Source organism: Anabaena sp. FACHB-1391 (assembly GCF_014696755.1).
GTDB lineage: Bacteria > Cyanobacteriota > Cyanobacteriia > Cyanobacteriales > Nostocaceae > Dolichospermum > Dolichospermum planctonicum.
Genome location: NZ_JACJQS010000005.1, coordinates 1 through 115343, shown reverse-complemented (window position 1 = coordinate 115343; position 115343 = coordinate 1). Strand labels below are relative to the sequence as shown.

96 protein-coding genes and 1 pseudogene (1 of these 97 running past the window's edge) are annotated in these 115343 nt (G+C 37.1%); 50 read left to right on the top strand and 47 right to left on the bottom strand.

All coding sequences use genetic code 11. The features are described from left to right. The 3 genes from H6F62_RS03965 to H6F62_RS03955 all read right to left on the bottom strand — a co-directional run. Nucleotides 1-526, bottom strand: the 5' portion of a protein-coding gene (locus H6F62_RS03965; protein WP_190371410.1) for a YHS domain-containing (seleno)protein. The gene continues 50 nt to the left of window position 1, outside the view; 526 of the gene's 576 nt are visible here — the first part of the coding sequence; the start codon lies at nucleotides 524-526; its stop codon lies beyond the left edge, outside the window. 183 nt (nucleotides 527-709) lie between these two features. Further along, nucleotides 710-1159 carry a hypothetical protein gene (locus tag H6F62_RS03960; RefSeq protein ID WP_190371398.1) on the bottom strand — a complete coding sequence of 150 codons (450 nt, stop codon included), beginning with the start codon at nucleotides 1157-1159 and terminating at the stop codon, nucleotides 710-712. A 166-nt stretch (nucleotides 1160-1325) separates the two neighbouring features. After that, complete coding sequence (locus tag H6F62_RS03955) at nucleotides 1326-3371, bottom strand: FHA domain-containing protein (protein ID WP_190371397.1); 2046 nt, start codon at nucleotides 3369-3371, stop codon at nucleotides 1326-1328. A gap of 212 nt (nucleotides 3372-3583) precedes the next feature. Between H6F62_RS03955 and H6F62_RS03950 the strand changes: the two genes are divergently transcribed. Then, nucleotides 3584-4369 (top strand): HAD hydrolase-like protein, encoded by a 786-nt coding sequence (locus H6F62_RS03950; RefSeq protein ID WP_137908017.1) that lies wholly within the window; start codon nucleotides 3584-3586, stop codon nucleotides 4367-4369. Nucleotides 4370-4390: 21 nt separating this feature from the next. Here H6F62_RS03950 and H6F62_RS03945 read toward each other — a convergent pair whose 3' ends face one another. Beyond that, on the bottom strand, nucleotides 4391-4996 hold the full coding sequence (locus H6F62_RS03945; RefSeq protein WP_242025902.1) for a tetratricopeptide repeat protein: 606 nt from the start codon (nucleotides 4994-4996) through the stop codon (nucleotides 4391-4393). 98 nt (nucleotides 4997-5094) lie between these two features. On the opposite strand from H6F62_RS03945, the gene H6F62_RS03940 reads away from it, so the two are divergent. Continuing rightward, nucleotides 5095-6270 carry a DNA double-strand break repair nuclease NurA gene (locus H6F62_RS03940; protein WP_137908019.1) on the top strand — a complete coding sequence of 392 codons (1176 nt, stop codon included), beginning with the start codon at nucleotides 5095-5097 and terminating at the stop codon, nucleotides 6268-6270. Between the two features lie 7 nt (nucleotides 6271-6277). Here the strand turns inward: H6F62_RS03940 and dacB are convergent, their stop codons facing one another. The 4 genes from dacB to gloB all read right to left on the bottom strand — a co-directional run bounded on the left by dacB (nucleotide 6278) and on the right by gloB (nucleotide 12152). Continuing rightward, nucleotides 6278-7747 (bottom strand): D-alanyl-D-alanine carboxypeptidase/D-alanyl-D-alanine-endopeptidase, encoded by a 1470-nt coding sequence (gene dacB / locus H6F62_RS03935; RefSeq protein ID WP_137908020.1) that lies wholly within the window; start codon nucleotides 7745-7747, stop codon nucleotides 6278-6280. A 1-nt stretch (nucleotide 7748) separates the two neighbouring features. Beyond that, entirely contained in the window at nucleotides 7749-10169 is a 2421-nt protein-coding gene (gene dnaB / locus H6F62_RS03930) for a replicative DNA helicase (RefSeq protein WP_190371395.1), read from the bottom strand. A gap of 275 nt (nucleotides 10170-10444) precedes the next feature. Beyond that, a complete protein-coding gene (gene rplI / locus H6F62_RS03925) occupies nucleotides 10445-10903 on the bottom strand; it encodes a 50S ribosomal protein L9 (protein ID WP_137908022.1) in 459 nt (152 codons plus the stop codon). Nucleotides 10904-11378: 475 nt separating this feature from the next. After that, nucleotides 11379-12152 carry a hydroxyacylglutathione hydrolase gene (gene gloB / locus H6F62_RS03920; protein ID WP_137908023.1) on the bottom strand — a complete coding sequence of 258 codons (774 nt, stop codon included), beginning with the start codon at nucleotides 12150-12152 and terminating at the stop codon, nucleotides 11379-11381. Nucleotides 12153-12434: 282 nt separating this feature from the next. Here gloB and H6F62_RS03915 point away from each other — a divergent pair, with 282 nt between their 5' ends. From H6F62_RS03915 to H6F62_RS03820, 21 genes are all read left to right on the top strand, one after another. Beyond that, a complete protein-coding gene (locus H6F62_RS03915) occupies nucleotides 12435-13622 on the top strand; it encodes a glycosyltransferase family 4 protein (RefSeq protein WP_137908024.1) in 1188 nt (395 codons plus the stop codon). Nucleotides 13623-13893: 271 nt separating this feature from the next. After that, entirely contained in the window at nucleotides 13894-14940 is a 1047-nt protein-coding gene (locus tag H6F62_RS03910; RefSeq protein WP_137908025.1) for a Type 1 glutamine amidotransferase-like domain-containing protein, read from the top strand. A 496-nt stretch (nucleotides 14941-15436) separates the two neighbouring features. Continuing rightward, nucleotides 15437-16183, top strand: a complete 747-nt coding sequence (locus H6F62_RS03905) for a hypothetical protein (RefSeq protein ID WP_190371394.1) — start codon at nucleotides 15437-15439, stop codon at nucleotides 16181-16183. Between the two features lie 341 nt (nucleotides 16184-16524). Next, nucleotides 16525-17349, top strand: coding sequence for a hypothetical protein (locus H6F62_RS03900; protein WP_137908027.1), 825 nt, complete (start codon nucleotides 16525-16527; stop codon nucleotides 17347-17349). After that, nucleotides 17342-18220 (top strand): GTPase domain-containing protein, encoded by an 879-nt coding sequence (locus tag H6F62_RS03895; protein WP_190371393.1) that lies wholly within the window; start codon nucleotides 17342-17344, stop codon nucleotides 18218-18220. The genes H6F62_RS03900 and H6F62_RS03895 overlap by 8 nt, the downstream gene beginning before the upstream one ends. Before the next feature lie 4 nt (nucleotides 18221-18224). Beyond that, nucleotides 18225-20585 carry a hypothetical protein gene (locus tag H6F62_RS03890; RefSeq protein WP_190371392.1) on the top strand — a complete coding sequence of 787 codons (2361 nt, stop codon included), beginning with the start codon at nucleotides 18225-18227 and terminating at the stop codon, nucleotides 20583-20585. 211 nt (nucleotides 20586-20796) lie between these two features. Beyond that, the gene (locus H6F62_RS03885; RefSeq protein ID WP_190371391.1) at nucleotides 20797-22407 is read left to right on the top strand and encodes a hypothetical protein; all 1611 of its coding nucleotides are present in this window, start codon (nucleotides 20797-20799) and stop codon (nucleotides 22405-22407) included. A gap of 97 nt (nucleotides 22408-22504) precedes the next feature. After that, on the top strand, nucleotides 22505-22960 hold the full coding sequence (locus H6F62_RS03880; RefSeq protein WP_190371390.1) for a hypothetical protein: 456 nt from the start codon (nucleotides 22505-22507) through the stop codon (nucleotides 22958-22960). 697 nt (nucleotides 22961-23657) lie between these two features. Continuing rightward, nucleotides 23658-23879, top strand: a complete 222-nt coding sequence (locus H6F62_RS03875) for a hypothetical protein (protein ID WP_190371389.1) — start codon at nucleotides 23658-23660, stop codon at nucleotides 23877-23879. Nucleotides 23880-23971: 92 nt separating this feature from the next. Beyond that, on the top strand, nucleotides 23972-24103 hold the full coding sequence (locus H6F62_RS21160) for a hypothetical protein (RefSeq protein WP_255501485.1): 132 nt from the start codon (nucleotides 23972-23974) through the stop codon (nucleotides 24101-24103). A 61-nt stretch (nucleotides 24104-24164) separates the two neighbouring features. Beyond that, on the top strand, nucleotides 24165-25304 hold the full coding sequence (locus H6F62_RS03870) for a hypothetical protein (RefSeq protein ID WP_190371388.1): 1140 nt from the start codon (nucleotides 24165-24167) through the stop codon (nucleotides 25302-25304). Further along, nucleotides 25246-26526 carry a vWA domain-containing protein gene (locus H6F62_RS03865; protein WP_242025901.1) on the top strand — a complete coding sequence of 427 codons (1281 nt, stop codon included), beginning with the start codon at nucleotides 25246-25248 and terminating at the stop codon, nucleotides 26524-26526. The genes H6F62_RS03870 and H6F62_RS03865 overlap by 59 nt, the downstream gene beginning before the upstream one ends. Before the next feature lie 4 nt (nucleotides 26527-26530). Next, nucleotides 26531-27337, top strand: a complete 807-nt coding sequence (locus H6F62_RS03860; RefSeq protein WP_190371386.1) for a hypothetical protein — start codon at nucleotides 26531-26533, stop codon at nucleotides 27335-27337. Between the two features lie 68 nt (nucleotides 27338-27405). Continuing rightward, nucleotides 27406-28344, top strand: a complete 939-nt coding sequence (locus H6F62_RS03855; RefSeq protein WP_242025900.1) for an ARC6/PARC6 family protein — start codon at nucleotides 27406-27408, stop codon at nucleotides 28342-28344. Next, entirely contained in the window at nucleotides 28341-29882 is a 1542-nt protein-coding gene (locus tag H6F62_RS03850; protein ID WP_242025899.1) for a serine hydrolase, read from the top strand. Before H6F62_RS03855 ends, H6F62_RS03850 begins: the two co-directional genes overlap by 4 nt. A 17-nt stretch (nucleotides 29883-29899) precedes the next feature. Next, entirely contained in the window at nucleotides 29900-31393 is a 1494-nt protein-coding gene (locus H6F62_RS03845) for a vWA domain-containing protein (protein ID WP_190371385.1), read from the top strand. Then, nucleotides 31386-31769, top strand: coding sequence for a hypothetical protein (locus tag H6F62_RS03840; protein ID WP_137908037.1), 384 nt, complete (start codon nucleotides 31386-31388; stop codon nucleotides 31767-31769). Before H6F62_RS03845 ends, H6F62_RS03840 begins: the two co-directional genes overlap by 8 nt. 21 nt (nucleotides 31770-31790) lie before the next feature. Then, a complete protein-coding gene (locus tag H6F62_RS03835) occupies nucleotides 31791-33182 on the top strand; it encodes a VWA domain-containing protein (protein WP_190371384.1) in 1392 nt (463 codons plus the stop codon). A gap of 609 nt (nucleotides 33183-33791) precedes the next feature. Then, nucleotides 33792-34322: an FHA domain-containing protein gene (locus tag H6F62_RS03830; protein WP_190371383.1), complete on the top strand. Its 531-nt coding sequence runs from the start codon at nucleotides 33792-33794 to the stop codon at nucleotides 34320-34322. A 76-nt stretch (nucleotides 34323-34398) separates the two neighbouring features. Beyond that, the gene (locus H6F62_RS03825; protein ID WP_190371382.1) at nucleotides 34399-36138 is read left to right on the top strand and encodes a protein phosphatase 2C domain-containing protein; all 1740 of its coding nucleotides are present in this window, start codon (nucleotides 34399-34401) and stop codon (nucleotides 36136-36138) included. A gap of 27 nt (nucleotides 36139-36165) precedes the next feature. Then, nucleotides 36166-38298 carry a protein kinase gene (locus H6F62_RS03820; protein WP_190371381.1) on the top strand — a complete coding sequence of 711 codons (2133 nt, stop codon included), beginning with the start codon at nucleotides 36166-36168 and terminating at the stop codon, nucleotides 38296-38298. 123 nt (nucleotides 38299-38421) lie between these two features. On the opposite strand, the gene H6F62_RS03815 is transcribed toward H6F62_RS03820, so the two are convergent. Further along, complete coding sequence (locus H6F62_RS03815; protein ID WP_190371380.1) at nucleotides 38422-40422, bottom strand: DUF262 domain-containing protein; 2001 nt, start codon at nucleotides 40420-40422, stop codon at nucleotides 38422-38424. Nucleotides 40423-40611: 189 nt separating this feature from the next. Further along, nucleotides 40612-41418, bottom strand: a complete 807-nt coding sequence (locus H6F62_RS03810) for a DUF4351 domain-containing protein (RefSeq protein WP_190371379.1) — start codon at nucleotides 41416-41418, stop codon at nucleotides 40612-40614. A 71-nt stretch (nucleotides 41419-41489) separates the two neighbouring features. Between H6F62_RS03810 and H6F62_RS03805 the strand changes: the two genes are divergently transcribed. Together H6F62_RS03805 and H6F62_RS03800 are read left to right on the top strand one after the other, a co-directional pair. Beyond that, complete coding sequence (locus tag H6F62_RS03805) at nucleotides 41490-41732, top strand: ribbon-helix-helix protein, CopG family (RefSeq protein WP_028090194.1); 243 nt, start codon at nucleotides 41490-41492, stop codon at nucleotides 41730-41732. Next, the gene (locus tag H6F62_RS03800; RefSeq protein ID WP_190371378.1) at nucleotides 41722-42000 is read left to right on the top strand and encodes a type II toxin-antitoxin system RelE/ParE family toxin; all 279 of its coding nucleotides are present in this window, start codon (nucleotides 41722-41724) and stop codon (nucleotides 41998-42000) included. Before H6F62_RS03805 ends, H6F62_RS03800 begins: the two co-directional genes overlap by 11 nt. 46 nt (nucleotides 42001-42046) lie before the next feature. Here H6F62_RS03800 and H6F62_RS03795 read toward each other — a convergent pair whose 3' ends face one another. The 4 genes from H6F62_RS03795 to H6F62_RS03780 form a co-directional block, all read right to left on the bottom strand. Beyond that, nucleotides 42047-42724 carry a Uma2 family endonuclease gene (locus H6F62_RS03795; protein ID WP_137907742.1) on the bottom strand — a complete coding sequence of 226 codons (678 nt, stop codon included), beginning with the start codon at nucleotides 42722-42724 and terminating at the stop codon, nucleotides 42047-42049. A gap of 102 nt (nucleotides 42725-42826) precedes the next feature. Next, entirely contained in the window at nucleotides 42827-43102 is a 276-nt protein-coding gene (locus H6F62_RS03790; protein WP_137907743.1) for a lipopolysaccharide assembly protein LapA domain-containing protein, read from the bottom strand. 65 nt (nucleotides 43103-43167) lie between these two features. After that, nucleotides 43168-44595, bottom strand: coding sequence for a phosphoglucomutase/phosphomannomutase family protein (locus tag H6F62_RS03785; protein WP_137907744.1), 1428 nt, complete (start codon nucleotides 44593-44595; stop codon nucleotides 43168-43170). A gap of 368 nt (nucleotides 44596-44963) precedes the next feature. Continuing rightward, the gene (locus H6F62_RS03780) at nucleotides 44964-46649 is read right to left on the bottom strand and encodes a transglutaminase domain-containing protein (RefSeq protein ID WP_190371407.1); all 1686 of its coding nucleotides are present in this window, start codon (nucleotides 46647-46649) and stop codon (nucleotides 44964-44966) included. A 570-nt stretch (nucleotides 46650-47219) separates the two neighbouring features. Between H6F62_RS03780 and H6F62_RS03775 the strand changes: the two genes are divergently transcribed. From H6F62_RS03775 to recF, 3 genes are all read left to right on the top strand, one after another. Next, on the top strand, nucleotides 47220-50090 hold the full coding sequence (locus H6F62_RS03775) for a cation-translocating P-type ATPase (RefSeq protein ID WP_137907745.1): 2871 nt from the start codon (nucleotides 47220-47222) through the stop codon (nucleotides 50088-50090). A gap of 367 nt (nucleotides 50091-50457) precedes the next feature. Continuing rightward, entirely contained in the window at nucleotides 50458-50892 is a 435-nt protein-coding gene (locus H6F62_RS03770; RefSeq protein WP_137907746.1) for a hypothetical protein, read from the top strand. Nucleotides 50893-51065: 173 nt separating this feature from the next. Continuing rightward, nucleotides 51066-52202 (top strand): DNA replication/repair protein RecF, encoded by a 1137-nt coding sequence (gene recF / locus H6F62_RS03765; RefSeq protein ID WP_137907747.1) that lies wholly within the window; start codon nucleotides 51066-51068, stop codon nucleotides 52200-52202. A 42-nt stretch (nucleotides 52203-52244) separates the two neighbouring features. Here the strand turns inward: recF and H6F62_RS03760 are convergent, their stop codons facing one another. Beyond that, nucleotides 52245-52703: an MgtC/SapB family protein gene (locus H6F62_RS03760; RefSeq protein ID WP_137907748.1), complete on the bottom strand. Its 459-nt coding sequence runs from the start codon at nucleotides 52701-52703 to the stop codon at nucleotides 52245-52247. Nucleotides 52704-52934: 231 nt separating this feature from the next. Here H6F62_RS03760 and H6F62_RS03755 point away from each other — a divergent pair, with 231 nt between their 5' ends. Beyond that, entirely contained in the window at nucleotides 52935-55259 is a 2325-nt protein-coding gene (locus tag H6F62_RS03755) for a putative PEP-binding protein (RefSeq protein WP_190371377.1), read from the top strand. A gap of 87 nt (nucleotides 55260-55346) precedes the next feature. After that, nucleotides 55347-59270, top strand: coding sequence for an Eco57I restriction-modification methylase domain-containing protein (locus tag H6F62_RS03750; RefSeq protein WP_190371376.1), 3924 nt, complete (start codon nucleotides 55347-55349; stop codon nucleotides 59268-59270). A gap of 121 nt (nucleotides 59271-59391) precedes the next feature. Here H6F62_RS03750 and H6F62_RS03745 read toward each other — a convergent pair whose 3' ends face one another. The 5 genes from H6F62_RS03745 to H6F62_RS03725 form a co-directional block, all read right to left on the bottom strand. Further along, entirely contained in the window at nucleotides 59392-60558 is a 1167-nt protein-coding gene (locus tag H6F62_RS03745) for a hypothetical protein (RefSeq protein WP_137907751.1), read from the bottom strand. A gap of 171 nt (nucleotides 60559-60729) precedes the next feature. Beyond that, nucleotides 60730-61266: a shikimate kinase gene (locus tag H6F62_RS03740; protein ID WP_190371375.1), complete on the bottom strand. Its 537-nt coding sequence runs from the start codon at nucleotides 61264-61266 to the stop codon at nucleotides 60730-60732. A 164-nt stretch (nucleotides 61267-61430) separates the two neighbouring features. Beyond that, on the bottom strand, nucleotides 61431-61955 hold the full coding sequence (locus tag H6F62_RS03735; protein ID WP_347238695.1) for a LapA family protein: 525 nt from the start codon (nucleotides 61953-61955) through the stop codon (nucleotides 61431-61433). A gap of 339 nt (nucleotides 61956-62294) precedes the next feature. Next, nucleotides 62295-62915: a flavin prenyltransferase UbiX gene (locus H6F62_RS03730; RefSeq protein ID WP_190371373.1), complete on the bottom strand. Its 621-nt coding sequence runs from the start codon at nucleotides 62913-62915 to the stop codon at nucleotides 62295-62297. A gap of 24 nt (nucleotides 62916-62939) precedes the next feature. Continuing rightward, nucleotides 62940-65288 (bottom strand): ribonuclease R family protein, encoded by a 2349-nt coding sequence (locus H6F62_RS03725; protein ID WP_190371372.1) that lies wholly within the window; start codon nucleotides 65286-65288, stop codon nucleotides 62940-62942. 802 nt (nucleotides 65289-66090) lie between these two features. On the opposite strand from H6F62_RS03725, the gene H6F62_RS03720 reads away from it, so the two are divergent. Beyond that, complete coding sequence (locus tag H6F62_RS03720) at nucleotides 66091-66810, top strand: hypothetical protein (RefSeq protein ID WP_137907796.1); 720 nt, start codon at nucleotides 66091-66093, stop codon at nucleotides 66808-66810. Between the two features lie 63 nt (nucleotides 66811-66873). Here the strand turns inward: H6F62_RS03720 and clpP are convergent, their stop codons facing one another. The 8 genes from clpP to H6F62_RS03680 all read right to left on the bottom strand — a co-directional run bounded on the left by clpP (nucleotide 66874) and on the right by H6F62_RS03680 (nucleotide 74159). Then, nucleotides 66874-67479 (bottom strand): ATP-dependent Clp endopeptidase proteolytic subunit ClpP, encoded by a 606-nt coding sequence (clpP, locus tag H6F62_RS03715; protein WP_137907756.1) that lies wholly within the window; start codon nucleotides 67477-67479, stop codon nucleotides 66874-66876. 839 nt (nucleotides 67480-68318) lie between these two features. Then, nucleotides 68319-69278 carry an FTR1 family protein gene (locus H6F62_RS03710; RefSeq protein ID WP_190371371.1) on the bottom strand — a complete coding sequence of 320 codons (960 nt, stop codon included), beginning with the start codon at nucleotides 69276-69278 and terminating at the stop codon, nucleotides 68319-68321. Between the two features lie 101 nt (nucleotides 69279-69379). Continuing rightward, nucleotides 69380-69814, bottom strand: a complete 435-nt coding sequence (locus tag H6F62_RS03705; protein WP_028090216.1) for a ferritin-like domain-containing protein — start codon at nucleotides 69812-69814, stop codon at nucleotides 69380-69382. Between the two features lie 191 nt (nucleotides 69815-70005). Further along, a complete protein-coding gene (locus H6F62_RS03700; protein ID WP_190371370.1) occupies nucleotides 70006-71034 on the bottom strand; it encodes a helix-hairpin-helix domain-containing protein in 1029 nt (342 codons plus the stop codon). A gap of 317 nt (nucleotides 71035-71351) precedes the next feature. Further along, nucleotides 71352-71564 (bottom strand): hypothetical protein, encoded by a 213-nt coding sequence (locus H6F62_RS03695; RefSeq protein WP_137907759.1) that lies wholly within the window; start codon nucleotides 71562-71564, stop codon nucleotides 71352-71354. Between the two features lie 28 nt (nucleotides 71565-71592). Then, nucleotides 71593-72069 carry a hypothetical protein gene (locus tag H6F62_RS03690; RefSeq protein WP_137907760.1) on the bottom strand — a complete coding sequence of 159 codons (477 nt, stop codon included), beginning with the start codon at nucleotides 72067-72069 and terminating at the stop codon, nucleotides 71593-71595. Between the two features lie 34 nt (nucleotides 72070-72103). After that, the gene (locus H6F62_RS03685; RefSeq protein ID WP_137907761.1) at nucleotides 72104-72724 is read right to left on the bottom strand and encodes a hypothetical protein; all 621 of its coding nucleotides are present in this window, start codon (nucleotides 72722-72724) and stop codon (nucleotides 72104-72106) included. A gap of 430 nt (nucleotides 72725-73154) precedes the next feature. Beyond that, on the bottom strand, nucleotides 73155-74159 hold the full coding sequence (locus H6F62_RS03680; protein WP_190371369.1) for a multicopper oxidase domain-containing protein: 1005 nt from the start codon (nucleotides 74157-74159) through the stop codon (nucleotides 73155-73157). Nucleotides 74160-74412: 253 nt separating this feature from the next. On the opposite strand from H6F62_RS03680, the gene H6F62_RS03675 reads away from it, so the two are divergent. The 9 genes from H6F62_RS03675 to H6F62_RS03635 all read left to right on the top strand — a co-directional run bounded on the left by H6F62_RS03675 (nucleotide 74413) and on the right by H6F62_RS03635 (nucleotide 83878). Then, nucleotides 74413-74625 (top strand): DNA-binding domain-containing protein, encoded by a 213-nt coding sequence (locus tag H6F62_RS03675; RefSeq protein ID WP_190371368.1) that lies wholly within the window; start codon nucleotides 74413-74415, stop codon nucleotides 74623-74625. A 28-nt stretch (nucleotides 74626-74653) separates the two neighbouring features. After that, the gene (locus H6F62_RS03670; protein ID WP_168360126.1) at nucleotides 74654-74995 is read left to right on the top strand and encodes a CU044_2847 family protein; all 342 of its coding nucleotides are present in this window, start codon (nucleotides 74654-74656) and stop codon (nucleotides 74993-74995) included. Between the two features lie 7 nt (nucleotides 74996-75002). After that, nucleotides 75003-75938 (top strand): serine protease, encoded by a 936-nt coding sequence (locus H6F62_RS03665; protein ID WP_190371367.1) that lies wholly within the window; start codon nucleotides 75003-75005, stop codon nucleotides 75936-75938. Nucleotides 75939-75980: 42 nt separating this feature from the next. Next, on the top strand, nucleotides 75981-77369 hold the full coding sequence (locus tag H6F62_RS03660; RefSeq protein ID WP_190371366.1) for a hypothetical protein: 1389 nt from the start codon (nucleotides 75981-75983) through the stop codon (nucleotides 77367-77369). A gap of 11 nt (nucleotides 77370-77380) precedes the next feature. Next, on the top strand, nucleotides 77381-78442 hold the full coding sequence (locus H6F62_RS03655) for a MoxR family ATPase (protein ID WP_190371365.1): 1062 nt from the start codon (nucleotides 77381-77383) through the stop codon (nucleotides 78440-78442). Continuing rightward, nucleotides 78435-80999 carry an SAV_2336 N-terminal domain-related protein gene (locus tag H6F62_RS21300; protein WP_190371364.1) on the top strand — a complete coding sequence of 855 codons (2565 nt, stop codon included), beginning with the start codon at nucleotides 78435-78437 and terminating at the stop codon, nucleotides 80997-80999. Before H6F62_RS03655 ends, H6F62_RS21300 begins: the two co-directional genes overlap by 8 nt. Before the next feature lie 251 nt (nucleotides 81000-81250). Beyond that, on the top strand, nucleotides 81251-82066 hold the full coding sequence (locus H6F62_RS03645; RefSeq protein WP_190371363.1) for a formylglycine-generating enzyme family protein: 816 nt from the start codon (nucleotides 81251-81253) through the stop codon (nucleotides 82064-82066). Nucleotides 82067-82329: 263 nt separating this feature from the next. Continuing rightward, nucleotides 82330-82683 (top strand): diversity-generating retroelement protein Avd, encoded by a 354-nt coding sequence (avd, locus tag H6F62_RS03640; RefSeq protein WP_190371405.1) that lies wholly within the window; start codon nucleotides 82330-82332, stop codon nucleotides 82681-82683. Between the two features lie 136 nt (nucleotides 82684-82819). Beyond that, entirely contained in the window at nucleotides 82820-83878 is a 1059-nt protein-coding gene (locus H6F62_RS03635) for an RNA-directed DNA polymerase (protein ID WP_190371362.1), read from the top strand. Here H6F62_RS03635 and H6F62_RS20820 read toward each other — a convergent pair. The 3 genes and pseudogenes from H6F62_RS20820 to H6F62_RS03620 form a co-directional block, all read right to left on the bottom strand. Further along, entirely contained in the window at nucleotides 83850-84752 is a 903-nt protein-coding gene (locus H6F62_RS20820; protein WP_242025898.1) for a formylglycine-generating enzyme family protein, read from the bottom strand. The genes H6F62_RS03635 and H6F62_RS20820 overlap by 29 nt on opposite strands. A 654-nt stretch (nucleotides 84753-85406) precedes the next feature. Continuing rightward, on the bottom strand, nucleotides 85407-85739 hold the full coding sequence (locus H6F62_RS03625; protein ID WP_137907763.1) for a XisI protein: 333 nt from the start codon (nucleotides 85737-85739) through the stop codon (nucleotides 85407-85409). Then, nucleotides 85727-86041 (bottom strand): annotated as a pseudogene (locus H6F62_RS03620) (element excision factor XisH family protein); the annotation flags it as partial. The gene H6F62_RS03625 and the pseudogene H6F62_RS03620, both read right to left, overlap by 13 nt. 283 nt (nucleotides 86042-86324) lie before the next feature. Here H6F62_RS03620 and H6F62_RS03615 point away from each other — a divergent pair. From H6F62_RS03615 to H6F62_RS03600, 4 genes are all read left to right on the top strand, one after another. Then, nucleotides 86325-87248 (top strand): energy-coupling factor ABC transporter permease, encoded by a 924-nt coding sequence (locus H6F62_RS03615; protein ID WP_190371361.1) that lies wholly within the window; start codon nucleotides 86325-86327, stop codon nucleotides 87246-87248. 6 nt (nucleotides 87249-87254) lie between these two features. After that, a complete protein-coding gene (locus tag H6F62_RS03610; protein WP_190371360.1) occupies nucleotides 87255-87914 on the top strand; it encodes an energy-coupling factor transporter transmembrane protein EcfT in 660 nt (219 codons plus the stop codon). A 10-nt stretch (nucleotides 87915-87924) separates the two neighbouring features. Then, nucleotides 87925-88689 (top strand): ABC transporter ATP-binding protein, encoded by a 765-nt coding sequence (locus H6F62_RS03605; RefSeq protein ID WP_137907767.1) that lies wholly within the window; start codon nucleotides 87925-87927, stop codon nucleotides 88687-88689. Nucleotides 88690-88926: 237 nt separating this feature from the next. After that, the gene (locus H6F62_RS03600; RefSeq protein ID WP_137907768.1) at nucleotides 88927-89415 is read left to right on the top strand and encodes a hypothetical protein; all 489 of its coding nucleotides are present in this window, start codon (nucleotides 88927-88929) and stop codon (nucleotides 89413-89415) included. Nucleotides 89416-89438: 23 nt separating this feature from the next. Here the strand turns inward: H6F62_RS03600 and H6F62_RS03595 are convergent, their stop codons facing one another. The 3 genes from H6F62_RS03595 to H6F62_RS03585 form a co-directional block, all read right to left on the bottom strand. Beyond that, a complete protein-coding gene (locus H6F62_RS03595) occupies nucleotides 89439-90878 on the bottom strand; it encodes an ATP-dependent DNA helicase RecQ (protein ID WP_190371359.1) in 1440 nt (479 codons plus the stop codon). 52 nt (nucleotides 90879-90930) lie between these two features. Continuing rightward, the gene (locus tag H6F62_RS03590) at nucleotides 90931-91884 is read right to left on the bottom strand and encodes an isoaspartyl peptidase/L-asparaginase (protein WP_190371358.1); all 954 of its coding nucleotides are present in this window, start codon (nucleotides 91882-91884) and stop codon (nucleotides 90931-90933) included. Nucleotides 91885-92270: 386 nt separating this feature from the next. Then, entirely contained in the window at nucleotides 92271-92432 is a 162-nt protein-coding gene (locus H6F62_RS03585) for a DUF2256 domain-containing protein (protein WP_137907771.1), read from the bottom strand. 297 nt (nucleotides 92433-92729) lie between these two features. On the opposite strand from H6F62_RS03585, the gene H6F62_RS03580 reads away from it, so the two are divergent. Both H6F62_RS03580 and H6F62_RS03575 read left to right on the top strand, forming a co-directional pair. Further along, a complete protein-coding gene (locus H6F62_RS03580; protein ID WP_190371357.1) occupies nucleotides 92730-96212 on the top strand; it encodes a bluetail domain-containing putative surface protein in 3483 nt (1160 codons plus the stop codon). A 119-nt stretch (nucleotides 96213-96331) separates the two neighbouring features. Further along, nucleotides 96332-97471 (top strand): quinone-dependent dihydroorotate dehydrogenase, encoded by a 1140-nt coding sequence (locus H6F62_RS03575; protein ID WP_190371356.1) that lies wholly within the window; start codon nucleotides 96332-96334, stop codon nucleotides 97469-97471. A gap of 89 nt (nucleotides 97472-97560) precedes the next feature. Here H6F62_RS03575 and H6F62_RS03570 read toward each other — a convergent pair whose 3' ends face one another. Next, the gene (locus tag H6F62_RS03570) at nucleotides 97561-98283 is read right to left on the bottom strand and encodes a hypothetical protein (protein WP_137907774.1); all 723 of its coding nucleotides are present in this window, start codon (nucleotides 98281-98283) and stop codon (nucleotides 97561-97563) included. Nucleotides 98284-99215: 932 nt separating this feature from the next. On the opposite strand from H6F62_RS03570, the gene H6F62_RS03565 reads away from it, so the two are divergent. Both H6F62_RS03565 and H6F62_RS03560 read left to right on the top strand, forming a co-directional pair. After that, on the top strand, nucleotides 99216-99737 hold the full coding sequence (locus H6F62_RS03565) for an NYN domain-containing protein (protein WP_027402274.1): 522 nt from the start codon (nucleotides 99216-99218) through the stop codon (nucleotides 99735-99737). 206 nt (nucleotides 99738-99943) lie between these two features. Continuing rightward, nucleotides 99944-101536, top strand: a complete 1593-nt coding sequence (locus H6F62_RS03560; RefSeq protein ID WP_190371355.1) for a 2-isopropylmalate synthase — start codon at nucleotides 99944-99946, stop codon at nucleotides 101534-101536. Nucleotides 101537-101587: 51 nt separating this feature from the next. Here the strand turns inward: H6F62_RS03560 and H6F62_RS03555 are convergent, their stop codons facing one another. Both H6F62_RS03555 and H6F62_RS03550 read right to left on the bottom strand, forming a co-directional pair. After that, complete coding sequence (locus tag H6F62_RS03555; RefSeq protein ID WP_137907776.1) at nucleotides 101588-102010, bottom strand: DUF29 family protein; 423 nt, start codon at nucleotides 102008-102010, stop codon at nucleotides 101588-101590. Nucleotides 102011-102128: 118 nt separating this feature from the next. Next, nucleotides 102129-103622, bottom strand: a complete 1494-nt coding sequence (locus tag H6F62_RS03550) for an N-6 DNA methylase (RefSeq protein WP_190371354.1) — start codon at nucleotides 103620-103622, stop codon at nucleotides 102129-102131. A gap of 203 nt (nucleotides 103623-103825) precedes the next feature. On the opposite strand from H6F62_RS03550, the gene H6F62_RS03545 reads away from it, so the two are divergent. Then, the gene (locus H6F62_RS03545; RefSeq protein WP_137907778.1) at nucleotides 103826-104290 is read left to right on the top strand and encodes a hypothetical protein; all 465 of its coding nucleotides are present in this window, start codon (nucleotides 103826-103828) and stop codon (nucleotides 104288-104290) included. A 152-nt stretch (nucleotides 104291-104442) separates the two neighbouring features. Here the strand turns inward: H6F62_RS03545 and H6F62_RS03540 are convergent, their stop codons facing one another. The 9 genes from H6F62_RS03540 to H6F62_RS03500 all read right to left on the bottom strand — a co-directional run bounded on the left by H6F62_RS03540 (nucleotide 104443) and on the right by H6F62_RS03500 (nucleotide 113564). Continuing rightward, nucleotides 104443-105159, bottom strand: a complete 717-nt coding sequence (locus tag H6F62_RS03540) for a response regulator transcription factor (protein ID WP_028084525.1) — start codon at nucleotides 105157-105159, stop codon at nucleotides 104443-104445. Nucleotides 105160-105669: 510 nt separating this feature from the next. Beyond that, on the bottom strand, nucleotides 105670-106842 hold the full coding sequence (gene moeB, locus H6F62_RS03535; protein ID WP_137907779.1) for a molybdopterin-synthase adenylyltransferase MoeB: 1173 nt from the start codon (nucleotides 106840-106842) through the stop codon (nucleotides 105670-105672). A 315-nt stretch (nucleotides 106843-107157) separates the two neighbouring features. Continuing rightward, complete coding sequence (locus tag H6F62_RS03530) at nucleotides 107158-107565, bottom strand: HEPN domain-containing protein (protein ID WP_137907780.1); 408 nt, start codon at nucleotides 107563-107565, stop codon at nucleotides 107158-107160. Beyond that, a complete protein-coding gene (locus H6F62_RS03525; RefSeq protein WP_137907781.1) occupies nucleotides 107562-107882 on the bottom strand; it encodes a nucleotidyltransferase domain-containing protein in 321 nt (106 codons plus the stop codon). Before H6F62_RS03525 ends, H6F62_RS03530 begins: the two co-directional genes overlap by 4 nt. Nucleotides 107883-108291: 409 nt before the next feature. Beyond that, a complete protein-coding gene (locus tag H6F62_RS03520; protein ID WP_190371353.1) occupies nucleotides 108292-108855 on the bottom strand; it encodes a 5-formyltetrahydrofolate cyclo-ligase in 564 nt (187 codons plus the stop codon). Nucleotides 108856-109113: 258 nt separating this feature from the next. Beyond that, on the bottom strand, nucleotides 109114-110058 hold the full coding sequence (locus H6F62_RS03515) for a GDP-L-fucose synthase (protein ID WP_137907783.1): 945 nt from the start codon (nucleotides 110056-110058) through the stop codon (nucleotides 109114-109116). A gap of 20 nt (nucleotides 110059-110078) precedes the next feature. Continuing rightward, complete coding sequence (gmd, locus tag H6F62_RS03510) at nucleotides 110079-111158, bottom strand: GDP-mannose 4,6-dehydratase (protein ID WP_190371352.1); 1080 nt, start codon at nucleotides 111156-111158, stop codon at nucleotides 110079-110081. Nucleotides 111159-111549: 391 nt separating this feature from the next. Then, nucleotides 111550-112308, bottom strand: a complete 759-nt coding sequence (locus tag H6F62_RS03505; protein WP_137907797.1) for a sugar transferase — start codon at nucleotides 112306-112308, stop codon at nucleotides 111550-111552. A gap of 113 nt (nucleotides 112309-112421) precedes the next feature. Beyond that, nucleotides 112422-113564 (bottom strand): glycosyltransferase, encoded by a 1143-nt coding sequence (locus tag H6F62_RS03500; protein WP_190371351.1) that lies wholly within the window; start codon nucleotides 113562-113564, stop codon nucleotides 112422-112424. Between the two features lie 268 nt (nucleotides 113565-113832). Here H6F62_RS03500 and H6F62_RS03495 point away from each other — a divergent pair, with 268 nt between their 5' ends. Next, on the top strand, nucleotides 113833-114765 hold the full coding sequence (locus H6F62_RS03495) for an NAD-dependent epimerase/dehydratase family protein (RefSeq protein ID WP_137907786.1): 933 nt from the start codon (nucleotides 113833-113835) through the stop codon (nucleotides 114763-114765). Between the two features lie 96 nt (nucleotides 114766-114861). Here the strand turns inward: H6F62_RS03495 and H6F62_RS03490 are convergent, their stop codons facing one another. Next, on the bottom strand, nucleotides 114862-115104 hold the full coding sequence (locus H6F62_RS03490; RefSeq protein WP_137907787.1) for a hypothetical protein: 243 nt from the start codon (nucleotides 115102-115104) through the stop codon (nucleotides 114862-114864). Between the last annotated feature and the right edge of the window lie 239 nt (nucleotides 115105-115343).

The window sequence follows — 115343 nt, the reverse complement described above, 5'->3', positions numbered from 1 at the left end:
GAATATTTCCAGGAATGTCCTTTTCCCAGCGTTTTTGAGTGTCCAAATTAACATTTAAGTACAGCTTACCGGACACAATTTTCCAGGCATTAGGGTCAATAGGTGCAGTATATCCTCTACTGACAGCCCAAGCACAAAATCCTCCATATTGCGGAGCGTATTTTTCAGGATTTTTCATAAATAGGTTGCGGTTTTCGGCTGTGGAAAATCGCCAATTTACATCCTGCCATTTATAGGTGAAATTAGCATTACCTGGGGTTGCTTTTCCTTGTTGAAAATAGGCAACGGCATCAAAACCTTTTAAAACAAAGGAGTCTTGGATATTAAACACCTTACCAGCCAGCTTTAAAGGGGTATTAACCGGGGTATTTTGCCTTTGAATAGCATTTGGAGCAAAATTACCATGGTTGGTGGGTTGAAGGCTGGGAATAACGGTTGTAGTGGTTGCATGAGAACGATAACCGGAAGCTAACCCCACCATGAATATTGAGGATGTGATGAAAGCGATAAAATTCTGGTGATTCATAAACTGGTGATTCATAAAAATGTTTATTTGTTTTAGGACAATATCAGGTTCTTACCCCACCCTAACCCTCCCCTTATCAAGGGGAGGGGACTAGATTCCAGTTTCCTCAAGAGGGAATTTTTTGAACAGATGTTAAATAGAATGATGGAAAAGTGGTAAGAATTGTCTTGTTAGAAATTGTCATTAAGAAATTCTCGGCCATTTACCAATCCATTCTCCACCGCGAAAACGCCACCGGGGAAATAATAACCGCATGACTACCCAAGCAGATAAATAAACGGCTAACCAAACTAACCCATAATGTTGAATAAATCTGGTTAAGTCAAATTCGGTTTTAGGAATATGAGGTAAACCGATATTGGCAATTATTAAAGCCAGAAATACCCCTTCTATAACTCCTGCATAAAGTTGAAATATTCCAGGCCAGTCATGGTCCCAGAGATATTTTTGCAGAAAATCATACAAAACATCCCAAGCAATGCCAAATAAACCTACATAAAACACAACCCAAAAGTAAACTAAGTTGGAAGCAATGCCTAAATATCCCCCATAAAAAAGCAGAGAAACTAACATTCCCACTGTTGCTAACAAAAAAATTCGTGTTTGCCAGCGTCCGAATAAAGTTGGAGTCATAATGATATGAGAAGTAGTGTAAATTAAGGTTTTTAGAAAAAATTCAGAAGAATTTAGGACTTACGCATGAGTCACGGAATAACGAACCACTGAGGCACAGAGAACACAGAGAAATGAGGGTTTGAGGAATATTTTCCGTAAGTCCTGGAATTCTGGAATTGAAAAATTAAGGCTTTTGATTCAATGCCCATTTTAGCCATTGCCAAAGGGAATAAATTCCCTGAATATAGCGGACTCCTGGAGCTTTTACAGCAGCCAAAGCCTCGATAGAACGATGGGCAGCATATTGTAGTCCTAAAAATGTGTCTACGGGGGCGTAGGGACCGCCTAAGGTGATAATTCCTGCCCCATATATGCGAGAACGATTATTTCGCAGTTTTTTGATTTCAAAGTTGTTTTCTACATGAAAACGTCCTTCTGGGTTAAAATCTAGGTCGTAATGCAGTATTAGGTCTTTTAAAAATGGACTTTCTAAAGGATCGGAAATCAATCCTGTACAGTCAATCACAAAATCAGCAATTAGGGTTTTTTGACCTTTGCTAGTGACTACATGAGTAACAACTTGACCTTGGGAATTACGTTCTAGTTTGGTGACTAAACCATAATGAATTTCATACCATTTCTGAGCTATTCCTTGACGAACAATGTCGCGCCATTTTTTGCGACTAGCTGTGGTTGTTCCCCCCCAAGCCTGTAATAATTCCCGTCGTCTTAACGGGTCAGCGGCTTCTAGCATTGTTCGCATATCACCGCCCCAAGTTCCTTTTGGCCAGTTAAAAGGTTGAAATTCCCAATCATTTTCTACGTAGCGTTTAGCTGGCTGAAATTCTTGACCTTTGCGGGGGTCTCGGTTTAAATGAATTACCTGAATATGTTTCATTTTTCGGGCTTCATACAGCCTTTCTAATATTTGTGAGGCTACAATTCCCGACCCACGAAGGACAATAGTACCGCCTTTTTTTTCTAATTGTTGGTAAATATGATCATGGGGTTCATAACCTTGAACTACTGTTTTATAATTTCCTGTTTCTTCGGGATATTCTTGACGATATTTTTCCAGGTCTGGTAGTAGTTTGATTGCGGGATAACCTGTGCAGAGATGGACATATTTAGCTAATAAAAATTGGTGATTTCCGTCTTCTTGGTTGGAAGTGGAATAGGCAATACAATAACGCCCGTCTTCCGTTTGTCGTAGACTACGAATACTGCCATATTCTAACATTTTACCCCAACTAATGCGATCGCTCTCCCGGTCCATGGACTCAAATACATCTCGTCCACGGGGGGTGTAGGTATCTGCATAAACAGGTTCAGCAAAAACTTGCCACAAAAATCCTAAAGCTGCACCAACTTGTCCAGAAAAGAAGGATCTCCAAGCATCTCTTAAAGCATATCCTGGCCAGCCCCAAATATTATCAGGACAGGAATCTGAACCGGAACGAATTCGTTTATGTCGGGGAATTTGACAATTTTTCAGTAGGCTTTCATAGCGTTTATAAGGTTTGTCTTGAACACTCAAAACTTTAATATTTTCCGGTTTAACTCCCGCAATTCTCAACATATCCACCCAAACAAAACTGCCCATTCCTCCCCCGCAGGCCACATATTCTGTTTCTCTGACTAAAATACCACTGCGACGAATAGCTTCTAGGGGAACCTTTTCTGCATTCCAAAAGTTGAAATTATAGGGAAAACCCGCTATTTGAATGGGTACAGCGTCGGGAGTTTGTTGTTCTAAAGCATCCGTATAAGGATTAAAAATGATGGATGATTGAGAATCTGGTAATTTCCGCACCCTAGATACGGGAATAATCTCCGATTGGGGGTTAAAAATTGTGGACTTACCTTCAAGTACAATGGTAATATTCTCATCCCCAGATCGAATGAGGATAACGGTAATGGTGTAGTTACCTATTCCCAGTCTATCCCCACTGATTAAAGTCCGACGTTGTTTAAGTAGTTTTTCACCGTTAACAAGAGTGCCATTGGCGCTCTTGTCTTCTATATAAAGCTGATTGTTTTCTAAGGTAATTTGAGCATGAAAGCGAGAAATTTGCTTATGAGAGTCTAATAAAACTATAGGAGACACCGTTTCACCATTGATAACCGCAGGAAGTTGACTCATATCCCTGCCGATAGCTACTGGTAGGTTAAAAACCTGTTCTTCCTGCTCCTGTGTCAGTTTATTTTCGGAAATCAGTTTGATTTGCATGGTTTTGATGCCCCCATTTACATCTTGAGATATTATTGATAATATTAATACATTAATATTCTGCTCCATTTCCATATCAGTACTGAAAAACTTTAAAATAATTTTATGTTTTTATGTTTTTATTTCTTATTTGCTATTTTAAAGGTTAATCGCTACATATCTGGCTATCAAGGTGCGGTAAACTAACAAAAGCAGTTTTTCACCTCAGAACAATGACAGCAAATAGTCCCACGATTTTGGCTTTAGACTTTGATGGAGTGGTTTGCGATGGACTAATTGAGTATTTTGAGGTAGCATGGCGTACCTACTGTCAAATTTGGTCGCCGGTTGACGATACACTACCAGATGATTTAGCTTTGAGATTCTATCGCTTACGTCCTGTAATTGAAACCGGTTGGGAAATGCCTGTTTTAATTAAAGCTTTAATTGCAGGTTTTTCTGATGCTCAAATCCTGCAATCATGGACAACTATTACCGCCGAAATTTTAGTAGCAAATAACTTAGAAGCAAAAGCAGTTTCTACACAATTAGATAATTTGCGAGATGAATGGATTGAGAAAGATTTAGATGGTTGGTTAAGTCTACATAGATTTTATCCTGGTGTCATTGAAAGACTGAAAATAACTCTTGAGACTCAAGTTCAGTTATATATTGTCACTACTAAAGAAGGGCGATTTGTCAAGCAATTGTTACAACAAGAAGGAGTTAATTTACCATCAGAAAATATTTTTGGTAAAGAGGTAAAACGCCCAAAATATGCAACTTTACGAGAATTAATCAAGAAAGCAAATACCCAAACTGTTAATTTATGGTTTGTTGAAGATAGATTAAAAACTTTACAATTAGTGCAACAACAATCAGACTTAAATCATGTAAAACTTTTTCTCGCAGATTGGGGTTATAATACTTCATTAGAACGGGAAGCAGGAAAAAATGATTCCCGTATTCAACTAATATCACTTTCTCATTTTACTTACGATTTTGCAACCTGGTTGTAATTTAACCAATATCTAGAATATCTACATCCCCGACTTCTTAGACAAATCGGGGAGCTTATTAATAAGATTAATTACCTCTTGATAATTACTGATTCTTTTTTGTTTTTGAAATAAGTTAGCTGCTGTATTTAAATCGCTAATTGCTCCCTGTTTATCACCTAAAGCATTGCGAGTAATACCTCGATTTTGGTAAGCTTCAGGAAAGTTAGGATTCAGCTTTAATGCTTGGTTAAAATCTCTAATAGCTCCTGGGAAATCTCCCAAATCATGACGAGTAAATCCGCGATGATTATAAACACCCGCATAATTAGGATTTAGGCTGATTGCTTGATTATAATCTAAAATTGCTCCTTTTAAATCTCCCAGTTTATAGCGAGATATTCCTCGTTTATAGTAAACTTCAGCAAAATCAGGACGTAACTTCAAGGCTTGATTATATTCTGCAATTGCTTCTTTGATATCTCCTGATGTATGGCGGTTAATTCCTCTATGAAAATAGATGATAGCCTCTTTTTTATCAGCTTGTGCTAACAGTGATGATTTGATTCTAGTATCGGAAATACTTGCCAAATTTTTACCACTCACTTTTGGAGTATATAATATAATTCCGAATAGAAGGATTGTCATTGTTAATTTCCATTTTTTCATGACACCATTTTTCCAGTTATTAGCATACAGTTGTTAATTATATAGTATTTACATCTATTCGCACAACTACAAACACTATGCTTGATTTAACAAAAATATCGGGACAAATGCAAGGTTTCAGTCAACATTTGACTTCAGAAGTGGCCGCGAGTCATCAGCGGTTAGAATTAGCACAACAATTTTTTAAACAGGCTGTAGAGTGTCAACAGGAGTTAGTTGAACGTCAGGAAAAATGGCACAATCGGATTCTCTTTGCTAATGCTACACCAATTGAACCCCTAGAAACCTGTATTACTATTCCTGTTCCCCCGAAAATTCATACTGTCATTTCTACTGATGGTTCGCAAATTGCCCCTAATCATCACGAAATTGCGTATTGTTACTTACTCAATATCGGCAGGGTGGTTTTACACTATGGTCAAAATCTTCACCCCATTCTCGATAGTCTACCGGAGATATTTTATCGCCCCGAAGATTTATATATCTCCCGTCAATGGGGAATTAGAGCGGAAGAATGGATGGGTTATCGGCGTACTGCTTCGGAGGCTACGGTATTAGCTGAACTGGCCTGTAGTGTGAAAACAGCAGCACCAACTTTAGCCATGGTTGATGGTTCGTTAATATACTGGTTTTTAGATCAGTTACCGATGGATGCCCGCGATCGCATTTTACCACCTATTTTAGAGGCCTGGCAAAAACTCCAACAAGCTCAAATACCCCTCATGGGTTATCTTAGTGCCTCTCGCAGCACGGAAGCCACTAACTTTTTACGGTTTTTGGCTTGTCCCTATCCTGTCCCCGATTGTATCACCTATTGCCCCAACCAACTAGAATACGTACCTTGTAAAAAATTTGATACTTTGCGCGATACAAGCATCATGACTAGCCAACTCCAACCTGGACAACGAGGACCATTATGGCGGAGTAATGCGCGAATTTTAGAATTGTATGACGACCAAATTATTTATTTTTGTTACGTCCATGTCGGTACAGAAATCGCCCGGATTGAAGTCCCTGCTTGGGTTGTCGCCAATCAAACTATGTTTGATCAAGCACTAGGACTAATGTTGGCACAAGTACAAAAAGGATACGGTTATCCTGTGGCTATTGCGGAAGCCCATAATCAGGCTGTAGTCAGAGGTGGTGACAGGACCCGTTTTTTTGCCCTTTTAGAACGACAAATGATCAAAGCTGGGATTAAAAATGTCGGTATTTCCTCTAAAGAAGCCAGAAAACGCGGTAGCATTGCTTAAAGTTATTTTAACATCGTTTTAATTGGGTTAATAAAACCACAATTTCATCTATTGCTGTTCTCACAATTTTACTAGGTTGTTCAGATTGGTTCACCATAATACTAAAAACTAAAGGCTCATAATTAGCTGAATTTACATATCCAGAAAGAGCAGAAACTCCTGTCATGGAACCGGTTTTTCCTTGGACAATTCCCACAGCAGCAGTATTAATCAAGCGATTTTTTAAGCTACCTGTCATACCTGCAATGGGTAAGGAAGCCCGAAAAATTTCTCTTTGAGGTGATTTATCAATTGCTTGTAAAACTCGTACTAAAGCCGCTGGAGTCGTTAAATTCTTGCGAGATAACCCAGAACCATCTACAATTACATAACTTTCTGGTTCAACTCCTAATTGAGTTAAGGTTTCTTTCATAACTTGTAATCCGATATCAGCCGTATTTTGATCTTTTTCTCTTGGTTTTTTAATAGCTAAACTTCTGAGTAGAGCCTCAGCATACAAATTATTGCTATTTACATTTGTCTCTATTAATAATTCAGACAAAGGTGGAGATTCTACTGCGGCTATTTCTTTGCCATTTTTATTTTTATTCAAATTACTAATTACAGTTTCTTGAACGGTAATTCCTGCTATGATTAAATTATGACGAAATTGTTTTAAAAAATTGCTAATTGGATCAAATACAGCTATAGCAGTAATTTCCGGTTGGGAATTTACCGCTAATTGTCCTTTTATCCTCAAAATCTGTCCTTTTAAATCGCGGTTAATTTCTACAAAACCGGGTTTATCTGCTTGAGTAGTAATGGTATTATTCTCAATTTTCCACTGATATGCTTCTGTAAGTTCAACCCATTTTAGTTGTAATGGTTGTCCGATATTTTGGGGTAAAAAACTTAATCCAGAAGCGTTATCATTTAATATTAAACTATTAACAGGAGCGCCATAATCAGCCTGTATATCTTCCCATTCCCAACTGGAATGAACTACTTCACCTTGAAAATAACTATCATCAGCAATTAACTGATTAATTTCTCTAATTCCCTGTTGATAAAGTTGTTTTGCTAATAATACTAATTGAGGGTTTTTAAAACTCGGATCTCCCCTACCCACTACACGCAAAATACCATTACCATCATCATAAATAGAGGTACGAATCCGAAAATCTGAACCTAATTTCTGTAATGCTACAGCAGTGGTAAATAGCTTAATATTAGAAGCGGGAATAAAATATTTCTGGCTATCTTGACTATAAAGAATCTTGTCTGATGATAATGTTTTAACTAAAATTCCCCAACGTCCTCGACTAAATTGAGGCCGATTGATAATAGTATTAATTGTTGATGATAATTGAGCGGGACAAAGGGATTTGCTAGTAGTAACTTCTGGAACTACTGTTTGTGCTGCAGCTACTTTCTGAATGCTACCAATTTGGATACTGATAAATAGAAATATCAAGCTAAAAAAGTATTTTTTTAACATATTACCAACTGTTTTGTCTGGCTAGATTTTTGAACTTTGTAAATTGAGGATCAAATAATAGTTTGATTGTTCCTGTTGGTCCATTCCGATGTTTAGCGATGATCACTTCGGCAATTCCTCTATCTGGAGTATCTGGTGAATAATATTCATCACGGTATAACATCATTACTATATCCGCATCTTGTTCGATTGATCCCGATTCTCTTAAATCAGATAACATTGGCCGTTTATTAGTTCTTGCTTCCACCCCCCGACTTAACTGTGATAAAGCAAGAACCGGTACAGATAATTCCCTCGCTAAACCTTTTAAAGAACGGGTAATTCTTGATAATTCTTGCACACGATTATCACCTGCACCTTCCATTAATTGCAAGTAATCAATGACTATTAATCCTAAATTTCCATTTTGTTCTGCTTGCAGTCTTCGGGCTTGACTTCGTATTTGTGTAACTGTAATATTTGCCGTATCATCAATAAACATTGGTGTTTCTGAAAGCTTATCAATAGCACGGCTTAACGGTTCCCATTGCGTTTGACTAATGCGACCACTTCTTAAATAACTGCTTTCAATTCCTGCTTCACTAGCTAATAGTCTTTGTACTAGTTGTTCTTTGGACATTTCTAAACTAAAAACAGCCACCGGTAGTTTATAACCAGCAGCAATATTATGAGCAAGGTTAAGACAAAAGGCGGTATTGTGAACACAAATATCATTAGCGACAAAATTATGTGTTTTAGGAATTGTTAAATCATAAACTTGTTTGTTACCAACTGATTCAATGGAAATGATTTCATCCCAATATACATCACTATTTGCTAATTGTTCCCAAATTTCTACAGGTATTAAGTCACGATTGGTTTGATATCTTTTTTGAGATATTGCTGCTGTAACTTTTGCTAATGCTGCTTCTTTGCCAAAAATGCCAATTTCTGCAATGAAGTTTTTGATAGATAAAGCATCAGTAATATCTAATTGCCATGCTGGTCTACGGGTATTATTATATTTCACAGACCGCTTTTTCAAAGCAGCAATAATACCAAATCTTAACAACAGATGTTGAATTTGTCTTGCTAGTCTTTCGCTGACTGTACAATAACCTAATTGTGATTGACCACTATTAAGCACAGTAGCCCAACCATCAGTGGCAAAAAGACGATTTAGAAACAATGATAATTGTGATTTTTCTAATTTAAAGACAATGTTTGGGATAGTTTGAGTATCAGCATCTTTACCCCATAAACCTAATTTTTCTAATCCAACACATAATGAAGGTGTCTGTTGTCCTGGGGAATCTTCCCTTGTTATTGACAAACCACCAAATTCAGTTACTGCTTCAGAAAAATCTGTTTGCAATAATGGGTTGCTGTTTGTAAATCTAGGAGTGCTATTAGTTAAACCACCATCACCAATTAAATAACCTAATAATTTGACTTCACACTCGCGGATAGTTTCTGTTCCAAACACATCTATTTTGCGAGGGATGGCAATCTTATTTCCTACTTGTAAATTTTCTAATCTTTGCCAACCTTTAATAGTTAAAAATGGGTGAGTAATTGTGGTTTCAATTGCCCGTCCTAAGCGAGTTGTGATGCGAAAAACTGGTTTAATTCCATCATCTACAAATGCAGATGGTTGGGTAAAGGTAAATTTCCAATCATCATTTAATGTTAATAATGAACCTTGCCGTTGCTGATATAATTCTTCAATTGTGGCAATTTGTCCATCTGCTAAGACGATTTCTGAATCATAACTGAGACATTTCCCCATTGACGGCCTCCCAGCTACGATAATTAAATCAGAACGCTGAAAACCGCTAGTCATAGCATCTAAATCATAAAAACCACAGGGTATTCCTGGTAAAGCAATACCTTGATGACGAGTTTCAATATCTTGGAAAGTATTAATTAATGTATCACCAATATGAACTAATCCTGATTGGGGTTTTTCTTGGGTGACATTAAAAACTTTTTGTTCGGCTTGATCTAGAACAATTGGTAATTCTGTTTCTGTTTCATAACCCAGATGTACAATTTCATTACCTGCTTTAATTAATTGTCGTCGCAGGTATTTTTCCATGACTAACCCTGCTAAAGCATCAATATTCACCGCTGAAACCGTGCGGTCTACTAATGTGGCTAATTTATTTCTTCCACCAATTCTTGTTAGTTGATCATTGTCTGTTAACCAACTGGTGATGGAAAGCAAATCTGTGGGTTTTTGTTGCGTATGAAGACGCAAAGCGGCCTGATAGATTATTGTATGGGCGCTAATATAAAAGGCTTCGGGGACTAAGCGATCGCTCACTCGACCAATAGCCTCCGGATCTAGTAAAATACCCCCTAGAATCGCCTCCTCTGCTTCGATATTTTGTGGTGGTAGGCGATTACTACCATCACTTTGAAAACTCAGTTCTTCAGCCATTAGGTTTATTGGATTCTTATAGTTTGTATTTATACTTTAACTATACCAAAAGCTGTAATTCACCAAATTTTAGATTTTAAATTTTGGATTTTAAATTTTGGATTTTGGATTAAAGATTGAAAATTCATACCTAGTCTGAATCTGATTCCGCCGAATTTATGCGGGTATAAATCTAAAATCCAAAATTGACAAGCCCCCGGACTAATTACTGGAGTCCATCTAAAATCTAAAATCTAAAATCTAAAATCCAAAATCTAAAATTAAATTGAAATCCGTTAGTTAGAGACGACTTCAATATTAATTTCTGCTGTTACTTCAGAATAGAGCTTAATTTCCGCTTTATAAGTACCCAATTGGCTAATATCAGGAATGGTAATACCACGACGATCTATTTCTAGATTAGCCGCTTTTAAAATAGCATCTGCTACATCTTGGGTAGTAACAGTACCGAAAATAGCCTCATTTTCACCAACTTGCTTGGCAATTTTTAAGTTACCAACTGTTTCTAAAGCTGCTTTTTGTTCAGTTGCTTGTTGTTTGAGTTCTAATTGTCTTTGGCGTTCTTTTTCCCGTTTCCGTTCTACTTGTTTGAGAATACCCGGTGTCGCCCGATCTGCTAAACTCTGGGGAATCAGATAGTTACGAGCATAACCGGGAGCTACTTCTACTAAGTCGCCGATTTTTCCCAGTTTACTGACATCTTTTGTTAAAACCAATTGCACACGTTTCGCCATTGTTTTTCGCTTTTCTTTGTAATATCTTAGTTATTTGGATGTCATCAGTGTGGCTGACAAGATTGTAGCTTGATCCTCAGCGACTTTGAACATACCCACAGCCTTGATATTGTAGCGAAATTTGGGGAGCGATCGCAATACTAAATCCCATAAATAAAAATATTAAAAATTAAAAGGGAACTCTTAACTCTTAACTGGGAACAGTTTTAACTGTCTGGATATCCTCAATTTTCCAAATCCGACAAAGAAAAATGCAATTCATTTTCAGACACCATTAGCCAAAACCTGGCACTTTTTTATGGTAAAAATCCGCGAAACCCTTTGTTAATAAATGGTTTTAGGTTTATATGGCTAACGCCACGCTACGCTATCAGCAAACCCTATATACAATCTTAATATAGCTAAGTCTTGTGGTGCGGGCATCCTGCCCGCTATACCTGCCCGCTATCATTCTACAAATTAAATGCAGTACAGACTAAAAATTATCCTTCATGCCTCGAATCCGGGCAAAGGTTTGAACTTCTTCATGACTTTTCGCTGTTGCTTGTAAAGACGGTTTATCCCAACGCAAAAAAGGATTTGTGAGTTTTTCTATTCCCAAAAGTGATGGAACTGTGGCTTCATTGGCCTCCCGTTGAGTTTTAACATCCTGGTAGCGTTTTTGCAAATCCGCATTTTCCGGGTCTACAGTCACAGCAAACCGCAAATTGCTGAAAGTATATTCATGGGCGCACCAAACGCGAGTATCATCCGGTAAAGCCCGTAGTTTATTTAAAGATGCTACCATTTGCCCCGGTGTACCTTCAAATAAACGACCACAACCACCAGCAAACAATGTATCACCACAAAACAATTCCCCCGGCTCTCCTGGGCTTTCTGGCGGGAAATAGTAAGCAATATGAGCGCGGGTGTGGCCAGGAACAAACAACACCTCAGCAGTACGATTTCCAAATTGGACGCGATCACCGTTGTCTAAAAATACCTGCTGTCCCGGAATCCGGCCTCTATCTTCCGCACCTCCATAAACTGTCACTTGGGGAAATTTTTTCATCAATTGAGTATTTCCACTCACATGATCACCATGATGGTGAGTATTAAAAATTGCTACCAAATCAGCATTTAATTTTGTCAATTCGTCTAATACTGGTTGCGCTTCGGCCGGATCAACAACAGCCGCAATATTCTGTTGTGGATCATGCAGTAAAAATATATAATTGTCTGAAAGTACCGGCAGACGGATGATTTGCATTAGCTTTTCTTCCCCCGTTGGTGAATTTATTTATAATATGTCCTGTATTATTTTAACCCAACCTATTCGATAAATTCAATAAATTTGTATAACCGCTTCGGCTATCCATTACCCTGAGATGATTTATTTAGTACAATTGTTGAATGATGTCCTATTTTGTCCGGTTTTTCAGGAGCAGTTTTCGTTAATTTCTAATTTCTAATTTTCTTTTCCCTGTTCCCTGCTATAAATATAGTTTTTATATATTTGGATTTTTTTGTCAATCATCGGGGAGTCAAGTCAATGAAGATATTAGTGCTGAGTTGGGAATTTCCACCCAGGATAGTCGGGGGAATTGCTCGTCACGTTGCTGAGTTGTACCCGGAACTGATCAAGTTAGGCCATGACATTCACCTCATTACCCCTGAATTTGGTCAAGCAGCCCTTTATGAAGTCGTTGAGGGGATTCATATTCATCGTGTCCACGTGGCTGCTAGTAACGATTTTTTTCACTGGGTGGTGAATTTAAATGAGAGTATGGGCGCTTATGGTGGTAAGTTGTTGAGGGAAAAGGAGCCATTTGATTTGATTCATGCCCATGATTGGTTAGTTGGTGATGCTGCGATCGCTCTTAAGTATATCTTTAAAATTCCCTTAATTGCCACCATTCACGCCACGGAACATGGACGTTATAATGGTATTCACAATGATACCCAACGCTATATTCATAATAAAGAATATGCACTAGCTGAAAATGCTTGGCGGGTAATCGTTTGTAGTGAATATATGCGTCGAGAAATCGGGCGATCGCTTTCTGTTGCTAGTGATAAAATTGACGTAATATATAATGGTATTCGCCCAGAAAAGAAACGACATGACAAAGATTTTCATCCTCAAGATTTTCGGCGACAATTTGCCACGGATGATGAAAAAATTGTTTATTATCTTGGTCGCATGACCTACGAAAAAGGCGTACCTGTGTTACTTAATGCTGCTCCCAAGGTGCTTTGGGAAATGGGCGGTAATGTTAAATTTATCATAGTCGGCGGCGGTAATACTGAACATCTAAAACGTCAAGCTTGGGATTTAGGAATTTGGCACAAGTGTTACTTTACCGGGTTTCTCTCTGATGAATACTTAGATAGATTTCAAACTATCGCCGACTGTGCGGTTTTCCCCAGTCTTTATGAACCCTTTGGTATTGTGGCTTTAGAAAGTTTTGCCTCTCGCGTACCAGTGATAGTTTCCGATACTGGTGGTTTTCCTGAAGTAGTTCAACATACAAAAACGGGAATTACTACCTGGGTAAATGATCCTGACTCTGTAGCTTGGGGAATTTTAGAAGTTTTGAGAAACCCAGATTATTGTCAATGGTTGGTAAATAATGCCTATGCAGATTTAGAAAAACGATTTAGTTGGCCAAAATTAGGTCAGCAAACAGAAATGGTTTACAAAAGAACAGTCAAAGAACGAGGAGAAATTATCTGGTAGTGATAAAAAACGGTAATTGATGAAATCAGGGTTTCTCAACCCATGCAGGTGGGTTTTGTCTGTGTAGACGCGGTTGATAACTGCCCAAACTAACCAAACTAATATTAATTTAATATTAATTTAGACTACTGCATTCATCTTCTCTGAGGAGAATTAAAGACTACTCTGATTATTAGCCGTAAAAAAACAGTACAAACCCTGTACGCTGGGAATTTAGCTCCTCAAATGCGAGAGTTAGAAATGATTGCTGTTTGCTTGACAAGATTTGAATATGACAAAAGCATTCCCAAATATATCCAGGCATTTGCAGAATGCAAAAAACAGCTTGTTGAGGGTGGTAAACCAAATTATCGGCCGTCTGACAGCACAGTTAAAGCAGTTCCTCAAGGATATCATTGCTGATCACCAAACTCCTCCCCCTGAACCTATTTATCAATTACCTAAACTAGCCGGTCCTGTTCATAACTTAGGTGGTGGTGGTACTGATGTTGATGATGCCATTCAATGGATGATTAATCAAGTCAGGGGGGGTAGTAACAGCGATATTAAAGTTAATGTTTTAGTGATTCGGGCTGCTGGTAAGGATGATTACAATCAGTTAATTTATTCCATGAAAGGTGTCAAATATGTAGAAACTCTCATCATTCGTAACCGCCAAGAAGCGAACAGAACGGATATTTTTGATAAAGTCAGAAATGCTGGAGTAATTTTCTTTGCTGGAGGTGATCAATGTGAATATATTCGTCACTGGAAAAATACTAAATTAGAAGTTGCTATCAAGTCGGTTTATGATCAAGGTGGTGCTATTGGTGGTACAAGTGCCGGGGCAATGATTCAAAGTGAATATGTTTATGATTCTTGCGCTTGTGTGGATAGCATTGAAACTTACGAAGCCCTTGATGACCCTTACAGAAATATTACTTTTACCTATAACTTTTTTCAGTGGAAGCATTTGCGAGGGACTATTATTGATACCCATTTTAATGAACGCAAAAGAATGGGGAGAATTATGGTTTTTATTGCTCGGCAAATTCAAGATGGTGTATCTTCAACTGCTTTAGGGATAGCAATTAGTGAAGAAACTTCTTTGTTGATTGATCGATATGGTATTGCTAAAGTTATGGGTAAAGGTGCAGCCTATTTTGTGTTAGGAGATCATCCCCCAGAAGTTTGTGAAAAAGGAACTCCTCTCACTTATCACGACTATAAAATTTGGAGAGTTCCTCAAGGTGACAGTTTTGATTTGAATAAACTACCGTCACGAGGTTATTATCTCAGAAGTGTCAAGCGGGGAAGATTTGACTCAGATCCTTATTAGATATCAAGTAAATTTAGGTGTGTAAGTTAAAACGCACCTAATTTCTATATTGTATAATGCAAGAGGTTTTCAGCGATTTTACAGCCAGTAGCTTTGAGTGAGGTACACCTTGTGCGGGCAAGACTTGTACTGAGCAGTTCGACAAGCTCACTGTAACACTTGGTCGTTCGCGTAGCGTGGCGTTAGCCATAGTATGCCCGCACCACAAGAGTTTTATTATTAATATCTGTACTTTTTGTGCGGGCAAGATGCCCGCACCACAAGAGTTTTATTATTAATATCTGTACTTTGTGAATATCGGAAACTGCTGTATATTTTTTTAGATTTTTTTAGATTTTTTTAGATTTTTTACAGGGCTTGGTTTTTTCATGTCAACCTACGGAAGCTATGATTAATTTTTCAAAACTTAAAACTTGATCTAAAAATGATTATTTGTATCAAAACAATTATTGTATAATGGCACTTAAATATACCCAATGTACTAAAGATAATCAAGGTGGGAGTAGTATACATAGGCGATCGCGCAACAGGTAAGACTCACTTGGCTCTAGAGTTGGTCAACCCCAAAGGTGAATATGTCAAAGTTGCCAATCTCGATTATGACAATCTGAGGGTGCAATTGTTGGATGAGAACTCACAGCCCTACGCAACACCTCGGCAAATGCCACACCCCAGGTATTTAGAGATGGAGGTGCGGCTACCGTCTGGTAATAAGCAAATGGTGGTAGATTGGATTGATACAGCGGGGGAGGTGTGGGACAGGAATTTGCAAAAGGATAGTCCTGAACGATGGAATCAATTTTTACAAACTCTTCATAACAGCGAGGGACTGTTGCTGATTTTGCCACCCCATCGGGGCATGGATTTACAACCGGGTACGGATGTGGAGCAGTTTGCCACGCAAAAACAATGGTGTAATCGTTTTGACAGGTGGGTAGAATTTTTTCATCACCAATGTCCTAATGTCAGACATTTAGCGATTTGTATCAATAAAGCTGATTTATTTTGTGATTTGACCAAGGAAGGTGGTAAACTAGCTTATAAGCCCTATGGTAGTTCCCTCAACTGGCAGCAGCGGCATATTTATGTTTTACAAAGATATTTTCGTCCGATTTATTCCCAATTAGAACAATTAAATAATGGTCTTTCCGGTGGCTCGGTGCGGTGTTTCATTACATCTATTCATCATCGAGGTTTATTAGAATTACCTTGGATTTATTTGGGTAGTTTTTTAGCGAAATAGGTGGGAATTGTGTTAAACAAATTTTTTCAGGTTTTTTCAGGGATTGAAACCAGCACCGGTCATGAGAAATCCCATCTACACAGGCAAAACCCGCCGGTACTGATTGGAAATTCATCATTTATTTAGTCCACTTTCTGCGGACTTTGTTTGTATAGCCGCAAATTACAGCAGTTATCCGTTTATGAAGTACAGATATTAATAATAAAACTCTTGTGGTGCGGGCATCTTGCCCGCACAAGGTGTACCTCACTCAAAGCTACTTGCTGTATATTGCTGGGACTATCTTCATCATTCTCCGTTGTTGAAATAATTAAATAATTAATTAGTTAAAAGGGTGTAACATGAGCAACATTCATATCATCGGACCACAGGCTTCTGGCAAAACTACTTATTTAGCGGCTTTGGCTTATCAACCACGAAAAGCAACATGGAAAAAGAAAAATTTTAAAGTGCAAGCATTGAATGAAGAAACCAAAGAATTAGCAGACAAAGCGGAAAACATTATTTTAGAGGGTGCATCCTTAGAACCTACTCAGAAATATGTGAAATCAATTGATGATTTGAAAGTCTATTCATTCATGATTGAAATTCAGAAAAAATGGCGAAAACTAGAGCAGCTAAACTTAGCTGTGCGAGACTATCCAGGAGAGGTTTTTAAAGAGTTAGAATCAGTCTCTACCGATCCATTACATGAAGAATTTATGAATGAGTGTTTAAGTAAAGATACTCAAGGGTGTTTAATTCTATTAACAGAGTGGAGACAAGGAACGGATAAATTTTATAAACGAGTCTTTAAAAGGTTTATAGATTTAATGGATAAACAGGGAAGATTGCATGATTTACGGTTAGCTGTAGCCATGAGTAAATGTGAACGGGGGGAACTGTGGCCTGGTCGTTTAGATCCTGAAAATGATTTATTTGCTATTCATTTCCCGGAAACACTGTCATTTTTAAAAGACAATATTTCTCATAAAAATTTACAGTTTTATGCTATATCTACTTTTGGGGTTTTAAGAAATAAAGATCCGCGCCCCAATCGTAAGGAAGAATTAGGACAAGGGGGTAGATATTCAGTGTTACGAGAAACTGATAACTGGTCGCCCTATGGCATGATTTCACCTCTCTATTGGTTAAGTACAGGTAAGAGGATGAAAGAAGATGTTTAATTTATTTAAGAATAAAAATCAGCCCACATTACAAAGTAGTGCAGTATTACGAATTATAGGCGATCGCACTTCTGGAAAAACCACATATATGGCCTCCTTAGCCCGATGGCCAAATGCTGATCCTGATAGTCCAGTGCAAGCTGTAACCGCAGTGGACGAAGGGGGAGAAGACCTGATCAATAAAGCTCAAAATATCTTAGAACAAGGTTTACAATTAGAACAAACTGATTTAAGTAAAAATGTGTCAGAGGTGAAAGATTGCACCTTACAAATTACGCTCAAGGAAAAAAAATTAGGTGCTAAATTACTGAATTTAAATGTCAGTTCTAAAGATTATGCTGGGGAATTTTTTACAGACTTGCTGCATAAAGTCAAAGATCCTCTATTAGATGAATATTTAGAAGACTGTTTACAGTGTAATGGTATTCTGTTTTTAGTTGATGGTAGTAGTCGGCGCAAAGATTTAGAATATGCCAATGGTTTAGATAAATTGCTGTTAGCACTAGACCGGAATGATCTGGGTGGAAGTAAGCGGCGCATTGCCTTAGTATTGAATAAATGTGAACAATCTGATTTGTGGGTAAATCGAGATAAACCAGCATTTTTAGCATCAGCCCGGTTTCCCCAAGTTTGCAGAAAATTACAATCATGGCAACAAATGGGAGGGGGTAACATAGAATTTTTTGCAGCTTCAGCTTTTGGGATGTTGGGTAGTAAATATCCTGAACCAAATGTTAACTTATTAAGTAGAAATAGGGGAGGGGTAACAGCGGTAATTAAAAATCCCAAACTTTGGCGGCCTTTTGGTTTAGTTGCTCCCATTTATTGGCTTTGTACAGGTTCACGTCATCCAGAATTAGATAAAGGTTAAAAACATGAGTTCACCAAATATTGAAATTCACGAATTTAGTACAGGTATTCACGTTCAAGAAAGGGCTAATGGTTGGGTGTCTCTGGGTTTTACCGGAAAATACATGAACGCTACTATTAACCCTATTCCTCCAGTGGTAGAAAGGTCTATTGCTAATCAGGAATTTGCTTTAACTGAAGGATCTTCTACGGAAAAGCCAGCAATTATCGGCCGGATAGTAGGAGGTGGTGGTGATGTTTGGTCTGTCATGGCTGTTGTCACACGAGGACAGGATGAAGTGGGACGCAGTGCGGCTTTTTATCGTTATTTTTTGTGTCAGGGAGATCATAATTTACGGTTTATATTGGCTTGGTGGGAACAAAACCAAAAACCAACATTTAACCCCTTAGATTTTCAAGGTAGTCCTTTTTTATTTATGAGAGAATCAGGTCAACCGCACCTGACAAAAGAGGATGAATCTTTACCGTTTGCACAAGATCAAGCAATAGTATTACCAGCAGAAAATCAACATGATTTATATACTCTTAACGCCTTAGCAATCACAAAATTTAACAAGTCTAAAAAAGTTTTACCTGTTGCGTGGGCTTTTAATGTAGAAGCATTGGAAAAACCAGAACGGTTTCAGGTAATTCAACCAGCATCACAAAAGGCTTATGAAGGATTAAAACGAGCTATTGCTAATGCTGGTCAGGTTGTTTCCGCAATAAATGTTGATGAAGCAGCCTTAAAATCTGCCATTCGCAGTTTAATCAATAGTTCCACTGTCAAGCCAGAAGTAGTAGAGGAAATTGTTAAAGGGTTAGAAAATAAAGAAGTTACCGCTGAATATTGGGAAAAATTATTTAATGCTCAAGGTGCGGAACAAGCCATTAGACAAAAGATTTATAGTCCCCAATTGGTGCGGTTAATAACCCTAAGAGCAATGGTAAATCCAAAAACATTACCGCAGTTTTTAGCATGGTTGAATATTCAAGGGGGCAGAAAACCTGACCAGCATCAAACTATATCCTTAGAATTGCAAAAAGCTATTCGGGGTTTATTACCTAAGGAACAACTTGCAAAAGGGATTAAATATCTACTATTAGATTTATTAAATCAGAAAATATCTGTAGATAGTCTTTGTTGGTTATTAACAACAAATGGTAGTGCTTGGGCTTATGCACAAAAACAATTTATTGCTGATATTCAGGCTGATTTACAATTAATTGATGATCATTTTTCTAGTCCTAAGACTGCATACAAAAGCAGTTCCTACCCTGATCCTAATTCAGTATTCACTAGGAGTTCTCCTGTGGGGTCTGAAAATGATTCACAACTCCATCATGTTCAACCACCAATTAAAAAAGATTCATGGCAAAATGATTTTAAATGCCAAAAGCAAATTTGGGCAACTTTAATAAGTAATTGGCAAGGTATTCGACAAGGATACTATAGAGGGGAAGAATATCAACCTTTTGCTGAATTATTTAAAAAGTTCAGACAATATGATTTAGCTGCATATTTTTATCAAGTGAGTGATGGAATAGTTGACAAAGATTTATATTATGAAGTAGCTAATCAACAACATCGTCGCTCACCTGTTGTTTTTGGTTTACGTCTTGAACCGAAAAAGAATTTAATTGATCATGTCCTTGATTTTATTACTCTGGAGGTTGATATGAAAATTCAATTTGTTGTTCCTATTTCACTATTAATCTTAGTCAGTGGTTGGTTTATCGGTGCAAAAAATTGGGAATCTTATACTAGTGCAACTGATATTGAAAAATCTTTGTGTAGCAAGACTTTCCCAGATGGTAAAAACTGTCAGGTTATAGTTTTAGATTCAAAGACAAGTTATAGTTTTAGTGAAATCAAGCAATTAGTTCCAGCGGTTGTGAATGATGTTGTTAAGGATAAAAAACGAGAAGAAGATAATAAATATCAACAGGCAAATGAAGCCTATAACAACAAAATCAATCTAGGAAAATCAGCAACACTACCAACAGTAGCAAAAAAAGAAAAAGATATAAAACAAGAAGTCATAGACAAGCTGGGAAATATTTTGTATCCAAAAAATACAGCATTTCAATATGCAGATTTAGACCCTGGTAAAGAAACGACAGATTTAAAGATTCAAAAGCAATGGATGACAGCAATTTATAATTATCAAATTAAAAACAAGGTAGAATATCAAAAAATTGCAGATAAGGGGAGTGAAGACAATAAATGTAACCTCCCATTCGGGATATGTTTATGGCCATTGGGACAGAAAAATGATACTAGTAATGGTACTGATGATGTAAGAAGTTCTGAGCTTTACAAAAAATTGAAAAATGATATTTTAGCAGCCATGAAACCACAACAGTCAACAGTCAACAGTCAATAATAAAACCAAGCCGTGAGGTAGTAGAGTTAAATTACTCCACCTAGTCCCCCGGATGTATTGGTGGGAGATTGTTCCCTTTGCAAAAAGGTGGGGTAAAAACGAGATTTTGTTGTAATTCACTGTGTCCACACCGTAGCGGGGAATTGATTCCCCGTCTGACTGATTGACTGACGGGCTAAAAAAATTTACTAAAAGCTAATTCACGAAATCAATGAACTTAGAAACATCACTAAGACCAGCCATAAGGAAATTAATCCACAGTTCCCAAGTCAAACCGGAAGCGGTGGGGGTAATTGTAGCAGGGTTAGAAAATGAGAATGTCACTGCTGAAGACTGGGAAACTCTATTTAATAAAGAAGGTGCTGAAATTGCCATCAAACAAAAAATTTATAGTCCCCAATTGGTGCGGTTAATAACTTTAAGAGCAATAGTAAATCCAAAAACATTACCGCAGTTTTTAGCATGGTTGAATATTCAAGGGGGTAAAAAACCTGACCAGCATCAAACTATATCTTTAGAATTGCAAAAAGCTATTCGGAGTTTATTACCTAAGGAACAACTTGCAAAAGGGATTAAATATCTACTATTAGATTTATTAAATCAGAAAATATCTGTAGATTGTGTATATTGGTTATTAACCACAGATGGTAGTGCTTGGGCTTATGCTCAAAAAGATTTTATTGCTGATATTCAGAATGATTTACAATTAATTGATGATCATTTTTCTAGTCTTAAGACTGCATACAAAAGCAGTTCTTACCCTGATCCTAATTCAATATTCCCTACCAGTTCTCCTGTGGGGTCTGAAAAAGATTCATGGCAAAATGATTTTAAATGCCAAAAGCAAATTTGGGCAACTTTAATCAATAGTTGGCAAGGTATTCGACAAGGATACTACAAAGGGGAAGAATATCAACCTTTTGCTGAATTATTTGACAAGTTCGGAGAATATGATTTAGCTGCATATTTTTATCAAGTGAGTGATGGAATAGTTGACAAAGATTTATATTATGAAGTAGCTAATCAACAACATCGTCATCGTCGCTCACCTGTTGTTTTTGGTTTACGTCTTGAACCGAAAAAGAATTTAATTGATCATGTTGTTGATTTTATCACCCAGGAGTATATTGTGCCAATTCAATTTGTTGTTCCCCTTTCACTATTAATCTTAGTCAGTGGTTGGTTTATCGGTGCAAAAAGTTGGGAATCTTCTACCAGTGCAACTGACATTGAAAAATCTTTGTGTAGCAAGACTTTCCCAGATGATAAAAACTGTCCGGTTATAGTTTTAGATCCAAAGACAAGTTATAGTTTTAGTGAAATCAAGCAATTAGTTCCAGCAGTTGTAAAGGATGTTACTAAGCAGAAAAAAACAGAAGAAGATAATAAATATCAACAGGCAAATGAAGCCTATAACAAGAAAATCAATCTAGGAAAACTAGCAACACTACCAACAGTAGCAAAAAAAGAAAAAGATATAAAACAAGAAGTCATAGACAAGCTGGGAAATATTTTGTATCCAAAAAATACAGCACTTCAATATGAGGCTTTAGACCCTGGTAACGAACCGACAGATTTAGAGATTCAAAAGCAATGGATGACAGCAATTTATAACTATCAAATTAAAAAGAATGTAACATATCAAAAAATTATTGCAAATCCAAATAATGGGAGTCAAGACAATAAATGTAACCTGCCAATACCAATATTCGGGATATGTTTATGGCCATTGGGACAGAAAAATGATACTAGTGATGGTGTTAATGAAAAAGATTCTGAGCTTTACAAAAAATTGAAAGATGATATAAAAGCTATGAAATAAAAACAGCCAAAAGTCAATAACAAAACCAATCCGTGAGGTAGTAGAGTTAAATTACGCCACCTAGTCCCCCGGATGTATTGGTGGGAAATTGTTCCCTTTGCAAGAGGGTGGGGTAAAAAAGAATTTAATTGATCATGTTCTTGATTTGATGACTTTGGAGGTGGATATGAAAATTCAATTTGTTGTTCCTGTTTCACTATTAATCTTAGTCAGTGGTTCGTTTATTGATGTCAAAAATTGGCAATCTTCTACTAGTGCTATTGATATTGAAAAATCTTTGTGTAGCAAGACTTTCCACGATGATGAAAACTGTCCGGTTAGAGTTTTAGAGCCAGAGACAAGTTATGCTTTTAGTGCAATCAAGCCATTAGTTCCAGTGGTTGTAGATGATGTTATTGATGAAAAAACAAAACCAAATCAAATACCTAACAACGTTAACAAAAACGGTCAAGAAATATCACGAACACAACTAAGACGAAAAAACAGAAGAACATATACGAGAAGAGGTCCTAGAAAAGTTAGAAAGAGTTTTAACAGGAAGTACAGGCCTTAAGTAGGTTGGCGTTAAAAATTGTCGTTATGACAGGGGAAGAGGGAACAGGGGACAGGGAACAGGGAACAGGGAACAGGGGAAGAGGTGACAGGTGACAGGTGACAGGTGACAGGGGAAGAGGTGACAGGTGACAGGGAAGAGGGAATAGGGAAGAGGGAAGAGGGAAGAGGGAATAGGGAAGAGGGAAGAGGGAATAGGGAATAGGGAAGAGGAAAGAGGGAAGAGGCTTCGCCGTGAGCGTCAGCCGAACGGTTTTGGGCAATTTTACTTTTCGTTACTTGTGTCGGTTTTTTCCGTTCACCTACTTAGTTCGTAAAAAAGTTCCGTAATTTTACCCCACGAAAGTCCCCCTCAAGGAGGGAAATAAGAAAATCTGGTTTTTTTCTATAAGGGGGGAAATCAGAAAATACTGAATTGTTGTACAATGTGGGGGGATGTTTTAAACGTGGTGTCCCGTAATTTTACTCCACGAAAGTCCCCCTCAAGGGGGGGAAATAAGAAAATCTGGTTTTTTTATAAGGAGGGGAAATAAAAAATACAAAAAATACTGAATTGTTGTAAAATATAAATACTGCATTGAAAATGATAAATTGCAAAAACGCCACAGTGAAACCATCATTTCCTGGGGAATGCTACCCTAAGGAAGTTTGTAAATTTATAGGTTTCCTTTCCTTACTGACAATAAGAGGATAAAAAAATGAATACTAAATTACTTGATTCCCTGATTCAAGTTATTAACTCTTTAAATGATGAAGAAAAAAAGATCATCTCTCAAAATATAACTACATCGTTTCCTGTGCAGCAAAATAATTCTATAAATTTAGAAAATGAACCATTTATTGGCATGTGGAAAGATAGAAAAGATATGGAAGATAGTAATCAATGGTTGCGTCAGTTAAGACAAAATCAGTGGAAATAGAAGATGAATAACATTATTGTTGTAGATACCGATATTTTAATTGACTCTGCTAGAAGTATTCAAGTTGCTATTGATAAACTTGAATCATTAAATTGAGTCATGGGCTATTAATTCCTGACGCTTTTATTGCAGCAATAGCAATTAGTATTAATGGTTATTTACTAAGCAAAAATCAAAGTGATTATCGCTTTATTAACGAACTCAATTTACACCCTTATCCCTAAAAATTAATCTAAAAATTAATATTTAAGATTAATATTTAAGCAACTAAAGGATACAGCAACCATGAGAATCTACTTTTACATACTAGCCGGCATGACATCGGCTTTACTAGGCTGGAATATAGGTCAATTTTTCCTCACAGATTTGGGGTTATTTACACAATTTCCCGAAATTACCCTTTTTCCCTGTATAGCGGTTTCCCTGGCTTTTGGTATGGTAATGAATGAAATATTTGTCAGTAACCCCACCAGACCAAAACGCAGTTTTCAAACGGCACAAAAGCCCCTATTAATAGCTTTGGGTTTAGGGATACTTTCTGGTTTAATTGCTGGTATTATTTCCCAAATCCTGTTTTTACCAATTATTAGTGTACCGACTCCCATTGTGAGAACATTAGGATGGTTATTAATTGGTAGTTCTGTGGGTATTGCAGAGGGTTTAAGTTGGCGTTGGTACAGCATGGAGGCGGGGAGTAAAAAACGCTTTCAACAAAGACTAAAAACCAGCTTCATTGCTGCTAGTGGGGCAAGTCTTGCCGCAGCAATTATATTTGAGATCATTCGCGTTATGTTGGGGACAATGCCGGCACAATTCAAGGGTGTAGAAGATCCTATTGGTTTTTCTATTTTAGGTTTATTACTGGGTGGGGTTTTTAGTCTCACCAATTCCCCTAGTTATCTCGCGGCTTTGCGGGCTGGTCGTGGTTTTGAATATAGGGAGATTAAACCAGATATTAAACCAAACATTCAACTAAACATTCAACCAGACACTAAAAATCATGATCAGGACTCGGAACTACCCACCCTTAACCAATCTTATCCCTACATTAATAAATCGGTGCTTTCTTTTGTCACACCACATGATAGCTTGAATGAGGATGAAATAGAAGAAGGTTTATCTATCTCATTACCGGGAAATCAGACTATTACCATTGGTTCTAGTATTGACAGCACTATTTCTATTCCTGGTCTACCTCCCCACCTGGCCGATATTCAATTAGAAAACCGGACGGCGCTGCTTATTCCTGATAAACAGTTCTTTTATGCCATAGAAATAAATAGTGTCCGTACAAAATCTCGAAAGATGATCCCCTTGAAGCATAATTATGTATTGACCTTTTACACCATTGAGGGAGATGAGATTAATGAGGAAAAATATTATCGCTTTGTCTACTACAACCGCTTTTTGGACCCCCAGGCTTAGTCTATCCTTGTTGTTGCTTCTGACTATGGTTTGTCCTAGTTTAGCCCAGGTAAAAAAGGCAGAAATCATTGGTAGTCCCACATTTAAGGATGACAGGGTAACAATTAGAATTAAGGTTAAAGGTGGAGATGATAGGCCTGTCATGGGTTTGGAAGATACTAATTTTAAATTGACGGTTGATAAAAAGGAGGTCGAGGTTAAACCTAAAGATTGGAAAAGCCCAGAAGAGACTGTACCTCCTCCCGCTTGGATTGTAGTTCTACTAGATTTTAGTGGCAGTATGAATCAAGTAGATAGTGGTGGCACTAAAAAAATAGCGGGTGCGATTAATGCAATTCGTGAATTTACTAAAATTTCTGCTGAACGGGGTGGAAATACTCAAATTTCTATTGTTCCTTTTGGTAAAGCTGGTAGTAATTGTCCCGAATCACCTGTAAATAAAGAAACTCTGGATAAATTTTTGGCGGCCAATGATTTTAAACTGCAAAATAATCTGGATTATCTCAAAAGTTTGACTCCCTGTGCGTCTACTGATTTATATGAACCTTTAACCAAAGCGGTGAAGTTTTTAGGTAATTCTGAGGACTCCCGTTTTTCTTTACCAGAAAATTCTTTCCAACCACAACCTAGATTATCAATAATTCTCCTGTCTGACGGATATCACAATGTACCTAATGAGGGGGCTGATTTTGCATCTTTAACTAAGTTGCTGAAAAGACATGAAAATATTACGGTACATACTTTAGGTTATGGGTTGACACCGGAACAATTAGGTGTAAAATATAAATTGGGCAGACCTGCTACTCGTGCTGATTTGAAAAAGGGTAAGGTACCAGAGGCAGAATTTGTAGACCAAAAAAGACTAGGGGAAATTGCTAAATTAACGGGGGGAATTGCGGAGTTTTCTGGTAATGCGGAAAGGATAGCCGAGAACTTGCAATTATTTCTGAATGCGTTGTTAGGAGAGTATGAAATTACCTTTACTCAACAGGACGCAGAACGGGGTTCTAAACATCAGGTGCAGGTGAAAGTGAGTTCTCAAAAAGGTAAAGCTAAGGAGTCGCAAATCATAGAATATATTATGCCTGTCTTTGGGCGATCGCTGCCTTTGGGAGTGCGTCTGATTATGGTCATATCGGTGTTATTAATAGTTATAATTGGTGGGGTAGTCCCTTTTCACTATTGGGGAAAATATCTCAAAGCAGAAGCACAAAGAGATTAATAATATGGGTGTATTTGCAAAATATGGGCGAATATTTTTATTTTCTTTGAGTCTTTATTTTCTCACTGCTTGTTCTCAAAATCAGCTAGGAAATCAAGTCATTACTTCCCAATGTCCTACTCAACCAACAGCAGTTTTAGAAACCAACAATGTTAAAGCTATTTCTCTAGGTTCTCAGGCTATTAAGGAAACAGGTATGGTGACTAATAATAAATCCCTTGGTTATACTTTTACGGCTAAATCAGGTGACAAACTGGTTTATCAAACTAATCAAGATGTTTGTATTTGGGTTTATACACCAAATAATCAATTAATTAATAGTCCTATTTTACCTCTGGATGGTAAGTATACTGTTCAAGTTGCTGCTATGAATGGTTCTACTACCTTTGATTTAGGATTGGAATTAGAAAACGATACAGATAAACCATTATCATCAGTAGAACCAACACCTTTAGAAACTAGTCAAACACCTTTAGAAACCAGTCAAACTAATATAGAAAGTTCACCCAGAAAAGATGCGGCTGATTTTATTAGAAATCATTATTTATCTTTAAACAACCGTGAATATAGTCAAACGAGGAATCAACTATCAAATCAGTTTAAAAATAAATATTCTGGTACTTATGCAGAATATCAACAATGGTGGGATAGTGTGAAAGAAATAAAAATTGGTGATGTTAAAATTGTCAATGATAATGGTGATAATGTTACTTTAGATGTAGAATTATGGTATTATATGAATAATGGGAAAACTGTTCAAGATTCTCGCAATCGTATTTATTTAATCTGGAGTCAAAATGATAGTACATGATTAATTAATGATAAATCCGCACCATGATGAAAATTAATTCTTGTTTAGCAAACCTGAGATGATTTAATATGTTGAAAAATTTGGTTGTGTACTCTACCTGTTTATCAGTTATCGGTTGTCAAACAATAAAAAATCCTCTAGCCAATGTTTCCTCTGTTTCCTCTAATGCTATCAGTTCCTCTGGTTGTGGGGAAAAACCTATGGTTTCCTTGAGTGGAAAAGATGTAGAGGAGGTTGTATTAAATGAAAGTACAGTTACTAAGTCTGGTCAGGTTAGCGCTAATAAAAATGTTGGTTATACCTTTACAGCAACAACAGGACAAAAGTTAAGTTATAATACAGATGCGGATGTTTGTCTTTGGGTATTTACTCCAGATAATGCAATTTTCAAAGGTGGAGAGTTACCGAAAAATGGTAAATATATTATTCAAGTTGCTGCACCTCAAGGGGTAAAAACCTTTGATTTAACAATGGGTTTAGGGGTTTTAGAGACTGCTGCTAGTATCCCTACTGTATCACCCACTGATACTCCTGAAGCAACTTCTGAAAGGACTTCTGATAATAATAATTATCAATCTAGTTTAGAAAATAATAATATCCAACCGGAAAATGATATTTCTCAAGAACAAGCATTAGAATTAGTCGAGAAATGGTATGCAGCTAAACCCAGAATCTTTGGTCCACCTTATGATACTGCTTTAGTTAATCAATTAGCAACAGGAAAACTGTATACGTTTACAACTAAAGCGGATGGACCTGTTGCTTGGTTAGAAAAAAATGATGCTTATTATAAATACAATATTTCTGAGGTGAAGCAAGTTATTAATTTTTCTAATTCTGGCAAACGACCTTATATAACAGTTAGGGTTTTTGAAGAAATGTATTTATATGGAAAGAATGGAATTGACAGAGAAAGTTCAGGTTCTTATACCAATAATTTTATTTACGTTTTTGAAAAAGAAAACGGAATTTGGAAAATTTTTGATTACAAAAAGGTGGGCAGATGAATAATAATAATAAAACTCGCAAAATAAGCCGTAAAATAAATATATCAGTTTTGATGAGGAGAATTATTTTCTTATTTTTACTACCGACATCACTATTTGTAATTGTTTTCAATAAATTTACTCAAAACAAAGCACCAACTAAAATGGTTGACATTAATCAACAAAAATGTCAGGTGATATCACCATTGATATTAACATCTGATATACAAAATTTACATAAAAAAAATACAGCCAACGATAAAACAGTTTGTTTTCGTTTTGAAGGTCAAACTGGAAAAGTTATCAACGTTAATTCTAATACTAAGATAATCTTAAAAACACCAGCAAATAAAGAAACTAGTCTTTATGGCAAATATAAATTAATATTACGTGAAAGTGGTAATTATTTGATAATTGTTCCTCCATATAATGATAATAGTGCAAACACTCAAATTTTTGTATATCTAAACAATGAAAATATAGATACTATAAAAGCATTAAAACCTGTACCAACTACTTCTGTATCCATAGAAACTTTGATGCCTACATCACAAAATGAAATGAGATTAATTCAGTCTTATGAATACAATTTACAAAATATAGAAAATAAATATGCAAAGGTAGTTTATAATGTTAAACCTCCACAGTTTAAAAGTAGTGAAAATCTAGATAAAATAGTTAATGATATTGTCAGTTATGTTGAAAATAAAGGTTTACCAAGTGATAAACTATCTGTTAGTTTATTAGAAATAAATCAGCCAGAATTTCCTACTTATGCTGGGCATTTATCGAAAAATCCCAGATTTACCGCAAGTGTAGTAAAATTATTTTGGATGGTTTACTTGTATGGAAATTACAACACTAATAAGTTACAACGAGGAATCATTTCTGAGAAAGATTTAAAAAAAATGATTCAGGATTCAGATAATGAATCTTCTAGTGTGATTGTAGATAAAATCACAGGAACAGAATCAGGTGAATCTTTATCAAGTGAGGAGTTAAAAGAGTGGCTTCAAAAGCGTTTAGCCATGAACTTATTTTTTCAAAATGCTGGTTATTTTCCAATTAATATCAGTCAAAAAGTTTTTCCTACTTCTTATCAAAAAAATGATGCCCCTGTAGGTCGAGATTTACAACTTCGTGATAATGAAATCAACCCTATTCGTAACTATACAAACTCTTATGATATAACGCGTTTATTATATGAAATATATATGGAAAAATCAATTTCTAAAAAATATAGTCGGGAAATGAAAAAATTAATGAAAAGAGATTTATCACCAGTAGCTTGGAAAAATAAAGAATTTAATGCTATTGAGGGTTTTTTAGGTGAAAAACTACCTCAAAATGTCAAATTTTATTCAAAAATGGGCTGGAACTCCAAAACTCGTAACGATGCGGCTATTATAGTTAGTCCTGATGAAAAATCTAAATATATATTAGTCGTGTTCGGAGATGATCCAAGTTTTTTTAAAGATAAAACGTTGTTTCCAGAAATATCACGTATGGTTTACGAGAGGATGACTAACAAGGTTAATAGAATATCTAAATCTAATTAAAAAATGCTCATTAAAAAATGAAAAACTTTAACCCATTTAAACGCTTAAAAAATAACAAACCCCTACTATTTGGAATATACGGTGCTAGTGGATGTCTCACAGCCGCAATTCTATTAGGAGAACCATTTTTGGACTTAACCGAAGGTAAATCAAACCCACCTGCTCCCGTCACTCCCCAAGCCATAGTTTTATTAATTGACACATCTGGAAGTATGAGTGATGGAAAATTAACAGAGGTGAAAACAGCAGCTAATAGATTTATAGAACGTCGTGACCTCCAAAAAGATCAACTAGCAGTAGTCAGTTTTGGAGGGGAAATTAAAACCGCTACCCCACTCACACAGGACGCTAACACTTTAAAAAATGCCGTTGATACTCTATCAGAAAGTGGAGGTACACCAATGGCTGAAGGTATTGACGCAGCTTTAGGAGAATTACAAACAACTGCATTAAATAAAAATATCATTTTATTTACCGATGGTGTACCAGATGACCCTAATTTGGCTTATAATTCAGCTTTAGTTACTACAAAAACAGGAGTAAAATTAATTGCAGTTGCTACTGGGGATGCGGATTTAAGTTATTTAACTCAAATTACAGGCGATTCCTACGGAGCGCTTCGCTATCGCTCTTTAGTATTTTATGCTAATTCTGGTCAATTTGAGCAAGCATTTCGCAACGCCGAAGCCGCAATTTATAAACAATTAGTGGGATCTAATTCCGGCAAAAACTACAGTATCATTGATTTAGTATTAAGCACTGGTGGTTGGACAGCATTTTTAGCCATGGGAATATCCCTGGCTTTAATTATGGGACAAAACCGCTATACGCGCTTGCCGTTATTAACAGTACGTAAAGGCATTATTAGCACCTTTGGTAGTCTAGCTGCGGGTATGATAGCAGGTGCAACCGGACAAATTGTATTTTTACCTTTCTCCAGTATAGCTGGGTTAGAAATAACTGGGTATATTGTCGCCTGGGTGATTCTGGGTGCATTAGTAGGAGGAGGGACTAGGTTTTTTGTTCCCAATTTAAAACTAAAAAATGCTTTATTAGGTGGAACAGTTGGGGGAGGAATTGGTGGTAGTGGTTTCTTAATTACACGCAGTATTTTTGGCGATGTTTTGGGGCGTTTATCCGGTACGTCTATGATCGGGTTTTTCATTGGTTTAATGATCGCCTGGATAGAACAAAAGCAGTTAGAATCACAACCTTATCTATTAGTAAATTGGACTGCAACGGAACAAACCACCTATTTATTAGGGACAAAGCCAATTTTAATTGGTAGTTCTTTAAATGTAGAAATTCCCTTAAATGCCTCCGATGGATTTACACCGATTACTGCTAAAATCTTTAAAGAAGGAGAAAACATTATTATGCAGTTTGATCAAGAGTATGCAGCTAGAAGAAATATGAAAAAAACCAGTCAAGCTCTAAAAGTTGGTGATACCCGCAAATTAGGACAAATCACTATAGAAGTTAAAGATAAGACTGTTACTGCGAATGGTTAAATATACATTTCATCTGCAACCTAAGGATTCACCAGAACGATACAGTTACACTTTAGATCTAAACCCAAGTCAAGAAGATATGCCAGAACAGATTTTTACCCCCGCTATCAAAGAAGATATCCGTGCAACTTTGCAAAAACTCAGCCTGTCAGCCATAAAAGATCATCAACTCAACAACATTATTCAAACTTGGATCAAGGATATTAGAGAAGGATATAGATTTAGTTCTCTGACTCTCAACTTGCGGTTATTAATAGAGGAAAATATTGACCAACTCCAGGAAATGGGAAATCAAGAAATCCCGAAAATAATTGACCCGGATTTATCGGATCTAGAACCTGAATTTGGGATGCTTCCCCCTTTAAATTTTATTTAATTATTCAATTAGGAAAGAAAAATGCAGAATAATATTAACATTAATATTACTCCCCACCGGGAATTTATGCCAGCCGATACAGCAGCACAAAAATTATTTGTGATGTTGAAATTACGTCCCACCAAAGATATAGCTACCAGTCGTCCCTCCACAACCTTTACCTTTGTCATTGATACTAGTGGATCAATGTATGAGCTAATATTAGGAGAGTCAAAACCAACGGGTATTATTTATGAACAGGATGGTAAAAAATATGAAAAGGTTATAGGTGGAAAATCGAAAATAGATCTAGTCATTGAATCCTTATTAGCATTAGTGCGTTCAGGAAAATTGACAACTAGCGATCGCATTGCTATAGTCCAATTTGATGATCATGCTTCCCAAATTATTGGTTTAACCAGTGCGACAGAAATCAACCACATAGAAACGGCCATTGAGAAACTTCGGGAATTTTCTGGTGGTACACGCATGGGACTAGGATTACGTACTGCTTATGATATTTTAAGTGAACAACAAATGACAGTCAGACGGACTTTGTTATTTACGGACGGACAAACATTTGATGAGGATCAATGTCGGTCAATTTCTAGTAATTTCGCCACTAATAATATCCCCATTACCGCATTGGGAGTGGGAGAATTTAATGAAGACTTACTTACCCATCTTAGCGATACTACGGGGGGAAAATTACTTTATATAGTTCCGGGAAAAGCCATAGGTACACAAATTTCTATCCTCGACTTACCCGATAAAATTATAGACGAATATAGCCAAGCCCAACAAGAGGTTATCACCAACTTAGCTCTAACAGTGAAAACAGTCAAAGGTGTGGAATTGACTCGCATAGTTCGGGCTTACCCGACCCAAGCCGAGTTTCCCATTAATCAAGATCCTCATCCTATAGGAAATGCGATCGCTAATGACGAAACCATATTTATCCTAGAATTTACCATTAATAATCGCCCCGCTGGTCGTGTGCGTATCGCCCAGGTGGGAATGACTTATGATATACCTGGACAAAAAATCCGTGGTGAACTACCACCAGAAAACCTAATTATCCAATTCATTCCTGGACAACAAAATGCAGCCCAAGTCAATCAAGAGGTCATGGATTATGTACAACAATGCAACATAGCCAACCTCGTCGACCAAGCCACAAAAATAGCCGAACAAGATCCACAAAAAGCCGAACAAATATTAGAAACAGCCCGCCGCATGACCGTAAAAATCGGCAATAAAGACATGACCGAATCCTTAAACAACGCCCAGGAAGAACTGCGAAAAACCCGAAAAATATCCGATGGAACTCGCAAAACCGTGAAAATGGGGGCAAAAGGTAAAACCGTAAAAATGGGGGATGATATTAACGAAATGCTTTCAGAAGCAGAAATGAGAAAACTCACAGGAACGTAAATATAGCAGAAGTTAGGAGTGAGACTGATTCAAATATCTAATAAGCTGTTGTGTATTTAATTTGTATAAGTCTGGCGGGCAAGATGCCCACCCCACAAGATTTAACCATTTTAGGATAAGTCTGGCGGGCAAGATGCCCACCCCACAAGATTTAACCATTTTAGGATAAGTCTGGCGGGCAAGATGCCCACCCCACAAGATTTAACTATTTTAGGATAAGTCTGGCGGGCAAGATGCCCACCCCACAAGATTTAACTATTTTAGGATAAGTCTGGCGGGCAAGATGCCCACCCCACAAGATTTAACTATTTTAGGATAAGTCTGGCGGGCAAGATGCCCACCCCACAAGATTTAACTATTTTAGGATAAGTCTGGCGGGCAAGATGCCCACCCCACAAGATTTAACTATTTTAGGATAAGTCTGGCGGGCAAGATGCCCACCCCACAAGATTTAACTATTTTAGGATAAGTCTGGCGGGCAAGATGCCCACCCCACAAGATTTAACTATTTTAGGATTATACAATTTAGGTGCGTAACAGCTTATCTAATAATTGTAATTGTCTGGGTGCGAAAAAAGATTAATAATTAAAAACGAGGAGAAAAAGACAATGATTACCTGTACAGTTTGCGGCTATGATCAAAATTTAGACAATTCAGGATTTTGTAATGCTTGCGGTTCAGAACTACAAACCACAGCACAAATCACAATCACACCACAACCAAAAATAGAACCAACTTTAGCGCCTACAGTCATTCAACCAACCACACCACAACCCAACTATCCCCCAATTACCAACACATTTACCAAAGCCAAACTAACATCCAAACAAACAAAGGCCCCCATACCAGAATTTATCATAGATAATAACGCTATTGTGGGCATATTTGATCCAGACACAGGACCAGTAGAAATTGATTTAGAACAATTTTTCGGTGGAGAAACAGTTTCTCGCAATCATGCGGAAATTTATCAAGAATTAGGAACATGGAAAATCAAAGACTTAGGTTCTACCAACGGAGTATTTATCAAAGCACCAGGACAAACTCGCTTTAGTGCTAGAATTACCATACCCACACCCTTAAATTCAGGTGATGAAATAGCCTTTGGTAAAGTTAGATTTCTCTTTGAAGCCGGCTAAAAAAATCAAAAAGATTCTCTGGTGGAGTGGGTATCTTGCCCGCCCTTCACTACTATAATTAAATTATTGTAAATCTATGAATGAACCCACAAATCAAAACCCAATAGTAATTAAAGAAAACATCTGTTTTCAACTGCAAAACCTGCAAATAGAAATCATTTCTTATTTAGGACAACTCACACCTAATATTGATTATTTTCAGGTTAATATCGCATCAGAAAAACCCGGTTTACTGAGAATAGGTGCAATTGACAGCGCACTCAACCGAGAACTGGAACTGAGAAAAAAACTAGGTGATTACAAACTAATTACCGAACTACTGGCACACAGCGAAGACAATATAACTATTGATATTAAATTTGATATTAAATTTGATATTAAACCACAAAATACACCAGAAATTGAAACTACCATTTATCCTATTGTAGAAATAGATACAGCTTCAGAATATTTAGCAGAGGAATATTTAGCAGAGGAATATTATCCAGAAACAGCAATTAGCACCAATATATCAAATCAAAAACTGCTAATTCTTACCTACCTTCCCAGGGAAAATCAAACCTTAGAAACTTGGTTAAAAACTGAACACACTTTAGAAGAATCATTATTAATTACCGGGCAAATTTGTCAATTATTCCGCTATATATCTCAAAGAGAATGGTGTGTTATTAATATCTTACCGCAATTTATTAAAATAGGAACACCCATAGAATTTTTCGACCTCACGAATGCCTATCCTGTGAATGAAATTCTCACTTCTGGACTGGTGGGAAATTATTGTGATCCTGAATTAGCATACTGTAAAAGTCCTATTCAAGAAACAATGAGTAGTTATACAGTTGCAGCATTATTATATCAGATAATTCACAAACAAACATTACCAACAGACCAAAGGGAAGAAATAGAAATTAGTCCTATTCCTATTATCCATCAAATTCTCAAAATTTGCTTATCTACCCTACCACAAGAAAGATTTACATTAGAACAACTCCTACAAATATTAGTTAACACCCGTCAAGAAATCAGCACACCAAAGATTAACTGGGAAATAGCCAGCAGTTCTACGGTTGGCTTATCAATAAATAGGTTAAAAAATGAAGACAACTATGGCATTAAATACCAAAAAATCAGTGATACAGAAACTATGATTTTAGGGGCTATAGCTGATGGTATGGGGGGAATGTCCCAAGGAGAAATAGCTAGTAAATTGGCAATAAAAACAGTTTTAGAGACAGCAATTTTTCCCGAATATCCAAATATAGAACAATACCAGGAATGGTTAACAAACTTATTTACTCAAGCTAACGAAACAGTATCTAATCAAGTTAAGGAAGGAGGAACAACCCTAAGCGTTATTTTTGCCAGATCCCAACAATTAATAATTAGTCATGTTGGTGATAGTCGCATTTATTTACTACGTCAAGGAGAAATAAAACAACTCAGCGAAGATCATTCGCTTGTGGCTATGTTAGTAGCTAGTGGACAAATTACACCAAGCCAAAGTTTAGAACATCCAGATAGAAATGTGCTGATAAAATCCATCGGTACAAAACGCAGATTAAGTGATGGTTACGTCCAAAATCTCAAACAAACTACTCCAGAATTATCTATGCAACTAGCACATCAAGATATTCTTTTATTATGTTCTGATGGTGTTTGGGATCTTGTTTCTAAAAACGAACTAGAGGAAATTTTCACCATTGATCATGATCAAAACTTACAAACATCAGTGAATTTGACTATCAATAAAGTTTTAGAACGTGGTGCATCTGATAATGCTACCCTGTTAGCATTACAATTTTTAGTTAATACCTAGATTACTGACTATTACCCATTACCGATTATGTCTATTCAATGTCCAACCTGTCTGACTGACAACGATGATCATCAAAGTAGCTGTATCGCTTGCGGTACACCTTTAACCTCTTCTGCGACTACATCAAATCTGCATTTATCACCGGGAACATTATTAGGAAATGGCAGATATAGAATAGATAACATATTAGGACAAGGTGGGTTTGGTATTACATACACAGCCACTTATATCTCCAATTCTACCAAAGTCGCTATTAAAGAACTATGGCCAGAAAATGCTGCTAGACAAGGTAATACGGTTTTGTGGCCTATGTCCATTACTCCCGTACAGCGTCAACAACAACTACAACAGTTCCAGGTAGAGGCTAATTATTTACAAAAATGTGTTCATCCTCATATCGTCAGAATTTATGAGTGGTTTACAGAAAATGATACCGCATACATGATAATGGAATTACTTGTTGGTAAATCATTAGATAAAATCTTACTAGAAACAGGGATACTGGCGGAAAATCAAATTAAAAATTATTTTGTGCAAATTGCTGGGGCTTTAAAAGTTATTCATAGTCATAATTTACTGCATCGAGACATCAAACCCGAAAATATTATTATTGTTCCCCCGGATAAAGCCGTATTAATTGATTTTGGTGCAGCTAGAGAATTTATTGCCGGTCAAACTGGGGATATGACGCGAATATTAACCCCTGGATATGCACCTTATGAACAATATATTCAAAAAAGTAAGCGTTTTCCTAGTACAGACCTTTATGCCTTATGTGCATCAATGTATGAATTATTGACTGGGAAATTACCAATAGAAGCTACGGATAGAGCTAGTGCTTTTTTACAAGGTAGTTCCGTGGATAAATTAATATCACCCCGACAACTACGCTCTGATTTAAGTTTTTTAATGGAAAAAGTTATTCTCACAGGAATGCAATTTAGGGTAGAGGATAGATTTCAAACGGCTGATGAATTAATTAATGCACTTCAAGGTAAATTTGTCACTCCTCAACATCAACGGGCTAAAGAATTAGTCAAACAAGGTCAATTAGTTGATGCTGTTCAAGCATATCAAAAATATTTGCAAGTTGCACCAGATCATGGAGAAGCAGCGGTAGAACTAGCATTATTACAAATATATGTTGATGATCAACAAGCAGAAATAGCGGCAAAAAAAGCTATTCAATTACAACCAAATGACGGTAGAGGTTATGGAGTTTTAGGGTTGATTAATTGTCGGCAAAAAAATTGGCAAGAAGCAGTTAAAAATCTAGAAAAAGGGGTTAAATTATCTCCTGAACAAGTGTGGATACAGACTAATTTGGCGTGGGCTTTAGGTAAAGCTGGTAATTTAAAAATGGCGGAAAATACAGTCAATCAAGCATTACAGTTACAGCCTGATTGTACGTTTGCGTTGGGTTTACAAGCTTGGATATATATACAGCAACAACAATGGAAATTAGCCATTCGTGCGGCTACACAAGGAATTTTTAAATCACAGCAAATCCAAAATAATAACTATAATAATAACTATGATCATTTACCTTGGCTATATCCTTATTTGATTCTAGCTTTGGAAAAAGCCGTTTTTACTAAACAGGTTAATGATGTAGATAGAAGAATTGAGGAATTTATTAATCAGGTGCCTGATAGTGCTTTAGCTTGGGGTTTAAAGGCTTGGAAACAATGTAGTCAGGATTTATGGAATGAGGGCTTAACTAGTTTTCAACAAGCCAGCAGTCACAAGTTAGTTCCTGGATGGGTGTTAATTAATTATGGCATTACTCAGGAAAATTTACAAGGTTATCAAAGTGCTATTCAAATCTATGAGAATTTTTTACAAAAGTTTACTGAACCCCAAGCCCTTCAGGCTTTTGTTTTATTTCGTCTCGGTACTTTATATGGCCAGGTAGGAGAGTTGCAGAAGGCAAGGTTATGTCTGGAAAAAGCGATTAAATATAATCCTGGTTATGCTGAAGCTTATCATAATTTAGGTTGGGTATTGCTGAATATTAAAAGTCAAGATGGACAGGTGGAAAACAGCCGAGAAATGTTATCTGCTTATGGTAAAGCGGCGGAATTATATGCAAAGGAACAAAAATTACCAATGAGTTTAAGTATTAAACAGGCTTTTCAATTCATAGGAGTGAATATTTAGTTAAAGGTTGTTGATGCGCGATAGCGAAGCGCTCCGTAGGAATCGCTTTTTTTTGTTTCCCGCAAAGACGCTAAGGAGCAAAAGAGGAAAATAAGGGTTTTGGGAAATGATACATAACATAAATTAACTTGTGGTTTCTACTTCCCATTCTTCTGTAGAAAGTTCTGCGGTTTCGATAGCTTTAATACAAAAAGCATTAATATCCCTCGCTGATAAATTTACATTAATGAACACCCCATTTTCTAATTTTCTCGTATCCCGAAATTCTTTTCCATCTCTACTAATAAAACGGGGAAATTGTTCCATAATATCTTTAAATTTATCTGGTTCTAAATCAGCGATCGCATTTAAAGTTGTTTCTAAAACATCCCGCCAACTTTTGACAGGATATTCCTTACCAAAAATTTTTAGTTTTTTGGGAGTTATACCAGTTAATTTACTTTTGGATGAAATGATCAGATTTTCATTACCAAAGTAAGGCCAAATTTGTAAAACTATCTCAGATAAATCTAAACTTCTTTTTTCTATATCCTCTCTTTTCCAAGTTTCTTGATTTTCAAAGTATTTATTGATTTCTAAATGACTATTAATCAATATTTCTTTTTTCTCAACAAATTCCAAATTATATAATTCACCATTGTAAGCTGTAATAGTTAGATTACCCAAAGAATGAAGTAGTAAATCATGAGTTATCCCCCAATCTTCGCCTAAGTGTTGTTGCCACCATTTATTTATAGTTTGTGGCATAATATGTTCAATCTCCAGTCCATCCAAAATGACCTGTTCTTTATGATTAAAAGATTCTTCAATAGATTTTAAAATTAATTTACCTTTTTTAGAACGTCCAGTACCGTATAATTTAACATCCAATAAACCTTTCTGAAATTCTGTATCTTTGGGATAATCACGATTTTGTAAATCTAGTTTTAATCTTTCCACAAAATCAGCATGAGCTAAATTACTTGCTTTGCTAACTTGAGAATACAGTACAGAAAAGATTCTATTTAATCCCCTGGTTTGAACATTACAAACAAATCGGCGAATAATGAAATTTTCTAAAATCTGCAAAACAGAAATAAAATCTGCTTCTGAAAGTTTATTTTCTTCATAATCATGATAACAATTAAGTAAAAAAGGATAAACAGTAGCTATTTCTAAACGGTTGATTCTTTCTAGAAACCGACGAATTTTTAAATTATCCTCTTTTTCAGGATCTAAAAGTTTTGCATAATATTCTGAAAATTTATATAAATTTTGTAAATAAGAAAGAGCTTCACTTTTACTCATTCTTTCTTTAATTTCAAAATAAACTTGATCTTTCTTAATTTCCAAACCATCTTTTGTTAAGTAATGCCTGATAAACTCTGTTAAATTATCATTATCATTTAGAGTTTCTTGCATTGGTAGCCAATATTTTTTATAAGCATTATCTTGATTATCTGTATTAATTCTCATGAAGAAATAGTTACGAATTAAATCAGCTTGTGTTAAAGGTTCACCTTTAGCATTGAGACTTTCAAAGACTAAATAAGGATTATCTTCTGTGCTTAAAACAACGCTCACAATAGATAAATAACTAGAAATTACTTGCTTTATTCTCCCAAATTCCAGATTACTTTGTCTAATTTTCCTATCAAAAAATAAATAGCATTTTTTAATAATTGGGGCATTTTTATCAATATTATGTACTGAATTATCTAATGAATTGATCAAACTATAAAATGATTCTCTGTCTACTTGAGTAGGTTGTAATTTATAAATTTCAGGATCTTGCTGATATTGATTAATAAGAAATTTATTATGTAATTCTTCTGCTAATTGCTTATTAGTATCTTTAACTTGATCTCGCAAAGCCGAAAACAGAATAAAAATAGTAGTTAATCTTTGTTGTCCATCAATTAATAAATATTTGCTGACTCCTTCTGGCAATCCAGAAACTGGTATAGTCACAATAGAACCCATAAAATGAGGACGAGGATTTTCCGTATTACATAATTCTAAAATATCATTCCATAATGCTTCCCACTGGGATTTTTTCCAACTGTACGGACGTTGAAATAAAGGTACAATATATTGTTTATCACCTTGAATAATCTCTCTGAGCTTAGTTTCTGATGCTTGCATTTTTAATGTAGCCTGATTTACTAAATAGTTATGCCTTTAGTATACAATAATCTTGTATAAATAGCACAAGATAGCGTAACAAAATTAAACATTTCTGATATCCAGGGAATAAATTAAGAGTCTAAAAGCAAAAGTCGGTTTTAACCGACTCATGAAAAATATCTTTTCCTCTTTGCGTGAGAAAATATTTTAACTTTGATTCGCTATCCAATTTACCAAATCATCAGGTTGTGAAAAATCCAAAATAGCTTCCGAAAGCTCATCTAACTTTTCACCAGATAACTCTTTAATTTGTGACTCCAATTTTGCGGAAATATCGCCAATACGACGTTTCAACAAACGGGAAATAATCTCTAACTTCCCACGGTTAATAATCTCCTGATAAATCACAGATTCTTCCATAGTTTCCTCCCGAAAATATTGTTTAATCAACTGTTTCTCAAACTTTAAACCAGCCAATAATTCCACACAAGCTGCTATAGTATTTTGTTGCGCTTGTTCTTCTATTTTATCTATTTCTAAAGCAACTTGCTGAAGTAACTTATTTGGTTCATCTGTCTTGGCTAAAACTGCCAAAGGTAATAAAGCAGGAGATTTTAAAAGTGTTTCGCTGTCTTCTTCCCATACTCTAATTACTTGATATTGATGTCGTGTATTCCCCACTATCAATCTATCAACAAAAACATCAGGTGAATTTGTTTCTTTGAGAAAAATTACCACCTGTTGTATAGGACACAAATATTTACGATAAATCCTCAACCAATAATCTAACATTCTCACAGGTAGGGGAGTATCAGATTTTGGTGTAGTTTGAATTTCCAAATGCAAAATGCGGTTTAATTTCGGTAGTCGAAACAACGCATCAGCACGAATGGGGTTAATAGGTAACTCGGTAGGTAGCACCTCAATTTCATTTATATCTTCTGCAATTAACCATTGCACAAAAGATAAAGGGTAAGTATCCGTGAGGTATCGGCAAATATTATCGTAAGCCAAAAGTTTTTACTAAATATCTAACATTGTTATATTATATAATATCATGCAATACGAATGATGATCACAAACCCATGAGTAAAGAAAATATTACATTTAGAATAGACAGCAGCAAAAAAGCGGCTATAGACGCATTAGCAAAAGGCATAAACAGAGATAGAAGTTATATTCTCAATGAAGCAGTCAACGCTTATTTAGAGATGTATCAATGGCAAATCGAAGAAATCCAAAAAGGTATTGCTGAAGCAGATGCTGGAGATTTTGCCAGTGATGAAGAAGTAAAAGGGACATTTGCAAGGCTAACAAATGCAGGTTAAATGGCTACGTCGGGCGCTGCGTAACTTAGAACAAGCGCGTAACTACGTTTTCCAGGATAATCCTACCGCAGCACAGGAATTAATAATCAAGATTCAAAATGCTGCTAATCAATTACAAAATTATCCCTTTATGGGTAAAAATGGCAGAGTTGAAGGTACAAGAGAATTGATAATTTCTAATTCACCCTATATTCTGATTTACCGAGTTAAGGAAGAATCTGTAGAAGTTCTGCGAATACTGCATACATCAAAACGCTATCCAGAATAACTAAAAGCAAAAGTCGGTTTTAACCGACTATTTTTGTTTTTTATTATCACTCTAGTTCATCAGGATTCACACCTAAAGCCTTTAATTTTTCAGCTAAAAGTTGCGTTTTTCTCCTTTCTGCGGCTAATGCTGTTTCTGCTTGTTCTAGAAGTTGGCAAATTTCCAGATATGAAGAAAATCTATTACCATCGGGACGATAAATTTGTAATTCTTCCCCTGATAAATCAAACTTAATTCCTAACCTGGGACTAACCCAATTTTCTATTTCTGAAATGACATCTAAACCATCTTCCGTTTTTAACCATCCTTTCAACTGATTGTTTTGAGGATTGTAAATATAATATTCTTCTACTCCATGTCTTTCATAAAATATCAATTTCCTCTCCATTTCGGTTTGGGAATTACTAGGAGAAAGAATCTCAAAAACCACCTGGGGGGCAATATGATTTTCTTGCCATTGTAAATAAGAACCGCGTTTACCTTTTGGTCGTCCAAATACAACCATAACATCTGGTGCATTGACTATATAATTTTTCCCTTCTATGGGATACCAAAATAAATCACCAGCCACAAAAACATCAGGGTTATCTGCAAATAACCAATCTAAATTTTGTTGAATAACTAATATCCAACGAAACTGTTCTGTATTATTAGCTATTGGTTGTCCATCACTGTCTGGGTAGATGACCTCTGATGTACTTAGCGTTAGAGGTTGAGTAACCATAACTTTAAATTAGTTAGTTGTTTACTTTACCAATATCTTAGCACTAAAGAATAGATACATTATTTCTTAATATCGGAAACTGCTGTATTTATTGAGAAACTTCTAAAAATCCTCATCATCAACAAAAAACTCGGCATCTTCATCTATTCCAGATTGGGACTCTCCCAACTCCCAAAGAGGCTGTAAAACGGCTGTAGCTAACAAACCGACGGCCACAGCAAAAGCTAACATTAACCCAAAGGGAATTTGTATTGATTGAAAAACCAAAAACTTTAAAGATACAGGAGTAGCATTTTGGACAGAAATGAGAGCGATCGCTACTACCCAAACAGCTATAATTAGTAATATTAAAAAATTGGCCAATATTTTGAATATCATAACTTAAATCTTTAAATAAATATCATCCCCCTCCTCGTTTGCGGGGAGGGGTTAGGGGTGGGGTTCTATGCTAACTTAGCGATTTCACCTTCCATGAATTTAGCAATCTGACTAAGTTTTTCTGGTGAGTTAGTTTCCATGTACACCCTCACCAAAGGTTCTGTACCAGAAGGACGCAGTAACACCCAGCTACCCTCTTCTAAATAGAGTTTAATACCATCTTTCCTTCCCACCTCTTTCACCTTAATTCCTGCCACTTCTGAGGGGGGATTTTGAGTATAACTATCAATCACAGCGATTTTATGAGCTTCTGTGAGGTGTAAATCCAAGCGATTGTTATACAAAGGACCATCCGCTTCGGCTATAGCTTCCTGTACCAACTGACTTAAAGGCTTACCTTCATAAGCGATCGCTTCAGCCACTAGCATATCTGCTAAAACCCCATCTTTTTCAGGAATATGGCCAATGATACTTAAACCACCGGATTCTTCCCCACCAATCAAAACGGCGGTTTCCCGCATTTTCTCACCAATGTATTTAAAACCCACCGCAGTTTCATAAATTTCCAGCCCATACTTAGCTGCAAAATTATCTAATAAGTGCGTAGTTGCCACAGTCCGAACGATCGCACCGCTTTTACCCTTGTTTTTAATCAAATGTCGTGCTAGGAGTAACAACACTGTATTGGGAGTGAGGACATTACCTTGTTCATCAACAATACCAAAGCGATCGCTATCACCATCGGTAGCCAAACCCAAATCCGCATGATCAGCCTTGACAGCGGCCACCAACTCAACTAACTGTTCCCCTTTGGGTTCAGGCATACCACCCCCAAAAAGCACATCTCGCCAGGTGTGAAAACTTTCTAATTGACAACCACACTGTTGCAGGACTTCATCTAAATAACCACGAGAGGTAGAATAAAGGGCATCATATTTGACCTTTAAATTTGCACTTTTAATTTTTTCCACATCCAACAAGGTGTAGATAAAATGCAAATAATCGGGTTTGGGATCAAAAGTAGAAATTGTACCAGATGGGTTACTTCCAGGTAATTCATCGGATGCCGTTTCTATATTGGCGACAATAGTATCAGTAATTTCTGGAGTTGCCGGACCTGCATAATCGGGTATATATTTAATCCCACAATAAGGTGCAGGATTATGACTAGCAGTAAACATCAAAGCCCCTGCAGAATTGAGGAGACGGGCATTGTAGGCAATTACTGGGGTGGGACAATCCCGGTCAGTAATTTGTACATTCCAACCCAAATCTGCTAAAACTGCGGCAGATGTTTGGGCGAACTCGTCGGCTAAAAACCTGGTATCGTAGGCGATTAAAACAGGTCTGTCCTTAGTATAGGCAGTTTCCAGATAACTAGCGATCGCCCTGGTTACTTTCCGCACATTTGGAAAAGTAAAATCATCAGCAATAATTCCGCGCCATCCATCAGTACCAAATTTTATCTTACCGGAATTACTAGGGTTGCTCATATTACCACTCTCTCCCGTGCATCATTATTACTATTTACTATCAGGAAATATGCCGCAAAGCTGTAGAACAGCCACTAAGCTGCAATTATCCCCAACGTAATTTCTCTCACTTAACAGTCCTAATGTCAACCGTTACGCAGCTAAATTGTACAATTCTAATATGGCCAAATCTTTATGGCCAAATCTTGTGGTGTGGGCATCCTGCCCGCTATAATTGTACAAATTAAATGCAGTACAGCTTACCTCCTATATTTTCCTGGATTTCCATTCCCACGCAGAGCATAAGCATAATGGCTTAGAACCTCCCGGTGGACTCCCAGTCTGGAGACTGGGAACGAGAAAAAGACCGGAAGAAAGGAAAAATAACCTTAAAAAGGCGGTAATTCTTTCAGGATTGTAAACCGAATATGGTTAATAGCTAAATCACCTAGTGAAATATCTTCTTTAGTCAAGCGAACTCCATTCTGGCTTAAAGTTTCAAAGGATATACCTTTGCCAATTTCGATATGATACCAGCATAAACCCATGAAAAAGCGTGTAGGATATGGTCCACCTTCTTCGAGATCATCAGGATTAGATTCCATGGGCAACCAACCCATACCGGGAATATAAAATTCTAACCAAACATGATTAAAATCGGGTTGGAGGGGAACTCCCTGATGTTCAGCATAAACTGGACATTTATATCTACCAACGGTGCGACAAGGAATACCATTCAAGCGACAAAGTGCCAGTAATACACCCACATATTCTCCACAGGAACCAACACCACGCTCTAAAACCACATCTGGCGAATCAATATGGGGTTTAATACCATAAGATAATTGATCATAGACGTAGTTGCGGATACTGTACATTTTCCGTAACAAGTTAGTTTCTGAACCGATAGCTGTCTTGGCCGCACGGATCACAATATCCGTATCCATTGCTAAATCATCATCATCTACCAGATAGCGAGTTTTTAATTCTGGTGGCAGTTCTGGTAACTTTTCCACGTCTCTGGGAGTAATGCGATATTTAATACTCCACACTTCCACAAGTGCTTTCCAGCCAAATATGTGGCGTTCTCCGGGGGTGAGGGTGTCAAATTTAAAAACCGCTACCCTTTGTCCGTCAATGATTTCTTCTGTGAAGGGTAAGCCAATCGCTTCAACTTGCTTAACTTTTTGCCGTTCCGTTTCTGAGGGTAGGGCAATACGCCATTCTATATCGCTTAAATAAACCTCATCAAGGGGGGAAATTTCCTCAAGATAAGACATTTCTATGAGATAACCATTAGAAAGGGCGTAGCGTTTATCCTCCTGGTAATGATATTGTAGAGCATGAATGAATGTGCGATCGCGGTATGTTAACTCATAACAGGGATCAGCATTAGGGTTATCGCGGATGTAAGGTTCTTCACTAGAGTATGCCACATACAGACGATCTTTACCTGCCTCATCCTGTCCATAAACAGCGATACCCGTTGGGGAATCAAAAGGAGTAAGAACACTGAAACGGACTTCCCCGGTTGCCCTATCCATAGAGTAAACAGTTTGTTCCGTGCGATCGCATATCCACAGAGTTTCTTTTGTCACTGCTAAATTTTCTATGCCGACACCAGGGGCGTAAAATCTAGTGATTTCCCTGCGGGTATCACGGTCAAAAATTAAAATATAGCCAAGTCTTTGACAACTGACATAAACGGTAGATTCCCAAACAGCAACCCCGTCAGCAGGGTATGGTAAAGTCACAAAATGTTCTAAACCTAAAGAGGCGAATTTGCAAGAGTAGACACTATTACCACGAGTTACCCAGAGATAACCTTGCGACATAGCTAACCCGGTAACTTCCTTAAATTCACGGACTTGGTGGGGATTGATAATTTTGCTGTTATCGCTGAGGGGGTCAATTTCTAATAAATGACCTTTAATTGTATCAATAGCAATGAGTCTATTTTCGGTAAAAGCGATACCGTACAGGGTAGCAGCAGTAATTGGCCTAATAATTCTTTGCTGTTCAAAATTTTGGTTCACTGTCAAACTGGGTAGTGGGAAACTCGTGTTATTGAGCATAGTAGTCATAAATTATTACTTTTTAACGTCAGTTGTTATTTAGGGAATAGGACTTACGCAAAATATCTCCCAAAGCCTCTCTTATTTGTGATCTTCGCTCCTCTTGGGGAGGCTTTGCTGCAGCTTTCGCTTGCTTCGATGGTTCATTATTCCCTGACCTGTGCGTAAGTCCTGGAGAACAGGGAATAGGGAACAAGGAAGAATCTTTCCTAATTACCCAATTACCCAATTACCCAATTACCCAATTACCCAATTCCACATTTTCTGACCGAAAAAAAATCGGATACAAGCCCCGTCCTTCTAGGACAGCTTTATAGTAAACTAGATATAGTCGCCACAGGGCATTGGGAGACTATAAACGGACACTCCAGACTAGATCAGACTACTCTTAGGTAGCACCAGTCAGTGAAGTGTCAAGGAATCCTCGCTCATGAAAGGAAGAGAAGGTATGTCAATAACCCCACTCTGTCAATAACCCCACTCACTAATAACTAATAACCACAAATTCCCCATTTTCGGACATTGCTAAATTATGATCGAATCTTGTAACCATTTCCTGTAACTTACACAATGTCTGCTCATTCTTTACCTGAAGCTACCAACATCTGGCATGGTTTGGCAGTTGATAAAGCCCTAGAAATGCTAGATAGTGACGCAAACAACGGCTTAACGTCCCAAGAAGTTGAACAGCGTCGTCAAAAATATGGAACGAATGAACTAGAAGAACATGGAGGTCGTAGCCCTTGGCAAATTCTCCTAGATCAGTTTACCAATATCATGTTATTGATGTTGATTGCAGTTGCCTTCATTTCTGGTTTTTTGGATTTGATGGCTTTGTCTAGGGGGGACTTAAAACCCGGTGAAGTGCCATTTAAGGATACAATTGCCATTATGGCCATCGTTATTCTTAACGGTATTTTGGGCTATGTCCAAGAAAGCCGGGCCGAAAAAGCTTTAGCAGCTTTGAAAAAACTATCTTCTCCTTCGGTGCGAATCCTGCGTGACGGTAAACTGGGGGATATAGCAGCCAAGGATCTAGTCCCAGGGGATGTGATGCTGCTGGAAGCTGGAGTGCAAATAGCCGCTGATGGTCGCTTAATAGAACAATCTAATTTACAAGTGCGTGAATCTGCTTTAACGGGTGAAGCTGAGGCTGTTAATAAGCAAGCTATAATCACATTACCAGAAGATGCACCTTTAGGCGATCGCCTCAATTCAGTTTTTCAAGGCACGGAAGTTGTCCAAGGTCGGGCTAAGGTGTTGGTAACTAACACGGGAATGGCCACGGAATTAGGTAAAATTGCTATCATGTTACAATCTGTGGACGGTGAACCTACACCCCTACAGCAACGCATGACCCAACTGGGTAATGTCCTGGTCAGCGGTTCTTTAATTCTTGTAGCCATAGTCGTTGGTGGTGGACTTATTCATGATCTAACTAAAGGAATAGGCTGGAAAAATTTACAAGAATTAGTAGAAGTTTCTTTAAGTATGGCTGTGGCGGTAGTTCCCGAAGGTTTACCGGCTGTAATTACCGTTACCCTGGCTTTGGGAACTCAGCGCATGGTCAAACATAATGCTTTAATTCGCAAACTCCCAGCAGTAGAAACACTCGGTTCTGTAACTACTATTTGTTCTGACAAAACCGGAACTCTGACTCAAAATAAAATGGTAGTCCAGTCAGTTTATACCAATAATTCCACCTTTCGTGTCTCTGGGGATGGTTATACTCCTATTGGAGATTTTCACTTACATGGTAAAAAAGCCAGTTTAGATGAATTTCCAGAAATTTCCGCCCTGCTTGTTCCCTGTGCTGTTTGTAATGATGCTGTTTTGCAACAACAACAAGGACAATGGGTAATTTTAGGCGACCCCACGGAAGGGGCTTTAGTTACTTTGGCGGGGAAAGCAGGAATTGAGCAGGACCAATGGTATAGTAAATTACCTCGTGTAGCAGAATTTCCCTTTTCCTCTGAACGGAAGCGCATGAGTGTGATTTGTCAAATAGAAGCTGTGGCTACTGGCGAATCTTCTTTAATAGCTATTGACCCTGCTATTACTGGTTTTGTCGAATCGGAAAAATATCTCATGTTCACCAAGGGTTCACCAGAATTAACTCTGGAAAGGTGTACAAAAATCCATTTAGGTGATAAGGCTGTTTTTATCAACGCCGAACAACGCAGCCAAATTCTAGTAGCTAATGACCAAATGGCCAGTCAAGGTTTGCGGGTCTTAGGTTTTGCTTATAAACCCTTGAGGGAAGTTCCTGCCGATGGTTCAGAGGACATTTCTGAGGTAGATTTAGTTTGGTTGGGACTGGTGGGAATGTTAGACGCGCCCCGGCCAGAAGTGCGGGCTGCGGTCCAAGAATGTCGCCACGCTGGTATTCGTCCGGTAATGATTACTGGCGACCATCAATTAACCGCCCAGGCGATCGCTATTGATTTAGGAATCGCCCAAAAAGGTGATAGAGTTCTTACTGGTAAGGAATTGCAACTACTAAGTGACCAGGAATTAGAAGCACAGGTAGACCTAGTGAGTATTTACGCCAGGGTCTCCCCAGAACACAAATTAAGAATTGTGCAAGCATTGCAGCGACGCGGGCGATTTGTGGCTATGACAGGCGATGGCGTGAATGATGCTCCCGCCCTCAAACAAGCTGATATAGGCATTGCCATGGGCATCACAGGTACAGATGTGAGCAAGGAAGCCAGCGACATGATCCTGCTAGATGACAATTTTGCCACCATAGTCGCTGCCACTAAGGAAGGTAGAGTTGTTTATACTAATATTCGCAGGTTTATCAAGTATATTCTTGGTAGTAATATTGGAGAAGTTCTCACCATTGCGGCCGCACCCTTGTTAAATTTGGGCGGTGTTCCTTTGAGTCCTTTGCAAATTCTCTGGATGAATTTGGTTACAGACGGTTTACCAGCTTTAGCACTGGCTGTAGAACCTCCTGAACCTGATGTGATGCAGCGTCCCCCCTTTAGTCCCCGTGAAAGTATTTTTGCGAGAGGTTTGGGTGCTTATATGATTCGCATTGGGATTGTTTTCGCCATTATTACCATTATTCTCATGCAGTGGGCTTATCAACATTCTCACGCACCTGGATATCAAGGACATGAAGATACTTGGAAAACAATGGTATTTACTTCATTATGTCTAGCACAAATGGGTCATGCGATCGCCATTCGTTCTAATAATAGACTTACCATTGAAATGAATCCTTTCTCTAATATCTTTGTATTGGGGTCAGTCATTGTGACGACAATTTTGCAATTGATGTTAATTTATGTTCCCCCCCTGCGAAGTTTCTTTGGTACTCATGCACTCAGTTTACAAGAACTAGGAATTTGTATTGCATTTAGTGCTTTAATGTTTGTCTGGATTGAAGGTGAGAAATTATTTTTCCGCTTTAGGGGACAAAAAAATGTTTAATGGGTAAATTCTCAGAATCAGGACTTGCAAATTAACAGGATTTCAGAGGGAACAGGGAACGGGCAACAGGGAACAGAAAAAACTCATGTTTAAGTTTAAAAACATGAGATTGAAATAATGACACTGTTTTTTTTCGTGCTACGCATCTTTTAAAAACATCTTTTTCTTGACTGAGCTTTAAACTCAGTAACTTTTGTTTCTTATCTGTTCCCTATTCCCTATTCCCTGTTACCTGTTACCTGTTACCTGTTATCTGTTATCTGTTACCTGTTACCTGTTACCTGTTACCTGTTACCTGTTACCTGTTACCTGTTACCTGCTTTCACAGACAACTTATTCAGCAAACCCTAATTAGGAAATAGATATCATGGGTGAATCGAAACGTAGAAAACAACAAGATCCCAATTACGGGAAAGTTAAAAATCCTGTCAAAAATCTGATGAAAGTTTTTTGCCCGTTTTTTGAAGATTACGATAATTTACCTGATCTCAATTCTGATAATATATCATTGATGATCGCCAAAGCAGGATACAACAAAACGGGCTTGAGAGGAATAATTTTAAAAGGATTTCTAGCAGAACATTTAGTCAAAGATTATCCAGAGGAATCTGAACTAATACAAGCGTTCAAACAACATGGAAATATTTATGTAACTTCAACATTAGCCTCAGCTTATTTAGAAAATGCTATCAACAAAGAGGATAATCTGAGCAAATTTGCAACCTATAACCCGGAAAATGAATTTATACGCATTGACAGCGATTCTCAAAAGTACCAATTAGATTTGGTGACAGTACCTTAAGCAGGTTGGCGTTAAAAATTGTCGTTATAACAAGGGAACAGGGAACAGGGAATAGGGAATAGGGAATAGGGAATAGGGAACAGGAAGGACAGAATTGATACCTACTGAGTCTTGTATGGCTACGCCACGCAAGCTATCAAAAATCAAATAGGAGTCCTATATATGTTATATATATGTATTTAAAAACTTTACACCTGAAACAATTTCGTAATTACCAAGATCAAAAAGTTGAATTTACCGCTGCTAAAACTATTTTGGTGGGTAATAATGCTCAAGGAAAATCAAATCTATTGGAAGCTGTAGAATTATTAGCAACATTGCGATCGCACCGCATGACACGAGATCATGATTTAATTAAAGAAGGTGAATCTACAGCCCAAATTAGTGCTAATTTACAAAGGATTCATAGCAATAGTGATTTAACCCTCACTCTCCGTCGTCAAGGTCGTCGCACCGTCGCTATTAATGGGGAAATAGTTCCTAAACAAATGAACTTTTTAGGTGTCCTCAATGCAGTAGAATTTTCTAGTTTAGATTTAGAATTGGTGCGGGGTAGTCCGGTCGGTCGTCGTCATTGGTTGGATACATTATTAATTCAATTAGAACCAGTTTATGCCCATATTTTACATCAATATAACCAAATTTTACGCCAACGCAATGCTTTCTTAAAACGCTATATCAATACACAAGAAAAGTCTCTACAATCAGAATTAGCTATCTGGAATGCACAATTAGTTACCGCTGGTACAAGGGTAATTTTGAGACGAGATAGAGCCATTCAAAGATTGTCTCCCCTAGCTTCTGCATGGCATAATAGTATTAGTGGAGCATCGGAAAATCTAGAGATTAAATATGCTGCTAATATTCCTTTAGAAAAAATAGAAAAAAATTCTGCCCATGAATTACAAGGTGATTTTTTTGCTAAACTACAACAAAGAGCGATTACTGAATTACATCGAGGCATAACTTTAGTTGGACCCCACCGCGATGAAATAGAATTAATTATTAATCAAACTCCGGCGCGAAAATATGGTTCTCAAGGTCAACAAAGAACATTGGTTTTAGCTTTGAAATTAGCCGAATTACAATTAATTGAAGAAGTGATTAATGAACCACCTTTGTTATTATTAGATGATGTTTTAGCTGAATTAGATCCATCCCGTCAAGGTCAATTACTTGATGCTATTCAAGACCGATTTCAAACTTTGATTACTACTACTCATTTAGGTGCTTTTGATTCTCAATGGTTAAAATCTTCCCAGATTCTATCTGTGAGTGCGGGAAAAATATCAGAAAATGGTAATGGGTAATGGGTAATGGGTAATGGGTAATGGGTAATGGGTAATTGACAACTAATTAAATTTTTCTAGTCTTTTAAAAATGTGTAAAATAATTACAGTTAAAATAGCGCCCATTAATCCTAATTGCCATAAACCACACCCAGCAGCAATTCCCAAAGCAGCGGATACCCAAATTGCAGCAGCAGAAGTTAATCCGTGAACTTCTGGAGATTTTGATGTTTGGGAAGATTGACGCAAAATCTCCCCAGCGCCTAAAAATCCCACTCCAGCAGCGATACCTTGCACTACACGACTAATAGCATCAGCACTAAGTTGTGTTCCACCTGTTTGGATAGTAATTAGAGTAAACACAGATGAACCCAAACTGACTAGCATATGAGTTCTTAAACCAGCCGGCTTGTTTTTAATTTGCCTTTCCAGGCCAATTATAGCCCCAATAAACAGTGCCAAACATAGACGCAGCCCGGTATTCAACCAATCACTGCTGGTAATATAATAAGGATTTGTCAAGTTCTGTAGGTGTTAAATAGTTCAACGGTGGAATATGTGGAGTTAAAAACAAATAAAAACAAAATATAGTTCATTTTTGATATTAATTGGTAGTATAGTAACAAAAAGTATTTAATCAATAATATTTAATAATTTAACTTGTCTGACTACTTACTGACTCCCCCATCAGTCATATTTAACAACTTTCAGGTAAAACAGAATTACCATATAAACGGACACCTAATGAATTGAGTGGATAAACTCTATTGGCTTGACAAAATCACACTACAAGACCGCGCTAAAGTCGGCGTTTTAGCGTTTTACTTAAGCAAAATTCAACAACGAGGCTACCCTGTTCTCCCTGGTTTTGTGGTAGCAGCGGATGTTTTACAGCAATTCCTAGAAAATCTCAACAGTTCAGAGTCTTTAATTGCTGATTTACCTCATTCTTCTCTACACTTAGATGTAAATAATTGGCGACAACTTCAGCAGGTAGCTGGCCGCTTGCGTCAGGAAATTATCTCGGCCAGTGTCCCACCTCATTGGCTAAGGACAATTTTTGCAGCTGCTAAACAATGGCCAGGAAGTAGTTTAATTTTGCGCCCTAGTCTGGCAATATCAAGTAATCAAGAAATGAAAAATGTGACCGGGTTATTAGATTCGGTATTTTGTCCTTGCGAAGAAGCGGAAATTGGGGCAGCTTTAAAGTTACTTTACAGTCAATTATTCCGTGCTAGAAGTTTACTATATTGGCGGAGTATGGGTATTACTTTACCACAAATTAATTTAGGAGTATTAGTACAACCAGTTGATTCTTGCATTGCCTCTGGTGTCCTGAATATTAACCCCTTGGCTTATGATATTGAAGCTACTTGGGGCGATTGTTTAGCAATTACTAATGGTGAAGTATTACCAGATGTTTACTACATAGAACCGGAAACCGGGGTGGTTTTAGAAAGACAATTGGGGAATAAAATTTTGGCTTATGGTCTTGATAATGGCACACATTTAGCCAGTGAAGAATTACAGCTAACATCAAATCATAATTGTTTACCGACTTATCTTTTACCAGAATCTCAACAACAAGAATACGCTTTACCAGAAGCATATTTACAAGAATTAATTGTTTTAGGAAATCGCCTAGTTGGTGAACTGGGTACAACTTTAACTGTAAAATGGAAACTTGTCCCCTCATATTTAGCCTCTACCTCTAAAATCTATATTACAGAGGTTACTGTTCCCCAACCGATAAAACCGAATATCCAATTTATTCAAGGTATTGGGGCAGCTAGGGGCAGAATTATTGCTAATGCTTATATTCTCAATTCAGCGCAAAAATTGCTACAAGTTCCCAAGGATGTAATTCTGATTACATCAGTCATTACTCCTGATTATTTACCATTATTACGGGGTGTTGCTGGCATTATTACGGAACAAGGCGGATTAACTAGTCATGGTGCAATTTTAGCCAGAGAATTAAGTATTCCTGCGGTGATTAGTGCCACGGGTGCGACGACTATTTTACAATCAGGTGAAAAATTATTACTAGATGGTGACAAAGGAGAAATATATCGTCTGACAGAAGAAGAGGAAAATTTTCCGATTGCGGAGATGGAAAAAACAATGAATGATGAGAAAATATCAGATCATCAATTTACAAATTTACCAATAATTGCCACTAGGTTAATGGTAAATTTAAGTCAACCTCAATTAATTAAACAAGTACAAAGTTTACCTGTAGACGGTGTGGGATTATTACGTTCGGAATTGATGATATTAAATATCCTCAAGGGAAAACATCCTCAACAATGGTTACTAGAAGGAAGAAAAAAGGAATTATTAGAGTTATTATCTGAGCAAATTATGGAGTTTGCTCGCGCTTTTTTACCTAGACCTATTTTTTATCGTTCTTTAGATTTACCAGCCTATAATTTAACATCATTGAGTGCAGATTCCCTCTTATCACAGTCATCAATTCTCGGTGAGAGGGGTGTTTTTAATTATATGCAGTATCCGGCGATTTTTGAATTGGAATTACAAGCTTTAGCGATAGTCCAAGCATCTGGTTATAGAAATATTAATTTGCTATTACCTTTTGTCCGCACTGTGGAAGAATTTGTATTTTGTCGTGATAAAGTTGCGGAATCTGGGTTAATAAAAAACCATCAGTTTCAATTATGGATCATGGCAGAAGTTCCTAGTATACTATTTCTTTTACCTGAATATATTAAAGCTGGTGTGATGGGTATTTCCATTGGCACAAATGATTTAACTCAATTATTATTAGGAGTAGATCGAGAACAGGGAAAATTTGCAACAATATTTGATGAAAGTCATCCAGTAGTGATGAAAGCAATATCTCAATTAATTCAAATGTCTCAAGCTGGAGGTATTCCCTGTTCTATCTGTGGTCAAGCTCCGGCACTTTATCCAGAAATAATTGATAAGTTAATAGAATGGGGCATTACTTCTATTTCTGTAGAACTGGAAGCTGTAGAAAAGACTTATAAAGCGATCGCTCGTGCTGAACAAAGATTAATTTTAGCAGCAGCACGCAAGCAACTAGGAAATTTGTAAATTTTTCTTAATTCTATCATCAATAACATAAAAAACAACTATTATAGATAATATAGCAATCCCCATAGTTCATTGATTTTTATATAAATGTCATTCCCAAAATTTCAACAACATCTGACTAATTTAATAACGACAGCAGAAACTATGCTGGCTTCATCTCGGACTGGTAAACCAGAAGAAAATACAAAAGATAGTCTGATTGTCCCTTTTCTCGATGCACTAGGTTATACAACAGAATATCGGACACTTGAAGGATCAATTCGCAGCTTAATTGGCACTACTACATGGGTAGATTATTTATTACGTAATCAAGAAGGAAAACATCCAAAATTGATGTTTGAAGCTAAAAGTTTATGGGACAAAAATATCTGGGAAACCAATACACAACAAGTTTTAGATTACCTGAGAAACTATAGTTTAGATATTGGTACACAAGAACCTGTACTTTGGATTATTTTATCTAATTTTCGGGAATGGCACATTTTAAGATTACAAGATAGAAAACCTTTTTGGTCATTTACACTTGAGGAGCTAAAAAATGATCCTGAACTGGTAAATAGAGTATATACTTGTCTGCATCGTGAAAATTTATCTAGTAACCGTTTAGAAGCATTTTATAGTGAAAAAACTAGAGAAGAATTAGGAACAAAATTTTTAACAGACCTGAAAATTTGGCGCGTCATTCTTGCTAATGGCATTAAAAAATCCCAACCTGATTTAAGTTTAGAGAAAATTCGTCAAGCAGCGCAAATCATTTTAAATCGTTTTCTATTAATTAGACTTTTAGAGACATTTAGCCGAGAAATGCCATTTAATTATCTGGGTAGAGTTTATTATAACTGGCAACAAACTTTTCCCAACTTGCCTTTTATCGAACAACTAAGACAGGCTTTTCGGAGTACATGGTTAGACTATAATACTGAGTTATTTCAACCTTCTTGGATTGATGAATTAACAATTGATGTTAAATATTTAGAATCAATTATTGTCATTAATGCAGTACCACAGGCAGGTATACTTGATACAATTACTGGAACATTAGCTAATTATCGTTCAATTTATAACTATGATTTCACCACTCTAACCCAGGATATATTAGGTACTGCTTATGAACAATTTTTAGCCCATCAATTAATTCTTGTTAACGATGTTGTGCAAATTTTAGAAAATCAAAAAACTCGTAAAAAAGAAGGTATTTTCTATACTCCTAACTATATAGTCCGTCGCATTGTTTATCAATCTTTGCAACCATTAGTAAAACCTAAAATTGATCAAGCTATTGGGTTATTAGAAAGGGGTGAATTACAGCAATCTCATGTAGTCGCAAAATCAGTTTTAGAAATTACAGTTCTTGATCCTGCTTGTGGTTCAGGTTTATTTTTATTAAGTGCATTTGATTATTTATTAACAGAAATTAAACGTTATAATCTCGCTTGTCAAAATGCGAAAATACCCAAAAATTTTGATTTATTTAGTCATGTAGCACCTCAACCAATTATTAATCCTGAAGAACAAATTTTAGTCAAAATGCTACATGGAGTAGATCGAGATCCCCAAGCAGTATTATTAGCAAAATTATCACTATGGACAAGATTATTACGTGCGCGTCCTGGAGAATATGGTAGACGCAATGGTTCTATATATTCTCATTTACCAGCGCTGACTTTAAATATTCGCGTTGGAGATAGTTTAATTCATAGTCCCACTAATTTAGAACTTTTTTCTCAACAATTAACAATAGTCGCAAATTTAGCTAATCTTGCTAGAGATACTAATCAAAGTGAAATAGAAAGAAATCAAGCAGTTAGTAATTTAGAAAATACAATTGCAAGTATTAATCAACAAGTTAATTCTGTTTTAACTGCTTTTTTTGCTAGTGATGAAAGTATCAATTCGGTAGTTTATAGAATTAAAAATAGAGAAGCTGAAGGATCAGAAATAGAAGCAATACGAGAATTGATTACAGAAAATATTAATTCTGAACAAACTTTAGAATCAACTTTAGAAAATTGGACATCTGCTGAATTAGCGAGAGTTAAATCTGAACTTATGAGTTTAGAAACTGCTCAAGAAGAGGTAATTATTAAACGTCCATTTAATTGGGAGATTGAATTTTCCCATATTTTTGATCCGAGATTACCAAAATCGGAACAAGGGTTTTCTGTAATCATTGGTAATCCTCCTTATTTTAATGTTGATTCAACCTTTGGTAGAGGTGCATTAGAATTAAAATGGTTAAAATTTGCCTATCCTGATATTTACACTGATAAAACTGATATTTTGTTTTATTTCTTCCGTCGGGGATTTGAAATTTTAAAAGTAGATGGTTATTTAAGTTTTATTATTTCTCGTGCTTTTATTCAAGGTGATAAATCTAGAAGTTTACGAGAATTTATCTGTAAAAATACCAAAATAGTCAATATTATTGATTTTTTAGGACATCAAGTTTTTCAAGCGGGAATTGCTACTTGTATTATTGAATTTCAAAGAAAAAAACCTCAACCAGAAGATATATTTACAACTTTCTATGTGTTGGATCTTGATGTTGTCAAAAAAACCTTTATCAGTGATGATTGTTCTTTACATTTAAGTCAAGGTGTAACTCAGGTAAATATTACTCAATCTAACTTAAATGATCATCGTTGGCAAATATCTCCATATAATGATATTTTTCATAAAATTGATTCTCAAGGTGTGAAACTCAGAGAATTACCTGAATGTGATTTAGTAGAGCAGGGTATTCAAACAGGAGAAAATAAGATTTTCGCACCTGAGCAGGGTTTTCCATCTAACTTTACCAAAGAAAAACTATACCAAATAGTCAAAAATTCGGGAATTTTAGCCTATGGCTTTATACCGGATAATTCTCAACTATTGTATATTGAAAGTAGTGAAAAATTTGAAGATTTATCAATAGCAATTCAAGAGTATTTACTTGCAAATAGAAACAAGCTAGAAACCAGAGCAGCTTATCAGGAAGGAAGTTGTGAATGGTATGCTCTACACAGATCAAGACGTAAAGATCAACACTCTCATTTTCGACCTAAAATTTTATGTCCATATCGTGCCACTAGTAATAGATTTAGTGTTGATTTAGAAGGTAATTTAGCAGGTCTAACAGATACTACAGCTATATTCCTACGAGATATATATTGTTATGATCCAGATGATTTAAAACTTGATAAACTATACGCTTTGGTTGCTTTACTTAATTCTCAAGTTCTGGAATTTCGTTATACTGCATTAGGTGGAATTGGTAAATTGACAGGAAAAGGAATATTTGAATATTTTGAAAATCAAGTTGGTGATTTACCAATTCCTCAGTTTAATGAAGAAAATCATCATGACTATCAAGAGTTAGCTAAATTAAGTCGTGAAGCCCATGATATTTGGCAAATTCGTTATCAAATTATCACAACTTATGAAGGTAAATCTTCAGCATTTCCTAGTAAAGAAGTATCATTAAATGAATATCACAAATTATCTAGTGATTATGCTGTAGATATTGAATGGGAAAGTCCTCATGCTAATGAAGAAGGACATTTACTAGAATTGAAAATTGAACCTAGTGCAAATGGATATATTATTTGGGGAGAAGTAACTGATGATGAAGATTGGAAGGAAAGTGATAGAAAATGGATAGAAATAGCTAATGTGAATATTCCTAACCCCTATTTACGGAGATATATGTTAGTAAGACTGATTTATTTAACTGAATTTGATTCATCTTTTCGTCGTAAACAAAAATTATCGCGGGAAATAGGAAACTTAGTTAATATTACTTTTGATGTTTTAAAAGTTAATAGATATGATCAAGATAGATTTAGTAATCTTAGGGCTTTAGAAATTATTGGACAGAGAGTTAAGCAGGAAGTTGGTAGATCAGATTTAGAAACAGTTTTACTTAGACAAATGGAAATCAAAAATCAAATTGACAAAAAAGCTTACCGGATGTATAAAGTAGAGGAATATGTAGATATAATTGAACAAGCTTTAAAAGTTGTTTTGTAATTTTAATCTCTAACCCCAGCGCCAGGAAGGAGGGGACTATTTTCCCATTACATACCTCTATTGGGTGTGTTGTCCACGAAAGAAAACACACCACTAGAGATTAATATCAATTAATATCAAATTAATATCGGCAAATAGCCGCTACTTTGACTCCGCTAGGCATTGCTTCTGGTTCAAGAGTATAAACTCTACCACCATTTAATATGGTGTGAATCACGGCAAAATCTAACATATCTTCATCATCTGGTGCTGGTTCTGGGTGTAATTCAACTGTGGCATTTGGTAAATCAAATTTACCCCATATATGTTGTTTTAAAGGCACAAACAAGGTATCAACTCTTTGATAATAAGCAGCAGGAATAATTGTTTTTATGTCATTAGTAATCTTGGTACTTTCTTCCCCCGCTAATTGCAGATAAACAGCCATTATATCTTCATATTCCTGTTGAAATAAAGGAGAAACAATTTCCCAGGCTGCACGATTTAATTCTTCTGTTTTCATCAGTTCTACATTGCCAGTAATACCTGTTTCTAAAAAATGTGGATAGGTATTAGCCTTTTGGTAAATTGGTAATAAATAATCTACTCCTGCTAATATTAAAGGGGCTTTTTCATCTCGTAAAGTTTCATGTAATGCAGTATCAACAGCATAACAAAAATTTAAAATCTCTCGCTCATGTTTTTCCCGATCTGAACTACCCTGTCCATGGACAGAACCCGGTTGTTGAGCGGCATAACTTACACTTCTAGGTGTACCAACTCTGTGCTGTACACCTTTTTGAAATTCATCTTCTAGAAGTGTTTCCTCTAGATTTTGCGGCATATTTTCTACTGCTATTTCATCCAATTTGTAGCGCGTTCCTGAGTAAAATTTGACATGATTTTGACTCAATGCTAAAATATAGAATTTTCCATCATTATTAATCAGTTCTAGTAAAGGTTTGATATGAAAATTCTTGCCAACAATTGCCAATTGGGGAAAGGAAATTGGTAAACAATAGTAACGAAATAGATTGGGGGAACTAAAAATTACCAATCCCTGATTTTGATTTTCCCAAAAACCAATATTGTCTAATTCCATCGCTGGTTTAAGCAAATTTACCGACTCCGTAGGACGTAAACCGATTTCATCTAAGCGTTTTTCCGCTTCTCGAATTAAATTTTTAAACCGAATGGGATTTTGTCGTGTTTCTCCTCCCAATCTTTCTACAGGTAGATACAGGGAAACGCAGGGATACTGAGGATTTTGGACTAAATTTTTGAGTTCATCAAGAGAAAATATATTCATAGATTTTATCCACAAAGGATGACTAGAGAATATAAATTCTATTCAACTCTTGATATGGCAATTTTACATCTTTCTTTTGATAAGAAATTACCCGCTTTCTCTGCCTTTTTATAGATAGAATCAGATACGGGTGTACAAATACATACAGATTGTGATTATTTCCAGCAGGAATTATTGCTTTTTCAAAATACTGGGAATTGTTGTTAAGATGCGGGTGGCAATTTCTGCTGGTGTTTCGGTGGCAGTAATGGTAATATGTAAATCAGCTTGGGAATACTTATGTTGACGTTGTTCTAAAAGCAAGCTTAATTTACCTTGAGGATCGGCATTTTGTAACAGTGGTCTTGTATTATCTTCCGCCAAGCGCTCTAATATTATTTGGATTGGTACATCTAACCAAACTACCAAACCATGATGAAGATAACCCCAATTTTGCTGCTGCATGACAATACCGCCACCTGTAGCTACAATTAACTTAGTATAGGCACAGACTTGAGCTAAAACATCACTTTCCAATTGACGAAAATCAGCTTCACCATTTTCGGTAAATATTTCATTGATAGATTTACCTGCTGCTTTAACTATGATTTCATCTGTATCAACAAATCTATAACCGATTTCCTGTGCGAGTAATTTTCCTACCGTTGTTTTCCCAACTCCCATCATCCCAATTAAGTAGAGGTTAACCCCTTTTAATAAATTAGTCACCAGTCTTTTTCTCCTGTTAAATTATTAATTATTATGGCTTTTTTTGATTAATTTTGGCCATTGTAGTCGTAATCCACACCAGAAACATAAGGATTAAATCAACCGCAAAGACTCTTCATAGCATGAAGAAGGAAGAAAGGAAATCTCTTTGTAATAGTCTTAAATTAGCGTTTAGGCGGTTTATTTTCGTCCTTATCCTCAAAACCATCATCTTCAAAAAAATCCCAATCGTCATCATCTGCTTGATTTTTGCTCGGTTCTTTATAGGGAGGAATAATTACCCGATAATCAGCATCATAAATCGCCTCCGTTTTACCGACAGCAGTATTTTGTGGTGCTTGGGAACTGTAGGAATAAACGGAACTAGTTCGGGAATTACTTGTGGGAGAAGTTTTTGGTACTGATTCTAAATTTTCACCATCATCCCAATCATCTTGATCTTGATTTGTATTCCAATCATCTTGATCATTAAATTGACTCGCGGGAGGTTGGGGGGGACTGCTGGGGGGTCGAGTATTTTGTTTAACACGCTGGGCAGTAGTCGGTGGCGATTTGGGTATAGATTGTTGTTCTGGTAAATTCAAATTAGTAGCAAATTTTAATAACCTGGTAATTACTAAAGATGTCAAAACACCAGCGATTATACTCAATAAAACCCACAATCCTAATGGTAATGATTGACTTCGCATTCCCAAAAATACCAGGGGCAGCGAATTCCCAAAATTTTGAACTAATATGATTATTAGTCCTAGGATTGTTGTCACCAAGATAATTAAGCGAATTACATCCATAAAAAATTTAAAGTTAAAGTAGGAGTTAAAAATACATTAGGGGAAAATCGCCATACATCAACCACTTCCATCTGAAAAATCTGATGTTTTCGGAATTAGAGTCACACCAAATAAATCATAATAAATCATAAAGTTGATCAAATTTATCTGCGGTAGTTTACTAAAAACGGAATTAAAAATTAAAAATAGAAGAACTCAATTTTTAATTTTTAATTTTTAATTTTTAATTTTTACTGACTACAAATGACCTTGCCATCGCTGTATAGGAATACAATCAATATCCAACTGATCTAAGGCACGAGCAACCACAAAATCCACCAAATCCTCAATAGTTTGAGGATTGTGATACCAAGCGGGAATAGCGGGAACAATTCTCACGCCTGTTTCTGCTAGGGTGGTTAAGTTACGCAGGTGAATTAAGCTAAAAGGAGTTTCTCTGGGGACAATTACCAGTTTACGTCCTTCTTTAATTTGTACGTCTGCTGCTCGTTCTAGTAAGTCGGAACTTAGTCCTCCCGCAAGTTTGGCAACTGTACTCATACTACAAGGAATAATGATCATGCCCAAGGTGCGAAAAGAACCACTGGCGATACTGGCACCAACGTCACTCCAAGGATGACAGCGGAGTTTACCTTGTCGGGGAACTTCCGCTTGTTCTCGCCAAAATTGCTCTTGTTTATCTGGTTCTCCTGGCATTCGGATTTCCTGTTCAGCTTGCCAAACTGTGTAAGTTGATTTAGAGGCTACTAATTCAATTTGATATTCTGCTGCTAAGAGGAATTTAAGAGCGCGAACGGCGTAAATTAGACCAGATGCCCCGGTTACGCCTAGGATTAAAGGTTTGGTTTTATTGGTCATTAGTTTACGGCAATGGACAACGGACTATTCCTCATCATCAAGTTCTGGCTCAAAGGATTCTGTTTGATTTGGTGGATCAATATCTGCTGCATCGTCATTGGTCGTATTTGCGCCCGTACTTTTGGGTAAACCATCAGCACCAACGGTAACTAAATCAATTTGTTGGCGGTAATAATCAACGCTCTTGACTTGCACCATACAGCTATCGCCCAATCGGTAGGAAGCGCGATTTTTCCGCCCAAATAAAGCCTGTTGTCTAGCGCGATATTCATACCAATCGTCTTTCAGGGAACTGACGTGAACCAGTCCTTCTACCCGTAAGGTATTAGCTAAGTTGTCTTCTGTGGGCGGTTCTATTGGTACTTCAATTTCTACAAAAAAGCCGTAGGATTGAACACCAGTAATCACCCCAGGAAATATTTCACCAATGCGTTGTTTCATTAATGAGGCTTTTTGTAGTCCGGCTAAATCTGCTTCAGCTTCTTGAACTTCTTTTTCCCGGTCGTTAATCTGTACTAGAACTCTGGTTAGGTCACTTTGAAGTTCTTGTTGCAGTTCTGGGGGGAGAACATTCCAATTAATTTCTTCATGACAGGAGGAGTGGCGCAGGTTAATCCGTTCTTTAACGCGGGTAGTCCGGCGATCGCGCCCATATTCCAGTAAGTTATGATACACCCGTTGCAGGAGAATATCTGGGTAACGACGCAAGGGGGCGGTAACGTGAACATATTGGGACAAAGCCAGTCCAAAATGAGAACTTTTAGTAGTGCTGTAGACAGAGGGTTTGAGTGTGTCCTGTAATAAATAGGTGAGAACTTGCTCCGAAGGAGAATCAGCAAAAGCGGCCGTTAAGTGTTGATAATCTAGGGGTTGGATTTCCAATTCTGGATCTAGTCCTAATTCCACACCCAAATTAACGGCCAGTTTGAGCATTTCCTGCACATCTTCGGGGTCAGGTGTGCCTTGGACTCGCCAAAGACAAGGAACTCCCAGAGCGCTCAGGTGATCGGCCATCAGTTGATTAACTAATATTACCAACTCTGTTATTAGCGATCGCCCAGGTAAGTCATTAACCACCACAGACCCCAAAGCCCCTTCATCATAGTAAGGATTATGACTGGGTGGGAGATTCAACTGTAAGCTACCACGATTTAGGCGCGTCTGTTTAATAGCAACAGCTAAAGTTTGCAAATCTTGTAATTGCTCTTGTACTTGGGCAGATACTTTAGTAACTTCATCGCAGAAAATGCTATGTAATTCTACTTGATTAATCTCGTAGTCTACATTGATTACACTCTCGTGAATTTCCCATTCCACCACTGCTCCCGATTGGGGGTTAATGGTAATTATGAGAGTCATACTCAAGCGATCGCTACCAGGGACTAAAGAACACCGTTCCATTACCATGGGCGGCAACATTGGTAATAATAATTCTCCCAAATACACCGATTTACCGCGCTTGAGTGCTTCCCTGTCTAGGGCTTCATCTGGTTGAATATAGTGAGAAACATCCGTAATGTGAAATAGTAATCGCCAATTATCGGTGCTAGTTTTTTCCACACTGAAGGCATTTTCAAATACAGACTCATCACCGTTGACAGTTTTGATAGTGAAAGTAAAAACATCACGTAAATCCAGACGATTTTTCAGGTCTGCCTTGAGGAGTTTCTTGGGTAACTTGGATGCTGCATCGAGGACATGATCGGGGAAAGTGCGGGATAAATCATGTTTACAAGTTACCAAATCTATATCGGCTGCGGCTTCGGCATCACTACCCAGGATTTGCACCACTCTCCCCAAGGGGGGATATTGTGCTAAGGGGTAGCGAAGAATTTCCACGTGAGCTAAATGATCAATTGCTGCTTCCAACTTCATGCTGTTGAGTTGTAATTTCAGTTCAAACAGCAATCTGTCATCTAAAGGAACAGCCCGAAAACCACCATCTACCTGTTTAATTCTGGCTAGTAAAGTGTGATTAGATCGTTCCATGATCAACTTAACTTCGCCCTCTGGTGAGCGCCGACGACTACCTTCCTTGAGGACCCTTACTAAAACGCGATCGCCATTCCAGGCATTACTCAAATGACTTTCGCGGATGTAAATATCCTCCGAGCCTTCGCTATCTTGAATTGCAAAGCAAAAGCCCTTACTGGAACAACGCAGTTTCGCCTCAATCAAGCCCTCCTCGGTGATGCGGCGGTATTTCCCCCGTTCCTTAACCAAAAGCCCAATTTTTTCCAGGACATCCAAAGTAATTTGTAGTTTTTCTAGACTTTCTTCATCCTCACAACCTAGTTTCTTTTCTAGAACCTTACGAGCCACCAATTTATCATCTGTGAAATTGGCAAGAAGTGTAGCGATTGAAAATTCCATGCAGTGAACCGACCTTTGGTCAAAACATCATTTTTTAGGGAATAGGGAATAGGGAACAGCATGATTGCCTCTTGCCTCCTCTTGGGTTACATCATGCCAGTCCGCCCTCATCTGTGACACGAATTACCCCTACTTCGCGCGTAGTGTTTTGTAGAGAAAGTAAGGCTGCCGATAGCGCAGCATGGACTTAACCCTAGTTGCGGTTACGCTAGGAGAAATCTCCCCTTGTGACTTCTCACAGCACAACAATTTCAGAGTTTGCTGGCGTGACCCCTAGTTTTATCTAAACAATACCCATCATGCACTCCTGATACTCAATGATTAACCACTCGGTAACTTAGATTATGGGTTAGTGAGAGACTTAGTTTGAAGAACTCAAGGTTAGCATCCAAAAACTATACACAGCTTTAACCACAGGTGTTTAGTCCTTGAGAATGAAGGTAATTTCACGCCATCAGATACTGATAGCATAGCGTGGCGTTAGCCATATCTTCACCCTAAGAAACTGCCGAAAACCCCCAATTTTGCCTTATGTAGAATTGATAACAATCAGGTAAGCAGTAAAACACCAGGAGCGAGGGCGAACCCGATCTTTATTATTGTAGATTTCGGGCGCACTTGGTGAGAAAATACTTCTAGATATCTAATTGGGTATTTAGTATAGCATTTAAGGGTAGAGGAAAATTTATCTAGTCAGTTGACGGTTGACAGTTATGAGTTTTCAATTGTCTATTGTGCATTTTTCCATAAGTGGCAAGGTGTGTTATTTTTGAAAATTCAGATAAAAATGATTGAAAGTATGATGTTGGCGCAATTCCATAACTTGTACCCCAACGGCTGTATAATATCAGAGCTAATAGAAATTTTTCAAGGGAAATATATCGTCCGTGTTAGTATACAACTCGAAGGTATCACCCGTGCGACGGCGATCGCCGGAGCAGAAACAGTAGAAGCGGCGGAAGATCATGCCATAAACCGAGCTTTGACGGTGTTGGGGATCAAAAATGTAGCGACAGAAGTGACAAAATCTATCTCATCATTGGTTGCTCCACCACCAATAAAATCTAACTTAGAAGAATCAAAACCTGTTCCTTCTGTCAGTAACACACAGATACATACACCCCCCTTACTAGAAGATAAAATTGATACTAAAGTTGCAAAACCAGAAATATTTTCGAGATTTTCGAGTGCAGAACCAGAGTATCAACCCTTGTCAGAAGTCTCTCCTAGTGATCCTAGTCATGTCACTCCTTTTACCCCTCGTAGTTATACCCCTGAGGAGGATACTGGTGTACAGTCAACCCTTGGTAAAAAGAGGAGACAAAAAGAACCAGTAAATTTATCTGATGTCATCGCCCAAACAGATGTAGAAATCGAGCGGTTAGGCTGGACACCAGAACAGGGAAAAGATTATCTGGTGAAAACCTACAGTAAACGAGGGCGTTCTCTGCTCAGTGAAGAAGAATTAAGGAGTTTTCTCACTTACCTCAAATCTCAACCAGATCCAATTGCGGGATTTTAGTTGGTGTCAGTGGTCAGTGGTCAGTTGTTAGTTAACCAATGACCACTAACTAATAACTAATAACTAAACCAGAGCTACAGGACGACTACCGGCGGCGTGACGGTCAATTACTTGGTCAATTAAGCCATATTCCCTGGCTTCATGGGGAGACATAAAGAAATCACGTTCAGTATCTTCAGAAATCCGCTCATAAGGTTGACCAGTATGTTCAGCTAGATACTGATTGAGCCGTTGCTTGTGATACAAAATTTCTCTAGCTTGAATAGCGATGTCGGTAGCTTGTCCTTGAGCGCCACCCAGAGGTTGGTGAATCATAATCCGTGAATGGGGTAAACTCATGCGCTTACCCTTTGTACCAGCACTGAGGAGAAAAGCGCCCATACTGGCTGCTAATCCAGTACAAATTGTACAGACATCGGGGCGGATATGCTTCATAGTGTCAAAAATACCCATTCCCGCTGTCACCGAACCACCAGGAGAATTAATGTACATATATATGTCCTTCTCCGCGTCCTCGGAATCTAAAAACAGGAGTTGGGCAACAATCAAGTTAGCCAGATTGCTATCAACCTGTTCTCCCAAAAAAATAATCCGCTCACGCAACAGCCGTGAATAGATATCAAAGGCGCGTTCGCCTCTACCCGATTGTTCAATAACGATAGGAATCATTTAGCGTGTTTTTAGCTATTTTCCATTTATTCTATCGGTGACAAGGGGTGATTGTGTTGAAGTTGTTAAGAGGATGCTTTAAAAGTATTTTTCTGGTAAATATTAACACCAAAATCTTCAGAATCTAACCCCCCGGTTTCAAAATATCGGAAACTGCTGTAAGAAGGGAAAAGATGACAATGTATTTTATAGATTTTATATAAATATCAGTATTTTTACTGGTTTTCATGGTTGGGTAACTAGAGTAAAACAGTTGGTTAATGGCATAAACTTAAAAATAAATTTATATTTTCAGGACACTTTTTCAGGAAAACAAACGTCTAAGTTGTTAGGTAAATATAAAAAGAGAGCTAGATCACATTTGAGAACATTTTTCTCAAATGTTCTCAAATGATATTTACCTAATCCGATAGATCGAAAATACAAATTGTATTAAGAATAACAATTTCCAGAAGAAATTCCATCCATATATCCATATAAATAAAGAGAGGTACTATGCTAGAAAGACTTATACAAGCAGCCTTTATTACATTTTTGTTGCAACTGATAGCAGTATTGAGTAATACTACTCACCTTCCGCGACCCAAAGCCATCTCACATATTTCTCAAAAGCCAGTACCTATAATTAGTTCGACTTTTCAGGGTTCGGACTAGAATTTAGGGAACTCTTAACTCTTAACTCTTAACTCTTAACTCTTAACTCTTAACTGGGAACAGTTTTAACTGTCTGGATATCCTCAATTTTCCAAATCCGACAAAGAAAAATGCAATTCATTTAATTCTTGTGTCATTTGCATTAGGCTCCAATTTAGCTATATTAATTTAGCTATATTTTAGTTTTAATTCCGCTCTGGAGTGCTAGTGACGATTTTACTTTTGATCTTCTGATGATTTCCACCTGTAATGCTGTGGAAATATAGACCACCAATAGTAACGAGAAATAGTAAATATCCCACAAATTGAACAATATAAATTTTATCTCGATAACCAAATAAAGATTTAAGCATGATACCGGGAAAATGCTCATCAGAGAGGATTTTTTCGGTATTCCAGACTATTGGACCTAAGATACAGGAGTGAATTTTGGTAAAGTGTTCGTAATAGAAACAAAGATTTTCTGAAGAACGACTACTCAAAGCTAAATTAGCTATAGCTTCATCAAAATGATGCAACCCAGAAACCACTAAACCAGAAACAATTAATATTAATAAAACGCCCATAATTTGGAAGAATTGGCGGATATTAATTTTCACACCCCATTTAAATAATAAGACACCAATGGCTGCGGCGGCGGCTAAACCTGCAAGGGCGCCTAAAGTTGGTAATAAACCTTGTTGAAAATTAGCTGCAACAAATAAAACGGTTTCAAATCCTTCGCGGACAATGGCGACTAAAATTAAACTAAAAACTCCCCAAGCTGCATTTGTATTTTTACCTAATGCGTCGTTTACTGCTCCCTCAACTTGGGCTTTCATGAATCTGGCTTGTTTTGTCATCCAAATCAGCATCCAACTGAGCATAATTATTGCTAATATGCTAAATACACCTTCTAATGTTGGCTCAACTACAGAGGTATATTCAGGATTAATAGATGCTAGGAATTTAATGATCCCGGTAAATAAAATACCGATTAAACCACTAACAATAATACCTACGACCACACCAGCATACACCCAAAGATTGAGTTGAGATTGTTTGGCTTTTTTCAATAATGCGAGGACAATACCCACAACTAGAGCGGCTTCTACACCTTCTCGGAGGGTAATTACAAAAGTAGGTAAGGCGGTACTAAAATTCATTTTATTAGTTAGTTATCATTTATCATTTGTCATTTTTCAGTTGTCAGTGGTCAGTTGTAGATTTTGCTGCTCCTGACTTCTGACTCCTGACTCCTGCTGTATTAGCTGAAATCCCGTAACATTTTTTTGAGTTCGAGATTGTGCATTTCTTCTTGTCCGATCATACCACGGGTAAATTCTTCTAGATAGATACTAGCATTAGTGACTGTTTCTAGAAGACTTTTGTACATATCCAAAGCTTTCTTTTCATGGGATAAACTTTCTTGTAAGATGTCTTTAACGTTATGTTTGAAAGTTTCTTCTATGGGAGCGATTCTTAATGTAGGATGTCCTTCTAAACCTGTGAGAATTTCTCCTACTTGTTGAGCATGAAGTAAAGATTCAGCGGCTTGGGCTTTGAAAAATGCCACAATAGGAATACGATTAGGTCCTGTCACCATTAAGGAATAATGGGTGTAGCGAACTACCCCTGCTAGTTCAAATTCCATAATGGAATTGAGAATATCAATGGTTTTTTGGTGGTTAAGTTCTTGCATGAGTTGTTAAGTTGAGCAAAATTACATGAGCAGAGTTTTTAGATACTAATTATGAGTGAGAAGTTATACTTTTTTCTGGTTGGGAAAAATAAAAGAAAAATAAAAATATTCTCACTCTTAGCTATCAATTATTTTCTCTCTTATTTATGATTTTAAACTGTTTATTCTGGACTTATAATAGTGTGAAAATACTAACTCATGCTTTGACTGTGAGTTTTTTCTCGCACTTTTCGAGTATTTTCCTCGATGGTTTTTACTAGTTTGGTAACATCTTCTGGAGTTTTGACTGCTTGCGCTGGGGGAATAGCAGCAGGCCAAACTTTGACTAATTCTCCAAAAGCTGTATCTATGGCTTTGTGTGCTTCGGGATTTTCTTGGATCATTTGGCTAGAAATACTTTTATATAGTTCTTGAGAATAGACTACAAAGCCACGGGAATCTTGATATTCAATGGGGGCGGTAATTTTACCTTTTGCTACTGCTGCACCATATTCTGAGTTAGCGGCATCTAATAAACTGTTGATTACTGGTAGAATAAATTCGGGTTGGCTGCGTTGTTCGGTTGGTAAAACAGCGATCGCATTATCAACAGCTTGCATAGCAGTGGTAAAATTAGTTTTTATTTTAGCATCCTTGGGATTAGATTTGACTAAATCTGTTAAACTGACTAAGTTGCTTTTAAATTCTTTAACTTTACGTTCTTCTAATTGTTCTTCAATATCAATATAAATCTCTTCTACTGGGTGTCCAATATGGGGTTGAGCTTGTTTGGGTTGATTTTGATCTAACAGTTCTTGGGCTACCAAAAGATGTCCTTTCATTAATCCCAATTTTGTCATATAGTCAATATCTTTGGCTTCACCTGTTAACACCACTTCCTCCACTGTCACCATATCTTTGATTTGGTCAAACTGTGGTTGAGTAATTACTTTTTTGCTGACTAAGTCTTCGGAACTAGCGTAAGGACGGTTAGCCTGAATTTTATTTGATAAAGCCGGAATTCCTAATGTGGCCTCCAATTTATCTAACTGCGATAAAATTGCATTATTGATATTAATTTTAGCTTTACCACTATGACCGCTATGGGTGCTAGTTTCTGTCGCTTGGGCTACAGTTGGTGTTGATTTAATATCTGATTTTACTTTATTGCCGGTACAAGAACTCAAGGAAATTAAGGTACAAGCAGCAATAGACAAGAATAAATAACGGAATTTAATCATTTTTACTCCAAAATAGGGATTTAAGTCAAAGTTTTGGCTATTTTTCTGATATCCAGTCAAAAACCAATAAATATTCGCAATAGCTATCTATGGTAATTTACCATAAATAAAAGTTTTTATCAACTAGTTTAGAGAAATTGAGTATAATTTGAATATTTTATTTTTATTTTCTCTTAATGCTCCGACTTCAAGGTATTAAAGCTTATAATCTAATTGGGTACTCATTCCCAGGTGGCCGCCTGGAAATGAGAAACTAAAAACAAGAAAACCTAGTTAGACTCCATTGCAAATGCTTGTGTCAAAGCTGCATGGGGTCTTTACTTTGCAGAATCGGAGTAATATTTGCTTTCAGCGGGTAAGGACTTAATATAAAAGCCCTTAAACTTTTCTTTCTGGCTAACGCGCATCATAGATGTAGGATAAGTAACAGTCAAGAGAGAAAAAACCCCAACTAAAAGCCAGATATATTTGTGTAAATCTCTCCCTGATATCTTTTCTTTGCTAGTATTCTCTGTTGTTTGTGTTTGCATAATTCAGTCCCTTGATTTTTTGCTTGATTTAGGTTAATGGTAAATAGGGAAAAAGAGGATGCCAACTCATTGCTGTAGCAGCAACCATTAAGGCAAACAGCCAAAAAAATATCGTTCTCGATTTAATCTTTTTGTTGTTCCAAAGTAGGGAAAGAATAGCCCAACTCACCAACCAACTAATAAGTAAGATTGTTTCTTTCCCAGAATAACTGCCAATATTACCCCACATTTTACTGGGGTTATGGCTGCCTGGTATCCAACTTCCCAATGACCAAATCATTTTCTCTATGTTTTTATTAGTATCAGAAAAATGATGTGCCACCATCATTGTAAAACATCCAATTGCTGCACTAATTAAAGCTGCCGCTGCCGGTCCAGAAACCGTTGGTGGATGATTTGAACCTGCTGCTAAAAATCGGGGAAATTGTTTACATGACTGCCAAAATCTACCATATATAGGTTTTGGTTCTGGTGCGATTTCAGAAAATTGAGATTGTTTATTCATCAAATAATCCTCAAGAATTTAATTACAAAGCTAATTACAAAGCGTGAATTTTAGCGACACCAATTCCAGTTACTAAACCACCCATGGCAAAAAACATCATGGCTATTAAAGCCACACAAGTAGCTGTGAGAACGGGACGGTTTTGTTTTTCTAAAATTGAGTCGCCATATTGCCATAAAATCCAGCTACAAGCTACCCCTAATGGCAAGGTAAATAAAACGCTAAATTCGTGGTATTCCATAAGTACATATTGGACTAAAGGGGAGTTTTCTTTTAGCCAAGCTCTTGCACCACCAAATTCTATTCCAGCCCGATAACGCATATATGCTAAATTGCCTGTAGCGATACCCAAAAATGCAATTACACTAGACCAAAATGTTAGGGTACGCATCTGCGGTAATATCTTACTTGCACCTCGTAGCAAGGGAAAGGCTAAATGTCCTGTATACACAGCAACAACTGTTGCCAGCAATGCTCCTACGCCGTGAATTGTGCCTATGGAACGCTGCCAAGGGCTGGGATGTAAAAGATTAAAAAATGGCAAAAATAGAAACATTCCTGCTGATAAAATACTCAATCCATACACAGTAACTTTGGCGATATCTAGCTGTTTGGGAAAGGTTTCTGAAGTTGAATTAATGCCTGAGTCTAACACTATCAATGCTCCTGTAATGATGTGATCAAAAATCCTCATTCAATTACCAAAATCTCTATTTCACCTATAACTGCTAAATTTACCCCAAATAACTCCTAAGTTTGGGAATTTTTTTAGCAGAATTAACTTTGTCTGATGTGCTATTAATTTGATAATCGGATGATATTTTTGTGATTATTAAATCATACATTCTTTTAGCAAAAAAGAATTTTTTTTATTTTTTTATTTTTTATATTTTCCTTTATTTATGATAATTATTACTTATATATGAAGCTAATAAATTTGTCAGAATATGAAAATTTATAGAACTATAATAGAACTATATTTGATCTGGGAACGGGTTTTTAGATAAAAACTTGATTCCATAAATATTTTAGTCTCAATATATTTTCAAAATATAAAATTCCTAACTTTTTCAATACTCAAAGTTTTAGGAGTCTTTTTCTGAAATTACTGCAAATTGTCCCATACAACCGCTTTCAGCGATCGCATCTTGGTGAGGATGAAACATATACTTACCTGGATACTTAAAAGCAAATTCTAAAATATGTCTTTCTGCTACACCCATGGTTAAAACATCCGTTTTTACACTGGGATTCATTGTCATTCCCGAAGGATAAACATCGAAGAAATTAGCGTGAAGATGAAACGTTACAGCGGGGTCAAATTCAATAATATTCAAAACATAGGCACGAATTAACTGATTTTGATAAATTTGAATAGGATGGTGCATATAATGATGTGGCACGCCATTAAAAGCATAATACTCATTGCGGTTATCATCATTTACATCATAGCCAGACATGATTAAAACAATTTCGTCAGCAGGGGGACGGGGTTTAGGAGGATCAATAATAAACATTCCATACAATCCCTTGGCAACGTGACGAGTAACCGGAGCGACATGACAGTGATATAAATGAACGCCATAGGGTTCGGCATCAAATTCATATATAGTTGCTTTGTTATTACCTATGGGTTTAATACCATCCATTTCAGCGGGATGAACTCCATGAAAGTGCAAAGAATGGGAATGTCCAGCATTATTGAGAAAAAGTATTCTTATTTTTTCTCCTTCCTTAGCCCGGAGTGTGGGGCCAGGAATGCGCCCATTTAAATCCCAAATGTTATAGGAGACAGCGCTATTCAGCTGAATGGTGGAAGTACCAGCAATTAAGCGAAATTCCCGGACTGTGCGCCCATTTTCCTGTTTAATTGTCCCATAATCAAAATCTCGTAACACCTGCATGGGGTTAGTAGCACCATTAGAAGCTGTTATTTTCATGGGTGGTATTTTGACACTGGCATAATTTTTGCTGTTTAACATTTGCCAAATTGTCCCTGTCGTGATCATGAATGCACCGGAAAATCCCAGTTGTAGCAGTTGACGACGATGCCAAATTTTATCTTTACTCCCAGTCAAGTTGTCAGACATAAGACCAATAGGGGTATGCAGGTACGGAAAATTGCAAATAATTTGCAATTAGCTTTATGTATAGTAAAGGAATCAGGAATTATTGTCAATAACTTGGAAAAATAATTTTCAGGACTATTTCCGAAATCAACAACAAGCAGTAGAAATCAAATCTTTTACCCTGGGGGACGCTACTTGAGTTAAGAATTGTTTAGCACTAGCAATACTTTGTTGTACAGATGGTACTATGCCGTATAGTTACGCAATCTCAGTTATGAGCAAACCACAAATCGCCATCAGATTATCTCCATCTCTACTGGAAGAACTCAATAACCGTGTTGAGCTGACTGGTAGGTCGAAAACTGATGTGGTTGTGAGTGCAATTAGTCAGTATCTTGGCTGTGCTGACAATGTACCGTTGAATCAGAGAGTGGGTGAGTTGGAAATAAGGGTAAGAGAATTAGAATTTTTAGATAAGAAAAAATGACTTTTAATCAAATTTTAGGAGAACTAAAATGCCCAAACAATTAATCGAATTTACGCTGGAAGATGGGGAAACCATTCTAGCAGAAGTAGAAGAACCAACTAGTGATGCGATCGCACCTGTTGCCCGAATTCCAGGGCATATAGCAGCCAAAGCTAAAGAGACCTTAGAAGGAGCATTAAAAAAGGTGATTAAACCCTTAGCGGTGGGTTCATCTACTATTGTTTCTGAATTACGCAATATTAATGAACCTGCTGATGAAATAGAAGTGAAATTTGGTGTTAAATTAAGTGGCACAATGGGAGCAGTTTTAACAGCAGGTGGAGAGGCTAGTTATGAAGTCACTCTGAAGTGGAATAGCAAAAAATCCTAATAAATTTATGACAGATACTGACACCTACAAAAATGCGATCGCCCGGATTTACAATACCAATAATGTGGTTATAGGGGCTGGTTTTCTCATCTCTAATCAATATTTACTTACCTGCGCTCATGTAGTCACAGCAGCTTTAGGTTTACCAACAGAAACAGTCTCAAAACCATCAAAGCTAATTCAATTTGATTTTCCTTTCATTAATAGGGAAGAAAAGTTAAATGCAGAAGTTGATTTTTGGCTACCTTATCAGTCTTATCAGTCTGATCCTCAGAAAATTGGAGATATTGCTGGATTAAAACTGCATAATAAAGTAATTCCTGACAAAGTTCAACCTATTTGTTTAAAAACTTCCCACAATTTGTCTAATCACGCCTTTAGTATCTTTGGGTTTCCCAATCAACGGACAGACGGAGTTTGGGCTTATGGAACGTTGAAAGATACCCTTCCTAATGGTTGGGGACAAATGGAAGGAACGGGACAACAAGGATATCGAGTTCAAGGCGGATTTAGTGGTGCGCCTATTTGGGATAATGAGGAAAAAGCTGTTGTGGGAATGGCTGTAGCTGAGGACACAAATGAACAGAGAAGAGTAGCTTTTTTCTTGCCTAGTCAGGCTTTATTTTCAGCTTGGCCAGAATTATCTTCATTACAGTTAACAGTGGTTAATGCTGAAGTCAGAGATTTTAATATTTTAACAGATTCACAAAAGCAAAAATTTATTGAACAAATTCAATCATATTATGATAATTTACCAAGCTTAAGAAATATTTTTACTATTAATACAGAAATATTTGGAGTTAATTTTTTAGCTAGAATACCAGGAGATGATTTTAATACAAAAACAATTAACTTAACTCAAGAGCTAATGAGGAGACAATTAATGAATAAATTTGTTGAAATTTGTAGGCAAGAATATCCTAATTTTGTTAAGAATATTTGAGATAAAAAATAATTTAACGTATTATTTATGGAGTAATGAACAATGAAATTAAGTGACTCTGCTAAACAGTATTTAAGTGAACAAATAAAATCCTACTATGATGATGAATCAAGGTTGAAAAGTATTTTTACTATGAATGAAGAAACATTCGGCATAAATTTCTATGGTAATATCGGAGGAAATGATTTGAATACAAAAATTGACAACTTAGTTGTGGAGTTAATTAAAACAACTAAACTAAAAAGTTTTATTACCATTGTTAGAACTAATTATCCTCTATTTGCTAACAAAATAAACATTCCACAATTGGAACTGATTGAGATATTAAATAATGATTTTGAAGCAAATAAAAAAATATATATAAGAACTTATCAAGCATCTAAACGTAAGAATCTTATAGAAGAAAAACAACCTGAAAATATGGAAGATATAATTAAGAATTTAAACACTTTTCAAGACTATTATTATAATTATATGAAATTTGTTGTCTATTTGATTGAGACTGAAGATCAACAAAGCTTAGACGAAAATATAAGAGATCAATTAACAACATGGCTAAACGATAATGTTAAACAAGATATACGATCTAAATTATCTGAAGAAAGAACAACAGAAAGAATACAGCAAAGAGAACTAAATCCATGTATTCTAGTTAAAATTATCAGTGAAGATCAGGGCTATGTTGTCTGCGCATGGTTAATTGAAAATAACAATTTAGATGACCGAAATTCTGGTTCAGTTTGTCACACACCAATGATTAATGATTATAAGGCGGATAACAATTTAACTGGTGTTGAAGGAATGGTGAGAAAGCTAATTCAACAATGTATAACTATTACAAATAATGAACCTCAAGAAATCCATATTTTCTTGCCATTAAAGTTAATGAATCATCCTGTTGACTGTTGGAAAATGTATGAAGATGAAAGGGAAACGATTGGTGAAAAATATCAAATATTTATTCGTTGTTCTGAAGGATTAATAGGAAAAAATCCCAGAGTTATAGCATGGCAGAAAAAAGGGAAATTAATTAGTGAGAATTTATCTCAAAGAGCCAATGAGATTTTTTTTATGGCGGTGGATACAAAAGTTGAAACTTTAGAAAAAAAGCTTAAAATGGAAAATGCTCGCGCTGCAAAAATAATACCAGTTTTTCAGAATAATTTACCAGGTGAAATTCTTTGGAAAGCTGCTGTCCCTCTTGCATTATGGGTTCGGCAAGAGCTTTCTGGTATTGATAATAGGACAGTATTAGATGAGCTTATAAACGATTTTGATTTAAAAGAATTACCAGAGAAAGTAAGACTAAAAAGATTAGATGCAATGGATCAAAACCCTGAGGAAAATCATGTTGGTCGCCATCTATGCTTATTATGGGATGACCCAAATTTACTACCTCCCCAGCAAAATTTAACCGATACTAAACTTTAAAGGAGCAAATTATGGTAGATTGGCATAAATTTAAAGGAGATGGTCAACCTAAACAGGATTGGGAATTACCCCCCGCTCCCAATTGGCGACCTTTTGGTAAAGAAGTCAAATTAGGAGAAAGTCGTCGTCAAAAAAGAGCAGATACTTTTCAAGTACGTCCCGAAGAAATTGACATGGTTAATGCAGCTTTATATCTGCGGCGACCTTTATTAATAACTGGCAAGCCAGGTACAGGTAAATCATCTTTAGCTTATGCAGTGGCTAAAGAATTAATGTTAGGAGAAGTTTTATATTGGTCAATCACTACTCGCACGACTCTTAAAGATGGACTGTATAATTATGATGCGATCGCCCGATTGCAACGATTACAAGAAGTAAAACAACAACAAGGTAAATTGAGTAATGAACTTAAACAAGAATTAGAAACCAAAAGTATTGAAAACTATATTAGTTTAGGTCCATTAGGAACAGCTTTACTTCCTTCAAATAAACCCCGTGTTTTATTAATAGATGAAATTGATAAAAGTGATATTGATTTACCTAATGATCTCTTAACCATTTTTGAGGAAGGACGCTTTGAAATCCCTGAATTAGTAAGATTAAAACAAGCAGTAAAAACATTTAATGTTCGTACTGCCTATACAGCAGATACAGATAAGATTCACGAAATTATTGATGGAGAAATTATTTGTAGCAACTTTCCTTTAATCTTCTTAACCAGTAATGGTGAAAGGGACTTTCCAGCACCTTTTTTGAGAAGATGCTTGCGTTTAAGCATGAAAGAACCTGATAAAACCCATTTAGTCAAAATTATCAAAGCCCATTTACAATTAGAAACAGAAACAAAACAAGACGATAATTCAAAAAATACAAAACCTGAAGAATTAAAATTAAAAGATAGTGGTCTTGACGAGTTAGTTGATAAATTTATTAAGGCTAGAGAAACTAAAACTTTAGCCAATGACCAACTTTTGAATGCTTTATTTATGGTGACAAACCACCGTGGTGAAGATAAAACAGAATTAATTGAGAAAATTCTGCAAGATTTAGGAGAAGTGGCAGAAAATGAATAACTCCTCATCTCCGAGTAATAATACAGTAGAAAAATTTGTTAATGACTTAGAGAAAAAGGGTTTAATTAAAAGTTTAGCACTCAGTGATGAAGATATTGCTGATACTCTTTGGTTAGCTTTGCGAATGAGAGTAGTGGAAGAAGAATCTGTCGAAACTACAGGTAAAGGAACTGATGAAAATAAAGGTCAAAAAATCAGAGAAGATAGAACTATAAAACCCCCTGAAACTACACCTAGAGATAATGTTTATATTTACAAAACAAAAAATGTTCCCAAAAAAGGAATCAAACCAAAAAATGACGCTTTACCCTTTCAAACTCCTGCTGCACCAGCGTTACCTAATAAATTAGAAATTAGTAGAGCATTACGTCCTCTAATGCGAAAAGTGCCATCTCCCACCCGAAGTATACTTGATGTTGAAGCCACAGTTACTCGTATTGCAGAACAGGATATTTGGCTACCTGTAACCAAGCCAGAACTGGAAAGATGGTTAGATTTAGAATTAATAGTAGAAGAAAATAAATCTTCATTTATTTGGCAAGAAACCATTGCCGAATTAGAAGGACTTTTACATAATCATGGTGCATTTCGTCGCTTTAGAACTTGGACATTACACCTTTCTAAAAACAGGAATAGTTCAGATAAAAATGAACTCCAGTTAAATAGACGAAAGAAAAGAAATCAAATAACTAATAGCGGACATAGCTATCGAGAACTAATTTCTAGTAATGGACGAAGTTTAATTATCTTAATTAGTGATTGTGTGTCCTCTATTTGGCAACAAAAAACTATCTATGACTGGTTACGAAACTGGTCTGATAAAGTACCTACTACCATTATCCAGCTTTTTCCAGAAAGACTCTGGTTAAGCACTAAATTAGATTTAGGTTATAAAGTTCAATTTAGTGCTTTAAACCCTGGTGTTCCTAATTCTAAATTAATTTGTTGGGAGGACTTAGGTACAAAACAGATATTAAATTTACCTATTATTACTCTAGAAGCTGAATCTTTCAAATATTGGGCAAAAGTAATTGCAGGTTATGGCAGTATCCAAACCCCCGGAATTGCTTTAGATATTGAATTTGTTAAACAGCAGCTTAATTCAGAAACTCATGTTCAAAATTCCTCGGCAGAAATATCGGCAGAAATATCGGTTGAAATAATAGTAGACCAGTTTTTAGCCACTGCTTCACCCACAGCCCAACTACTTGCAGGATTAATGTCAGCAGCCCCAGTGAGTTTGCCAGTAGTGCATTTAATTCAAAAAACTTTATTAAATAAGTCTACCTCTGTTCATGTAGCAGAAGTCTTTCTCAGTGGCATGATTGAAAGAAAGGAAGATGAATATGATTTTGTGCAAGGAGTAAGAAAATTACTCAATCAAGCTATGCCTATAGGAGAAACAGAAAAGGTTTTAGATAAAATATCGGAATATATAGCACAAAATTTAGGTTATGATATCAAAACTTTTACTGCTTTTTTAAGAAACCCTCCTCAAATTCCAGAAGAGCAAGAGACAATCTTCTTACCCTTTGCTCGTATAGCGGTAGAAGTATTAAGCAATCTTGGTGGCAAATATACAGATTTTGTAAAAGATATTGAGAAAAATACTCAACCAGTAGTAGGATCTGAAGAGTTTTCATTTAAAGTTCGTACCATCATTCTCATAGATGATTCTATTAACCCACAAACTTTTGATTTTGAAGTAGCCTTGATAGAAATTAATCAATCTTCTACTAGTAGTTCTAACCTAACAATTAATCGTTATCCTCAACAAGCTACAGGTTTTATTCAAGACTTAGCGAACGATACTCAACTAGAAATGATGTTAATCCCCGGTGATACTTTTATCATGGGTTCTCCTCCAGAAGAATTGGAAGACCAAAAAAATGAAAGTCCCCAGCATTCTGTGACAGTCCAACCCTTCTTTATGGGTAAATATCCTATTACCCAAGCACAATGGCGATTTGTTGCTCAGTTACCTCAAATGAACAAAGAACTAGACCCAGACCCATCTAACTTTAAAGGTGATAATCGCCCTGTAGAGCAAGTTTCTTGGGAAGATGCGGTTGAGTTTTGTTTACGCCTCTCTCAATATACAGGTAGAACCTACAGTTTACCCAGTGAAGCACAATGGGAATATGCCTGTCGAGCGGGGACTACCACACCGTTTCACTTTGGAAAGACGATAACAACGGATTTGGCTAACTATGATGGTAACTATGCTTATGGTCAAGGACCCAAAGGAGTTGATAGAGGAGAAACAACAGCAGTAGGCAGCTTTGGAGTAGCCAATAATTTTGGCTTATACGATATGCACGGCAATGTATATGAGTGGTGTCAAGACCATTGGCATAGTAATTATGAAGGTGCGCCAACAGATGGAAGCGCATGGTTAAGTAACAAAGAGGATAGCAACAGAAGGCTGCTGCGCGGTGGTTCGTGGGACGGCCTTCCTGTTAATTGCCGTTCTGCTTATCGCTACGGCAGCTACCTCGTCAGCAACAACGACGGTATTGGTTTTCGGGTTGTATGTAGTGGTGCGGCGAGGACTTAATAGCACTATGCGCTTTTGCCCTCTTGCTCTTTTCTTGTCTTATCTCTCTCGCGTAGCGAGAAAATTTTTTTGTCAGAATCAGGATATCCACTAATTAAAGGATGAACAGGATGAAACCAGGGATTTTATTTGTCAGTTTGCGATGTATAACTAACAACCTGAATTATTAGTCGGTTAAAACCGACTTTAGTTATGAGACAGAGAATTAATTCTCTGGCGTTGTTGATGCTAATAAAAGCAGGTGATAAAAAATGCCAAAAATTATTATTCATGAGTATGAAAGAACAGCACAGTATTTTATTGAAGATTTAGGTCATGGTATTCAATTAGAAATGGTGATGATTCCTAGTGGCAGTTTTATGATGGGTTCACCAGAAACAGAGGAAGGTAGCAATGATGATGAACGTCCTCAGCACCAAGTCACCATCAAAGCCTTTTGTCTGGGTAAATATCAAGTTACACAAGCACAATGGAAGGCTGTAGCTGCATTTCCAAAAGTAAACCGTGAACTAAAACCAGACCCATCTAACTTTAAAGGTGATAATCGCCCTGTAGAGCGAGTTTCTTGGGAAGATGCGGTTGAGTTTTGTTTACGCCTCTCTCAATATACAGGTAGAACCTACAGTTTACCCAGTGAAGCAGAATGGGAATATGCCTGTCGAGCCGGGACTACCACACCGTTTCACTTTGGAGAGACGATTACAACGGATTTGGCTAACTATAATGGTGGAAATTCTTATGGTCAAGGACCCACAGGAGTTTATAGAGAAGAAACAACAGCAGTAGGCAGCTTTGGAGTAGCCAATAATTTTGGCTTATATGATATGCACGGCAATGTCTGGGAATGGTGTCAAGACCATTGGCATAGTAATTATGAAGGTGCGCCTACAGATGGAAGCGCATGGTTAAGTAACAAAGAGGGTAGTAACAGAGGACTGCTGCGCGGTGGTTCGTGGTACTTCAATCCTGTCTCTTGCCGTTCTGCTTGTCGCAGCTACTACTACCTCGACGGCAACCGCAACAATATTGGTTTTCGGGTTGTATGTAGTGGTGCGGCGAGGACTTAATAGCACTATGCGCTTTTGCCCTCTTGCTCTTTTCTTGTCTTATCCCTCTCGCGTAGCGAGAAAAATTTTTTGTCAGAATCAGGATATCCACTAATTAAAGGATGAACAGGATGAAACCAGGGATTTTATCAGCTATAATAAAAACAGTATGACCAAAGAAAATTAATTTACTAAAAACAATTATTGCTTAGTAAAAACTTTGCGTGTGTAAAATAAATTAACTTATGAAACTTGATGAGTTTAAAAAATTAATTAGAAGTCAAATGGAAGAATTACCGATTATTCAAAAAACCTACGATTTAATTAAATGGTATGTTCCGATTCTTAACCGTCTTCCCAAAGACCATAAATTTATATTAGGAGACAGGATGATAAGAGAATTATATGAACTACTTGAAGGTTTAATCATTGCTCGTTATGCCAAACAAAAATTGATGCAATTAGAGCCTCTAAATAGTCAGTTAGATATTATCCGCTATCAAACCAGACTATTACTAGATTTTCAGCTAATTCCTATTAATAGATATGAATATGCTGGCAAAGGAATCAACGAGATTGGCATGGAATTAGGTGGTTGGATTAAACAACAAAATCAACGTCCTGTAATTAAAAATTAGTAACTTGTCTGAATCAGGTGGTTATCGAGCGAAGTCGAGATAATGTCCAGGATTAAAGGATGAACAGGATGAAGATCTTATCACCAATTACCAATTACCAATTACCAATTACCAATTATCAATTACCAAAAATCCTATGAAACGCTATGGTAATCTTTATCCTCAAATAGTTGAGTTTGAAAATATATTAGCATCAGCTAAAAAAGCCCAAAGAGGTAAAAGATTTCGATCTAATGTTTTAGAGTTTAATTATAACTTAGAAAGTGAATTAAGTAAATTACAACAAGAGTTAATCAATAAAACTTATCAACCAGGTGAATATAGAACATTTTATATTAAAGAACCAAAGACTAGAATGATTTCCGCTGCACCATATCGAGATAGAGTGGTGCATCATGCATTATGTAATATTATTGTTCCCTTAATTGAACCAACATTTATCGGTGATTCCTATGCAAATAGGGTAGGATTTGGAACTCATCGGGCTTTAGGTCGTTTTACTAAATTTGCGCGTTCTAATCGCTATATTTTTCAGTGCGACATCCAAAAGTATTTTCCTAGTATTGACCATGAAATTCTCAAAACATTGCTACATAATAAATTAAAATGCCCGGATACAATTTGGTTAATAGATAGTTTAATTGATAACAGTAATGAACAATTCCCAGTAGTTGAATATTTCCCAGGAGACGAATTATTAACGCCATTAGAAAGACAACGGGGTTTACCAATTGGGAATCTTACCAGCCAGTTTTTTGCTAATGTCTATCTCAACTGTTTGGATCATTTTGTGAAAGACAAGCTAAAGGTGCGGAAATATCTGCGTTATGTTGATGATTTCGCCTTATTTTCAGATGATAGAGAATTTTTGGCAGATGCTAGATATGCTATAGAAGAATACCTAAGAGAATTAAGACTAAAAATCCATCCCATAAAAAGTCAATTATTTGAAACAAAGTATGGTGCTAATTTTTTAGGGTTTCGCATTTTACCAGACTGTATTCGAGTCCGTACAGAAAACTTGCGTAGGGCAAGACGGAGAATAAAAAATATGCAAAGTAATTATATTCAAGGTAAGATTGAATTAGAGAAAGTATCCCAATCAATTCAAAGTTGGTTCGCTCATTTAGAACATGGTGATACTTGGCAATTACGCCAACAGATATTTACCACTCTTGACTGGACAAGAGAGTAGAGAAGGGGTGGGCTATCTTAACTGCTGCGCGGTGGTTCGTGGAACAACAATCCTGAAAATTGCCGTTCTGCTTATCGCAACAACAACAACCTCGACAACAACAACAACAATATTGGTTTTCGGGTTGTATGTAGTGGTGCGGCGAGTATTCTTCTGTACCAGAACTGGCGGGTGGGAATTCGTCGGGCGTGTCAAAGAAGAGTCCAGACCTGTTCCTGTGATGTCGGTAACGATATCCAAAAATAAAACTGGATTGGGCAGCTTGGTAGGTGAAAGCCGAAGACTTGCTCAACCCTCCTAATACCATTAATCCAAAATTATTGGCTACTCCAAAACTCCCTACTGCTGTTGTTTCTTGTCTATAAACTCCTTTGAGTCTTTGACCATAGCTGTATTCACCATTGTAGTTAGCCAAATCCGTTGTTATCATCTCTCCAAAGTGAAACGGTGTGGTAGTCCCGGCTCGACAGGCATATTCCCATTCTGCTTCACTGGGTAAACTATATTGTCTTTTAGTATGCTCTGAAAGGCGATCGCAAAATTCCACCGCATCATACCAAGACACTCTTTCAACGGGACGATTATCACCTTTAAATTTAGATGGGTCTGGGTCTAGTTCTTTGTTAACCTGGGATAACTGAGCAACAAATCGCCATTGTGCTTGGGTAACAGGATATTTACCCATAAAGAAGGGTTGGACTTTCACAGAATGTTGGGGACTTTCATCTTCTTGGTGTTCCAATTCTTCTGAAGGAGAACCCATCATAAAAGTGCCACCAGGAATTGATATCATGTCCAGTTGAATATCATCGCCTAAATTTTCTGGAAAATACTTTGCTATTCTTTGATACTCGTGAATCAAAATTTTTGGCATTTTTTGTCACCTGATGGTTACATCTGTTATTGGGACTGATATCGTTTCAAACCTGAATACAGTTCAGTTAAATTCTAAGATATTAACTGCCCAGCTTTCAAAACCACATAAACAGTTAAAAATTTGAGAAGATGTCGTAAATATTTATAAATGTTAATAATTCAGAAAATAAATATATAAGACGTATTTTTTATTACAAAAATTCTCTAAATAAAATCCCAAAACATCTACCAATAGGGTATTCTCAAGACAGATAAATTTTAGTTTGCTATTAATTTTGTTAATTGTTACATTGCTGAAATTAGTGTACAGAAAACACAAAAGTAAGAGTTTTTATGCACATACCTGATGGATTTGTTTTTGCAAAATGGTTAAGCTGAAGTTGTAAATATTCACTCGCTCAACTATAACCAACTTCAACAATTTCGTGATCAATAAAACTTTTCAGTGATTCAGGTACAGAAATATTAATATTGGTCATAGTTTTGAACGTAGGTTTCACTAGGTTACTTGTATATTACAGCAAGTAGCTTTGAGTGAAGTACACCTTGTGCGGGCAAGATGCCCGCACCACAAGAGTTTTATTATTAATATCTGTACTTTATAATATCGGGAACTGCTGTAACATAATTTATGTTAATAATTGAGAGTTAATTAACTAACAGCAAAATCTGTATATTTGCGGACTGAAGGCAATTGAAAACCTAAAACAATATCTTCTTTTGGTACACCTAATTCAACCAATTCATTAGCAATTCCCACCTCTGTACCATCCTGCTGAATCCAGATTTTATCATCAATAATATCTAGATGTAAAACAGGTCCATAAATACGAGTTTGATCACGCCAACCTAGATAAATTAATTGATAATGGTTATTTTCAAGATCAAAAATTGTCTGTGCTTGAATGCGTTTATCCCAAACCATACTAGCGTGTTGTTTCAGTAAGTTCTGAATATATTGCCGATATTCTTCTAATTTTGCCATTCTGCTATTACCTCTTTTTCAATATTATAAACTACTAAATAAAGTTGATTCATTTTAATCACTGCTTGAATAAAAGGCAGTATAAAAAATTCATTGTAAACAGTAATAGGAACTGCTAAATATAATGTCCGTTCTGGTTCTTGTTCTTGTAAAGCAAGACGATAAATTATAAATTGTCCTCATGCAGCATAAAGTTCTGTAATTTTTGAAGGATTAAGAAAACTTTTGATTTCTATAGCTATTTTTTGTCCTTCTTTTTCGGCTGCAATAACTTTTTCTGCTCCTAAATCAATATTGTAAAATTGTCTGCCTAATTCAGACGTAAATTACCAAAGCTGTAGATTGCTAATCTCTTGCAGCAAATAGAAATCTGAGAAGATGTCATAAATATTTATAAATGTTAATAATTCACAAAATAAATATATAATTTGACGTATTTTTTATTACAAAAATTCTCTAAATAAAATCCCAAAACATCTACCAATAGGGTATTCTCAAGACAGATAAATTTTAGTTTGCTATTAATTTTGTTAATTGTTACATAGCTGAAATTAGTGTAAAGAAAACACAAAAGTAGGAGTTTTTATGCACATACCTGATGGATTTGTTTCTGTACCAGTTGCCGCAGTCACCAGTTTAGCCAGTGCGGCGGCTTTATTTGTAGCTTTTGATCGATCGCAAACAGCTTTTGGTATTCGTCGCGCCCCCATATTAGGTTTAACCACAGCCTTTATTTTCGCTGCCCAAATGGTTAATTTTCCCGTAGCGGGGGGGACTAGCGGCCACCTATTGGGAGGGGCTTTAGCAGCGATTATCTTGGGTAGTCCTTGGGCGGGAATGTTATGTATTGCGACGGTTTTGATTATTCAAGCCGTGTTATTTGCCGATGGTGGAATTACTGCCTTGGGAGCAAATATTTTTAACATGGGAGTCATCGGCGTGTGGGTAGCTTGGGGATTAACCCAAACTTTGCAAAGACTCTTTGGCGGTTTTCAAAGACTTTTACCCCTAGCGGCGGGAATAGCAGCGGGAGTTAGCGTAGTTGTTGCCGCTATAGCTTGTGCTATTGAATTAGCTCTTTCGGGGACAGCACCAGCCAACCTAGTGTTACCCACGATGACAGGTATACATATTTTGATCGGTGTTGGGGAAGGGGCGATTACCGGAGGTGTTCTAAATTACCTATCTACAACTCGTCCAGATTTGTTACCAGGTGAAGAACAGAAAATTAGAGGTTGGTTAGTTCCCGTTGTCAGTATTTTACTGATTTCCGGTGTATTATCCCTATGCGCTTCCGCTTGGCCTGATGGTTTGGAAAAGGTAGCAGAAAACTTAGGATTTATTCATTTAGCGGAAAACGTGCGGGTAATTGTGCCGACACCTTTAGCTGATTACAATATTCAAGGTTTAGGGAAAATTGGCACTAGTATTACCGGGTTGGTAGGTGCTACAGCTTGCTTTGCTGTGGCTTTTGGCATTGCCAAAATTATCAGACCGAAAAATGCTTAATTAATTATGATGCAAATTTCCTTGCCATTACGCTTGCAATTATCCCTAATTATCGTAATTGGGGCGGCTTTTTTAAAGTATCATACTTGGTCTAATTTACTTGTCTATGGAGCGATCGCTCTTGTGTGGGTTTATTTGTTACAAGTACCCCTACCCAAATTAGGCGGTCTACTGGGTGCAGAATTAATTTTTTTATCCTTCGTGGCCTTACCATTGGGATGGGAACGAGCTAGTTTTTTGCTTGTGCGTTCCCTAATTTGTTTAATTGTCATGAATGGCTTTTTATTAACCCTACCTCCCCATAGTTTGGGTATCGCTCTCAAAAGCTTACCCATACCTGCACCATTAAAGGAAAATTTGATTCTCGCTGGACAATACTTAGAAATATTACTCCTAGAAGTGACGCGAATGCAGCGCAGCGCCCAACTACGTGGTTTAAATGGTACAGCAGGGTGGCTACGTTATGCTAGTGCAGCCATGATTGGGGCTTTATATCTCCGCACCCTAGACAGAGCCGAAAGAGTTTATGCTGCTATGGTAGCCCGTGGATATAACGGAAAATTACCCCTAGATTCCCCCCTCAAACCGAAAGAACGCTTTACCCTATTAATAGCTGGGGTGATAGCTACTTGTTTAACCCTAAGTTCCTACCTTACTGTTATTTGAGTGGTGAATCTTGACATCATTAACTTCTAATCCCCAAATTTCCCTTTCGCAACCCCATACTGCTGTTGTTGAAGTCCAAAATCTGGCTTACGCTTATTCACAACAGCACCCCGTATTACAAGAAATTTCCTTTAGCTTACAAACAGGCGATCGCGTCGCTTTAATGGGAGCTACTGGTTCAGGAAAAAGCACCTTATTAGAAAACCTGATCGGCTTAAAACATCCCCAAAGCGGCAAAATTTGGATTAACGGTATACCGATATTGCCAAACACTTTACCGCAAATTAGGCAACAAATTGGTTTTAGCTTTCAAGATCCTAATGACCAATTATTTATGCCCACAATCCTGGAAGATATCACCTTTGGACCCCTTAACTATGGCATTTCCCCCATAGCTGCAAAGGATAAAGCCCATCAACTATTAGCCGACTTTGGATTAGAAGCCTACGCCCACCGTTCTGCTCATGAACTTTCTGGAGGACAAAGACGTTTAGCCGCCTTAGCGGCGATTTTAGCCCTAGATCCTGACATTCTCATCTTAGACGAACCCACCAACGGACTAGACCCAGCATGGCGACGACATTTAGCCCAAGTATTATTAAAATTGCCTGTAAAAGTCATGTTAATAGCTTCCCATGATCTCCAGTGGCTAGGAAGAGTCACCCAACGGGCTTTAGTTTTATCTAATGGTAAAATCCAAATAGATAGCGATATTCAACCACTGTTGCAAGATGGCAAAACCTTAGATAAACTGGGTTTGCCAGTAGATTGGTAAACTGGGGCTAACAGTGATTTTGCTGGTCAATGAACCACGGTTTTTGTTTCGCGCAGAGGCGCGAAGTAGGAAAGGCGCGAAGGAAGAAGGTAATCTGCGGTTTAAATAGATAAAAACTGCTGTGATATCTCTAATCTATGCTCTGCTTCCTATTTTCCTAAATTTTGGGGTTTAAGTCCCCGTTTCCCACTCTCTTGAATTTTAAATTTTTAAATTCTTAAATTCTTAAGTTCTTAAATGTTGTTTTCTCGTTATCCAGTTATTGCTCCTGTTACTCTGAGCATTGCTTTATTAATTACTAGTTGTAGTGACAGTAAAACCTCCCAATGTCAGCGACTAATTAAAGCCGTTAATCAGGGTACATCACTGATTGATACGAAAAAAGGTCAGCAAGTATCAACTAGTTTAAAGTTATCTAAAGACTTGAAAAATGTCACTCAGGAACTTCAGAAATTAAACTTAAAAGATCCTAAATTAAAAGAATTTGAAAGCGGTTTTATCAAAGTCTTTGATCATCTCAGTCAAGCCATAGGTAAAGCTGCTAAGGCTCTTGGTGATACTAAAACAGCAGAAGCATCTTCAGATGGTAAAATCACAATTCAAAAAGCTAGAAGAGAAATTGATTCCGCACTGACAACCGCAGCCAAAACCGCTGGTAAACAATCAGATACTTTAGCTGTTGAGTTGAATAAATATTGTAGCCAAGAACAATCAATTAAGAATTAAAAATGATCATTAACAAATGATAATTAATTTCTACAATTATCACAATGTCCACAACGCCAATTAACAGTTGGTGTTTCAAAGCCAAAAGCATTTAATAAAAACCGCCAACGACACTGTTTAGTAGTGAGATATTCACTCAGTTTACCAGTTTGTAATTGGGTTTGTGCTGGCTTTCTTGACTGAGAAGAAATAGAATAATGAAAAGGATCAAGCCATTCCAATTGTCCGTTACTATGGAGAAGAGAAAGAGCCACCGCACTATTGGGAAATTCTTTAATTACACTATTTATTTCCCCTTGGGGTGGTAATTTCTTGACTAATTTTCGCGCTCTTTGTTGTTGTAATTGTAGTTGTTGTTCAAAAAATTTTTGTCTTTGTTTATCCCCAGGATCTAAAAATCCTGTCGGTTCACTGACCAAGGTTAAAACATCAGCAGGTTTCCCGTCTCTTCCCGCTCTCCCTATTTCTTGTACATATTCAGATAATAAATATGGTGGATGAAAATGCACCACCCAACGCACATCAGATTTATTTATCCCCATACCAAAAGCACAAGTAGAGACCACAAACGGGATTTTTCCACTTAACCAATTAGCTTCAATATTCCGGCGCTCTGTGGGGCTTAATCCTGCATGATAACTAGCAGTATGATAACCCCTTTCTATTAACCATTGGCTGAGATATTCGCTATCTTTTCGAGTTCTTACATAAATTAAACCAACTTGATTTGGTCGTTTTTGTATAAACTTTAATAATTGTTGTTTTCTTCCTCTAGGAGTCCACGCAATTCGGACAATAGGGTTTAAATTTTCTCGGTAGGGATTAATCTTAAAAATATCAGGTTTGTCTAATTTTAAAACTTGAGAAATAATCTTTTCAGCTAAAGGATCAGCAGTGGCGGTAAAAGCTGCTATACTAATTTTTGTTCCTGGTGGTTTTGATTTTAGTAAAGCTTCCCGCACAGTTCCTAACCGTCGGTAAGCTGGACGAAAACTATCACCCCATTGGACTAAACAATGGGCTTCATCTAGTATTAAACCATTAAGTAGTTGAAGACTACACAACTTTTGCCAAACTATTGGACTCAGTAAGGTTTCAGGAGATAAATATAATAATCTTAATTCATTGTTTTCCAAAGCTTGCAAAGTTTTCTGTCGTTGTAATGCGGGTAATTCACTGTGTAAGAGTGCTGCTTTTTGCTGTTTTTGACGTAATTCCTCAACTTGGTTTTCCATGAGCGCCACCAAAGGAGAAATGACTAAAGTTAATCCTGTGTTTAGTAGTGCGGGAAGTTGAAAACAAATAGATTTTCCCCCACCTGTGGGCATAATAATTAAAGCATCTTTTTGTGATATTAAACAGTTAATAATTTCCTTTTGGGGAGGACGAAAATCGTCATATCCCCAAATTGCTTTTAATGCTGTGCGAAGATCATGATCAGATTGTGTTAAGGGAATACTCATTTTTTACCCATTACCCATTACCCATTACTAATTACCCATTACCCATTACCCATTACCCATGACCAATTAATTCTTGATCATCCCATTCTAAAGTATCACCAATGTTTTCTCCATTATGGTAAGCAGCCAGTAATACCTCACAGGTTTTACCATAGGATATCATGCCAGTGGCATCTAGAGCGATCGCTCCAAAATCCCTGTTATTTTGCCGCGCTTCTGTAAATGATTTCTGCATTGCATCCTGTAGGGACATTCCATCTGTTACCCTCACCACAACTTTAGCGGCTAAACACTCATCAATAATATCTTCACCAATACCTGTACAACTAACACCTGCATGAAAATTTGCATAATTACCCGCTGGCATCGCTGAATCACTAACGCGGCCAATTCTTTCAAAGCCTTTACCACCTGTAGAAGTACCAGCAGCTAATTTACCATCACCATCTAAAGCCACAACACCAATAGTTCCCCTCCCCGCATTACTACTTAATGCCATCTCTGGTTCTGCTACCACACCAGCCATAGTTCTTTGAAAATTACCTTGACGTTCTAGAGTCCATTCTTGCAAGCGCAAATCGGTTAAACCATTGTAACTAGGCATTTGCAACTCCCGCGCTAACTCGGCCGCACCATAATCAGACAAAACCCGGTCATCGGAATTTTGTAAAAATAGTGCCATTTCAATGGGGTTTTTTACCCGTGACACATTAATTACACCACTAAAACGGCCAGTAGTCCCATCCATGATAGAAGCACTCATGCGAATTTGTCCATCAGATTGCAGTACAGAACCAGTACCAGCATTAAAGCGTGGTTCATCTTCTAACATTTGACAACCCCGAACTACAGCCTCGGTTGCATTTGCACCATTTAGTAAAAGAGCATAAACATCCGCAACGATTTTAGATAGAGAATTACGAACCGCTATCAATCCCCCCTTACCTTGCAGGGAACTACCAGCGCCACCATGAATAATTAATTTAGGTTGTACTTGTAATGTCATGTTATCTTCTTATTTGTTCGTTATTATGTTAAATATTAATTGTCAATTAACCATTGTCAATAGGACTGATGCAAGTGTCACAAAAAATTATAGATAAAATCAAATAAAATCAAATAAAATCAAATAAAATCAAATAAAATATTTATAAATATCATATAATTTGTTTGTAGTCAGGGCTAAAGCCCTGATCAGTCTTACCATAGTGTTTGGCAGATAAGACTAAAGTCTTACAGCAGTTTCCGATATTCACAAAATACAGATATTAATAATAACACTCTTGTGGTGCGGGCATCTTGCCCGCACAAAGTGTACCTCAATCAAAGCTACTTACTGTAACTACGATTTCATTTTATTATCCCAGTTGCGTCAGTCGTGGTCAATGTTCCCTAAGTCTCATTTTGAGCGTGAGAACGACGACGACGACAACGTTCCGAACAATATTTTACTTCATCCCAACAATCTTGCCATTTTTTCCGCCAAGTAAAAGGACGTTGACAGACTACACAGACTTTTTCCGGTAAATCGGATTTAGAACGAACACGACCCATAATAATCAAGGTAATTGGTAATTGGTAATTGGTGATAAAATCCCTGTTTTCATCCTTGAATCATAAATATCCTGATTCTGACAGTATAGTTATAGCTTTTTTGATCTTGTATAAACTGTTTACTGTTTATATGTTATATAATAAAGTCGTTTCAGTCTAAGCCCATTTGGGGAAAGCTTTTTTGTGGTCTGCACTTCAACAAGCTCAGACACAATAAACTAGGGATTTCAGCCTCGACAGTGTTTAAGTCTTAAAATCTGACAATTTTACTGTTTTTTAACTTAAAAGGCGAAAAAAATGACTCAAAATCAGAATTACATCAATAATCTTCTGAATACAGCCATTCCTGGCGTTTATGATACCTTATTTGACTATGCTCGTTCTCAGAATTTCTGGACAATATTAGGGACAGCTTTCGGGTCTAGTGACAATCGCTTAAAAGCAGAGTCTATTCTTGCTCAGTGGAAATCAAAAAATTTCAGTGCTTTACCAAATATTGAAGTCGTTAGTGGTACAGTGCTAGGGAACGCAAGAGCAGGCTATGGTGCAAGTCAGAATAAGATTTATCTGTCTGATAGTTTTCTCAATACTGCCACTGTAAACGAAATTCAGGCTATTCTTTTAGAAGAAATTGGGCATTATTTAGACGCTCAAATCAACCTCACAGACACCAGAGGAGATGAAGGTGAATATTTCTCTGCTTTAGTGCGTGGTGTATCTGTAAGTGCTACGGAAATAAATCGTATCCAAAATGAAAATGATCATCGGACTATTACCCTAAATGGCCAAAATATTGCCATTGAAGAAGCAGGGATTACCGTCTATGAGACAGTTAAGTTAGCTAGTTTGGGAAGTGGTTTGTATTCTGTTAAATCTTCTGGTAGTAATTACGTTTGGGTAGCTACCAAGGGAGCAAATTCTGTTCTTAACCTCTACAACGGCACAACAACATTACCAATTGCCAATAGTGTCTATTCAGGTTTCGGTGTTCTACCTTTAGGTAGTCTAATTTCAGATTCAGATGCAAACCCTTTAACTGCTCTAAATATCAGCATTTCTGGTAATACAGTTGTTTATGCCAAAAAAGATGGTAATGACTACGAAATTTATCGTTACAGTGGTGGCACAACAACCAAACTGACCAATAACACAATTAACGACTACGCACCTCAGATTGCTGGTAATAATGTCCTCTGGTATGCTAATGATGGCACGGATATGGAAATATTCCGCAATAATGGCACAACCACAACTCAACTTACCAATAACGACACAGACGAGAGGGGTTTAAAACTATCAGGTAGTAATGCTGTCTGGGTTGGTTGGGATGGTAATGACTACGAAATTTATCTGAACAACGGAACTACTACAACTCAACTCACAAACAATACCACCGACGATTATAGTCCTGTTATTTCTGATAATAAAGTAGCGTGGTTTAACTGGAATGGTACGGCAGAAAACTTGTTTTTCTACAATGGCACAACCACTACCCGAATTACCAATAACATTGAGGTTTATAATCCACTAGTTTCTGGGGATAAGGTTGTCTACTCTAAATATAATGGCACAAATTATTCTCTTCAGCTTTACAATGGTACTACTAACACCACAACCCAACTAGCCAGTCAGTTGTCGTCACAAGAGGACTTTAAGATTGATGGTAATTGGGTTGTTTGGGTAGATAGAACAACAAATAGTAATAGTTATCCTAGTTACAGTTACACATTGAAACTCTACAATGGAACTTCAACGGTAACACTAAGTAATTCCTTCCCTTTTGATTACGATTCTCTTTATCCTAACAGCAATTTCACTGTTGCCAATAACAAGGTGGCATGGCTAGGAAGCACTAGTAATAGCGGTAATCGTGATATCTTTCTTTACGATGGCACAACCACCACCCAAATTACCACGGGTTATTATTATTACCCAGGCGGTAGTTATTATTATTACTCACCTAACTTTAACTTAACCATTGTTGGCAATAGTGTTCTGTCAATACAAAACAATGACTTATACATTACCCAACCTTCCACAAAGCCTGGTTTAAGTATCAATAGTGTCACAGTAACAGAAGGGCAAACCTCCCCACAAAATGCGGTTTTAACCGTCACCCTTTCTGCGGCCAGTACAACTACTGTAACTGTCCGATATGCCACTGGCTACTCCTATTCAAGCTATCCAGGAGGCTACACTGCTTCTCCGGGTAATGACTACACTACCACTACAGGTACACTGACTTTTAACGCTGGGGAAACCACAAAGACTATTAACGTCCCCATTTTGGATGATAACTTTTCAGAATTTGATGAAACCTTTAGCGTCACACTTTCCAATCCCACGGTTGCTGTGTTGATACCAGGGCAAGATAGAGGCATAGTAACTATTAGTGACACTGTACAATCTAGTGCTACTACTACCCTACCCGCAGGTGTAGAAAACCTAACTTTGACCGGAACTGGGAATATTAACGGTACTGGCAACATTAACAGTAACACTATCCGGGGCAACAGCGGCAATAATATTCTTGATGGTGGAGCAGGAGGTTCTGATACCTTACTTGGAGGCGCTGGTGACGATACTTACATTGTAATAGCTAATAACAGTTATTATTCTTATAATACTGTTACTGTTACTGAAAATGCCAATGAAGGAACTGATACTGTCCAGTATTCTTCTGGTACAAGCTCTTATGGTAGTTACACATTAGGAGCTAACTTAGAAAACCTCACCCTGACTGGTACGAATGGTATAAGTGGGTATGGCAACGAATTGAATAACGTTATTACTGGTAACAGTGGTAGTAACTCCCTTAGTGGATACGGTGGTAACGATACATTAGATGGTGGGACTGGAAGTGATTATTTGTATGGTGGTGCAGGTAATGATACTTACATCGTAGACAATGTTAGTGATTCCATTCAAGAAGATGCCAACGCAGGTACAGATACAATTCAATCTAGTATCACCTGGAGTATTGCCACGTTTTCCATGTTTTCCACGTTGACAAACATCGAAAACCTGACTTTAACGGGAACAACCGCAATTAATGGTACTGGTAATGCAGGTAATAACGTCATTACTGGTAATACTGGTAATAACATCTTAGATGGTGGTGCAGGTAACGATACATTAGATGGTGGATTAGGTGCAGATACCTTGATTGGTGGTGCAGGTAATGATACTTACATCGTAGACAGTGATTCCATTCTAGAAGATGCCAACGCAGGTACAGATACAATTCAATCTAGTATCACCTGGAGTATTGCCACGTTGACAAACATCGAAAACCTGACTTTAACGGGAACAAACGCAATTAATGGTACTGGTAATGCAGGTAATAACGTCATTACTGGTAATACTGGTAATAACACCATAACTGGCGGTACAGGAAAAGATACTCTAACCGGAGGATTGGGAATAGACCGTTTTGATTACCGTAATTTAGCCGATTCTGTCTTCAGTAGTTTTGATGTGATTACAGACTTCAATACTACTGCTAATAATGATTTATTCCTTGTTTCCACTGCCCGGAGTGTATTTTCTAATGTGGGATCTGTGGCAACACTGAATACAACCGGAATTGCAGCTAAGTTAACCAATACTGCTTTTGTAGCTAACTCCGCTGCTCAATTTACCTTTGGTACTGGTGCTAATATCCGTAGTTTTGTCGCTATTAATGATGGAACGGCAGGATTTAGTGCTGCTACTGATGCTATTATTGAGGTGACGGGCTTAACGGGGACTTTGGCATTAGCTAATTTTGTCACAGTTTAGTTAATAGACATCAGGTGAACATTTAATGTTTTAATGTGCGTTACGGCTTTGCCTAACGCACCCTACAAGTAGTATATTATTTTCTGTAATTCCCTAATTTAACTGACTCCTAACCTAAATTGGATATTTATAAAGCATTAGTTGGTCATTTTTTATTTACTCTGGTGAAAACAGACCCAGAGTGGTTACACAAACAAACTATTAGTAGTCTCAATTGGCTGGCAAAAACCAGCTATTATCCGGCTAATAATTGTTTAAATCATCTCCTTTACCAATCTTTATCGCTCCAGAACCCACGACTAGAACAAACTATACTGGGAATGAAATTTCCTAATCCTTTGGGTTTGGCTGCTGGATTTGACAAAGACGGTGTTGGCGCTAGTTTGTGGCATAATTTTGGGTTTGGTTTTGCTGAATTGGGTACTGTTACTTATCACCCCCAACCGGGAAATCCCCCCCCTCGGTTATTTCGTTTACCTTTGGATCAAGCAGCACTTAACCGGATGGGTTTTAATAATGCCGGTGCTGTTGCTATGGCCGCAAGACTCCAGGAGGGGAAAGAAAACTTGAATTATCCAATACCTATACCTATAGGTATAAATTTAGGTAAATCCAAGATCACAGCTTTGGAATTAGCAGCCCAGGATTATCTAGAGAGTTTTCGATTACTCAAGGATTTGGGTGATTATTTTGTAGTTAATGTTTCTTCTCCTAATACTCCGGGATTGCGATCGCTCCAGGATGCTGCTATGCTCAGTCAAATCATAGATGTATTGCAACGAGAAAATAGGGCAAATAAACCCATCTTTGTGAAGATAGCCCCCGATTTAGAATGGGAGGCCATAGCTGATATTATTAGTCTAGCTAAAACTTACCAAATTGCTGGTTTAATCGCCACCAACACCACTATTAGTCGGGAAGGACTGAAAACCCAAATCATTGAAAAAACAGGTAAATCCCCCCAAGAGGAGGGGGGAGGAATTAGCGGAAAACCAGTGAGAGATCGTTCTACAGAGGTAATTCGTTTTATTTACGAACAAACCCAAGGACAGATGCCAATCATTGGTGTAGGTGGTATATTTAGCGCTGAGGATGCTTGGGAAAAAATCACAGCGGGAGCTTGTCTGATTCAAACTTATACAGGCTGGATTTATGAGGGTCCAATGATGGTACGTCGTATCCTCGCTGGGTTATTAACTAAACTGGAAGAAAAGGGCTTGACATCTATCAGTCAAGCGATAGGGGTCGGTAATAGCTGATTGGATTTTGGATTTTGGATTTTGGATTTTGGATTTTGGATTTTGGATTGTATGGTAGTTTACTCCTCCCGACCCCTAACTCCAGAACCCTATTCTTTTATGGGGAAAAAATCCTTAGATTTACGAGAATAGGACCAAGCAATACCATCAGGATCACGGCTACGACTCCACTCAGGGAAATCTGGGTCGTTGCGTCGCTTGTAAACTGTACTGGAATAGACATTGAGCCTTTTAGCTAATTCAGATTGAATCAGTGAACCAAAAACTAACTGTTTTTCTAAGGGTTTTTTGATTTCCTCCGGGGTTGGTTCGGGTAAAGATTCAAATTCAGATTTCTCTTCCTGGGGTATTGAAGTCGGTGGAGCTAAAAACGAACGGGCAACTTTAGTAACTGGTTGTCTGGGAATATCTTCCGAATATTCACTACTATCAAGAATATCGCCGAGAATACTGGCAGTGATAAAATAGTAGGATTGTCCCTCATTTTCCGATTCGAGTACACTAGCGCCAAATTCCTTGGCCTTAGCATCTAAATAACGTTTTCCCGTCTCTCCAGAAAAATTAGCCTTAATTGCCAAATCCATGGGTGTAATTTTTCCCTGGTTTTCCTGAATTAACTCGTAGAAAATTGGGTTAACTTGATTACACCACTTTTCCCATGTATATTGCTGCCAAATAGTCAAAACCATTAACAGCAATAAGATTACGAGTAAAACTTTCCAGGTATTGACCAGTAAAACAATCACAAATGATATCGGCAAAATTAGAACGAGAAAACTTTTCCCGTAATTTTCTATGGTTTTTTCACTCATGCTGATTTTTGCCAAGTTATTTTCTATAAAATAATATTTCTATCTTGGCAAAAATTTGGACATTTGTTTGTATCTTTCGGCAAAAATGTCGCTAATTACTTGGCAAAAGCTAGTTACTTGTGTAAAAATAACAGGTTACACTGATAACGGATATACCCCCAATGGACAATTTACCGTACCAATGGATACTGAGGAGGAGGGGAAAATATCCTGATACTGGGTTAGTTATGTAAATATTCCTTGATGTGGAGCGAAATTTTTATAAAGTGGTGCTAAGGTAACTTTACACATATATAATTTGTAAGTTGATATTTGATCAAACTTCCAAAGCAAAGTGAAGTATTGATAATACTCTCAAATCATGCCTACAATTGATGAAAAAATATATTGATGAATATCGGTCTATTCTCTACCCCAAATTAGTTATCATACCCCTTTAGTAGTAAAATTGAATATTATCTAGTTCGGAATGCTGTTACTAGGTCAATTTTATTGGTAAATTTTGATCAGAGGATGTTTTAAAAGTATTTTTGGTAATATTAAAGCCTCAGTAAACCAACCCCCATCCCTTCCCTACCTGCTACGAGAAGAGACAAAAGGAAAAACTTTTGGAAAAACTTTTGTTACTGGGGGAGTAAGAGTCACAGTCTCTCCTCCTGCGGGAAAGAGATTTACAAGAGGGGTAGTATACTTTGTGACTTCTCAAACATCTTCTGCTTTTGAGAAAATTTTAATCAGTACCGGAGGTGGAACAAGTTAAATAATTGGGATCTGATCTGGGATATTTTAGCCAAGTTTTGGCTTCTAAAGTGGTAAGATCATAGCTATATATAATTATGTGCATTAGATATCTTAGCAAAATTACGACTTGATAATTGCTATAATCTATTCTTACCTCTAACATTCTTATCTATTATTAGGTGTAAATTTTTATGGGTTCTCCAATGAATCGTCTGTCTATTTTTGTAGACGGAAACAATATGTTCTATGCTCAACAGAAAAATGGTTGGTTTTTTGACCCCCGGCGTGTTTTAGAATATTTCAAGTATGAACAGTCTGACACAACATTGATCAATGCTTTCTGGTATACTGGATTAAAAGACCCCCAGGATCAACGCGGTTTTCGAGATGCACTCATCAGTTTAGGTTATACAGTCCGCACGAAAATCCTCAAGGAGTATTATGATGATGCTTCCGGTCGTTACTCCCAAAAAGCCAATTTAGATATTGAAATTGTCGTTGATATGTTTAATACGGTAGATCAATATGACAGAGTTGTATTATTCAGCGGAGATGGTGATTTTGAAAGGGCTATCGAGTTATTACGCTCCAAGAATACACATATTACAGTAGTATCAACGGAAGGGATGATTGCTAGAGAGCTACGTAATGCTACTGATAGATATATAGACTTGAATGATATTAGAGACAGAATAGAAAAAACTGACGGTTAATTACCTTAGTATTTATTTACAAATCTCAAAATTAAAAACTAAAGTTCATAGTTCAAGCTATTTTATCAAGAAAGAATATAGGAATTAGCAGTCAATAAATGATCATAAATTCCGTAGAATTAACAAATAACAAATCAAAATATTGATTCTAATTCCATTATTTTTTTTGATTCAGCCCATGATCAAAATTAAAAGAGGTTAAGCTAATGAGCAGACAAGCCGATAGAATTATCATCTTTGACACCACATTGCGCGACGGGGAACAGTGTCCAGGAGCAACTCTCAATATAGATGAAAAGCTAGTTATTGCTAAACAATTAGCACGTTTAGGAGTAGATATTATTGAGGCAGGATTTGCTTTTGCTAGTCCTGGAGATTTTGAAGCGGTTAGCAAAATTGCTCAAACCGTAGGAACGGAAGATGGTCCGGTAATTTGTAGTTTGGCCAGAGCTAAACAGGATGATATTAAAGCCGCAGCAGCAGCTATAAAACCGGCAGCTAAAGGGAGAATTCATACTTTTATCGCTACTTCTGATATTCACTTGCAATATAAGTTAAAAAAGACGAGACCGGAAGTAATTGCGATCGCGGAAGAAATGGTAGCCTATGCCAAAAGCTTCACCGATGATGTAGAATTTTCTCCAGAAGATGCGGGACGATCTGATCCAGAATTTTTGTATCAAGTCTTGGAAAGAGCGATCGCGGCCGGGGCCACAACTGTTAATATTCCTGATACGGTAGGTTATACCACTCCCAGCGAATTTGGGGCAATCATTAAAGGCATTACCGAAAATGTCCCCAACATTGACAAAGCCATTATTTCTGTTCACGGCCATAATGATTTAGGTTTAGCAGTTGCTAACTTTTTAGAAGCGGTGAAAAACGGCGCTCGACAATTAGAATGTACCATTAATGGCATTGGGGAAAGAGCCGGAAATGCGGCTTTAGAAGAGTTGGTAATGGCTTTGCACGTGCGTAGACAATATTTTAATCCCTTTTTGGGACGGGCTGAAAATTCAGAAGCACCGCTCACCAATATTGACACCAAACAAATCTATAAAACCTCGCGTTTGGTTTCCAATTTAACGGGAATGTTGGTACAACCAAATAAAGCCATTGTGGGTGCAAATGCTTTTGCCCATGAATCTGGAATTCATCAAGATGGGGTATTGAAAAATAAACTCACTTATGAGATTATGGATGCCCAATTAATTGGTTTATCTGATAATCAAATAGTATTGGGTAAACATTCTGGGAGAAATGCTTTTCGGACTCGCTTGAAAGAATTGGGCTTTGAACTATCAGAAAATGACCTGAATAAAGCCTTTGTGAGATTTAAAGAAGTAGCGGACAAAAAGAAAGAAATCTCTGATTGGGATTTGGAAGCTATTGTTAATGACGAAATCCAACAAGCCCCAGATTTATTTAAAGTAGAATTGGTACAGGTTTCCTGTGGTAGTAAGGCTCAACCTACCGCTACCGTGACACTCCGCACTCCCGACGGTGAAGAATTAACCGACGCTGCCATTGGTACAGGTCCGGTAGATGCGGTATATAAAGCTATCAATCGGGTGGTGAATGTCCCAAATGAATTGATTGAGTTTTCTGTACAATCCGTTACCGGAGGAATTGATGCTTTAGGAGAAGTAACAATTCGCTTACGCCATGAGTCCCGTGTATTTTCAGGTCATGCGGCTAATACAGATATTATTGTGGCTTCGGCTCAAGCTTACGTAAATGCACTGAATAGACTGTATTCTGCATTACAGCAAGAAGTGAAAGGGGAGGTAGTAGCCTAGAGGTACTAGCCTAAAAGGTGTAGAGACGAGAATCCTATCCGGGTCGCGTCTCTACTTTTGAATCAATGCCAGCGACAGAGATAAAATTTCTTGTTCATTAACCATAGTTGCTAATTCTTCCGTTTCATAACGTCCTTCAAAAGCTTCTAGCGCCGCTCTTTTTAGTGCTACTTGATATCCTTGTTGGAGAATTTCCATTAATTCTGTTTGATTTAAGTAAGAACCTCCAGATTTGCGGCGCTTGTTAATTTTATTGATTTCTCGCACTGCATTTTCTATAGAAAGTTCCCAAGAGCGGGTAGAACGTTTTTCAGCTTTTTGTTTGATTAAATGAATCAGTAGAATTACGCCATAACTATCAATTTTATTGATTTTATCACTTAGACTCATTTCTTCTAATTCATCCACTAACAGTAAAGCTTCATTGATTTTTCCTTGTTTTAGGAGTTGTCTAATTTCTAGTAGTTCTTCCATGTTGAATTTGAGAATTTTGGTTTTTTCACACTAACTTACTTATCCAGTCTAAAGCACCCTATATAACTTCAATTCATACAAAATTTAATTTCTTTAATTATACATTATTTACTGTTTACTAAAAAAGTTCAAGTTGCTGAGTTTTAGTTTTATATTTTTGCCGTTTTAAATTATATTTATCTACTATATGTTCTGGAATGGGAACTTTATCAAGATTACGAGGCTCAACTTTGATAGCTCCAGAACCATAACTTTTACCTACCAGTCTAAGATTTTGAATTGTCTCAGGATCATTTAATGCTTGCCAAAGATTAACGATATATATTTCATCGTCATAAATAGGATAAATGCACAAAAAACTTGTTAATGGTACAACACCAGCCTCATTTTTAATAAACCTCGAATTGCGTCTACCAAGATAAGCAAATAATATCGGTGGCACTTGTCTATATTCTGTTTTATACCACAATTTACGTTGTTTAATCAGCGGACGGTTAGGAAGACCTAATTTTTCACCTTCTTGGAGATAGTTAGCAACTGATTCGGGGATATTCTCATTACTGTTTATTGAAAGTAAAATTGTTGGCCGATTATTTTCTTGTAATTTTTTGATATCTTCAATAGTTAATTTATCCCCGGTTACATCTTTTGTTCTTCCAATTGCGAGTTTAAGAAATTCTTGAGGAATTGCCAGTTCTTCTACTTGCTGTGTTGTTAAAAAAAAGAAATCATTCGCTCCTGTGGCAATACCACGGATCACTTTTGCAAAGTCATTAAGGTGATATTTACAATTAGAATTATTATGCTCAGGTCTTGATAAACCGGTTGTTAATGCTTCTTTTAAATCTCGATTATTAATTTCCAGAGTTGTATAATTAATTTCTTGAAAGTCTGATTTAACAAAATGAAAAAGTTCCTCATTAGCTTGATTTGCCTTGATCCATTTAATCGTCGGCACAGGTTCAGATTTCTTGATCAAAAAAATAATCGCATTGGTATCAACCTTTGGGAAAGGTGTGGCATTTTCATCAAATGTCACAACACATTCAAGACAATAATTTTTAGTAATCCATTGCCAAAGTTTTTGAGCAAAAATTCCTTCACAAGTATCGGCCGGCATGATCAAAGCTAATCTACCATTTTTATCAAGTAAATTTAATGCCTGGACAAAAAAGTAAATATGATAACCTGCTCTACCATCAATGGCAAAACCTGTAATTTTTATAAAAAGCTCTTTGAGAAATTGTTTCATCTTTTCATCAATTCGGTGATGTCTGATGTAAGGTGGATTAGCTATAATTGCGTTAAACTTTTGCTGTGGAGGATTTTTGATAAAATCACGTATTTCTACAAAACAATTATTTTTTTGATAAATTTCATCTAATAAAACATATTCATCTATATCAATACCATAATAATTAATAGAGGGATTTATTTGTAATAAAGCATTGAAAAAAGCTCCTTTGCCAGCAGCAGGATCAAACACTAAATTTGTGTCTTTTGCTATATAGGAAACCATTGCTTTTGTTACCCATTCTGGTGTCCAGAATTGACCTTTATCACGTAATTTTTCCCGTTTTTGCCAATTAGTAGGTAGTTTTTGATGAATCATAATTTATTAAAGGTTATTGAGTATTTTTAAAGCATTCTGGGTAATTCGATACTGATAAAACTTTTGCAAATTGCTGCATTAATTATACTTTTAAACCGATTTTGGTGCGATCGCCTCGTTCAGCGATAAACTTAACTTGTAGGAAAATTCAGACAAAGTGTATTAGTGCAGGTACAAATTCAATAATGATGCAGGGAGTAATTATGAATAATAACCAAAATGTAGCAGCAGCTATTAATTTACTTTTTAACCCAACATCCCTTCAAGAAGCAATTCAAATTGAAGATGAAACCGACTGCGACGTGACAGCAGGATTAGATTGGGGTTTAGCAATTCCCGCTTTATTGCAAAATCCGGGAATGTTTGGAAGAATGACACAGTTGCGCGTATCACTCAACCGGGAACTGCGGTTACTCCTAAAAGAATGGAATTTGGGTATAGGGGAAAAAACAGCCTTAGAAGTAGCACAAAAATGCTTGATTCAAAGACTACAATTACCCCAACCTGTAGCTTTATCAGCACTGGAAGAAATTTTAAAACAAGATAAATTATATAATGTTGAAAAATTTATATCTAATCGGGATTTATTAAAGTCACTTTTGAGCATTTTATTATTAGATAGTGATTGGGAAGAAATAGCTATAGCTAGGGAAAAAATAAAGCTTTGATCTGAGGCTTGAGTAGACACAAATCCCTGGCTTTAGCTTCAATGTCTACGCATAAATGATATCAAGCATCTCAATCAAGCCTCGGCAATATTTAAGCAAGTTGTTAAGCGATCGCAACAATTACCAACAATTACAATTATATTTTCCAGAGTTTAAGCCTTTCTATTTTCAGGTGGGTCAAATTTATAACCATAACCCCGCACTGTTTTAATAAACTCCGGCATACTAGAATCAGCTTCCATTTTCTTGCGTAGTTGACCAATATGCACATCCACAACGCGGCCATCTCCCACATAATCACAACCCCAAATCTTTTGGATCAGTTGGCTACGACTCCATGCTTGTCCTGGATGGGTAGCCAGAAAATGTAAGATGTTAAACTCTAAAGCAGTTAAAGCCAAAGGTTTGTTATTAAGTGTTACCTCTCGCGCTTCCGAGTTAATAGCTAACTGGTTAAAAGTCAGACGTTGTGACGGACTTGGCTGGATATAGCGGACTCGTCTTAATAGGGCTTCTACCCTGACTTCTACCTCTGCTAGACTAAATGGTTTGGTCAAAAAATCATCTGCACCAGCGGCCAGAACTTTAATTTTATCAGCTTCATCATTGCGACTGGTGAGCATCATGACTAAAACATTAGTACGGCTTTGCATTTCTTGACAAAGTTTATAGCCATTTGCATCTGGCAAATTCCAGTCTAAAATCACTAAAGCAGGATTTAATTGCTCAAATAAGACAAGGGCAGCTTTACCATCCGCTGCTGATTCTATTTGATAGTTGCGACTCAAAAAACGCTGGATGAGGTTGCGGACACTGGAATCGTCATCTACAATCAAAATCTTGGAATTGGTCGTGGAAAGCGTATCCATAATGCAGTATATTATTGTTTTGGCAATTGGCTGTGGCGATAGATGCTAGTTAACTGGTGTTTTTGCAAGGGAGTCTACTCTCAATTTCCTGTCACTTGTAGCAACGGGGTTGAAAGTATATGTGGTGTCTGAATTTGATGATGCTACGACTCGGATAATGGATACAGTCTATGTTCTCACCTGGAAACTGCTTTAACTAAATTTTCCATCAAGTTTATGCAAAGACATTTTACTCTTTTTTAAAGATGATAAGTAATGTACAATTTTGGTATTTTTTAAAGATTTTTTTGTATTAATTAAATATACGGAGTTTGTGCATTAAAGTATCAATCTGTCTCACGTAGAGACACAAAGATGAATATTCTGAGACATAGAATTTTTGAATGGTAATCTGGAGACAAAAAAAGAGTAAGATACCCGAATTCTCAAAATCGGGTATCTGATTATTCACATCGAATTTAGGATGGTTATGGTAATATATCTAAATATCAACAATCCCCCACGGAAGTATCAATACTGAGGAACAGAAGTATCTACTTCTTGACTCCAAGCATTAATTCCACCTTTGACATTTGTACCAGTCATTCCTGCTTCTTTGAGAATAGCCAAGGCTTTCGCCGAACGACCACCCATTTTACAATGAGCAATTAAGCGGTGTCCGTTGAGTAACTCCCGTACCTTAGCCACACCATTACCATTTTCAATTTCTGGTAAAGGCACTAACACAGAACCGGGAATTTTAGCAATTTCATACTCATTAGGATTACGCACATCTAGTAGTACAAAGTCCTTAGCACCACTATCTAATAACGCCTTTAATTCCTTAACCGTCATTTCTTGAATTTCCATTTGCTGCTTCGCTTCTTCAGCTTTGGCTTGGGGAATACCACAAAATTGTTCGTAATCTATCAGCTTGTTAATAACTGGACGGATAGGATTAGGACGCAATTTCAACTCCCGGAATTTCATATCCAAAGCGTTGTAAAGCACCAGTCTACCACTCAGGGTAGTACCATTACCCAGAATAATTTTCACTGTTTCCGTGGCTTGGATAATGCCAATCATTCCTGGTAAAATTCCCAGCACACCACCCTCAGCACAAGAAGGAACCATTCCTGGTGGTGGTGGTTCGGGGTATAAGTCACGATAGTTGGGACCACCTTCATAGTTAAAGACGGTTGCTTGTCCTTCAAAACGGAAAATAGAACCGTAAACGTTAGGTTTATCTAATAAAACACAAGCGTCATTGACTAAATAGCGAGTTGGGAAATTATCAGTTCCATCTACAACGATATCGTAAGGGCGAATAATATCGAGGGCATTTTCTGAACTGAGACGAGTTTCATATAAATCAACCTGACAATGGGGGTTAATTTCATGAATGCGGTTTTTTGCTGATTCGATTTTGGGTTTACCGACCCAAGAGGTCCCGTGAATAACTTGACGTTGGAGGTTAGAGGTATCAACCACATCAAAATCAACAATACCAATTCTACCAATACCCGCTGCTGCAAGATATAACAGTAGTGGTGAACCCAGTCCACCAGTACCGATACATAATACACTGGCAGCTTTGAGGCGTTTTTGCCCTTCCAGACCCACCTCTGGTAAAATTAAGTGGCGGGAATAGCGTTCGTAGTCGTCTTTTGTCAACTGGATTTCATCCAGATTGGGATTTAGCATAGCAGTTGTAGGAATCAGCGCGGAGTATTAATCTTAACTTAAAATTACTAAGTCGATCACTTTAATTGTCTGGGCTGGAAACTGGTGATTGTCATCAAAAATTCAGCTTTGCAGTTCACCAGCTTGGCCATTTTGTAGCGATAATATCACATCAGGGTATTCTAAGCAAGCATATTTTGATAATCAGACAATTCGTTATTTTAATGTATAAAATCAGAATGATATTCAAGAGTATATTTACTTCTGTTTAAACATCGCCCCCAACTAGAAAATGAGGCAATCGCTAGTAGACTAGAAAATCTGCTTACCAGAAGGTTAGTTAACCTCCATCCAAGACTTTAAATACTGTGTAATTTCATCCACAAAATTCTGCGCTCTCTCAAATAGAGCCATTGCTGACCCCATATCTGCTTCTAACATTTCTCCATAATCACTTGCTTGTCGTTCATCAAATGCCCGATGAAAACTCCGTGATAAATCCTTAGAAAAAATTCCCGTCTTCACAAACTCACGATCAAAAAAACTAACTATTCCACTATGTTTAGAACTGCCTAAACCTTTAGTTGCTAAAAGACCCAGTGCCGCATAAAACATTGCATAATAAGAGCGATTGATGGTACCACGAAAAGCTGATTGATTGAGTAAAATCTTTGCTTCTCTTAAAGTTTCTTCACTTTCAGATAAACGGTACTCAATTAATAACTTTAGTTGCTGATTTATCATATAGCAATACCCTCTTGTAACACCTTAGACAGTAAGGGACTAGCTCCCATAGCTCCCCTTTCTACCTGTGCTTCTGTAACTACAAAAGTGGAAATAACTAGATCATATTTAAAACCTATTTCCCATGCCAAATCACTAATTTTTTCTCGACGTGATCTATCTAATTCAGTAATTTTAATAAACACATCTAAATCTGATTCTTCTGTAGCATCACCTCGCGCTCTTGAACCAAATACCCGTAAATCCAAAATGGGAATTATCGCTTCCAGTCGAGAGCGAAACTCTGAAACAATTTTCCGATCACTATCCTGTATCATTTCTATTCCTCTAGAGAAAAACCAACTTTAGCTAACTATATTTTAATCTCCTCATCTAATAACTGCCAGTAATTCTCATTTTGAAAAAAATAAGAGAAAATTCTCTTATTTTAAGTAGGAAGTCTGTATCAAATTATCATTTTGATAGATAATTATCATTCGACCCTGGAGATAGATTTGGCTAATGGTGTCTCAAAATAGGTGCATTTTTCTTTGTCGGATTTGGAAAATTGAGGATATCCAGACAGTTAAAACTGTTCCCAGTTAAGAGTTCCCTGTTCCCCGCTACATTCCCCAAGGGGTGTATTTTCTCTTAACCTGTCCTCGGTTTTTATCAGATAATTCCGGTTTATTAATAGAAGCAAATGTAACTGTTTATAGATTTTATCATGATCATTTCCGTCAATGGCTAATATCTTCTTTCTGTAATCACCCTTTCTAAAGGTTTATCCCAACTATCAACCGGTAATTGAGAGACATAAGCAAAATCAAAAACCACTCCCATAGTTGGTTTCTTGTCCCAACCGGGAGAATTTAATAACCGGTCATAATATCCCCCACCATAACCCAAGCGGTATCCTTGGACATCACAACCCACACAGGGAACAAGAATTAAATCTACTTCCTCAATCTCTATTATTGCTGCTTCATGGTGAGGTTCTTTGATTCCATAAGCACCAGTTTTAATGGTATCATGAGGTTGCCAAAAATGCCAAACTAGAGACTTATCAACACAACGGGGAAACCCCCAACGTTTATTAGTGTTGGTATATAGCGAGCTAATATCAGGTTCTTGACGAAAGCTGAAAAAAGCCAGAATTGTCTTTGCTTGATTAAATATAACTGAGTTTTGGATGTTGGTGGTGAGGCGATCGCTTTTTTCTCTCCATTCCAATAATGTCATAGACTGGCGTTTTTGGAGTAAAACCCGTCGCAATTCCTTTTTAGTTAGTTGTGAATTAATTGTTTGCAAAGCCGATACAATTTTGGATTTTAGATTTTAGATTTTAGATTTTGGATTTTAGATTTTAGATTTTAGATTTTAGATTCTCTCATTCCCATACTCTGTATGGGAATGAATTAAGAAGGCTCTGGCTTCTCTTGTATACTAGAGTCTGAGACTCTGGGAATGAATTAAGAAGGCTCTAGCTTCTCTTGTATACTAGAGTCGGAGACTCTAGAAGGCATTCCCAGTCGGAGACTGGGAACGAGGGGAACGAGAGAAACTACTTTAGCCGGCGTTTTTCCGCCACCAATCAATGGTATTCTTTAAACCTGTTCTAAATTCTACCTCAGCAGTAAAACCAAAAGCCTGTTTTGCTCTTTCCGTATCCAAACAACGACGGGGTTGACCATTGGGTTTGTCGGTTTCCCAAACAATTTCCCCGTCATACTCCATTAATTCGCAAATTAAGGTAATTAGGTCTTTAATGGATATCTCGTAACCAGTTCCTAAATTTACGGGTTCAGCATCATTATAAAACTGAGTTCCCATGACTATACCCCGTGCTGCATCTGTAGAATACAAAAATTCACGAGTGGGAGAACCGTCACCCCAAACAGGAAGTTGTTTTTCTCCCCTGGTTTGGGCTTCTTGTACTTTGCGAATTAAAGCCGGAATCACATGAGAACTATTGGGGTTGAAGTTGTCTTCAGGTCCGTACAAGTTTACTGGTAAGAGGTAAATACCATTAAATCCGTACTGCTGACGGTAAGATTGTAATTGTACCAACAGCGCTTTTTTGGCAATTCCATAGGGGGCGTTAGTTTCTTCTGGATAACCATTCCAGATATCATCTTCCTTAAATGGTACAGGGGTAAATTTAGGATAAGCGCAGATAGTTCCTACACAAACAAATTTTTCTGTACCTTGTTGATAAGCCGCATGGATTAACTGCGTCCCCATGATCAAGTTATCATAAAATAACTCACCGGGTTTTTCTCGATTTAAACCAATACCTCCCACATGGGCGGCTAAGTGGATGATAATATCCTGTTGGTCTACTGCTCGTTGGCAATTTTCCCAAACCCGCAGATCACAATCGTGCGATCGCGTCACGGTAATTTTATCACGATCGGCGCCATTTTCACAAAGTTGATCTATGACTTGACGACCGAGAAAACCCGCCCCACCGGTGACAAGAATCCGTTTATTTTCTAATTCTAAGGTAGTCATCTTATTATCCTTGATACGAATTAAAAGTGCAGAGATCCTAATGCTTGACGGGTAGTAGCAATATCTTCAGGGTATTTTAAGCCATTACCATTGGGAGAAGTACAACCCACAGCTTGTAAATCAGCTTCTACCATGAGAGATACAAGTTCTGGAAATGTTACCGATGGTTGCCAGCCTAATTTTTGCTGTGCTTTAGTCGGATCACCAATTAATAAATCTACTTCGGCTGGGCGTAAATAACGTTGATCAAACTCTACGTAATTCTGCCAATCTAGGTTAACATAACCAAACGCTAACTCTAGAAATTCCCGCACTGAATGGGTTTCTCCCGTAGCCACCACATAATCATCAGGTTGCTCTTGTTGCAACATTAACCACATAGCTTTTACATAATCTTTTGCATATCCCCAATCTCGCTTGGAGTCCAAATTACCCATAAAGATATTTTTTTGTTTACCGGCGACAATGCGGGCTACGGCTCTAGTTATTTTACGGGTAACAAATGTTTCACCTCTTCTGGGAGATTCATGATTAAAAAGAATGCCATTGCAAGCAAACAAATTATAAGATTCACGATAATTCACTGTTTGCCAATGGGCGTACACTTTAGCACAAGCGTAGGGACTGCGGGGATAAAAAGGTGTAGTTTCACTTTGGGGGACTGCTTGCACTAAACCATACATCTCGGAAGAACCGGCTTGATAGAAACGTAATTCAATCCCGGTACGTTTTTGGTAATCACGGATAGCTTCTAATAAGCGTAATGTACCCATGCCTACAGAGTCCACTGTATATTCAGGCGAATCAAAACTAACTCTCACGTGAGATTGGGCGCCTAAATTATAAATTTCTACAGGTTTGACTTCTTCTAAAATCCGTCGTAGTGTTGTCCCGTCTGTCAAGTCGCCATAATGTAGAAATAACCGTACCCCTTGGGTATGGGGATCTTCGTACATATGATCAATGCGGTCTGTGTTAAAAGTAGAAGTACGGCGAATAATCCCGTGGACTTCATAACCCTTTTCTAACAAAAGCTCAGTTAAATAAGAACCATCTTGTCCAGTTATACCAGTAATTAAAGCCCGTTTTGGTTGTGTCATGATAATGCCTCATAGTTTCTAGTTGAATCACGACAAAAAATCTGATTCCAACTAGTATTTAAGTAGAAAACCCATTCAATAGTAAACTTACAAGTAAGCTGCTATCAAAAGCTAACCTCGAATAAATATACTTGATCAAGAACACTTTGACAAGTAATTAATTCAGAAATGATATTTGAAAAACCGTAAGTAGTGTAGTCCTTGCATACTCTAGCTATATTTGCCAAATCATTAGTCAATATCCTTGGATTGTATGTATTAACTGCGATCAGTAACTAAAATTTGTTTAGTCTTGTCTATTGTAGCGGACAAATAAAACTTATAATTTCATCATCAAAAATAGTTTTTTGGGGCAATATCATGCCCCACCACAGCAAATACGCGTAATTACTTAGTAAGCCCCTTTATTTTTGGGCATAATCACAACATTAACTGTTTTCAGGATAATCCACAAATCTAGCCAAAAGCTCCTAAAATTGACATAGTGGAGGTCTATTTGTACCCGTCGAGGATAAGGAATATCATTACGTCCAGATACTTGCCACAAACCCGTAATTCCGGGACGAATTGTTAAAACATGACCGATATAATCACCATATTTCGGTAATTCTTCCTCTACTAAAGGACGTGGACCAACTACGCTCATGTCCCCTTTGAGAACATTCCAAAATTGGGGAAACTCATCTAAGCTGGTAATTCGCAAAAAGTGACCAATTTTAGTGATTCTCGGGTCTGTTTTCAGCTTAAAATTGCTTTCAAATTCCTCTCGCAGCTCGGGTGATATGGCCATCATTTCGACGAGCATTTCGTCAGCATTATTAACCATAGTGCGAAATTTAATACAATTAAAGCTTCGGTAATTTTTGCCTACTCGTTGTTGAACATAAAAAACTGGACCTTTTGAGCTTAGGGCTATCAACAAGGACAATATTATGTAGATGGGAGAAAACAAAATCAACACTGATAGTGAAAAAACTATATCAAACAGTCGCTTTAAAAACTCTCCGTATAAACCCTGAAAAGATAAACCTCTGGATTTCACCTTTAGCTGTTTAACTTTTTGACCACGTTTTGATAAAACAGCCATAGATGTACTGTTATCTTTTCGTGGGTATCGTTTGCCGGAGAGGAGTGAACTCTGGGCAGTCATCATACTCCTTTATAATCCACACCACACATAGTCCCGATCTTAAGGCTAAAAGGTAGTGATTTTTGGGAAAAATTTGCTATCTTCCTAGAAAACAAATACAAAAAGGCTAGTGTTTACTTTTGGTAAAATCTTTTTTCACGACATTCATTAACAAAACCCAGATAACGTTCTGCAAAAACCTGGCGAGAAAATTGATTAGCGTGTTTTTGTATATACTCATAATTATACAAATGTTGATGATCTACAAATTCGGCTACGGCATCTACTAAAGCTCCTACTGTTTGCATTTTGAACAATATACCAGTTCCTGTGTCAGGATGAGTGCGAATATCTCTAACTGTTTCTAGCGCACCACCGGTGCCATAAGCAATTACGGGAGTTCCACAAGCCTGGGCTTCAACTAGGGCTATACCAAAGTCCTCGCAAGCTGCATAGACAAAAGCCTTGGCACGTGCCATGTATTTTTTGACGATATGATCAGGTTGCCATCCTAAAATTTGGATATGTGGTTGGGCTATTTCTCGCAGCTTGTCCATTTCTGGACCTGTACCAATAACTACCAAGGGTTTTCTTAGGCAATTAAAAGCCTGAATAATCAAGGAAACTTGTTTATAACTCACTAATCGAGAGACTATTAAGTAAAAATCTTCTTTTTCTGGAGAAAATAAACATTCGTCAATATTCACTGGTGGATAGATAACGGTTGCTTCCCGACGATAACAACGCCAAATCCTTCTAGCTGTGTGTTGGGAGTTAGCAATGAAATAATCAACCCGGTTGGCACTAATTACGTCCCATTGCCGCAAATGATGTAGAATGTAGCGTGTTATCCAGCCTATAGCTCCTTGACCTAATTTGCTTTGCTTGAGATAATCAAATGTTAAATCCCAAGCATAACGCATAGGGGTATGGCAATAACAGATATGCAATTGATTAGGCGTGGTTAATACTCCTTTAGCTACCGCATGAGATGAAGATAATATAACTTCATATTCTCGTAAATCCAATTGTTCAATGGCCAAGGGCAGTAAAGGTAAGTATTTTTGCACACCTTGACGCGCTTGGGGAAATTTTTGTAAAAACGTTGTGCCAATTTGACGTTTGTACAAATAACTTTCAGGATTATTGGATTCAAAATCAATCAGGGCATACAAATCAGCATGAATATGCTTTAATATTTCCCGGACTACCAATTCTGAACCACCCGTAGCTTGAGGGGTTAACCACTCATGAACCAAAGCATATTCTAAAAACACAGCTAAATTGAATGGGTAGGAAGTAATTAGTCTAATTTTATCAGGTGATATTCCACACTACTGATTTTTCCTGGGACTTACTCACGATGTTACCAAAAAGAATATTATAAGTCTTATTTCTTCAGCAGTGGGAAAATCTCCAGATTACATGAGAGGTACAATTCTAGCAAAAGATGTTCCAGAATGATACTACAACCTGATAACCTCAAAGATAAGCAAAGATCAGGGTGACGCAGACCACTTTTGGTTATTTAGGAGTTAGGAAGTTATGCGAATTTTGGTTATTGGTGGAACTCGGTTCATTGGTGTGTATTTGACTCAATTACTGCTAAAGGCCGGACATGAGGTGGTTTTGTTTAATCGTGGTAATCATCCCACACCTTCAGGAGTAGGACAAATTATAGGCGACCGCACGGACCCAAATCAACTTCAAGAAAAGTTAGCACAAGAAACCTTTGATGTCGTTTTTGACAATAATGGCAGAGAACTCGCGGATACCCAACCCCTGGCAGAAATCTATCAAGGACGGGTAAAACACTTTGTTTACATGAGTTCAGCAGGGGTGTACCTCAAATCTGACCAAATGCCCCATTTGGAAGGTGATACAGTAGATCCTAAAAGTCGTCACAAGGGTAAACATGAAACGGAAGCTTACCTCAAACAATTAGGAATCCCCTTTACTTCCATTCGTCCTACTTATATCTACGGTCCCCAAAATTATAATCCTTTGGAAAGTTGGTTTTTTGATAGAATTGCTCGTAATCGTCCCATTCCTATCCCTGGTAATGGTATGCACTTGACTCAGCTAGGCCATGTATTAGACTTAGCACAAGCGATGATACAAGTAATTGGCAACGAAAAAGCAATTGGGCAGATTTATAATATTTCAGGCGATCGCTTTGTCACCTTTGACGGTTTAGCTCGTGCTTGTGCTGTGGCTGCTGGTAAATCTGCCGATGATGTTAAAATCGTCCATTATGATCCTAAAAAGTTTGATTTCGGTAAACGCAAATCCTTTCCTATGCGGGTACAGCACTTCTTCGCATCAATAAATAAAGCACAAATAGAATTAAATTGGCAACCTAAATATGATTTAATTTCTGGTTTAAAAGATTCTTGGGAAAATGATTATTTAATCAGTGGACAAGATAAATTAGAAGTTGATTTTTCTGTAGATGATGAAATTTTGATCGCTGGGTAATGGGTAATGGGTAATGGGTAATTAGTAATTACCCATTACAACTCATGTCAGCGTTGACCTAATTTATATAATGCAGCAGGAACGATAGCTAATTTACTATCTTTCCATTTTTGCATGGTTAGTAGTCATTGTGTTACGTATAAAACCAAAAAAATCACCTTTGACAGTAGAAGATTGAGAATGTTCACTATGCTCCCGCATTTCTGCTTCTAACTGACGCAATAGGTTTTCATTTTTCTGGTTTTTAGCTGCTTGTAAGCGATGTTCTAGTGTTTTTCGCATATTCTCTTTATGCGTTTTTAAAGTCTCTTTAGCTAATTCTATCCTGCTTGTATTCATATTTAGGCTTCCAAGAAAGAACTCAAGTTAAGACAAAACCCACTACTTGATGGTTGTTTTGTAGTTGGCAATTGCAGTAATAAACAATTTCATTTTTATAATCTGTGATTTTGACAACAAATTCAACCCACATTCCGCACCCTGAACTGTCACAGATCAAAAAAGCAGAGATAGTAGTACATAATAACTAACGATCAATTAAAGAGAAATAAGCTTAATGAGAATACATATCATTAAAA

Excerpts from the sequence above, each read along its gene's own strand:
- H6F62_RS03825 (WP_190371382.1), top strand. The coding sequence starts at position 34,399 with ATGAATGAACCCACAAATCAAAACCCAATAGTAATTAAAGAAAACATC.
- H6F62_RS03595 (WP_190371359.1), bottom strand. The coding sequence starts at position 90,878 with ATGAGTATTCCCTTAACACAATCTGATCATGATCTTCGCACAGCATTA.
- H6F62_RS03960 (WP_190371398.1), bottom strand. The coding sequence starts at position 1,159 with ATGACTCCAACTTTATTCGGACGCTGGCAAACACGAATTTTTTTGTTA.
- H6F62_RS03645 (WP_190371363.1), top strand. The coding sequence starts at position 81,251 with ATGCCAAAAATTATTATTCATGAGTATGAAAGAACAGCACAGTATTTT.
- H6F62_RS03540 (WP_028084525.1), bottom strand. The coding sequence starts at position 105,159 with ATGGATACGCTTTCCACGACCAATTCCAAGATTTTGATTGTAGATGAC.
- H6F62_RS03690 (WP_137907760.1), bottom strand. The coding sequence starts at position 72,069 with ATGAATAAACAATCTCAATTTTCTGAAATCGCACCAGAACCAAAACCT.
- rplI (WP_137908022.1), bottom strand. The coding sequence starts at position 10,903 with ATGGCGAAACGTGTGCAATTGGTTTTAACAAAAGATGTCAGTAAACTG.
- H6F62_RS03675 (WP_190371368.1), top strand. The coding sequence starts at position 74,413 with ATGAGCAAACCACAAATCGCCATCAGATTATCTCCATCTCTACTGGAA.
- H6F62_RS03840 (WP_137908037.1), top strand. The coding sequence starts at position 31,386 with ATGGTTAAATATACATTTCATCTGCAACCTAAGGATTCACCAGAACGA.
- moeB (WP_137907779.1), bottom strand. The coding sequence starts at position 106,842 with ATGCTAAATCCCAATCTGGATGAAATCCAGTTGACAAAAGACGACTAC.
- H6F62_RS03870 (WP_190371388.1), top strand. The coding sequence starts at position 24,165 with ATGAGAATCTACTTTTACATACTAGCCGGCATGACATCGGCTTTACTA.
- H6F62_RS03655 (WP_190371365.1), top strand. The coding sequence starts at position 77,381 with ATGGTAGATTGGCATAAATTTAAAGGAGATGGTCAACCTAAACAGGAT.
- H6F62_RS03700 (WP_190371370.1), bottom strand. The coding sequence starts at position 71,034 with ATGATTAAATTCCGTTATTTATTCTTGTCTATTGCTGCTTGTACCTTA.
- H6F62_RS03615 (WP_190371361.1), top strand. The coding sequence starts at position 86,325 with ATGCACATACCTGATGGATTTGTTTCTGTACCAGTTGCCGCAGTCACC.
- H6F62_RS03890 (WP_190371392.1), top strand. The coding sequence starts at position 18,225 with ATGAGTTCACCAAATATTGAAATTCACGAATTTAGTACAGGTATTCAC.
- H6F62_RS03845 (WP_190371385.1), top strand. The coding sequence starts at position 29,900 with ATGAAAAACTTTAACCCATTTAAACGCTTAAAAAATAACAAACCCCTA.
- H6F62_RS03835 (WP_190371384.1), top strand. The coding sequence starts at position 31,791 with ATGCAGAATAATATTAACATTAATATTACTCCCCACCGGGAATTTATG.
- H6F62_RS03770 (WP_137907746.1), top strand. The coding sequence starts at position 50,458 with ATGGGTGAATCGAAACGTAGAAAACAACAAGATCCCAATTACGGGAAA.
- H6F62_RS03525 (WP_137907781.1), bottom strand. The coding sequence starts at position 107,882 with ATGATACAGGATAGTGATCGGAAAATTGTTTCAGAGTTTCGCTCTCGA.
- H6F62_RS03895 (WP_190371393.1), top strand. The coding sequence starts at position 17,342 with ATGTTTAATTTATTTAAGAATAAAAATCAGCCCACATTACAAAGTAGT.
- H6F62_RS03945 (WP_242025902.1), bottom strand. The coding sequence starts at position 4,996 with ATGACAATCCTTCTATTCGGAATTATATTATATACTCCAAAAGTGAGT.
- H6F62_RS03580 (WP_190371357.1), top strand. The coding sequence starts at position 92,730 with ATGACTCAAAATCAGAATTACATCAATAATCTTCTGAATACAGCCATT.
- H6F62_RS21300 (WP_190371364.1), top strand. The coding sequence starts at position 78,435 with ATGAATAACTCCTCATCTCCGAGTAATAATACAGTAGAAAAATTTGTT.
- H6F62_RS03915 (WP_137908024.1), top strand. The coding sequence starts at position 12,435 with ATGAAGATATTAGTGCTGAGTTGGGAATTTCCACCCAGGATAGTCGGG.
- H6F62_RS03855 (WP_242025900.1), top strand. The coding sequence starts at position 27,406 with ATGTTGAAAAATTTGGTTGTGTACTCTACCTGTTTATCAGTTATCGGT.
- H6F62_RS03665 (WP_190371367.1), top strand. The coding sequence starts at position 75,003 with ATGACAGATACTGACACCTACAAAAATGCGATCGCCCGGATTTACAAT.
- H6F62_RS03495 (WP_137907786.1), top strand. The coding sequence starts at position 113,833 with ATGCGAATTTTGGTTATTGGTGGAACTCGGTTCATTGGTGTGTATTTG.
- H6F62_RS03950 (WP_137908017.1), top strand. The coding sequence starts at position 3,584 with ATGACAGCAAATAGTCCCACGATTTTGGCTTTAGACTTTGATGGAGTG.
- H6F62_RS03530 (WP_137907780.1), bottom strand. The coding sequence starts at position 107,565 with ATGATAAATCAGCAACTAAAGTTATTAATTGAGTACCGTTTATCTGAA.
- H6F62_RS03720 (WP_137907796.1), top strand. The coding sequence starts at position 66,091 with ATGTTGGCGCAATTCCATAACTTGTACCCCAACGGCTGTATAATATCA.
- H6F62_RS03725 (WP_190371372.1), bottom strand. The coding sequence starts at position 65,288 with ATGGAATTTTCAATCGCTACACTTCTTGCCAATTTCACAGATGATAAA.
- clpP (WP_137907756.1), bottom strand. The coding sequence starts at position 67,479 with ATGATTCCTATCGTTATTGAACAATCGGGTAGAGGCGAACGCGCCTTT.
- H6F62_RS03885 (WP_190371391.1), top strand. The coding sequence starts at position 20,797 with ATGAACTTAGAAACATCACTAAGACCAGCCATAAGGAAATTAATCCAC.
- H6F62_RS03900 (WP_137908027.1), top strand. The coding sequence starts at position 16,525 with ATGAGCAACATTCATATCATCGGACCACAGGCTTCTGGCAAAACTACT.
- H6F62_RS03790 (WP_137907743.1), bottom strand. The coding sequence starts at position 43,102 with ATGATATTCAAAATATTGGCCAATTTTTTAATATTACTAATTATAGCT.
- H6F62_RS03940 (WP_137908019.1), top strand. The coding sequence starts at position 5,095 with ATGCTTGATTTAACAAAAATATCGGGACAAATGCAAGGTTTCAGTCAA.
- H6F62_RS03600 (WP_137907768.1), top strand. The coding sequence starts at position 88,927 with ATGTTGTTTTCTCGTTATCCAGTTATTGCTCCTGTTACTCTGAGCATT.
- H6F62_RS03550 (WP_190371354.1), bottom strand. The coding sequence starts at position 103,622 with ATGATTCATCAAAAACTACCTACTAATTGGCAAAAACGGGAAAAATTA.
- gloB (WP_137908023.1), bottom strand. The coding sequence starts at position 12,152 with ATGCAAATCATCCGTCTGCCGGTACTTTCAGACAATTATATATTTTTA.
- H6F62_RS03730 (WP_190371373.1), bottom strand. The coding sequence starts at position 62,915 with ATGACCAATAAAACCAAACCTTTAATCCTAGGCGTAACCGGGGCATCT.
- H6F62_RS03705 (WP_028090216.1), bottom strand. The coding sequence starts at position 69,814 with ATGCAAGAACTTAACCACCAAAAAACCATTGATATTCTCAATTCCATT.
- H6F62_RS03515 (WP_137907783.1), bottom strand. The coding sequence starts at position 110,058 with ATGACTACCTTAGAATTAGAAAATAAACGGATTCTTGTCACCGGTGGG.
- H6F62_RS03780 (WP_190371407.1), bottom strand. The coding sequence starts at position 46,649 with ATGCTCAATAACACGAGTTTCCCACTACCCAGTTTGACAGTGAACCAA.
- H6F62_RS03710 (WP_190371371.1), bottom strand. The coding sequence starts at position 69,278 with ATGAATTTTAGTACCGCCTTACCTACTTTTGTAATTACCCTCCGAGAA.
- H6F62_RS03565 (WP_027402274.1), top strand. The coding sequence starts at position 99,216 with ATGGGTTCTCCAATGAATCGTCTGTCTATTTTTGTAGACGGAAACAAT.
- H6F62_RS03735 (WP_347238695.1), bottom strand. The coding sequence starts at position 61,955 with ATGCGAAGTCAATCATTACCATTAGGATTGTGGGTTTTATTGAGTATA.
- H6F62_RS03795 (WP_137907742.1), bottom strand. The coding sequence starts at position 42,724 with ATGGTTACTCAACCTCTAACGCTAAGTACATCAGAGGTCATCTACCCA.
- H6F62_RS03785 (WP_137907744.1), bottom strand. The coding sequence starts at position 44,595 with ATGAGCAACCCTAGTAATTCCGGTAAGATAAAATTTGGTACTGATGGA.
- H6F62_RS03670 (WP_168360126.1), top strand. The coding sequence starts at position 74,654 with ATGCCCAAACAATTAATCGAATTTACGCTGGAAGATGGGGAAACCATT.
- H6F62_RS03680 (WP_190371369.1), bottom strand. The coding sequence starts at position 74,159 with ATGTCTGACAACTTGACTGGGAGTAAAGATAAAATTTGGCATCGTCGT.
- H6F62_RS03625 (WP_137907763.1), bottom strand. The coding sequence starts at position 85,739 with ATGGCAAAATTAGAAGAATATCGGCAATATATTCAGAACTTACTGAAA.
- H6F62_RS03860 (WP_190371386.1), top strand. The coding sequence starts at position 26,531 with ATGGGTGTATTTGCAAAATATGGGCGAATATTTTTATTTTCTTTGAGT.
- recF (WP_137907747.1), top strand. The coding sequence starts at position 51,066 with ATGTATTTAAAAACTTTACACCTGAAACAATTTCGTAATTACCAAGAT.
- H6F62_RS20820 (WP_242025898.1), bottom strand. The coding sequence starts at position 84,752 with ATGCCAAAAATTTTGATTCACGAGTATCAAAGAATAGCAAAGTATTTT.
- H6F62_RS03545 (WP_137907778.1), top strand. The coding sequence starts at position 103,826 with ATGAATAATAACCAAAATGTAGCAGCAGCTATTAATTTACTTTTTAAC.
- H6F62_RS03865 (WP_242025901.1), top strand. The coding sequence starts at position 25,246 with ATGAGGAAAAATATTATCGCTTTGTCTACTACAACCGCTTTTTGGACC.
- H6F62_RS03830 (WP_190371383.1), top strand. The coding sequence starts at position 33,792 with ATGATTACCTGTACAGTTTGCGGCTATGATCAAAATTTAGACAATTCA.
- H6F62_RS03955 (WP_190371397.1), bottom strand. The coding sequence starts at position 3,371 with ATGCAAATCAAACTGATTTCCGAAAATAAACTGACACAGGAGCAGGAA.
- dnaB (WP_190371395.1), bottom strand. The coding sequence starts at position 10,169 with ATGGCTGAAGAACTGAGTTTTCAAAGTGATGGTAGTAATCGCCTACCA.
- H6F62_RS03775 (WP_137907745.1), top strand. The coding sequence starts at position 47,220 with ATGTCTGCTCATTCTTTACCTGAAGCTACCAACATCTGGCATGGTTTG.
- H6F62_RS03745 (WP_137907751.1), bottom strand. The coding sequence starts at position 60,558 with ATGAATATATTTTCTCTTGATGAACTCAAAAATTTAGTCCAAAATCCT.
- H6F62_RS03800 (WP_190371378.1), top strand. The coding sequence starts at position 41,722 with ATGCAGGTTAAATGGCTACGTCGGGCGCTGCGTAACTTAGAACAAGCG.
- H6F62_RS03490 (WP_137907787.1), bottom strand. The coding sequence starts at position 115,104 with ATGAATACAAGCAGGATAGAATTAGCTAAAGAGACTTTAAAAACGCAT.
- H6F62_RS03560 (WP_190371355.1), top strand. The coding sequence starts at position 99,944 with ATGAGCAGACAAGCCGATAGAATTATCATCTTTGACACCACATTGCGC.
- H6F62_RS03570 (WP_137907774.1), bottom strand. The coding sequence starts at position 98,283 with ATGAGTGAAAAAACCATAGAAAATTACGGGAAAAGTTTTCTCGTTCTA.
- H6F62_RS03815 (WP_190371380.1), bottom strand. The coding sequence starts at position 40,422 with ATGCAAGCATCAGAAACTAAGCTCAGAGAGATTATTCAAGGTGATAAA.
- H6F62_RS03590 (WP_190371358.1), bottom strand. The coding sequence starts at position 91,884 with ATGACATTACAAGTACAACCTAAATTAATTATTCATGGTGGCGCTGGT.
- H6F62_RS03805 (WP_028090194.1), top strand. The coding sequence starts at position 41,490 with ATGAGTAAAGAAAATATTACATTTAGAATAGACAGCAGCAAAAAAGCG.
- dacB (WP_137908020.1), bottom strand. The coding sequence starts at position 7,747 with ATGTTAAAAAAATACTTTTTTAGCTTGATATTTCTATTTATCAGTATC.
- H6F62_RS03750 (WP_190371376.1), top strand. The coding sequence starts at position 55,347 with ATGTCATTCCCAAAATTTCAACAACATCTGACTAATTTAATAACGACA.
- H6F62_RS03875 (WP_190371389.1), top strand. The coding sequence starts at position 23,658 with ATGAATACTAAATTACTTGATTCCCTGATTCAAGTTATTAACTCTTTA.
- H6F62_RS03910 (WP_137908025.1), top strand. The coding sequence starts at position 13,894 with ATGACAAAAGCATTCCCAAATATATCCAGGCATTTGCAGAATGCAAAA.
- H6F62_RS03820 (WP_190371381.1), top strand. The coding sequence starts at position 36,166 with ATGTCTATTCAATGTCCAACCTGTCTGACTGACAACGATGATCATCAA.
- H6F62_RS03695 (WP_137907759.1), bottom strand. The coding sequence starts at position 71,564 with ATGCAAACACAAACAACAGAGAATACTAGCAAAGAAAAGATATCAGGG.
- H6F62_RS03555 (WP_137907776.1), bottom strand. The coding sequence starts at position 102,010 with ATGGAAGAACTACTAGAAATTAGACAACTCCTAAAACAAGGAAAAATC.
- H6F62_RS03505 (WP_137907797.1), bottom strand. The coding sequence starts at position 112,308 with ATGACTGCCCAGAGTTCACTCCTCTCCGGCAAACGATACCCACGAAAA.
- H6F62_RS03635 (WP_190371362.1), top strand. The coding sequence starts at position 82,820 with ATGAAACGCTATGGTAATCTTTATCCTCAAATAGTTGAGTTTGAAAAT.
- H6F62_RS03585 (WP_137907771.1), bottom strand. The coding sequence starts at position 92,432 with ATGGGTCGTGTTCGTTCTAAATCCGATTTACCGGAAAAAGTCTGTGTA.
- H6F62_RS03660 (WP_190371366.1), top strand. The coding sequence starts at position 75,981 with ATGAAATTAAGTGACTCTGCTAAACAGTATTTAAGTGAACAAATAAAA.
- avd (WP_190371405.1), top strand. The coding sequence starts at position 82,330 with ATGGAAGAATTACCGATTATTCAAAAAACCTACGATTTAATTAAATGG.
- gmd (WP_190371352.1), bottom strand. The coding sequence starts at position 111,158 with ATGACACAACCAAAACGGGCTTTAATTACTGGTATAACTGGACAAGAT.
- H6F62_RS03850 (WP_242025899.1), top strand. The coding sequence starts at position 28,341 with ATGAATAATAATAATAAAACTCGCAAAATAAGCCGTAAAATAAATATA.
- H6F62_RS03610 (WP_190371360.1), top strand. The coding sequence starts at position 87,255 with ATGATGCAAATTTCCTTGCCATTACGCTTGCAATTATCCCTAATTATC.